This is a genomic window from Streptomyces sp. NPDC031265 (genome assembly GCF_055570295.1).
The window spans coordinates 286,793-396,815 of sequence record NZ_JBVIHM010000002.1 but is presented as its reverse complement, the minus strand read 5'-3'; the positions used below and the strand labels follow the sequence as shown (position 1 = coordinate 396,815).

Genomic DNA, 110,023 nt, shown 5'->3' with positions numbered 1-110,023 from the left:
CGTACCCCCCCCCCCCCCCCCCCCCCCACCCCCCCCCCCCCCCCCCCCCCCCCCCCCCCCGACCAGCCCAAGCGGCCCTCAGACGGACGGGGCCGGGGCGGAGCCCCGAAGCGGGGTCCGGGGGCCGCAGGCCCCGGGAGACCAGCTCAGCCCCCACCCGCCCCCGGAGGGTTCAGGGAACGGGCAGGGTGGGGGCTACGCCCGCGGCGCGCAGCCCAGGACGTGGGACTTGACCAGCGTGCCGATCCGCGGATCGTGCCGCCGGAACGCCGCCACCAGCTCCTCGTGCTCCTCCGCGTACGACTTCTGGACCGTGCCGAGCCACCGGATGGAGAGCGCCGTGAAGACCTCGATGCCGAGGCCCTCCCAGGTGTGGAGGAGGACGCTGTTCCCCGCCGCCCGCACCAGCTCACGATGGAACCCCACCGTGTGCCGCACCTGCGCCGTCCCGTCGGCCGCCGCGTCCGCCTCGTACAGCGCCGCCACATGCGGCTCCAGCGCCGAGCAGTCCGCGGCGAGGCGGTCCGCGGCCAGCTCGGCCGCGATCTGCTCCAGGCCGGCCCGGACGGGGTAGCTCTCCTCCAGGTCGGCCGCCGTCAGGTTCCGTACGCGTACGCCCTTGTTGGGGGCCGACTCGATCAGGCGGAGGGACTCCAGCTCCCGCAGGGCCTCCCGGACGGGCGTCTGGCTCACCTGGAGCTCGACGGCGATCCGGCGCTCCACGATCCGCTCACCGGGCTTCCAGCGGCCACTGACGATCCCCTCCACGATGTGCTCGCGGATCTGCTCGCGCAGCGAGTGGACGACGGGCGGGGTCATGAAGAGCTCCTTCACGCGAGCGGTGACCTCTAGACAATACGGCGGCGCCCCCACCAGGAATCACTCCGGGCAGGGGCGCCTTCGTCACAGACCGTACGGCTGCGGGTCCTACAGGCCGAGCTCGACCTCGAACTCGCCGGCCTCAAGGATCGCCTTGACGGCCGACAGGTAGCGGGCCGCGTCGGCGCCGTCCACCAGACGGTGGTCGTACGAGAGCGACAGGTACGTCATGTCGCGGATGCCGATGACCGTGCCCTCGGCGGTCTCGATGACCGCCGGGCGCTTGACCGTCGCGCCGATGCCCAGGATGGCGACCTGGTTCGGCGGCACGATGACCGTGTCGAACAGCGCACCGCGCGAGCCGGTGTTGCTGATCGTGAAGGTCGCGCCGGACAGCTCGTCCGGGGTGATCTTGTTGGCGCGGACCTTGCCGGCCAGCTCGGCCGTGGCCTTGGAGATACCGGCGAGGTTCAGACCGCCCGCACCCTTGATGACCGGCGTCATCAGACCCTTCTCGGAGTCCACGGCGATGCCGATGTTCTCCGAGTCGAAGTACGTGATGGTGCCCTCGTCCTCGTTGATCCGGGCGTTGATGACCGGGTGGGCCTTCAGCGCCTGGGCCGCCGCCTTCACGAAGAACGGCATCGGGGACAGCTTGACGCCCTCACGGGCGGCGAAGGAGTCCTTCGCGGCCGCGCGCAGCTTCATCAGCTTGGTGATGTCGACCTCGACGACCGAGGTCAGCTGGGCCTGCGAGTGCAGCGCCTTCATCATGTTGTCGCCGATGACCTTGCGCATCCGGGTCATCTTGACCGTCTGGCCGCGCAGCGGGGACGCCTCCAGGGAGGGGGCGGCCTTCGCGGCGGGGGCAGCGGCGGCCGGCGCCGGAGCGGCGGCCTTGGCGGCCTCGGCCGCGGCGATGACGTCCTGCTTGCGGATGCGGCCGCCGACGCCGGTGCCCTTGACCGCGCCCAGGTCCACACCGGACTCGGAGGCGAGCTTGCGGACCAGCGGCGTGACGTACGCGCCGTCGTCGCCGGAGGTGGCGACCGGGGCCGGAGCCGGGGTCACCGGAGCCGGAGCGGCGACCGGCGCGGCGACCGGCGCGGCGGGCGCGGCCACGGGCGCGGCGGGCGCGGCCACGGGCGCGGCCGGCGCGGCCACGGGGGCGGCCGGAGCCGGAGCCGGAGCGGGGGCGGCGGCCGGAGCCGGGGCGGCGGGGGCCGGGGCGGCGGCGGGCGCGGCACCGGCGGCGCCGATGACGGCCAGCTTGGCGCCGACCTCGGCGGTCTCGTCCTCGCCGACCACGATCTCCAGGAGCACACCGGCGACCGGGGCGGGGATCTCGGTGTCGACCTTGTCGGTGGAGACCTCAAGCAGCGGCTCGTCCTCTGCCACCTCCTCGCCGACCTGCTTCAGCCAGCGGGTGACGGTGCCCTCGGTGACGGACTCGCCCAGGGCGGGGAGGGTCACGTCGGTGCCGGAGGCGCCACCGGCGGGGGCGGCGGCCGGGGCCGGGGCCTCGGCGGCGGGCGCCGGGGCGGCCGGAGCCTCGGCCACGGGGGCCGGGGCGGGAGCGGCGGCGGGCTCGGCGGCCGGAGCGGCGGCCGGGGCCGGAGCGCCCGAGCCGTCGTCGATGATCGCCAGCTCGGCGCCGACCTCGACGGTCTCGTCCTCGGCCACCTTGATGGAGGCCAGGATGCCGGAGGCGGGGGCCGGGATCTCGGTGTCGACCTTGTCGGTCGAGACCTCGAGCAACGGCTCGTCGGCCTCGACGCGCTCGCCCTCGGCCTTCAGCCAGCGGGTGACGGTGCCCTCGGTGACGCTCTCGCCGAGCGCCGGAAGGGTTACGGAAACCGACATGGTTTCAGTTTCTCCTTACAGATTGCGGAAGTGGTCGTCGCGCCCGAGGGGCTCAGTCGTGCGAGTGCAGCGGCTTGCCGGCCAGCGCCAGGTGCGCCTCGCCGAGAGCCTCGTTCTGCGTCGGGTGCGCGTGGATGAGCTGCGCGACCTCGGCCGGCAGAGCCTCCCAGTTGTAGATCAGCTGGGCCTCGCCGACCTGCTCGCCCATACGGTCACCGACCATGTGGACGCCGACCACGGCACCGTCCTTGACCTGGACGAGCTTGATCTCGCCCGCGGTCTTGAGGATCTTGCTCTTGCCGTTGCCCGCGAGGTTGTACTTCAGAGCGACGACCTTGTCCGCACCGTAGATCTCCTTGGCCTTGGCCTCGGAGATGCCGACCGAGGCGACCTCGGGGTGGCAGTACGTCACGCGCGGCACACCGTCGTAGTCGATCGGGACGGTCTTGAGACCGGCCAGACGCTCCGCCACCAGGATGCCCTCGGCGAAGCCGACGTGCGCGAGCTGGAGGGTCGGGACGAGGTCGCCGACCGCGGAGATGGTGGGCACGTTGGTGCGCATGTACTCGTCGACGAGCACGTAGCCGCGGTCCATCGCGACGCCCTGCTCCTCGTAACCGAGGCCCTGCGAGACCGGGCCGCGGCCGATGGCGACGAGGAGGACCTCGGCCTCGAACTCCTTGCCGTCGGCCAGCGTGACCTTGACACCGTTCTGGGTGTACTCGGCCTTCTGGAAGAAGGTGCCCAGGTTGAACTTGATGCCGCGCTTGCGGAACGCGCGCTCGAGAAGCTTCGAGGAGTTCTCGTCCTCGGCCGGGACGAGGTGCTTGAGGCCCTCGATGACGGTGACGTCGGTGCCGAAGGACTTCCACGCCGAGGCGAACTCGACGCCGATGACGCCGCCGCCCAGGATGATCGCGGACTGCGGGACCCGGTCCAGGGTCAGCGCGTGGTCCGAGGAGATGACGCGGTTGCCGTCGATCTCCAGGCCCGGCAGCGACTTCGGCACGGAGCCGGTCGCCAGGAGGACGTGGCGGCCCTGGACGCGCTGCCCGTTGACGTCGACCGAGGTGGGCGACGACAGACGGCCCTCACCCTCGATGTACGTCACCTTGCGGGAGGCGACCAGGCCCTGGAGGCCCTTGTAGAGGCCCGAGATCACGTCGTCCTTGTACTTGTGGACGGCTGCGATGTCGATGCCCTCGAAGGTGGCCTTGACACCGAACTGCTCGGCCTCGCGCGCCTGGTCGGCGATCTCGCCGGCGTGCAGCAGGGCCTTGGTGGGGATGCAGCCGTTGTGCAGGCAGGTGCCGCCGAGCTTGTTCTTCTCGATCAGTGCGACGTCCAGGCCCAGCTGCGCTCCGCGCAGGGCCGCGGCGTAGCCGCCACTGCCACCGCCGAGGATCACTAGGTCGAAAACGGTGCTGGCGTCGTTCGCCACGTCACGTCCTCCATGCATGTGCGCCGGGCACCGGTCACCGATGACCGGGCGGCGGCTGGTGTTCGGCCGCTTGTCTTCGTCGGCCCTGTGGTGGGGGCCCTGTCCTGCCGAGAACCCATCTTCGCACTTGTTGCCGGAAGGCGGGACGCGGGGCCGGGCTCTGAGACGGGCGACCGCCCCCTCGGGAGGGCGATCACCGTCTGCGTACCTGTGGATTTCGTCCAGAGCGGAATCCGGACGCATACGCGGGGTGAACACGAACGGCCTCGGGCGTATGCCCGAGGCCATCGGTGTCACACGGCGTCAGCCGAGCTCGCCGTCGGCGGTGCGCTCGGCGAGGCGGACCAGGGTGCGGACCGCGGAACCGGTGCCGCCCTTGGGGGTGTAGCCGAAGGGGCCGCCCTCGTTGTAGGCCGGGCCCGCGATGTCCAGGTGGGCCCAGGTGATGCCCTCGCCCACGAACTCCTTCAGGAACAGACCGGCCACCAGGCCGCCGCCCATCCGCTCGCCCATGTTGGCGATGTCGGCGGTCGGGGAGTCCATGCCCTTGCGCAGCTCGATGGGGAGCGGCATCGGCCAGGACTGCTCGCCGGCCTCCTCGGCCGTCTCGTGGACGGCGGTGCGGAAGGCGTCGTCGTTGGCCATGACGCCGAACGTGCGGTTGCCGAGCGCCATCACCATGGCGCCGGTCAGGGTCGCCACGTCGACGATCGCGTCCGGGTTCTCCTCGGAGGCCTTGGCCAGCGCGTCGGCCAGCACGAGCCGGCCCTCGGCGTCGGTGTTGAGGACCTCGACGGTCTTGCCGCTGTACATGCGCAGCACGTCACCGGGGCGGGTGGCGGTGCCGGACGGCATGTTCTCGGCGAGCGCCAGCCAGCCGGTGACGTTCACCTTCAGGCCGAGGCGGGCGGCCGTGACGACGGCGGCGAAGACGGCGGCGGCGCCGGCCATGTCGCACTTCATCGTCTCGTTGTGGCCGGCCGGCTTCAGCGAGATGCCGCCCGAGTCGTAGGTGATGCCCTTGCCGACGTAGGCGAGGGACTTGGCCGCGCCCGGGTGGGTGTAGGCGATGCGCACCAGGCGGGGCGCGTTGGCGGAGCCGGTGCCGACGCCGAGGATGCCGCCGAAGCCGCCCTTGGTGAGCGCCTTCTCGTCGAGCACCTGGACCTTGACGCCGTGCTCCTTGCCGGCCGCGGTGGCGACTGCGGCGAAGGATTCGGGGTAGAGGTCGTTCGGCGGGGTGTTCACCAGGTCGCGGGCGCGGTTGATCTCCTCGGCCAGCGTGATGGCGCGCTCGGCGGCCGCCTTGTGAGCCTTGTCACGCGGCTTGGCGCCGATCAAAGCGATTTCGGCCAGTGGCGCCTTCGCGCTCTTGCCGCCGTCCTGGTACGCGGTGAAGGCGTACGCACCGAGCAGCGCGCCCTCCGCGATGGCCGCCACGTCCTCGGCCGCCTCCACGGGCAGGACGAACGCGGCCTTCTTGGTGCCGGTGAGCGCGCGGGCCGCGGCGCCGGCGGCGGACCGCAGCACCTCGGCGGCGAACGCCTCGCCCTTCTCGGGGGCCGTGCCGAGCCCGACCGCCAGCACGACCGGCGCCTTCAGGCCGGACGGCGACGGCAGCTTGGTCACCTCGCCCTCGGCACCGGAGGCGCCCAGGGTCTCCAGAACGACGGCGAGCTTGCCGCCGAACGCCTTGTCCACGGCCTCGGCGCCCGGCGCGACGACCGGACCCGCCTTGGGCCCGGTGCCCTTGGCGAAACCGACGACCACGGCGTCGGCGCGCAGCGTCGCGGCACCGGCAGTGCTGAGAGTCAGAGCAGTCACGGTGGTGAAGTCTCTCTTCCGTTGAGTTTTCGAGCCGAGGGATGGGTCGGCTGTGCCCCGGCGCATCGTAAATCGGCCGAGTTGGGCGCGGATACGAGCGTACGCGCGCAGATGCGCTTCGATCACGGCGGCGGCAATTCACTCATCCGTGGTGTCTCTTCAATGTTTCCCCGCCAGACTGTGAGCGCTCGGTCACACTCGGCCCGTTCGGGCAAGGGCGCACGGGGCTCCTTTGCATCATCTCCACAGGTCCTCCCATGTGCGTGCATACGGAAGGGCCCCCATGAGGGGGGAAACATTGAAGAAGGCGAACCGCTTGAACGCGGGCAGAACCACCGTCGCACTGCTCACCGCCGGCGTCCTGGCGGCGGGCATACCCGCAGCCGTGGCCGACACGACGGCGACTCCTCCGCGCATCGACCTGAAGGTGCTCGTCCTGGACGACGGGGGCAGCGCGGTGGACGCGCTGACGGCCCAGCTCACGAGCATCGGGCTGCCGTACCAGACGGTGAAACTGAACGACGCCGGGCGCCAGACGATCGACGCGGCGTTCCTGAGCGACACGGTCAACGGGCGGCCCCGCGCCAAGTTCCAGGGCGTCGTGGCGCCCAACGAGATCCCGTTCGGCGCGGCCGACGCCCCCGAGCAGACCGCGCTCGCGGCGTACGAGAAGACCTTCGGCATCCGCCAGATCGACGCCTACACCTGGGCCCACCCCGAGGTCGGGCTCGACTACACCGACCAGAACGGCGGTTGGGCGGGCGTCCTGGACGGCGCCAGGACCGCGGTCACCACGGACGGCAAGGCCGGGCCGTTCGGCTACCTCGACGGGCCGGTCCTCTTCGAGGACAACTCGGCCATGGTGTCGGAGAGCTACGGGTACGCGGGCCATCCCCGGGAGGGCTACACCAGCTATCTCACCGCGCCCACCGGCGGTTCCCTGGTCGGGTCCTACATCCACGACGGGCGCAGCGAACTCGTCGTCACCTTCGCCTACAACCAGTACCAGGAGCAGTTCGAGGTACTTGCCCGCGGCATGGTGGAATGGCTGACTCAAGGCGTACACCTCGGGCAGAGCCGCAACTATTTTGCCGTGCATGTCGACGACGTCCTCGCGCCGGACGCCCGTTGGGACACCACGCTCAACTGCACGCCCGGTGACTTCGACTGCGCCGGCGGGAGCGGTCGGACGAGCGACATCCGGATGACGGCGGCCGACGCGCAGTACGCCGCCCAGTGGGAGCAGACCAGCGGTTTCACCCTCGACCTGCTGTACAACGCGGGTTCCGGAGAGGAGTGGAAGACCGAGAACGGCGGCACCGACGCGCTCACCGCCCAGCTCCTCGCCGACAAGGCCAAGTTCCGCTGGGAGAACCACACCTACACGCACGAGTTCCTCGGCTGCGTCCAGGACACCACCACCGTCCCCTGGACCTGCGCGAAGAACGCCGACGGCAGCACCAAGTGGGTGAGCCGGAGCGACATTTCCGGCCAGATCAACAACAACTACCAGTGGGGCGTGCAGAAGGGCCTTCCGGTCGACCGCACCGAGCTGGTCACCGGTGAGCACTCAGGCCTGAAGACCCTGCCGCAGCAGCCCCAGGACAACCCCAACCTGGCCGCCGGGCTCCTCGACGCCGGGGTCAAGTGGGCCGGGAGCGACAACTCGCGCGAGCCGCAGCAGCGCCCGGTCGGCAAGGCCCTCACGGTGCCGCGCTACCCGATGAACGTGTACTACAACGTCGGCAAGGCGGCCGAGATGACCGACGAGTACAACTGGATCTACACCTCGAAGGCGGACGGCGGCAGCGGGATCTGCGAGGGCAACCCGACGTCCACCTGCCTGCCCGCGCCGCTGGACACCGCCACCGGCTACCAGTCCCACATCGTTCCCCAGGAGGCCGGCACCGCGCTGCGCCACGTGCTCGGCAACGACCCGCGGCCGCACTACGTCCACCAGTCCAACCTCGCCGAGGAGCGGATCCTCTACCCGGTGCTCGACAAGGTCCTCGGCGACTACCGTGGGCTGTTCGCGGACAGCGCGCCCGTGGTCAACCTGCGCCAGCGGGACATCGGCACCGAACTCGGCCGCCAGTCCACGTGGGCCAAGGCGGTCGCGGACGGCAAGGTCACCGCGTACCGCATCGGCACCACCGTGACCGTCCAGGGGCCGTCGGGCGTGGTGGTACCCGTCACCGCTCCCGAGGGCACCCGTCAGCAACAGCTCCTCGGTACCACCGTGTTCGGCACGCCGTACGCGGGTCAGCGCTCCGCCTGGTCCTCACCCGGACTGCTGCAGGCGGCGATCACGCTGAAGCTTCCGGCCTGACCAGCCGACTGACATTCGCTGTCCAGGGGGGACACCAATGCCGAGCAGTGGCCGTCATGTCAGCATGCTCACGGAAGGCACCTATCCGCACATTCACGGGGGCGTGAGCACCTGGTGCGACCAGCTCGTCCGCGGTATGCCGGAGGTGGACTTCAACGTCCTGGCCCTCACCGGCAGCGGCCGCGAGCCGGTCACCTGGGAGCTGCCGCCGAACGTGTACCGGCACACGGCGTTCCCCCTGTGGGGGCCGGCGCCGGGGCGGCGGCCACTTCTCGGCAAGGAGCGGCGCCGTTTCATAGACGTCTACGAGCGGTTCCTGCTCTCGATGCTCGACCCGGAGTCCGGCTGCGACTTCACCCAGGGGCTGTACGCCCTGGCGCGGCTGGCCCGGGCCGGGCGGCTCTCGGCGGCGCTGCGCTCGGAGGCCGCGCTGCGGTCGCTGATGTGGATCTGGACCATGCCGCACCTCCAGACAGCCGCGGCCCGGCCCACCGTGCACGACGCCCTGACCGCCACCGACCTCCTCGAACACGCGCTGCGCCCGCTGTCCGCCCGGCTCCCGGAGGACTGCGTGGCGCACGCGGTCAGCAGCGGACTCGCCACCCTTCCCGCGCTCGCCGCCCAGCACTTCGACGGTGTGCCCTTTCTCCTCACCGAACACGGCATCTATCTGCGCGAGCGCTACCTCGGCTACCGCACGGGCGAGCAGACCTGGCCGGTGAAGTCGGTGATCCTCAGCTTCTACCGCGAACTCAACTCGATGGGGTACCGCCAGGCCGACCTCATCACCCCGTGCAACCAGTACAACCGCCGCTGGGAGGAGCGCGGCGGGGCGCCGGTGGACCGCATCAGGACGGTCTACAACGGCGTCGACCCCAACCTCTTCCCGCACGCGGGACCCGACCCGGAGGTGCCCACCCTCAGCTGGTGCGGCCGCGTCGACCCCATCAAGGACCTGGAGACCCTGATCCGGGCGTACGCCATGGTCAGGGCCGAGCTGCCCGAGGTGCGGCTGCGGCTGTTCGGCCCCGTCCCGGCGGGCAACGAGGACTACCGCACCCGCCTTGAGAAGCTCGCCGCCGAGCTCGGCGTGGCCGACGGCATCAGCTACGAGGGCCGCGTCAGCGATGTGGCCGGCGCGTACGCGGCGGGGAGCGTGGTGATGCTCTCCAGCATCAGTGAAGGCTTCCCTTTCTCGCTGATAGAGGCGATGTCCTGCGGCCGCGCCACGGTGTCCACGGACGTGGGCGGGGTGCGCGAGGCCGTCGGGGACGCCGGTCTCGTGGTGCCGCCGCGCGAGCCCGCCCTGATGGCCGAGGCCACGCTCGCGCTGCTGCGTGACGAGGCGTACCGCACCGGACTGGGCGCGCGGGCCCGCAGCCGGGTCGTCGACCAGTTCACACTGCACCGGTCCGTCGACGGGTTCCGCCAGATCTATCTGGAGCTCGCCGGCGACCCGGAGCCCGTACCGCGGTACGCGGCGGCCGCCGAGCAGCGCATCGAGGTGCCGCGGGAGTCGGACGACTGGACGCTCGAACTCGCCGACCCCTGGTACCGGGAGCTGGCGTCGGACGGATCCGTCTGGTGAGCGGCTCGCTCTGGCTGGGCAAGGAGGGGCAGGACACCCTGCCCTTCATCCCGCGGCAGCGCCCGCACGGCGCCGCCGTCGACCCCATCGACGAACTGGCCGACCGCCTGGAGGAGTTGATAGCCGCCGCCGTCCACCCGGACGAGGTGGCGGCCATCCTCGAATCCGACGGCATGACCGACGCACACATACGCACCACCTACGGCCGCCACGACTCCTTCGAGCTCGCCGAGGACCTCTACGCGCGCGTGGAGCGCCGCTACCCGCCCGCCGCGGGCCCGGCCGCCGACCCCTGGCACGCCGTTCTGCCCGCCTGTCTGCTGCGCGGCCTCGTCTTCGCCCTGCCCGGCCTCGCGTACGTCCTGGGGGCGCCGCTGCTCGCCGGGCACCCGGACGGCTTCGGCCTGCCCGCCGGTACGGTCCCGCTGCTCGCCGGGGCCATCACCGGCTGGGTGTGGAACCAGGGCCTCTCACACCGCGCGTACTCATGGCTGGGCCTCGGCGACCGGTCCGCCGCGGCCGCCGCCCTGCGCACCGGGGCGCCGCTGGGGGCCGTGCTGAGCGCCCTGGTGGCGCTGGCGGCGAGCGGGCCCGGCGAACTGCCGGCGGCCGGCTTCGCCGCCGGGCAGGCCGTCTATCTGGCGGCGGCGACCGTGCTGCTCGCCATGGGGCGCGAGCGGGACCTGCTGTGCGCGCTGCTGCCGATGGCGGCGGGCGCCGCGCTCACCGTCCCGTACGACCTGCCCGAGGCCCTGCGCACCGGGCTGCTGCTGCTCTCGCTCGCCGCCGCGGCCGGCTTCGCCCGGCGGGCCCTGGCGGGCGCGGCCCGCGGCGACGGGGCAGCGGCCGACGGCCGGCCGGGCCCCGGGCTCGCCGCTTCCGTCCCGTACGCCCTGTTCGGCCTGGGCACCGGCGTCCTGGTGCTCTACGCGGCCGTCGGGGACGTGTTCGCCGACGGGGCCGGGTCCGCCGTGGCCGCGCCCTCGGCCGTGGCGCTCACCCTGAGCATGGGACCCGCCGAGTGGCTGCTGTACCGCTTCCGCAGCGAGAGCCTGGCCGGGCTGCGGGCGAGCACCACCGCGTACGGCTTCCGCAAGGCGACCGTGCTCACCATCGTGGTCTGTCTGAGCGGCTATCTCGCCATCCTTTTCGCCCTCACCGTCGTCGGCACGCTCCTGTGGCCGGGCGCCCCCCAACTGGGCGCACTGCGCCTCACCGGGCTGCTGTTCACCGGCATGGTCCTGTGGACCGCGCTGCTGCTCCAGTCCTTCGGGGCGGTCCGCAGCGCCGCCGCCGTGTGCTGCACGGCGGGCGGGGTGCAGGTCCTCGCCCTGGCGACCGGGGCGGGCCACCCCCGCACGGTCGAGCCGGTGGTGGCGGGCGCGGCGGCCGTGGTGCTCGCCGGGCTTGTGGGGGCGCTGCTGGGAAGGGCGACGGCCCACCGGGCATGACCGCATCGGGGACGACCGCATCGGGGACGACCGCATCGGGTATGACCGCATACGGAGCGGGGCCCGCAGCGGCCGCGCGCATCAGGACGGAAACCACGCACACCATGCACGCCGAGCACGCCGCACCTCCCACCTCCGCCCCGGGGCGGAACCTCCTCGTCCCGTTCTACGACCACCCGGCCGACCGGCCCGACGCCTGGGAGACGCTGATCGCGGCGGCCCCCCTGCTGTACGGGGTGGTGCTCAACCCGGCCAGCGGCGCGGGGGAGGCCCCCGACCCGGCGTTCGCCGAGGCCGCGGCCCGGCTGCGGACGGCCGGCGTCGCCGTCCTCGGCTACGCGGACACCGACTACGGCCGCCGCCCGCACGCCGACGTCGTACGCGACCTGCTGCGCCACCGCGACTGGTACGGGGCCGACGGCGCCTTCCTCGACCAGGCGGCCACCGACCCGGCGCTGCTGCCGCACTACCGGCGGCTCTCGGTCGCCGCCCGCGCCGCCGGGGCCCGCACCCTGGTCCTCAACCACGGCGCCCACCCCGACCCCGGGTACGCCGAAATCGCGGACCTGCTCGTCACGTTCGAGGGCACCTGGGCGGCCTATCCCGAGGTGCGCGCCCCGGCGTGGACCCTGGGCCACCCGCCCGAACGCTTCTGCCACCTCGTGTACGCGGCCCCGCCCGGCGCCCGGCTCACCACGTCCGTGCACTGCGCGGTGCCGGGCGACGCGCCGCACCCGTGGGGCACCCTGCCGCACCTCCTGGAGCCCGCCCGATGAGACGCCTGCCGCTCGCGCTGGTCCTGCTGCTGCTCCTGGTGGCGGGGTGCTCCTCGTCCTCGCCGGACGACGACGACAGGCCGGGGCCGGACGAGTCCAGCGCCGCGCCGACCCCGTCCGCGCCGGGCCCGACCGCGTCCCGCCCCAGCCCCTCCGCCCCCTCGCCGACAGCCGGCGGCGCCCGCTGGCAGCCGCGGCCCGGGCTGGCCTGGCAGTGGCAGCTCACCGGGAAGCTCGACCCGACGGTGGACGTGCCGGTGTACGACGTCGACGGCTTCAACATCTCCAAGGCACAGGTCGACGATCTGCACCGGCGCGGGCGCAAGGTCATCTGTTACGTCTCGACCGGCGCCTGGGAGGACTTCCGCCCGGACGCCGACCGGTTCCCCAAGTCGGTGCTCGGCAAGAGCAACGGCTGGAAGGGCGAGCGCTGGCTCGACGTCCGCCGCACGGACGTGCTGGAGCCGCTGATGGCCAAGCGGTTCGACATGTGCCGGGAGAAGGGGTTCGACGCGGTCGAGCCGGACAACATGGACGGCTACGACAACGAGACCGGGTTCCCTCTCACGGCCACGCAGCAGCTCGGGTACAACCGGCTCGTCGCACGGCTCGCCCATGACCGGGGGCTGGCGGTCGGGCTGAAGAACGACCTCGACCAGATTCCGGAGCTGGTGGGGGACTTCGACTTCGCGGTGAACGAGCAGTGCGCGGAGTTCGGGGAGTGTGACGCGCTCGGCGCGTTCACTCGCGCCGGGAAGGCGGTGTTCCATGTCGAGTACGAGAAGGCGCCCGCGGAGTTCTGCACCGTGGCGCGGAAGCTGCGGTTGAGCTCCATGCAGAAGGAGCTGGAGCTGGGTACGTGGCGCAAGGCGTGTTAGCGAACTCGGCTGCGGGCCGTGGGGGCTGGTCGCGCCCACGCGGCGGAGCCGCATATCGACACAGCCCCGCGCCCCTCAGGCGGTCCGCCGCAGCCGGAGGACCCAGCTCAGCCACAGTCCTTCAGGGGCGCGGGGAACTGCGTGCTCAGCCCAAGACGGCCCGCACGTCCTAGAGCGCCCCCAGCGCCGACACGATCAGCGCTGCCGTCGTCGCCGTCTCCGCCACCGCGCCGAACACGTCTCCCGTGACCCCGCCGAAGCGGCGTACGCAGTGGGCCAGGAGCAGTTGGGCCGCGCCCAGGGCCGCCGCCATCGCCACCGCCTGGTGCAGGGCCGCACCGGGGCCCAGCAGCAGCCCCGCCCCCGCCGCGCACCCCGCCGCGACCAGCACCGCCGCCCCCGCCGCCGCCCGCCAGGGCACCGCCCCCGCCACCGTCGCTCCCAGGCCGTCCGGGCGGGCCGGTGGGACGGTGGGGCGGCAGGTGAGCGTGAGGGCCAGGCGGGCCGTGACGGCCGCGATCGTGGCCGCCGCCGCGCCCCGGGTCCAGCTCTCCGCGTACAGCTCGGTGAGGACGGCCACTTGGCCCAGGAGCACGAAGACCAGGGTGAGCACGCCGAACGGGCCGATGTCCGACTGCTTCATGATCCGCAGCGCGTCCTCGGCGGGCTTCGCGCTGCCCAGGCCGTCGGCCACGTCCGCCAGGCCGTCCAGGTGCAGGCCCCGGGTGAGCGCGGCCGGGACCGCGGCCGTGGCGACGGCGGCGAGCAGCGGGCCCGAGTCGAGGAGCAGGAGGATCCCGCCGACGGCCGCCGCGCAGGCGCCGATCACCAGACCCGCCAGCGGCGCCCAGAGCATCCCCGCCCGGGCCGCCTCGCGGTCCCAGCGGGTGACCCGTACCGGGAGCGCGGTGAGCGTGCCGAAGGCGAAGCGTATGCCGTCCATGGGATTCATCGGCCGCAGGGTATCCCGGGCGCCGTCCCCGGCCCCACCGGGGTAAATTGCGCGTATTGCATCAATACGGAACGGATGGGGATGAGCTGGTTCAACCGGAACTTCGTCGAGCCGGGCAAGCTTCCGATGCTGCTCGCCCTGGCGTCGTTCGTGCTGACCTTCCTCGTCACCCGTACGATCACCCGGCTCATCCGGGCCGGGCGCGGCCCGTTCCGCAACATCAAGCCGGGCGGGATGCACATCCACCACGTGGTGCCCGGGGTGATCCTCACCGTGCTGGGCGGGTTCGGGGCGGTCGGCAGCGGGCGGCACGGGACCGGCGCCTGTGTCTTCGCGGTCGTCTTCGGGGTCGGCGCGGGCCTGGTCCTCGACGAGTTCGCGCTGATCCTGCACCTGGACGACGTCTACTGGACCGAGCAGGGCCGCAAGAGCGTCGAGGTGGTGGTGCTGACCGCCGCCCTGGTGCTGCTCGCCCTCGGCGGGTTCTCGCCGCTCGGCGTCAACGACATGACAGCGCAGGAACAGCACGACCGGGCGTCGTTCATCCTCACCCTCTCGATCAACTTCTGCTTCGTGCTGATCGCGCTCTTCAAGGGCAAGTTCCGGCTCGCCATCATGGGCACGCTGATCCCGTTCGTGGCGCTCGTCGGCGCGATCCGGCTCGCCCGGCCCGGCTCGCCGTGGGCCCGCCGGGCCTACCGCAAGCGGCCCCGGGCCCGCGCCCGGTCGGCCATGCGGGTCTACCGGCACGACCGGCGCTGGACGCGGCTGCGGCGCCGGGCTCAGGACTTTATCGGCGGTGCCCCGGACAGGCTGCCGGTGCGCCGCCCCTGACCGGCGCGTTCGCGGCGGCGCTTCTGGCGCACCGTGGTGATCCAGCACAGCACGCCCACCGCGACTATCGCCGCGATGTGCTCCTTGCCCGCGAGGTTGTCCTTGATCAGCACCTCGCCGACCATCGACGCGACCACCACCCCGGCCGTCCAGTACGCCCGGTAGCGCCAGCACACGTACACCGCGAGCCCCACCACCGCGGCCGACGGGCCGGTGTCGACCATCTTGGCGTCCGAGGCGGGCAGCCCCAGGGCGCTGTCGGGGCCGAGTGCGATGCCCACGCGCGCGTACATCGTCCCGGCCAGGGTCGCGGCGTACGCGATGAGCAGGGTGTGGTGGCGGCCGATGCAGATCTCCGCGATTCCGAAGACCAGCAGCAGCTGGCCGAGCGCGCCCCAGACCGGCAGGTCAAGGGCCGGGACGAAGAGGGAGAGCGGGGTGCGCAGGAGGGAGATCCACAGCGCGTCCTCGGCCTTGACCGAGCCGATCAGCTGGACCGGGCGGAAGCCCCAGGGCTGGTTCTGGACGAGCTGGAACAACGATGTCAGCGCGACCGCGCCGAGCGTCATGGGGACCGCCCGCCAGCGCTGGGTGGTGAGCGCGTAGCGGACGGCCAGGTGGAGCGGCCCCCACTCCCGCCGGGCGAACCGACGTACTGGTCCGTTGCCCGTCAGGGAGAGGGGGACCTTCACCTCTGGGACTCCAGGTGCCTGCGGTGCAGCCACTTGGGCAGCCCGGGGGCCTCCAGGAAGCCTTCCGCGCGCGCGGCCGCGATACCGATGCGCGGCAGGTCGGCGGACTTCTCGAAGAGCATGAAGCGGGGCTCCCAGATCGGGCGGTACTTGGCGTTGGCCCGGTACAGCGACTCGATCTGCCACCAGCGGGAGAAGAAGCTGAGCAGCGAGCGCCACAGCCTCAGCACGGGACCGGCGCCGAGCTTCGAGCCGCGTTCGAAGACGGAGCGGAACATCGCGAAGTTCAGCGAGACCTGGGTGGTCTGGATCTCCTTGGCGCGCTGGAGGAGCTCGATGACCATGAACTCCATCAGGCCGTTCTCGGAGTCCCGGTCGCGGCGCATCAGGTCGAGGGAGAGGCCGTTCGGCCCCCACGGCACGAAGCTCAGGACGGCCCGCAGGTCGCCGTTGCCGTCCGTGCACTCCAGCATCACGCACTGGCCGTCCGCCGGGTCCCCCAGACGGCCCAGGGCCATCGAGAAACCGCGCTCGGTGGCGCCGTCGCGCCAGTCGTCGGCCTTGCGCAGCAGTTCACTCATCTCTTCGGCAGGAATGTCCGCGTGACGGCGGATCCTCACCTCGTACCCGGCACGCTTCACCCGGTTGTACGCCTGGCGTACGGTCCGCATGGCGCGGCCGTCCAGGGTGAAGTCGGCGGTCTCCACGAGCGCCTCGTCACCGAGCTCCAGGGCGTCCAGGCCGTGCCGGGCGTAGATGGTGCCGGCCTCCTCGCTGGCGCCCATCACCGCCGGGGTCCAGCCGTGCTCGCGCGCCTCTGCCAGCCACGGCTCGATCGCGCCGGGCCACGCCTCGGGGTCGCCGATCGGGTCGCCGGAGGCCAGGGAGACGCCGCCGACCACCCGGTAGGCCACGGCGGCCTTGCCGGTGGGGGACCAGATGACGCTCTTCTCGCGGCGCAGCGCGAAGTAGCCGAGCGAGTCGCGCTCGCCCTGCTTGTCCAGGAGCGCGCGCAGCTTCTCCTCGTCCTCGACGGTGAGCGGGTCGACGGCCTTGCGGTTGCGGAAGGCCGCGTAGATCACGGCGATGAGCAGCAGCGTGGACAGGACGTTGATGGTGACGTCGACCCAGCCCGGGGTGTCGATCCCGGTGATGTCGTGGTCGTCCGGCACCAGCGAGACGAGCCGCATCACGCCGTAACGCCAGCGGCCCAGGAACGTGGAGTGCTGGCTGCCCTCGTACGTGTTGGAGACGGTGACCAGGAGCGTGGCCACCAGCGAGGTGACCAGCAGCCCGACGCCCGCGACGGCGGCCGCGAGCCTGGGGTTGGAGCGGTCGCCCTTCGCGTAGAACTCGCGTCGGCTGAACAGCAGCGCGAGCACGAAGGCGGCGGTCAGGACCAGGGACACCCAATTCTGTGCGTACTGCCGGAAATCGGGGAAGACCATGACGAACGCGTACAGCAGCAGGACCAGGCCGCTGAGCACCATGTTCAGGATCCAGGCGGCCCGCTTGCGGCGGCGCATGGTGACCGCGAGGAAGAGCGTGACCACGCCCGAGGCGAAACCGGCGTCGAGCAGGTACGGCGTGAAGTACTCGTCCGTGTTGTGACGTCGAAGGTCCTGGCCCAGCGAAACCCATACGGCGCTCAGGAAGTTGATGAACGTCACGGCGCGCAGGTACCAGACGGCGAATGCCGCACTGCGTCGCGACCGGACGGTGCTCCGGTTCAATCCTTCGGTGGTCAAGCGGACTTCTCCCATGAAACGCGAGCATATGGGGCATCGGACATCGCGCCTCATGGCGGTCACGGCCGCGGCCGGGGCGGTGCCCGGCCGCGCCGCGGCTCAGTCTTCGGCGCGATCCCCCTCGGCCTCCGCGCGCTCGGGCAGCTCCGCGGCCAGGGCGGCGGCGGCCTGCACGAGAGGGAGAGCGAGCAGGGCCCCGGTTCCTTCACCGACAGTGACGCCGTGATCGAGCAGAGGGTTGAGTGCCATCCGGTCCAGTGCCTTGGACTGGGCCGGTTCACCGCTCAGCTGACCGGCCAGCCACCAGTCCGGAGCCCGGAAGGCGGCCCGCTGGGCAACGAGCGCGCAGGCCGAAGAGACCACCCCGTCGAGGATGACCGGCATTCGGCGCACCGCGCACTGAAGCAGAAAACCGGTGGTCGCGGCAAGGTCGGCGCCGCCGACGGCCGCCAGCAGCTCCAGCTGGTCGCCCAGAACCGGCCGCGCGCGGCGCAGCGCGTCCCGGATCGCCGCGCACTTGCGCATCCACGCCAGGTCGTCGATCGCGGCCCCGCCACGCCCCGTGACCACGGAGGCGTCGGTGCCGCAGAGCGCCGCGATCAGGGTGGCCGCGGCGGTGGTGCCGCCGACGCTGAGGTCGCCGAGCACGGCCAAGTCGGTGCCGGAGTCGGCCTCTTCGTCGGCGATGCGCATCCCGAGGCGTACGGCCGCCTCGGCCTCCTCGACGGTCAGCGCGTCCTCGATGTCGATCCGCCCGCTGCCGCGCCGCACCCGGTGCCGTACGACGTCCTCGGGCAGCAGCTCCGGGTCGCAGTCCAGTCCCGCGTCGACGATCCGTACGGGGGCACCGAGGCGGCGGGCCAGTACGGAGACGGGGCCCGCGCCGTCGAGCACCGACCGCACCAGGGTGTGCGCGGAGCCCGCCGGGCGGGCCGAGACGCCCAGCTCGGCGACGCCGTGGTCGCCGGCGAAGAGGATCACGCGCGGGTGCTCGATGGGTTTGACCGGAACCGTGCCCTGCGCGGCGGACAGCCACTCGCCCAGCTCGTCGAGCCGGCCGAGGGAGCCGGACGGCACGGTCAGCCGCTCCCGGCGTTCCTCGGCGTCACGCCGCACACCGCTGTCGGGGCGTTCGATCAGATCGGAGAAGTCGTCGAGATTCAGCCTGCTCATTCGCTGAACAGTACCGGCACTTGAAGGGTGCCCCACGGGTGGTGCGGCAAGATCGGGCCCGGGTTCAGCAGCGCAGCACCAGAGGCTGCCCGGCGACCACCAGGAGCACGTGTTCGCACTCGCCCGCGACCGCCGCGTTGAGCCTGCCGAGCTCGTCCCGGAACATTCGTCCGGCGCGCGTCGCGGGCACCACTCCGGAGCCCACCTCGTTGCTGACGAACACCACGGTCCTGGGGGTCGCCCGGACCGCCGCGACCAGCTCGGCCACCCGCTCCCGCACCGCCTCCGGCGGCTTCTCCTCCTCCCACCACGCCCCGGTCCGGTCCATCGCGTCGGTCAGCCACAGCGACAGACAGTCCACGAGCAGCGCGGGCCCGGCCGAGGCGAGGAGCGGCACCAGGTCGCAGGTCTCCTCGGTGCGCCAGGCGCCGGGCCGCCGGTCGCGGTGCAGCCCGACCCGCGCCGCCCACTCCGCGTCGCCGTCCCGGGTGCCGCCCGTCGCCACGTACACGACCTCAGGGAAGGCCTCCAGACGGCGCTCGGCCTCCACCGACTTTCCCGAGCGGGCGCCGCCGAGCACCAGCGTGCGGCGCGGCAGGTCCGGCACCGCGTGGTACTCCCCGACGATCAGCGTCGTCCCGTCCGGCACCGCCCGCGCCCCGGCCGCCGCCAGCCGCCGGGCCAGCTCCCGGCCGGGCGGCACGTCGTGGTCGATGTGCGCGGCCACCACATCGGTGGCGGGCCTCACGGCGCCCGCCGCCCGCAGCCGCGCCAGCGCGTCCGGCCGCCCCAGGACGTCGCAGACCACCATGTCGTACGTGGGCGACGCCCCGGCCAGCCCCGACGGCGCGCCCCCCGGCGGCAGATAGAGCAGCCGCTCGCCCTCCGGCGAGGTCACCTCGTACCCCGTGCCCGGCGAGTCCAGCGGCACGGCCCGCACCCGGTGCCCGCTGATCAGCGTCAGGACCCGGCCGTCCGGCACCCGCCCGGCCGAGGGGAGCCCGGGGGGCAGCTCCACCGCGGGCCCGTCGTGCGGATGGGTGAGCAGGACCTGCCGTACGCCCGTGAGCGAGTGCCCGGTCCGGGCGGCGGCCAGCGCCGCCCCGGGGGTCAGATCGAGCAGCAGGGCGCCGTCGACGAGCAGGGCGGTCGCGGCGCGCGCCTGGTCGCCGCGGGCCGAGGCGCACGCGGCGCAGGGGCAGTCGGGGCGCGGCAGCCCTTCGGGGGCTCCGGTGCCGAGGAGAGTCAGTTCCACGAAGACGATCCTCCCGCGTCACCGCACCCGGTGCGCGCCCGGCTACGCTGCGGGCAGCAACGTGACCCGGGAGGCGCACATGGCGTGGACGTGGCGATTCGAGAAGTCCGACGGGACGGAGGTCGAGCCGGCGGTGGCACCGGAGGAGTTCACGACCCAGGGCGACGCGGAGTCCTGGATCGGTGAGGTCTGGAAGGACCTGCTGGAGGGCGGGGCCGACCAGGTGCACCTCTTCGACGACGGCAAGAAGATCTACGGCCCGATGAGCCTGCAGGCCGACGCGTCCTGACGCGCGGACGCACGGTGGCACAAGGCGGCGCCCGCGGACCGAAGGGGTCCGCGGGCGCCGCCGTGCGCCGGGGAGCGCTCCGCCCGGCGTCGTGGACTCAGATCTCGCCGAGGGTGACCTGGGCGGTCTTCACCGAGCCGCCGCGCGTATAGGTAACCTGGACGGTCTGGCCGGGCCTGTCGGCGGCCAGCGCCTCCGACAGCGAGGTGATCGTGCTGATGTCGGTGTCCCCGAGCCGGGTGAGGATGTCCCCGGCCCGCAGCCCCGCCTTGTCGGCCGCCCCGCCCCCCTTCACCTCGACGACCGCGACGCCCACGGGCTGGTAGTGGGAGTCGACGACGGTACGTCCGGTCACGCCCAGGGCCGCCCGGCCGGAGTCGGTGACCTTGCCGCTCCTGATGATCTGGTCCGTGACCGTCTTCACCATCGAGGCCGGGATGGCGAAGCCGATGCCCGCGGCCGCGCTGCCGCCCATGTCCGGGTCGGTCGCCGCCAGCGTCGGGATGCCGATGATCTCGCTGTCCAGGTTGACCAGTGCGCCGCCGCTGTTGCCGGGGTTGATCGCCGCCGACGTCTGCACCATGTTGCCGATGGTGGCGCCGGTGCCGCCGCCCGCGCGGCTCTCGGTGACCGTCCGGCCGGTCGCGGAGACGATGCCCTGGGTGACGCTGCTGGACAGGCCGAGCGGCGACCCCATGGCCAGCACGATCTGGCCCATCGCGACCTTCGTGGAGTCGCCGAACTTGGCCGGCTTCAGCCCGTTCGGCACCGAGTCCAGCTTGATCACCGCGAGGTCCTGCTCGGGATAGGCCGCCACGAGCCGGGCGCCGATCGCGCCGCCGCCGGTGGCGGTGGAGACCTTGAAGGTCTTCTCGCCGCCCACCACATGGGCGTTGGTGACGATGTGCCCCTGCGCGTCGTAGACGATGCCGGAGCCCAGGCTGTTGGCCGCGTCGATCTGGACGACCGACGGCAGTACGTCCTTGATCACCCGCTCGTAGTCGGCCTGCAGTCCGTGGCCGTCCGCCCTGCGGGGCGCCTCGACCTTCTTCGGCGCGGCCGCGTTGGCCTGCGCCGGGGAGGAGTGCGACGCGCCGGAGCCGGAGCAGCCGGCCAGCAGGGCGGCGGTGGCGAAGGCCGCCGTCACGGGGAGCAGCAGCCGGTGAACCCGGCCGCGGGTCACGGATCCATCCATGGTCCGCAGTATCGCCCCGGCCCCGGCGCACGGCCTCCCACGACGGTCCGATCAGGCCGGGCCGGTCAGGTGGGACGGCCAGGTGGGACGGCCAGGTGGGCGGTCAGGCCGGGCGACCCGGTCGGTACGGCCAGGTCGGCCCGCAGGCCCGCCGGGTCACGCCGTCGCCAGGAACTGTGTCGCCGCCAGCTCCCCGTAGAGCGGGTCCCCGGCCACCAGCTCGGCATGGGTGCCCACCGCCCGTACCTTGCCCGCCTCCATCACCACGATCCGGTCCGCCAGCGTCACCGTCGACAGCCGGTGCGCCACCACCAGGACCGTCGTGTCGCGGGCGGCCTCGGCCACCACGTCCCGCAGCGCCAGCTCGTTGACCGCGTCCAGCTGCGAGGTCGCCTCGTCCAGGAGCAGCAGCCGGGGCTTGCGCAGCAGCGCCCGCGCGATCGCCACCCGCTGCCGCTCGCCGCCCGACAGCTTCGAACCCCGGTGCCCGACCACGGTGTCCAGACCGTCCGGCAGCCGCTCCACCAGCGCGTCCAGCTTCGCCCGTACGAGAACGTCGGCGATCTCCGCGTCCGTGGCGTCAGGGGCGCCGAAGACCAGGTTCTCGCGGACGGTCCCGGCCAGCACGGGGGAGTCCTGCTCGACATAGCCGATGGTGGCGCGCAGCTCGGCCAGCGGCCAGTCGCGCACGTCCCGGCCGTCGATCAGGATCCGGCCGCCGGTCGCCTCGTAGAACCGCTCGACCAGGCCGAACACCGTCGTCTTGCCCGCGCCCGAGGGCCCCACGAACGCGGTCATCCCGGCGCCGGGCACCGTGAAGGAGACCCCGTGGTGGACGTACGGAAGGTCGTCGCGGTAGCGGAAGGTCACCTCGTCGAACACCACCGAGGCGGGTCCGGTGCGCGGCGGGGACACGGCGGCGGGCGCCTGCTCCTCGGTCTCCAGGCGCTCGGCCTCCTCGATCCGGGCGATCGCGGCCGAGCCCACCTGGTACTGCGTGGCCGCCTGCACCAGCCTGGAGACCGGGTCGATCAGATAGAACAGGAACAGCAGGAACGCGACGAGCGTCGACACGGAGATCGCGCCCGAGGCGACCCGCGCGCCGCCGATGCCGAGCACCGCGAGGAACGACACCTGCACCGCGAGGCCGACCGAAGTCCCGGCCACCGACTGCCACTTGGCCGAGCGCACCCCGTGCCGCCAGGCCTCCTCGGCCGCCGCGTCCACCACCGCCGTCTCGCGCTCCTCGGCGCCGGAGGCCTTGAGGGTGCGGAAGGCGCCGAACGCCCGCTCCAGGACGGTGGATATCTCGGCCACCGACGCCTGCGCCCGCGCGGTGGCCCGGGAGATCTGCGGCATCACCATCGCCACCGCCGAGCCGATCAGGACGATCACGCCGAGCGTGACGCCGAGGAGGACCGCGTCCATGTACGCCATCATCGCGATCGTCGCGAGGAAGGTGAGCCCGCCGGTGGCGGCCGAGACCACGGACTGGGTGGTGACCGCCCGCAGCAGGGTGGTGTCGGAGGTCACCCGGGACATCAGATCGCCCGGGGGCAGCCGCTCGACCTCGGGCAGCCGCAGCCGCAGCAGCCGCCCGATCAGGGTGCGCCGGGCGGAGAGGACCACGGACTCGGCGGTGCGCTCCAGGACGTACGCCCCGAACGACTCGACCACCGTGCCCACCACCACGAGCGCGGTGAGCAGGACGAGCACCCCCGCGATCGGCTCGTCCCCGCCGAGCCGGTCCACCAGGGCCTTGGCGGCCAGCGGCTGGGCGAGCCCGGTGGCCGCGCCCGCCAGGGTCAGCAGCGCCCCGAGGGCGACGGTGGCGCGGTGCGGCCGGAAGTGGCGATAGAGCGCCCGCCAGGTCTCCCGGGCGGGCAGCTTGGAGCTCGTGTCGTCAGTGGTCACACCGGTAGGACGCGAAAAGCGCCGTTCGTACCTGACTCACCCGGACGGAGGGTCAGCCCCGCACTCCGCACAGGTGCAGCAGCGCCGCGACCTGACGGTAGGGATCGGTGCGGCCCGCCTTGTCCTCGGCGGCGAGCAGCCGGTCGAGCTCCTCGGCGGACGGGAGCTGGACGTCGTTGGGCACGTTGTCCGTGAAGACGCGCACGCCGTACCAGACGTGCAGCGGGGCCGCGATGCCGTCCAGGGTGCGGGTCAGGTTCTCCAGCCGGTCGGCGCGGACGGAGAGCCCCAGCCGGTTGGTGTACGCGTCGGTGTCGAAGGCCGAGAGCGCCGCGGACCAGTCCCCGGCGAGCCCCGGGCGCATCGCGAGCGCGTCCGCGTTGCGTACGAGCAGCGAGAGCAGGCCGCCGGGGGCCAGCATCCGGGCCAGGCCCGCCAGCATGGCATCCGGCTCCTGGACGTACATCAGCACGCCGTGGCAGAGCACCACGTCGAACGAGCCGGGCAGGAAATGCACCCCGGTCTCGTTGCCGTCGCCCTCGATCAGCCGGACCCGCTCGCGGATGCCCTCCGGCTCGGTGGACAGCGACTCGCGCGCCACCCTGAGCATCTCGGGGTCGGACTCCAGGCCGGTCACCGTGTGCCCGGCCCGGGCCAGGCGCAGGGCCTGGGTGCCCTGGCCCGTACCGACGTCGAGGACGCGCAGCCGCTGGCCGACCGGGAAGCGGGCGGCTATCTGCTCGTCGAGCTGACGGGCCACGAGCTCCTGGCGCACGGTGTTGCGCAGTCCGCCCAGGCCCTTCAGCCAGTGGCCGGAGGCGCCGCTGAAGGCGGCGACTCCCGTGCTCAGGGCCGTTCCCCGCGCTTGACCTGCGGCTTCGGCAGACGCAGTCGGCGCATCTGGAGCGTACGCATCAGGCCGTACGCCACCGCGCCCTTGGTGGGCTCATCCTGGAAGCGCTGCTTGAGCTGCCTCTTGAGACGGAACGCCAGACCGATGGAGTCGATCACGATCAGCACGATCACGGCGAGCCACAGCAGCAGCGAGATGTTCTGCAGGCTGCCGATCCGGACCATCGAGAGGACCAGGATGATCACGGCGAGCGGCAGGAAGAACTCGGCGACGCAGAACCGGGAGTCGACGTAGTCGCGCACGAACTTGCGCACGGGACCCTTGTCGCGGGCCGGCAGATAGCGCTGGTCGCCATTGGCGAGCGCCTCGCGCTGCTTGGCCAGCTCGATGCGGCGGACCTCGCGCGAACGCTTGGCGGCCTCCTTGCGGTCGCTCGGCACGGTCGACGCCCGACGACGCTGGGTCTGGGCCTCACTCCTCTTGGGGGTGGGCCGGCCCTTGGGGGCCTCGGGGTCGCGGGGCTGCTTGGAGAGGTCCGCCGTCACCTTGTCGGTGGGGGCCTTCTCTTCCTTGGAACGGCTACGGAACACAAAACCCAAGGGTACGGGGTCGCGCGCATGGACCACAGGCCGGTGGGGAACGATCCGGCAACGCCTTGCGTCATCAGGGGTGTGCGCGGGCTGGATTGCGGGAAGTAGCGGCGCGGTCCCTGACCGTCACCTACTCCCTGCGCCGGAGCGGGCGGGGACGTAGTCGTCCTTGCGGATGACCGCATCGGCGCCCGAACAGTGCGGTAATGGATGCAGGGCCCGTACTGTGGGTTCTGTTGCAGCAGCTGGAGCTGGAGTCCTTCAGAAGGGGGCGCGCGAAGCCCATGAGCGGTGTCATGAAGCGTATGGGGATGATCTTCCGCGCGAAGGCGAACAAGGCCCTTGACCGGGCCGAGGACCCGCGCGAGACCCTTGATTACTCGTACCAGAAGCAGCTGGAGCTGCTCCAGAAGGTGCGCCGCGGTGTCGCCGACGTGGCGACTTCCCGCAAGCGGCTCGAACTGCAGCTGAACCAGCTCCAGAGCCAGTCCACCAAGCTGGAGGACCAGGGCCGCAAGGCGCTGGCGCTCGGCCGCGAGGACCTGGCGCGCGAGGCGCTGACCCGCCGCGCGTCCCTCACCCAGCAGGTCACCGACCTGGAGACGCAGCACCAGACCCTGCAGGGCGAGGAGGAGAAGCTCACCCTTGCGGCCCAGCGGCTCCAGGCCAAGGTCGACGCCTTCCGCACCAAGAAGGAAACGATCAAGGCGACCTACACGGCGGCCCAGGCGCAGACCCGGATCGCCGAGTCCTTCTCGGGCATCTCCGAGGAGATGAGCGACGTCGGCATGGCCATCCAGCGGGCCGAGGACAAGACCGCGCAGCTCCAGGCGCGGGCCGGTGCGATCGACGAGCTGCTGGCCTCCGGCGCCCTCGACGACCAGTCCGGCCTCCAGAAGGACGACCTCCAGGCCGAGCTCGACCGCATCTCCGGTGGTACGGATGTAGAGCTGGAACTGCAGCGGATGAAGGCCGAGCTCACCGGCGGCACGTCGGGCAAGCAAGCCATCGAGGGCGGCGCCGCCGGCCCGCAGGACCGTCCGCAGCAGCAGACCCCCCGCTTCGACAAGCAGTAGGGCCAAGGAGGAGTCGCCATGATCGTACGGATCATGGGGGAGGGCCAGGTGAAGCTGGCGGACAGCCACTTCGCCGAACTCAACAAGCTGGACGACGAGCTGCTGGAGGAGCTGGAGGCGGGCGACGAAGAGGGCTTCCGCCGCACGCTGGGCGCCCTTCTCGACGCGGTCCGCCATCTGGGCGAGCCCCTCCCGGACGACGCCCTGGAGCCGTCGGAGCTCATCCTCCCGGCCGAGGACGCGACCCTGGACGAGGTCAAGGAGATGCTCAGCGACGACGGGCTGATCCCGGGCTGAGCGCTCCGCCGGGAGTGCGGTGGTCCGGCCGCAGGTCGTCGTGGGCTGGTCGCTCCCCCGAGTTCCCGGCTCCGCTCGAACAGGGGGACCCCCCATCGCGGCGGAGCCGCACATGTCACAGCACGGCGCTCCTTACGGGGCGCCGTGCGGCAGCGGGCTTCGACAAGGCTGCTCAGCGCGGGACCGCGAGAGCGGCTCCGTACGCCCGGCGCGCCCCGTACCGTAAGGAGGCGTGACGTTCGCCCGTATTCACGGATGGCTCCGCGCCCACCCCCTCGCCGGGGACGCCGCCCTCGCCGGGGTCGTCCTCATCTGCATGATCGTCGGCTCCTTCGCCGACCCCCACGGCTCCAACGGCCCCGTCTTCGGGACCAGGACGCCCAGCGTGACCGCCCTCGTCCTCGCCGTGCTCGGCGCCGTCTCCCTGGTGCTGCGCCGCCGCAACCCGCTCGCGGTCCTCGGCCTGACCGGCGCGGTCACCGTCGCCGACCTGCTCGCGGGCAACTCGCCCGCCCCGATCGCGATCAGCCCGGTCGTCGCGCTGTACACGGTCGCCGCGCACACCGACCGCGCCACCACCTACCGCGTCGGCATCACCACCATGGCCGTCCTCACCGCGACCGCGATGTGCTTCGGGGACGCGCCCTGGTACGCGCAGGAGAACGTCGCCGTGCTCGCCTGGACCGGCCTCGCCGCGACCGCCGGCGACGCCGTCCGCAGCCGGCGGGCCATCGTGGAGTCCATCCGCGAGCGCGCCGAGCGGGCCGAGCGCACCCGTGAGGAAGAGGCCCGCCGCCGGGTCGCCGAGGAGCGTCTGCGCATCGCCCGCGATCTGCACGACGTCGTCGCCCACCACATCGCGCTGGTCAACGTCCAGGCCGGGGTCGCCGCGCACGTCATGGACAAGCGCCCCGACCAGGCCAAGGAGGCCCTCGCGCACGTACGCGAGGCCAGCCGCTCGGCGCTGAACGAACTCCGGGCCACCGTCGGCCTGTTGCGCCAGTCCGGCGACCCGGAGGCCCCCACCGAGCCGGCCCCGGGCCTCGCGCTTCTGGACGACCTGCTGGCCGGCTTCCGCCGTGCCGGGCTCCCGGTCGAGCTCGCCCCCCTCGACGCAGCCGTCCGCGCCGGGCTCCCGGCGGCCGTGGACCTCGCCGCGTACCGGGTGATCCAGGAGGCGCTCACCAACGTACGCAAACACGCGGGCCCGGACGCGAAGGCCGAGGTCAGCGTGGTGCGGGTGGGTCCGAACACGGAGATCACGGTCATCGACAACGGCACCGGGAACGGCGACGGCGCCGCCGGGGGCGACGGCGGGGGCCACGGTCTGCTCGGGATGCGCGAGCGCGTGAGCGCGCTCGGCGGCACCTGCACGGCGGGACCCCGCTACGGCGGAGGCTTCCGGGTGCAGGCGATACTGCCGGTCAAGACGGCCGACACGGCCCGTACGGCACGGACCCGCAAGGAGGCCGAGGCCGTCCGGGCGGCCGAGGGACCGGGGGAAGGCTGCGCATGACGATCAGGGTGGTACTCGCGGACGACCAGGCGCTGCTGCGCTCCGCGTTCCGCGTCCTCGTCGACTCCGAGCCGGGCATGCACGTGGTGGGCGAGGCGTCGGACGGGGCCGAGGCGGTCGCCGTGGCCCGCGCGACGAGGGCCGACGTCGTCCTGATGGACATCCGGATGCCCGGCACGGACGGGCTCGCCGCGACCCGCATGATCAGCGAGGACCCCGAACTCACGGACGTCCACGTGGTGATGCTCACCACCTTCGAGGTCGACGAGTACGTGGTGCAGTCCCTGCGCGCGGGCGCCTCCGGCTTCCTGGGCAAGGGTGCCGAGCCGGACGAGCTCCTGAACGCCATCCGGATCGCGGCGGCCGGCGAGGCCCTGCTCTCGCCCGTCGCGACCAAGGGCCTCATCGCCAGTTTCCTCGCCCAGGGCGGCAGCTGGGACGGCTCCGGCGACCCGCCCGGCGCCCACGCCGAACGCCTGGCGGCCCTGACCGGCCGCGAACGCGAAGTCCTCGTCCAGGTCGCCGGCGGCCTCTCCAACGACGAGATCGCCGAACGCCTGGTGGTCAGCCCCCTCACGGTGAAGACCCACGTCAACCGGGCGATGGCCAAACTGGGCGCCCGGGACCGGGCCCAACTGGTCGTGATCGCGTACGAGTCGGGGCTGGTGCGGCCGAGGGTGGAGTAGCGCCGTATGCGGAAGGGCCGCTCCTTTCCGGGAGCGGCCCTTCCGCATACGCGCGTACGTGCTGCCTACGGCAGCGCCAGCATCCGCTCCAGCGCCAGCTTCGCGAAGCTCTCCGTCTCCGCGTCCACCTGGATCTGGTTGACGAGCTTGCCGTCCGCGAGGGACTCAAGGGTCCACACCAGGTGCGGCAGGTCGATCCGGTTCATCGTCGAGCAGAAGCAGACCGTCTTGTCGAGGAAGACGATCTCCTTGTCCTCCGCGGCGAATCGATTCGCCAGTCGGCGGACCAGGTTCAGCTCCGTGCCGATGGCCCACTTCGACCCGCGCGGCGCCGCCTCCAGCGCCTTGATGATGTACTCCGTAGAGCCCACGTAGTCCGCCGCGGCCACGACCTCGTGCCGGCACTCGGGGTGCACCAGCACGTTCACGCCCGGGATCCGCTCCCGTACGTCGTTGACCGAGTCCAGCGAGAACCGGCCGTGCACCGAGCAGTGGCCCCGCCACAGGATCATCTTGGCGTTGCGCAGCTCCTCGGCGGTGAGTCCGCCGTTCGGCTTGTGCGGGTTGTAGAGCACGCAGTCCTCCAGCGACATCCCCATGTCGCGGACGGCGGTGTTGCGGCCCAGGTGCTGGTCCGGCAGGAAGAGCACCTTCTCGCCCTGCTCGAACGCCCACTCCAGCGCCTTCTTGGCGTTGGACGAGGTGCAGATCGTGCCGCCGTGCTTGCCCGTGAAGGCCTTGATGTCGGCGGAGGAGTTCATGTACGAGACGGGCACGACCTGCTCGGCGATCCCCGCCTCGGTCAGCACGTCCCAGCACTCGGCGACCTGCTCGGCGGTGGCCATGTCGGCCATCGAGCAGCCGGCGGCCAGGTCGGGCAGCACGACCTTCTGGTCGTCCGAGGTCAGGATGTCCGCGGACTCGGCCATGAAGTGCACACCGCAGAAGACGATGTACTCGGCCTCCGGCTTCGCGGCGGCGTCCCGGGCCAGCTTGAAGGAGTCACCGGTGACGTCCGCGAACTGGATGACCTCGTCGCGCTGGTAGTGGTGGCCGAGCACGAAGACCTTGTCCCCGAGCTTCTCCTTGGCCGCGCGGGCCCGCGCCACCAGGTCCGGGTCGGACGGGGACGGCAGGTCGCCGGGGCACTCCACGCCGCGCTCGCTCTTCGGGTCGGCCTCGCGGCCGAGCAGCAGCAGGGCGAGCGGCGTCGGCTGGACGTCCAGGGGCTGGGCGGTGGTCACGTCACGCACCCTTTCTCTTTCGCAGACGAGTTTTCGTCTAAATGACGCTATCTATCATAACTGCTTCACGTCAGTTTGACGATGGCCATTGCGTCGATGTGACACATCCCCTTCGCTCGCGCCTGACCCGCGAGGCCCGCGGTTGCCCACAGGTCTTTTCCGGCCCGCGCCGGGGTGTGCGAGCATGAAGGTGAGCCAAGGCACGGCCTAGGCCCACGCACGACCCGGAATGAATCCGGGGCGCCGCCGGTTTTCACCGTCGGCAAGCAGTCTCCGTACAACCCGGGAGAGAAGCAGATGTCCGTATCGGACGAGACCACCACTGTGAGCGACGGCATCCTCCTGTCCGACGCCGCCGCGGCCAAGGTCAAGGCCCTCCTTGACCAGGAAGGCCGGGAAGACCTGGCGCTGCGCGTCGCCGTCCAGCCCGGCGGCTGCTCCGGCCTGCGCTACCAGCTCTTCTTCGACGAGCGCTCGCTCGACGGCGACGTCGTCAAGGACTTCGACGGCGTGAAGGTCGTCACCGACCGCATGAGCGCTCCGTACCTGGGCGGCGCCTCGATCGACTTCGTGGACACCATCGAGAAGCAGGGCTTCACGATCGACAACCCGAACGCGACGGGCTCCTGCGCCTGCGGCGACTCGTTCAGCTGAATCGCGCGTCGGCCGATACGGGCCGGCTCGCGCCACGACGAAGGCGGGCACCCTCTCCGGGGTGCCCGCCTTCGTCGTGCGCAAGTGCCGTACGGCCCGCGGCTCAGGCCTTGGGAAGCGCCTTCCCGGTGTTGCCGTCCACCACCTGGCGCTCGCCCAGCGTCTGGTGCAGCGTCACCGAGACCGTCTCCTTCTTGGCGATCATGGCGCAGATCTTCTTGGGGTCGTGGTGCGCGACGCCCACCGTGACCCGGATCTCCGTGCCGCTCTCGTCCGCCGTCGCCGCGTAGCTGTCGCAGATCCCGCCCCAGAAGGTCACGGTCAGCGTCCGGCCGTCCTGGCCGATCGCGTACGAGACCAGTGCCTGGTGGCCGACCGGTGACGACCCGGACGGCGTCGGCAGGGGAGTGCCGGGACCGGACGGCGCCACGGGCGGCTTCGCCAGGTACTGCGGGGCCAGCGCCGGGGCGGTGATGGTGACCGGCTGCGCGGCGCCGGTCGGCTTCGCCTCGAAGAGCCACGACGGTACGAGCACCTGCTGCCCGTCCACGTACTGTGCGGAGAGCCCGAACACCGCCTTGTCCACGGTCACCGTCGAGGGCGTGCCCTGCTTGCACGGCTGCTGGATGTTGCCCTGCGGGTCACTGGGCAGCTTGCGCTGCGGGTCGCTCGGCAGCCTGCCCTTGGTGGGCTCGCTCTGCGGCTGGTCCTCCAGCGGCACCGGGCCCGTGCAGTCCTTGCCCGCCGGGCGCCCGCCGCCCGATCCGTTCAGCTGCTTCAGCGTCTCCTCGGCGTTCAGCACCGGGTACGTGGCGCCCTTCTCCGGCGCCTTCACCTGGCCGCTGCCGCCGACCACTTGGCCGTCGGGGCCGACCTGGACGCCGGTCGTCCAGCCGTATGTGGGCAGACCGCCGATCGCCGGGTCCGCGTTCACCACCCGTACCGCGCCCATCAGTTGGGATGCGTTCAGCTTGGCGTCGTCCTGGCCCAGCGCCTTCAGTACGGGGGCGGCCGCGGTCTTCGCGGCCTGCTCGCTCACCGGCGAGCCGCCTCCCGTGGGGTCGTGCTCGCCGGGCGCGATGCCCGGAACCGGGCTCGTGGAGGTGTCCGCTCCGGTGGTGTGCATCGGACACTTGCTGCCCTTGGGGCAGTTGTCCGTGCCGCCGGTGCCGTACTTGGCGAACGTCCAGCTGCCCGGGGCCTTCTGATTGACCGTCAGTACAGGCCCGCCGCCGTCCTTGGTGATCCCGGCCTTCCAGACCGTCCCCTCCAGGCGCGGGGGACCGTCGATCCCCAGGGCCTTCGCCAGCTTCGCCACCTCGGCCTCGCCGACCGTGCCGCCCGGGCGGTACACCGACGCCTTCGCCGGGCCGTCGGGAAGCTTCCCCCCGGCGCGGTAGACCACACCGTTCGGGTCCGGTTCGCCGGGGGCGATGCCCTCCCTGCCGCTGTCCAGGCCGAGCGGCGGCGGAGTGGAGTCCGCGCCCGCCCCTGCCTTCGCGTCGGCGGTGCCTCCGGCGGCGGGCGAGCCGCCCGAGGCGGTGGACGCCCAGTAGGCCCCGCCGCCACCCGCGACCAGCACCGCGGCCGCGACCGAGGCGAGGACGAAGGGAGATCGTCGCGTCCGCCGCTGTTGCGACTCGTCCTGCGTGTGCTCGCTGCTCACCGCATCGCTCCTGTCCAGTCGTATCCCGCATCCCCTTTACGGGGGACACGCCTTGGACGGAGCGGGGGAGCGCACGGTTCCCTCCGCGCGCTGCCCCGTCGCTCGGGTCCGCTCAGTCGCCGTACTCGGACATGGTGGCGATCAGCCGGACCGAGTCGGGTGGCACGGACACCCCGTGGATGCGGGACGGTGGGACGGGCGCCGGCCCGGCCTCCGCCGGCACCACCCAGTGGGGTGCCATCCGCGCGCAGTCGCCGCGCAGCTCCGCAAGGCCCGGTTCGGACGCCATGACGTTCCCGGTCTGCTCCATGGTTTCCATATTCCGCACCGTACGCATCAGGAACCATGCGAATAAAGGACTACTATCGGGTAATTTCAGCCCTTCAGGTGAACCCCCGCGACCCGGTAGCGTTAACTGTCAACAGTCCTCCACGCAGGAGTGTCCTAGCCGTGCGTATCGCAGTCACCGGCTCTATCGCCACCGACCACCTCATGACCTTCCCCGGCCGATTCGCCGACCAGCTGGTCGCCGATCAGCTGCACACGGTCTCCCTCTCCTTCCTCGTCGACAACCTCGACGTGCGCCGGGGCGGTGTCGGCGCGAACATCTGCTTCGGAATGGGGCAGCTCGGCACCCGGCCGGTCCTCGTCGGGGCCGCCGGCTCCGACTTCGACGAGTACCGGGCCTGGCTGGACCGGCACGGGGTGGACACGGACTCGGTCCGCATCTCCGAGGTCCTGCACACCGCCCGCTTCGTGTGCACCACGGACGCCGACCACAACCAGATCGGCTCCTTCTACACGGGCGCGATGAGCGAGGCCCGCCAGATCGAGCTCCACTCGGTGGCCGAGCGTGTGGGCGGCCTCGACCTGGTCCTGATCGGCGCCGACGACCCCGAGGCGATGCTCCGGCACACCGAGGAGTGCAAGACGCGCGGGATCCCGTTCGCGGCGGACTTCTCGCAGCAGATCGCCCGGATGTCCGGCGACGACATCCGTACGTTGCTGGAGGGCGCGAAGTACCTCTTCTCCAACGAGTACGAGAAGGGGCTCATCGAGTCCAAGACCGGCTGGAGCGACGCGGAGATCCTGGGGAAGGTCGACTACCGGGTCACCACCCTCGGCTCGCGCGGCGTGCGCATCGAGCGGGTCGGCGAGGACCCGATCGAGGTCGGCTGCGCCGAGGAGGAGGCCAAGGTCGACCCGACCGGCGTCGGCGACGCGTTCCGCGCGGGCTTCCTGTCGGGCCTGTCGTGGGGCGTCGGCCACGAGCGCGCCGCGCAGGTCGGCTGCATGCTGGCGACGCTGGTGATCGAGACGCTCGGCACCCAGGAGTACCAGCTGCGCCGCGCCCACTTCATGGACCGCTTCACGAAGGCGTACGGGGACGAGGCGGCGGCCGAGGTCCGGGAGCACCTGGCCTAGGGCGTGTGTCGAAAGTCCCGTCTGCCCGGCGGCGTCTGGCACGCACGCTCGCCGCGTTGTCGGGATCACCCCGATACAACCAGTATCGGGGCGACCCTCCGCCTTGCGATCGCACGCACCAGACGCCGCCGGGCCCGCCCTTCGGGCGGACGACGCTACTTTCGAAACACGCCCTAGCCACACCCGCCCTTACCGGTGTGGGGGTACTCCGTACCTCCACACCGGCCTCACCCCACCCGTCGCACCACGTACGCGGACCCCCGCTCCCGCCGCGTTTCCCCCACGTACTCCTGCCCCCGCATCTCGCACCACGCCGGGATGTCGAGCCGGGCCGCCTCGTCGTCGGCGAGGACCGTGACCGTGGCGCCGACCGGGACGTCGGTGATCACCTTCGCCAGTTCGATCACCGGGATGGGGCAGCGCTTGCCGAGGGCGTCGATGGTCAGGTCGCCGGAGGGGGTGGAGGGGGCGGGGGACGACACCGGGGCGCCCAGCTTCTCGCGGACCGACGACACCACCCCGGGCAGCACCGCGAGGAAGCGGTCGACGTCGGAGGAGGCCGTGCCCGGGGGCAGCGAGACCCGTACGTTGCCCTCGCTCAGGACACCCATCGCCCGCAGTACATGGCTCGGGGTGAGCGTGCTGCTCGTACAGGATGAACCGGACGAAACAGAAAAACCCTCGCGGTCCAGCTCGTGCAACAGGGTCTCCCCGTCGACATAGAGACACGAGAAGGTGACCAGGTGCGGCAGCCGCCGCACCGGGTCCCCGACCACCTCCACGTCCGGCACCAGCTCCGCCACCCGGGTGCGCACCCGGTCGACCAGGGCCCGCAGCCGCTCCGCCTCGGCCGCCGCCTCCGCCCGTACCGCCCGCAGCGACGCGGCCGCCGCCACGATCGCCGGGATGTTCTCGAAGCCGGGCGCCCGGCCCGACTCCCGCTCGTCGGCGGGGCCTTGCGGGGCGAACCGGACACCCTTGCGGACCGCGAGCAGCCCCACCCCCGCGGGGCCGCCCCACTTGTGCGCGCTCGCGGCGAGCAGCGACCAGCCGTCCTCGACCGGGCCCCACGCCAGCGACTGGGCCGCGTCCACAAGCAGCGGCACCCCGGCCGCCCGGCACGCCTCGGCCACCTCGGCGACCGGCTGGACCGTGCCCACCTCGTGGTTGGCGGACTGGAGGCAGGCCAGCGCCGTGTCGGGGCGCAGCGCGGCGGCGTACGCGGCGGGGGAGACCGCCCCGGTCCGGTCGACCGGGACCTCCGTCACCGCGCCGCCGTCCGCCTCCAGGGCCGCGCCCGCGTGCAGCACCGAGGAGTGCTCCACCGCCGACACCACCAGATGGCGGCCGACACGCCGACGCCCGGAGAGGGAACCGTAAATTCCGGAGTGCACCGCACGCGTCCCCGAAGAGGTGAACACGAGCTCGTCCGGCCGACAGCCGGCCGCCTCGGCCGCGGCCTCCCGGGCCGCGTCCAGCAGCAGCCGGGCCCGCCTGCCCTCGCGGTAGAGCCGGGCCGGGTCGGCCCAGCCCTCGTCGAGCGAGGCCTGGAGGGCCTGGCGGGCCACGGGGTGCAGGGGGGCGGAGGAGGCGGCGTCGAAGTAGGGCACGCGGTCACGCTAGCGCTGCTTGGGGGGTCTGCCGAAGGTGCGGTCCGTCCGCTGCGGGTCGTCGGGGGCTGGTCGCTCCCCCAAGTCCTCGGCGTTCTCGGCTTCGCTCGAACAGGGGGACCCGCATCGCGGCGGAGCCGCATGGGTCACGGCCCCGCGCCCCTTCAGAGGTCCCCCCGGTACCGCGCCACTCTCCGTACACCCGTACGGGAAGACCCGTCAGATGCCGCCCGGAGGCCCGGATTCCACCCCTTCGGGGGCCCCGGCGGCGCGTTGGGCACCCTCCCCGCGCGACCCCAGATAGCGTCCAGTAGGGTTTGGTCCGCATAAACATCCAAACCCCTGCCCGCGGCCAGGGCGGCGACCGACCAGCGAGACGGACGGCCGTAGCCGGCCGGCGCGGGCGAGACTCTCGGGAAGGCGCTACGTGAGTCCCAACGGCTCCGACCGCTCGTCGCGGCGCCCGATGCGGCGGAAGCTGCTGCAGGTGCTGACCGCGGGCCTGGTCCTGGCTACCGCCTCCGGTTGCTCGTACAACTGGAAAGACTTCCCTCGCCTCGGTATGCCCACCCCGGTGACGGAAGAGGCTCCGCGGATCCTCTCCCTCTGGCAGGGTTCGTGGGCGGCAGCGCTCGCCACGGGCGTGCTGGTCTGGGGCCTGATCCTGTGGAGTGTCATCTTCCACAGGCGCAGCCGCACCAAGGTCGAGGTACCTCCGCAGACCCGGTACAACATGCCCATCGAGGCGCTGTACACGGTCGTCCCCCTCATCATCGTCTCGGTGCTCTTCTACTTCACCGCGCGTGATGAGTCGAAGCTCCTCGAGCTCTCCCCGAAGCCGGCTCACACCGTCAACGTGGTCGGCTACCAGTGGAGCTGGGGCTTCAACTACGTCGAGGACGTGGACGGCAACCCGGCCACGGGCGACGCCGCGAAGTCCAAGGAGCTGTCCGCCATTCCGGACCGCTTCACCAAGGACTTCCCGGCCGGCGCCGACGGCGTCTACGACGTCGGCATCCCCGGCATGCGGAACCCGCAGACCGGAAACCCCGGGCCCACGCTGTGGCTGCCCAAGGGCGAGAAGGTCCGCTTCGTGCTGACGTCCCGTGACGTCATCCACTCCTTCTGGGTGGTCCCCTTCCTGATGAAGCAGGACGTCATCCCGGGGCACACCAACTCCTTCGAGGTGACCCCGACCCAGGAGGGCACCTTCCTCGGCAAGTGCGCCGAGCTGTGCGGTGTCGACCACTCCCGGATGCTCTTCAACGTGAAGGTCGTCTCCCCGGAGCGCTACCAGCAGCACCTCAAGGAGCTGGCGGCGAAGGGCCAGACCGGCTACGTGCCGGCAGGCATCGCTCAGACCGACCCCGCCAAGAACGCGGAGACGAACAAACTGTGAGCATCCTCAACGAATCTCAGGGTGCCGCGGCAGCAGACGACTCGTACGAGAACGAGCTGCCGGTCCGGCGCAAGCAGCCGGGAAACATCGTCGTGAAGTGGTTGACCACCACTGACCACAAGACGATCGGCACGATGTATCTGGTCACGTCGTTCGTGTTCTTCTGCATCGGCGGGGTGATGGCGCTGCTCATGCGCGCCGAGCTCGCCCGTCCCGGCACGCAGATCATGTCGAACGAGCAGTTCAACCAGGCGTTCACGATGCACGGCACGATCATGCTGCTGATGTTCGCGACGCCGCTGTTCGCCGGATTCGCGAACTGGATCATGCCGCTGCAGATCGGCGCGCCCGACGTGGCGTTCCCGCGGCTGAACATGTTCGCCTACTGGCTCTACCTGTTCGGCTCGCTCATCGCGGTCGGTGGATTCCTCACCCCGCAGGGCGCGGCCGACTTCGGCTGGTTCGCCTACTCCCCGCTGTCGGACGCGGTCCGCTCGCCGGGCGTCGGCGCCGACATGTGGATCATGGGTCTGGCCTTCTCCGGCTTCGGCACGATCCTCGGCTCGGTCAACTTCATCACCACGATCATCTGCATGCGCGCTCCGGGCATGACGATGTTCCGTATGCCGATCTTCGTGTGGAACGTCCTGCTGACCGGTGTGCTGGTCCTGCTGGCCTTCCCGGTCCTGGCCGCCGCGCTGTTCGCCCTGGAGGCGGACCGCAAGTTCGGTGCCCATGTCTTCGACGCGTCCAACGGCGGCGCGCTGCTATGGCAACACCTCTTCTGGTTCTTCGGCCATCCAGAGGTGTACATCATCGCTTTGCCATTCTTCGGAATCATTTCCGAAGTCATCCCAGTGTTCTCCAGAAAGCCGATGTTCGGCTACATGGGCCTGGTCGGCGCGACGATCGCCATCGCCGGTCTGTCCGTGACCGTGTGGGCGCACCACATGTACGTCACCGGCGGCGTGCTCCTGCCGTTCTTCTCGTTCATGACGTTCCTCATCGCGGTACCGACCGGTGTGAAGTTCTTCAACTGGATCGGCACGATGTGGAAGGGCTCGCTGTCCTTCGAGACACCGATGCTCTGGGCCGTCGGCTTCCTGATCACCTTCACCTTCGGTGGTCTGACCGGCGTCATCCTGGCCTCGCCGCCGATGGACTTCCACGTCTCCGACTCGTACTTCGTCGTCGCGCACTTCCACTACGTCATCTTCGGCACCGTGGTCTTCGCGATGTTCTCCGGATTCCACTTCTGGTGGCCGAAGTTCACGGGCAAGATGCTGGACGAGCGCCTGGGCAAGATCACGTTCTGGACGCTGTTCGTGGGCTTCCACGGCACGTTCCTGGTGCAGCACTGGCTCGGTGCCGAGGGCATGCCGCGTCGTTACGCGGACTACCTCGCGGCCGACGGCTTCACCGCGCTGAACACGATCTCGACCATCAGCTCCTTCCTGCTCGGTCTGTCGATCCTGCCGTTCATGTACAACGTCTGGAAGACCGCCAAGTACGGCAAGAAGGTCGAGGTCGACGACCCGTGGGGCTACGGCCGTTCGCTCGAATGGGCGACGTCGTGCCCGCCGCCGCGGCACAACTTCCTCACCCTGCCGCGTATTCGCTCCGAATCGCCGGCGTTCGATCTGCACCACCCTGAGATCGCGGCTCTCGACCAGCTCGAGAACCACGGTCACGGTGGCAAGGCCCTCGCCGGCGGCAAGGAGGCGGGCAAGTGAAGATCCAGGGCAAGATGTTCCTCTGGCTCTCCGTCTTCATCCTGATCATGGCCGTCGTGTACGGCGTGTGGTCGAAGGAGCCGGCCGGTGCGACCGCTCTCGTGATGGCCTTCGGCCTGAGCGTGATGATCGGCTTCTACCTGGCCTTCACGGCCCGGCGGGTCGACGCGGGCGCGCAGGACGACAAGGAGGCCGATGTCGCGGACGACGCCGGTGAGCTGGGATTCTTCTCCCCGCACAGCTGGCAGCCGCTCTCGCTGGCGATCGGTGGCGCGCTCGCGTTCCTGGCCATCGCGATGGGCTGGTGGCTGCTGTACTTCTCGGCGCCGCTGATCCTGATCGGCATCTACGGCTGGGTGTTCGAGTACTACCGCGGCGAGAACCAGAACCAGTAGGTCCTCGCAGGCACGTGTGAAAGGGCCCCGCAGCTCATCCGAGCCGCGGGGCCCTTTCGCGTACGCGGAACCCGCGTAGGGCGCTTTGGGCCGTCCGAGGGCGTGTCGCTCGTTTGCAGTCATATCGCGCGCTGAATATGACTGTTTTTCATAACATGTGCTCATGAGTCACGCACCGCGTACCCGTACCGTCCTGAGCTGCACCCTGCTGGTCATTGCCCTCGGGGTGGGCGCCGGCGCGTGCGGACACTCCGACAGCAACCCGCTCTCGGCCAAGCCGTACGACGCGGCCGGCCAGATCGCGTACAACGGCCCGGCGGGCAGTGCGAAGGCGGATCCGGAGAAGCCCCTGGAGATCACCGCCAGGGGCGGCCGCGGGCGCATCACGGACGTGATGGCCACGGACGCCGCGGGGCGGTATCTGGCGGGCGAGCTCGACGGCGACGGGAACCGCTGGCACTCCACGGCCCCGCTGGTCGCGGGCACCCACTACACGGTGGTGGTCTCCACGGAGGACTCCGACGGCGCTCCGGGGCGCCGTACGCTGACGTTCGACACCTCCGTACCCAAAGAGGTCGTGAAGGTCGAATTCGGCCCGGACGCGGGCAAGTACGGCGTCGGACAGCCCATCACGGCGGAGCTCGGCAAGCCGGTCAAGGACAAGGCGGCCCGGGCGATCGTGGAGCGGGCGCTGAAGGTGGAGTCCACGCCGTCGGTGGAGGGTGCCTGGTACTGGGTCGACGACAAGACGCTGCACTACCGGCCCAAGGAGTACTGGCCCACCCACGCGACCATCAGGGCCACTTCGCGGCTGGAGGGCGTGAAGATCGCCGACAAGCTGTACGGCGGCCCCGCGCAGCCCCTGAAGATCACCACCGGTGACCGCATCGAGGCCATCACGGACGCGTCCTCGCACTACATGACGGTCAAACGCAACGGAGAAGTGATCAATACCATTCCGGTGACCACCGGAAAGCCGGGCTTTTCCACCCGAAACGGCGTCAAGGTGGTGCTGGGCAAGCAGTACTTCGTACGGATGCGCGGGGAGACGGTCGGCATCTCGTCCGGCAGCGCCGACGCGTACGACCTGCCGGTCTACTACGCGACCCGGGTCACCTGGAGCGGCGAGTACGTGCACGCCGCGCCCTGGTCGGTGGGCTCGCAGGGCTCCGAGAACGTCAGCCACGGCTGTACGGGCATGTCCACCGGGAACGCCGCGTGGTTCTACGAGACCGTCACCGAGGGCGACATCGTCAAGGTCGTCAACAGCATCGGCGAGGACATGACGCCGTTCGACAACGGGTTCGGCGACTGGAACGTGGGCTGGGACAAGTGGCACAAGGGCAGCGTGCTGCAGGCCGACCTGAAGGCCGGGCAGAGCAAGCTGAGCTCCGCCCGGCTACGGCCGCAGGTCTAGGGCCTGCCCGGTGGGGGTTGGGGCGGGGGGATCAGGCCCGGGTGGCCACGGCGCCGTCCGGGCGCCGCGAACGGATCAGGGCGGCCAGTGCGGCCGCGAACTCGACCGGCTCGACCGGGAGGGTCACCGTGGCGTCCGCACGGCTCCAGGTGGCCAGCCAGGCGTCCTGAGGGCGCCCGATGAGCAGCAGCACCGGCGGGCACTGGAAGATCTCGTCCTTGATCTGCCGGCAGATGCCCATGCCGCCGGCCGGGACGGCCTCCCCGTCCAGGACGCACACGTCGATGCCGCCTCGGTCCAGCTCCTTGAGGACGGCGTGCGGGGTCGCGCACTCCAGGAAGGTCACCGGGGGAACGTCGGAGGCGGGCCTGCGTCCGGCGGCGAGCCGCACCTGCTCACGGGTGTTCGCGTCGTCGCTGTAGACAAGTACGGTGGCGCTCGACTGCATTGTTCCTCCGATTCGACGGCGGTACGGGCTCGGGAGCCGATGCGCGGATGCTACTCCGTCCGACACCGCGTCAACACCGGTTCGGCGGGCGCCGGGATGGGCTGTTCGGGCAGGACACAGGGTCCGGACACACCGAACGGCACCCCCCGGAGTGAGCGCGAGATAAGCGACCGACATAATGTCGGTCGTGGCGACAGCAACGACAGTAGAAACCGGGCACGCGCACCCGTCGGTCAATCGGCCGAACCTCACCAGCGTCGGAACCATCATCTGGCTGAGTTCCGAGCTGATGTTCTTCGCGGCCCTCTTCGCGATGTACTTCACCCTGCGATCGGTGACGGGCGCCGAGCACTGGAAGGAAATGGCGTCCTCGCTGAACCTTCCGTTCTCGGCGACGAACACCACGATCCTGGTGCTCTCCTCCCTCACCTGCCAGCTCGGCGTCTTCGCCGCCGAGCGGGGCGACGTGAAGAAGCTGCGCACCTGGTTCACGATCACGTTCGTGATGGGTGCGATCTTCATCGGAGGCCAGGTCTTCGAGTACACCGAGCTGGTGAAGAAGGACGGCCTCTCGCTGTCCTCCGATCCGTACGGCTCGGTGTTCTACCTGACGACCGGCTTCCACGGCATGCATGTGACGGGCGGTCTGATCGCCTTCCTGCTGGTTCTCGGCAGGACCTACGCGGCCAAGAGGTTCACCCACGAGCAGGCAACCGCCGCCATCGTCGTGTCCTACTACTGGCACTTCGTCGATGTCGTCTGGATCGGCCTCTTCGCCACGATCTACTTGATCAAGTAATCGGGTCCGCAGACCCGACACCATCCCGCATCGACGCAGAAGATCCTGACACCGGGGTAATCCGTGAAAAAGCTCTCCGCACGACGACGCCATCCGCTGGCGGCGCTCGTCGTCCTACTCCTCGCGCTGGCGGCCACCGGGGGGCTCTACGCCGCGTTCGCGCCCGCGGACAAGGCGAAGGCCGACGAAACCGCCCAGTCCCTCGCCATCGACGAGGGCAAGAAGCTCTACTCCGTCGGCTGCGCCAGCTGCCACGGAACCGGCGGTCAGGGCACCACTGACGGCCCGTCCCTGGTGGGCGTGGGCTCCGCGGCCGTGGACTTCCAGGTCGGCACCGGCCGGATGCCGGCGCAGCAGCCCGGCGCCCAGGTGCCGAAGAAGAAGGTCATCTACTCGCAGGCCGAGATCGACCAGCTCGCCGCGTACATCGCCTCCCTCGGCGCCGGCCCCATCAAGCCGACCGAGAAGCAGTACAGCCCGGAAGGCGCGGACATCGCCAAGGGTGGCGAGCTGTTCCGCACCAACTGCGCCCAGTGCCACAACTTCTCCGGCAAGGGCGGTGCGCTGACGCACGGCAAGTACGCCCCCAGCCTTGAGGGCGTGGAACCGAAGCACCTCTACGAGGCCATGCAGACCGGCCCGCAGAACATGCCGTCGTTCCCCGACACGACGATGCCGCAGAAGCAGAAGCAGGACATCATCGCGTACCTGGACGCCGTGGACAGTGAGAAGACGGCGAGCCCCGGTGGTCTCTCGCTCGGTGGCCTCGGCCCCGTCAGCGAGGGTCTGTTCGCGTGGATCTTCGGACTCGGTGCCCTCATCGCAGTCGCCATCTGGATCGCGGCCCACTCCGCTAAGGCCAAGAAGTCATGAGTAGCCAAGACAATTCCGAGAACCTGCCCAGCGAGCAGGACCCCGAGCACGGCTCGGTAGAGCGCGCCCGCGACCTGTTCGCGGACCCGGGGCTGCCGCCCCACATGCCGCGCGTCCAGGACATCGACGAGGCGGCAGCCAGGCGCTCCGAGCGCGTGGTCGCCGGTCTCTTCATGCTCTCGATGGTCGCGACGGTCGCCTTCATCGCGTCCTTCGTGATCTTCCCGATCGACAAGATCGTCTACATCTTCCCGTTCGGGCACGTCAGCGCGCTGAACTTCTCCCTGGGTCTGACCCTGGGTGTCGCGCTGTTCTGCATCGGCGCCGGCGCGGTCCACTGGGCCCGCACGCTGATGTCCGACGAGGAGATGTCCGACGAGCGCCACGAGATCTCGGCGCCGCCGGAGGTCCGCGAGAAGGTCATGCAGGACTGGGCGGACGGCGTCCGCGAGTCCGGCTTCGGCCGTCGCAAGCTGATCCGCAACACCATGTACGGCGCGCTGGCCATGGTGCCGCTCGCCGGTGTGGTGCTGCTGCGCGACCTGGGCACCCTGCCCGAGGACAAGCTGCGCAAGACGATGTGGGCCAAGGGCAAGGCCCTCATCAACATGAACACCAACGAGCCGCTTCGTCCCGAGGACGTGGCCGTCGGTTCGCTCACCTTCGCCAAGCCCGAGGGCCTGGAGGAGGACCAGCACGACTTCCAGACCCAGATCGCCAAGGCGGCCCTGATGATCGTCCGGCTGCAGCCGGAGAACATCAAGGACAAGCGCGAGCTGGAGTGGTCGCACCAGGGCATCGTGGCGTTCTCGAAGATCTGCACCCACGTCGGTTGCCCGATCAGCCTGTACGAGCAGCAGACCCACCACGTGCTCTGCCCGTGCCACCAGTCCACCTTCGACCTCTCCGACGGGGCCCGCGTCATCTTCGGCCCGGCCGGTCACGCTCTGCCGCAGCTGCGGATCGGCGTGAACAGCGAGGGTTACCTCGAAGCGCTCGGCGACTTCGAAGAGCCCGTCGGTCCTGCCTTCTGGGAGCGCGGATGAGCACCACCACGACTGACGAACGGCGCGAGCCCGGAAACGGCGAGAAGTTCGCCGACTGGGCCGACGGCCGGCTGGGGATCTACACCCTGGCGAAGACCAACATGCGCAAGATCTTCCCGGACCACTGGTCCTTCATGCTCGGCGAGATCTGCATGTACACGTTCCTCATCATCATCATCACGGGCGTGTATCTGACGCTGTTCTTCCACCCGAGCATGAACGAGGTCGTCTACGACGGCTCCTACGTTCCGCTCCAGGGTGTGCAGATGTCCGAGGCGTTCAACTCGACCATGCACATCAGCTTCGACGTGCGCGGTGGTCTGCTGATCCGGCAGATCCACCACTGGGCGGCGCTGATCTTCCTCGCGGGCATGTTCGTGCACATGATGCGCGTCTTCTTCACGGGCGCGTTCCGCAAGCCGCGCGAGGTCAACTGGCTCTTCGGCTTCCTGCTGTTCTTCTGCGGCATGTTCACCGGCTTCACCGGCTACTCGCTCCCGGACGACCTGCTCTCGGGCACCGGCGTCCGGTTCATGGAGGGCGCCATCCTGGGCGTGCCGGTCGTCGGCACGTACCTGTCGTTCTTCATCTACGGCGGCGAGTTCCCCGGCGGCGACTTCGTGGCCCGGTTCTACTCGGTCCACATCCTGCTGCTGCCCGGCATCATGCTCGGCCTGATGGTCACTCACCTGATCCTGGTCTTCTACCACAAGCACACCCAGTTCGCGGGCCCCGGCCGCACCAACAAGAACGTCGTGGGCGCGCCTCTGCTGCCCGTATACACGGCCAAGGCCGGCGGCTTCTTCTTCCTGGTGTTCGGTGTCATCGCGGTCATCGCGGCGATCGCCTCGGTCAACCCGATCTGGGAGATCGGCCCGTACCGCCCGGACCAGGTGTCGACCGGCGCCCAGCCCGACTGGTACATGGGCTTCGCCGAAGGCCTCATCCGAGTGATGCCGGGCTGGGAGATCAACCTGTGGGGCCACACGCTGGTCCTCGGTGTGTTCATCCCGCTGGTGATCTTCCCGCTGGTGCTCTTCGCGATCGCGGCCTACCCGTTCATCGAGGCCTGGATCACCAAGGACACCCGCGAGCACCACATCGCCGACCGTCCGCGCAACGCTCCCGTCCGCACCGGCATCGGCGTGGCCTGGATCACCGCGTACATGGTGATGCTGGTCGGTGGTGGCAACGACCTGTGGGCGACCAACTTCCACCTGTCGCTCAACGCCATCACCTGGTTCGTCCGGATCGCGTTCTTCGTCGGCCCGGTCATCGCGTTCATCATCACCAAGCGGATCTGCCTGGGCCTGCAGCGCCGGGACGCCGAGAAGGTGCTGCACGGTCGTGAGACCGGCATCATCAAGCGGCTGCCGCACGGTGAGTTCGTCGAGGTCCACGAGCCGCTCGACGCGGGCCAGCTGTACAAGCTCACCGCGCACGAGCAGACCCGTCCGCACGAGCTGCCCGCGGCGGTCGACGAGAACGGTGTCAAGCGCAAGGTCTCCCGCATGGAGAAGCTGCGCGTCAAGATCCACAAGGGTTACTACGGCGAGCAGAGCCAGATCGCCAAGCCGACCGTTGAGGAGTACGAGGAGATCACCAGCGGCCACGGCCACCACTGATCCCCTCTCAGCGACACTGCTGTACGCCACACAGCACAGGGGCCCCGTCCACGCGATGGACGGGGCCCTTCGCTGTCCCCCGGGCTGGATAGGGTGTTCCCATCCCTATCCGTCGGTGGACCCAGGAGCGGACCATGAACGTTGTGACCCCGGTCGGCGGCGACAGCGTGGCGGCCTACTCCTGGCCGGGCGTACTGGACGCACTGCTCAGCGGCACCGACCAGAGCGCCGAGGCGACCGCCTGGGCGATGGACTCGATCATGCGCGGCGAGGCGACCGACGCCCAGATCGCCGGGTTCGCGGTGGCCCTGCGGGCCAAGGGCGAGACCGTCACCGAGATCAGCGGCATGGTCCGCGCGATGTACGAGCACGCCAATGTGATCGAGGTGCCCGGCCGGACCGTGGACATCGTCGGCACCGGCGGCGACGGCGCCAAGACCGTCAACATCTCCACCATGTCCTCGATCGTGGTGGCGGGCACCGGCGCCAAGGTCGTCAAGCACGGCAACCGGGCCGCCTCCTCGGCCAGCGGCGCCTCCGACGTCCTGGAGAAGCTCGGCGTCAACCTGGACCTCACGCCCCGGCAGGTCGTCCAGGTCGCCGAGGAGGCGGGCGTCACCTTCTGCTTCGCCGTGAAGTTCCACCCCGCCCTGAGATACGTCGCCGCCGCGCGCCGGGAGCTCGGCATCCGCACCACCTTCAACTTCCTCGGTCCGCTCACCAACCCGGCCCGGGTCAAGGCCCAGGCCACCGGGGTCGCGGACGCGCGCATGGCGCCGATCGTGGCCGGGGTGCTCGCCGAGCGCGGCTCCTCCGCGCTGGTGTTCCGCGGCGACGACGGCATGGACGAGCTGACGACCACCGCGACCTCCCGGGTCTGGGTGGTACGGGACGGGGCCGTGCGCGAGGAGTCGTTCGACCCCAGGGACGCGGGCATCGACCTGGTGCCGGTCGAGGCGCTGCGCGGCGCGGACGCCTCGTACAACGCGGACGTCGCCCGGCGGCTGCTCGCCGGCGAGACCGGGCCGGTGCGGGACGCGGTGCTGCTCAACTCGGCGGCGGCGCTCGTCGCCCTCGATCCGGGCGAGGGGAGCCTGGTCGAGCAGATCCGGGCCGGGATCGCCCAGGCGGCCGAGTCGGTGGACTCGGGGGCGGCGCGGCGGGCCCTGGAGCGCTGGGTGGCCGCCAGCAACGCCTGAGGGCGGCTGGGGCCTGTCGTCACATTCCCGCCTGCCCCGGCCGCCCTTCGGGCGACGACGGGAAATGTGACGACAGGCCCTGGGGCCCGCGAGGTGTGACTCAAGGCGCAGTCCGGCATCCGGACTGCGCCTTGCGCGTACGCGGACGTATGGCAGGATGCTTTCCAAGGTCATGAGTGACAGCGACTACGGCCCCGGCCCGCTGTCCGGCAACCCTCCGTCCGTGGCGGGGTGCCCCGGGTGAAGACCAGGTCGCAGGCAGCGAGGTCTGCGGCAAGCGCGGACCCCTGCGCACTCCCTTCGGAGTGGCGCGCCCCTGGGGTCCTGGTCCTCAAGGGAGCAGTCTCGTGAGCAAGCGAATGCGATAGGGCCTCCGGCCCCTCTTTCTGTACACCTCCGCGGGCCCCTCTTGCCCGTGTTCGAGGTCAACCCCCGTGCACCCGGCGCCAGTTGGACTGCCGCCGCCGTGCCGTGGGGCTCCACAGTCATTTCGTCGCGCCTCGTCCTGCCGGGAGAAACCGCCATGTCCGCATACGCCGCCACGCCCGCCGCCACTTCCTCCGCCGCCTCCGACTCCGCCGCCGAACCCTGCTGTGCGGCGCCGCTGCCGGTGCTCGGCCGGGACGTCACCGTGCCGCTGGTCACCGGCGGCGAGGTGACGTACGCGGCCCTCGACTACGCGGCGAGTGCCCCGGCCCTCCAGCGGGTGTGGGACGACGTGGCCGCGTACGCCCCCTACTACGGCAGCGTGCACCGCGGCGCGGGCTACCTCTCACAGCTGTCCACGGACCTGTTCGAGAACAGCAGGGCGGCGGTGGCGGAGTTCCTGGACTGCCGCGCGGGCGACCAGATCGTGTTCACCCGCTCGACGACGGACTCCCTGAACCTCCTCGCCCAGGTGATCCCGGCCGACTGCCAGGTCTTCGTCTTCGAGACCGAGCACCACGCGTCGCTGCTGCCGTGGCGGGACGCGCGGGTGACGTACCTCAACGCGCCGCGTACGCCGCGCCAGGCGGTGGAAACGCTGGAGCGGGCCCTGTCCGACCGCGATCCTTCCCCGAGCTCTCAACTTCGTTCGAGCAGGGGATACCCCAACGGCCCGGCCCTGGTCTGCGTGACCGGCGCCTCCAACGTCACGGGCGAGCTGTGGCCGGTGAAGGAGCTGGCGGCGGCGGCGCACGCGCACGGGGCGCGGATCGTGCTCGACGCGGCGCAGCTGGCGCCCCACCACCCCGTCTCCGTACAGGAGTTGGACGTCGACTGGATCGCCTTCTCGGGCCACAAGCTGTACGCGCCGTTCGGCTCCGGAGTGCTGGCGGGCCGCGCGGACTGGCTGCAGGAGGCCGAACCGTACCTCGCGGGTGGCGGCGCCTCCCGCAAGGTCGCCCGGCGCGTGGACGGCGGGGTTGACGTCGAGTGGCACACCACGGCCGCCCGCCACGAGGCCGGCTCCCCGAACGTGATCGGCGTGTACGCCATCGCCTCCGCCTGCAAGGCGCTGACCGAGGCGGGCTTCGCGGAGCTGGTGGAGCGGGAGAATCACCTGATCGCGAAGGTGCGGGAGGGACTGGCGGAGGTTCCCGAGGTCCGCGTCCTCTCCTTGTTCGGCGATGACGCGCCCCGGGTCGGCGTGATCTCGTTCGTGGTGGACGGCTGGAACAGCTCGCACTTCGCGGCGGCGCTGTCGGCGGAGTACGGGATCGGCGTCCGCGACGGCTTGTTCTGCGCGCACCCCCTGGTACGCACGCTCCTCGGCAGCGAGCCGCAGGAGCCGGGCGAGTGCGGCGCGCCCGAGGCGGAGCCGGGCGAGCTCCCCCAGACTTCGTCCGGGGGGACCCCCACCCTGAACGCGATCCGCGTCAGCTTCGGGGCGGGGACGCCGGACGAGCATGTGGAGCGGTTCGTGGGGGCGGTGCGGGAGTTGGTGCGGGACGGTGCGAAGTGGACGTACCGCACGGAGGAGGGCCGCTGCGTCCCGGCGGTGTGACCGCCTCCCACTTCCCGGGCTGCGCCCGGCCGCCTGTTCGGCTGCGGGTGGGTGGGGGCCGGTCGCGGGGTTCCCCGCGCCCCTGAAGATTCAGCCCCTCCGGCGTTCGAGGAGCGGGGGCCGGGCGGAGCCCCGAAGGCGGGGTGCAGGGGCCGCAGGCCCCGCAACGGGGACCGGGGGCCGCAGCCCCCGGGAAACCCGCCTCAGCCCCCACCCGCCCGCAGAAGAGCGGGAACCCCTGTCCCGTCCCGCCGCCCGCCCGAGGGCTACGCGTCCAGGCCGATGGCGAACGCCGCCTCCAGGTCGTGCTGCGAGTACGTCCGGAACGCCACGTGCGTGTCCGTCGCCTCCACCCCGGGGATCTTGCTGATCCGCCCGGGGATGATGTCCGCGAGGTCGTCGTGGCGGGCCACCCGGACCAGCGCGATCAAGTCATAGGTGCCGGTCACCGAGTACACCTCGCTGACGTTCTCCAGCGACGCGATCGACTCCGCGATTTCGGGAATCCGGTCCACGCTGGTCTTGATGAGCACGATCGCGGTGATCACGGCTGGTTCTCTCCCTCGGTGGCGGCCGACGCGGGTGGCTTCGGTCGTTCAGGTCGTTTCACTCTAGCCGCCCCGCGGAACCGGCCCCAGGCGTAGAGAAACCCCAGGCCGAAGCCGACGAGATGGGCCAAGTACGCCACCCCGGGCCCCGTCGGGGCCGCCCGTACCGCCAGCCACTGCAGCACGAACCAGAAAACCAGCACCATCGAGGCGGGGAAGCGCAGGGGCAGGAAGAAGAGGAAGGGGAAGAGGCTGGTCACCTTCGCCCGGGGGAAGAGATAGAGGAAGGCGCCCAGGACGGCCGAGATCGCCCCCGACGCGCCCACCAGCGTCTGGTCGGACGACGCGTGCGCGACCGCGTACGCGAGCAGGGCGAGGTAGCCCGCGCCGAGGTAGAACAGTGCGAACCCGATCCTGCCCATGCGCTCCTCGGCCATCACGCCGAAGACGTAGAGGAAGAGCATGTTCCCCAGCAGGTGCAGCCAGTTGCCGTGCACGAAGAGCGCCGTGAGGGGGGTGACGAGCGCGCCGGGGTCACCGGCCGTGAGTTCGTTCGGGATGACACCCCACCGGGCGAAATACGAGCTCTGCGCCGCCAGCAGCGCGTCCCCCGTCCCGTACGAGGGATTCAGGCCGGACACCGGGCTGACGAGGAAGACCAGGCAGCAGAGCGCCAGCACGGTGTAGGTGACCGCAGGGCCCCGTACCACCGCGCCCCGTACGGCGCTCGGCTTGATCACGAACAGAGCATGGCGTAACCGGACCGAACGGTACAGACCGCCTCGCCGTGCCGGGGGGCAACTGGTAGGCCGTAGGGTTACGGGCAGTACATCCGCAGTTCGACGGCGCACCGCGAGATCCTGGACCATGAACCGACCGCGCAACGAGGCATCGGGCACCGAGCTTCGACGCGGAACCGTGGAAAGAGGTCAGCACCACATGACCAGCGTTCCCCTGCCCACCGCCACCACCCGGTGGCGCTGCACCCTTTGCGGCAATCTGACCCGTTTCGACGTCACCCGCTCGTCGAAGGTCGTCGAGTACGTCCATCTGGACCTCGCCGGAGAGCCGAAGGTCGAGGAACGCGAGGTGGTCAGTGAGACCATCGAGTCGGTGCGCTGCCGCTGGTGCAACGCGGTGGACCAGATCGAGCTGGTGGACAGGCCGGGTACCGGCTCCGAGTGAGCCGCCCCGGTGGGTGACGGACGACAGTTGAGGTGACGGATCGTGGAGCATGCAAGCGGTGCCGAACCGGCCGGTGCGGCCGGTGACGGCCCCGCCGAGGTGCTCGACCGCCCGCTGCCCGAAGGGGTGCGGCGCAGGGTCGTCGCCCTGGTCTCGGACGCCTTCGGTGGGCTGACCGTCGCCGAACTGCCGTCACAGTTGCGGCAGTACGCCCGTTTCACCCCGACTCGTCGTGCCAAGTTCGCGGGCAACGCCATGGCCGCGGCCCTGGAGTCCGACCCGGTCTTCCGCCAGCGGATCGGGGAGCGCCTGAAGGAGGCGCAGCCGGAGCTGGCGGGCGCCCTGGAGTCCGGCGCGCCGCCCGCGGCCGCCGATCCCGTCGACGTGGCGGCCGCCGCGTATGTGCTGCGGCCCACCGGCTGGGTCAAGTTGGTCGCCGCCGCCGGCGAGGAGGCCCTGCGCGCCGACGCCGAGCGCGCCGACGAGGAGGGCCGGCGCGAACTGGAGCGGCTGCGCCAGGAGCTGGCGGAGGCGCACGAGCGGCTGCGCACCGAGCAGGAGGACCTGCGCGCCGACCTGGCCGCGGCCCGCAAGGAAGCGGAAGCGCTCCAGCGCAAGCTGCGCAGCGCGCTCAGCGACGTCAAGCGCGGTGAGGCCGCCCTGCGCAAGGTCGCCGGTGAGATCGACGGGATCAGAGCGGAGGCGGCGGCCCAGGTGGCCGCCGCCGAGAGCGAGTCGCGGCGGATCAGGACCCGGCTCACCGAGGCCGAGGCGTCCGTCGAGGCGAGCCGGCGCGCGGTGCGCGAGGGCCGCTCGATCGAGGACATGCGGCTGCGGCTGCTGCTCGACACGGTCCTGGACGCGGCGTCCGGGCTGCGGCGCGAACTCGCCCTGCCCCCGGTCTCGGTGCGGCCCGCCGACACCGTGGAAGCAGTCGAACCGGGACAGATGACCCCGAAGGACATCGCGGCCAGGGCGCTCTCGGAGACCGATCCGGCGCTTCTGGACCAGCTGCTCGCGCTGCCGCAGGTGCATCTGGTGGTGGACGGCTACAACGTCACCAAGACCGGCTATCCGACGATGCCGTTGGAGAAGCAGCGGCTGCGGCTGCTCGGCGGTCTCTCCGTTCTCGCCGCGCAGACGGGCGCCGAGGTGACCTGCGTCTTCGACGGGGCCGAGCTGGCCGCGCCGGTGCTGCTCGCGCCGCCCCGTGGCGTACGGGTGCTCTTCTCGAAGCCGGGCGTGACCGCCGACGAGCTGATCCGCCAGCTGGTGCGGGCGGAGCCGTCCGGGCGGCCGGTGGTGGTCGTCTCGACCGACCGTGAGGTGGCGGACGGGGTGGCCAAGGCCGGGGCCCGGCCCGTTGCGTCCGTCATGCTCCTGAAGCGGCTTTCGCGCGTCTAGTAACTCCTATGTTCAATGCCCGAATTCGGGTGATCAGTTCCCACCACTCTGTCAAGTGCCCATTACTACGCGTGGGATGACTGTAAAGAATCATCCCGGCGACAGGTTTTTTTCCCATCAGGATTTGAACTGATCACAAGAACGTCACTAGGGTCGGGGCTCGAACCTTCACGCGGTTGATCACTCATCCGGGTGGCCGTGAGGGTCCCGCCGAGTCTGAGCTGTTCGGCGGCTGAGGAAGAAGGAGCTCGCCTTCGTGGCGTCCCACCGTCGACCCAAGCCTGCGAGCCGCACCCGCGTGACCGTGCTCACCGCGACCGCTGCCGCAGCAGTCGCTCTCACGTCCCAGGCCGCGCAAGCGGACCCGAAGCCGTCGAAGAGCGAAGTGAAGTCCAAGGTCGACAAGCTGTACGACGAGGCCGAGCAGGCGACCGAGAGGTACAACGGCGCCAAGGAGAAGCAGGACCAGCTGGAGAAGCAGGTCGGCGCGATCCAGGACAAGGTGGCCCGCGGCCAGGACGAGCTCAACAAGCTCCGCGACGGCCTCGGTTCGATGGCCTCGGCGCAGTACCGCTCGGGCGGCATCGACCCCTCGGTCCAGCTCTTCCTCTCCGCCAACCCGGACGACTTCCTGGACAAGGCGTCCTCGCTGGACCAGCTGAGCGCCAAGCAGACCGAGGCGCTCCAGAAGATCCAGTCGAAGCAGCGCAGCCTGGCGCAGGAGCGCAAGGAAGCCCAGGACAAGCTCAAGGACCTCGCGGACACCCGCAAGGAGCTCGGCGCCAAGAAGGCCGAGACCCAGTCCAAGCTCGCCGCCGCGCAGAAGCTCCTCAACTCGCTGACAGCCGCCGAGAAGGCCTCCCTGGCCGCCGACGACGCCCGCGCCAACCGCACCAACGAGCGCGCCGACCTCGGCAACGAGGCCCCCGCCTCCGGCCGCGGCGCCGCGGCCCTCGCCGCCGCCCAGTCCCAGATAGGCAAGCCGTACGTGTACGGCGCCACCGGCACCGCCTCGTTCGACTGCTCCGGGCTCACGTCCTGGGCCTACCGCCAGGCGGGCGTCTCCATACCGCGCACCTCGCAGGCCCAGGCCGGCGCCGGCACCCAGATCGGCCGCAGCCAGCTCAAGCCGGGCGACCTGGTGCTGTTCTACGGCGACCTGCACCACGTCGGCCTGTACGCGGGCAACGGCCAGGTGCTGCACGCCCCCAAGCCGGGCGCCAACGTCCGCTACGAGGCCATGGGCAACATGCCGTTCCAGTTCGGCGTCCGCATCAGCTGACCGCCGGGCCCGCCGCCCTCCACCGCGTAACGAGTCGATTGCTGTCGCCCTCCGAACGGGCGAATTCCGGCAACGCCCGCTGACGCCACGCCCCGCCGGTGACCTGTGTTCTCCGGCGGGGCGTCACTTTGCGTAGGCGCCGGGGTCGTTGGCACCCCGTGGCCGCCCGGCTACTGTCCGTCATGCGGTGCCCCCGTGACTCTTCCAACTCGTCCGCCCACCCGGGCGGCAGGGGCCGCACCAGCGGAAGGAGTGCGGCTTCCTTGGCGTCCCATCGCCGTCCCACGCAGTCCGGCCTCTCCCAGAGCGCCCGGGTCACCGTTCTGTCCGCCGCGGCGGCCACCGCGGCCGCGGCCTTCGCGGCGCCCGCGAGCGCCGACCCGGGCGACACCGGCAAGGACCGGGTCGACCGGCTCTTCGCGCAGGCGGAGGAGGCCACCGAGCAGTACAACAAGGCGGACGAGCACGCCGACCAGCTGCGCGAGCAGGTCAAGCAGGCCCAGGACAGCGTCGCCCGCGGCCAGGAGCGCATCAACCGCATGCGGGGCGCGCTGGGCGCGATCGCGGGCGCCCAGTACCGCTCGGGCGGCCTGGATCCCTCGCTCGCGCTGCTGCTCTCCGAGGACCCCGACACGTATCTCGACAAGGCCGCCGCCCTCGACCGGATCGGCGAGCGCCAGAGCGCCGCGCTGCGCGAACTCCAGCAGGAGCAGCGGCGGATCCGCCAGCAGCGCACCGAGGCCACTCGCAAGCTCACCGAGCTGGAGCGAAGCCGCGCCGAGGTCGCCCGGCACAAGCGGACCATCGAGTCCAAGCTCGCCCAGGCCCGCCGGGTGCTGCTGGCGCTGCCGACGTCCGAGCGCGCCGCCTTCGACCGGTCCTCGCGCGGCGGGCGCGGCGAACTGCCCGACCTGAGCGGTGCGGTGCCCGCCTCCGGGCGTGCGGCGGCCGCGGTGGCGGCGGCCCGCCAGGCGGTGGGCAGGCCCTACATCTGGGGCGCCAACGGGCCGGCCGGCTTCGACTGCTCGGGCCTGATGCAGTGGTCCTACGCCCACGCGGGCGTGGGGCTGCCGCGCACCTCGCAGGCCCAGCGGTACGCCGGGCACCGGGTCTCGCTCTCCGAGGCGCAGCCCGGGGACCTGGTCGCCTACGGCTCCGACGCCAGCCACATCGCGATGTACGTGGGCAACGGCCAAGTGATCCACGCCCCCCACCCGGGCGCGCCGGTGCGCTACGACCCGGTGGGCATGATGCCCATCTCCTCGATCACCCGCGTGTGAACGTACGATCGGGAGGATGGCGTACGGCTGGCTGAGCGGCAGGTGGCGACGGCGCACGGCGGGATTCGGTCTCGCCGCGCTGCTGTTCGCATCCGCCTGCTCCGCCCCGGACACGGCCCCCGACCCCGTCACCGGCCAGGTGCAGCGCACCCTGGACGGGCGCGCGGCCGCTGTCCTCGGGCACGACGAGCGCGGTTATCTGGCCGCGCTGGACCCGGGCGCCGGGACGCTGCGGGATGCCCAGCGCGCCGAGTTCGCCAATCTGCGCCAGGTGCCGCTGGGCGCCTGGGCGTACCGGGTGACCGGGGTCAGCCGCAAGGGCGACCGGGCCACCGCCCAGGTCGAGCTGCGCTACCGGCTCGACGGGTACGACAGCGCGCCGGTGGCCTCGGCCAGGGTCGTCGAGCTCGACGAGCGGGCCGGGCGCTGGTACGTGACGGGTGACCGGCCGGGCGAGGGGGCCGCCGAGCCGCTGTGGCAGCAGGGCCCGGTGTCCGTGGTGCGCGGTGCGCACAGCCTGGTCCTCGGCGTCGGCCAGGACCGTCAGGCCCTCCAGCGGATCGCGCACACCGCCGACCGCGCGGTGCCCGCCGTCTCGGCCGCCTGGCCCGGCCGCTGGGCGGGCCGGGTGGTGGTCCTGGTGCCCGCCTCGCTCGACGCGATGGCGGCGCTGCTCGGCGCGCCCCCGGCCTCGTACCGGGGGATCGCGGCGGTGACCACCGGCGAGGTGGGCGGAGCCGGGACGGCGTCCGCGGACCGGGTGATCGTCAACCCCGAGGCGTACGGCGTCCTCGGCGACCTCGGCCGGCGCGTCGTCCTCACCCACGAGACCACCCACGTCGCCACCCGCACCCGGACCTCCTCCACGACCCCGATGTGGCTCTCGGAGGGGTACGCGGACTGGGTCGGCTACCGGGGCACCGGGCGCACCCCCGCCGAGGCCGCGCCGGAGCTCCAGCAGGCGGTGCGGCGCGGCGAGGTGCCCGACGACCTGCCCGCCGACGCGGAGTTCGGCTTCGAGGGCGGCGCGGACCGGCTGGCGCGCGCGTACGAGGGCGGCTGGCTGGCGTGCCGCATGATCGCCCAGCGCTGGGGCGAGGGGAAGCTCGCCGCCCTCTATACGAAGGTGGGCGGGCAGAAGCACCGCGAGGGCGCGCTGGAGAAGGCGATGAACGAGGAACTGGCCACCACGCCGAAGGAGTTCACGGCCCTGTGGCGCGCCTATGTACGCGACCAGCTGGGCTGACCGGCTGCGCGGGGCTCAGCCCTCCAGCTCCTCGATCGCCTCGGCCAGCCACTTCTTCTCGGCCGTGCCGGTCGCGCGGGCGATCCTGAGCATCCCCCGCCGGAAGAGGTCGGGGCTCTCCTCGGCCCGCACGGGCTCGCCGTCGCGGTAGAAGAAGCTCGCCGGGGTGTTGAGGAACTCCTGGCGGCGGCGGAGCACGGCGGCCTGCCCGGCCCGGTCGGGCAGCCGCCCGAGGAAGGCGAGCACGGTGAAGAACCGCTGCCCGTCGGTGATGTCGGTGTCCTTGGGGTGGCGCAGCCGCTCGTACAGCTCGGCGCGGCCCGCCCCGGTCAGGATGAGGATCCGGCGGGGCGCGGCGCCGGTGCCCGGCTCGGTGCGCTGCTCCAGCTTTCCCGCCTTCACCAGCCGGGTGATCGCCGGGTAGAGGGCGCCGTCGCTCACCGGCCGGACGTGGCCGCTCAGCCCTCTGATGCGCTCCTTGAGTTCATAGCCGTGCAGCGGTTCCTCGTCGAGGAATCCCAGGATCGTCAGCTCCAGCACCTACTTCTCCTTTCGGCCCGGCCATGGTATCTCTTTTCGCTGTACCTCGAATCGAGGTACAGCGAAAAGAGGGGGATGAATCTCGTGTCACACCGCCGTCGGCTGATCTCGCTCGCGTACCCGGTCTACTTCGAGCTCCTGGCGGGGGTCGCGGCCGGGGTGATCAACATGGTCTGGGTGGCCCGGCTCGGCGGGAGTTCGGTCGCCGCCGTCGCCGTCGCCACGAACGTGGAGAACCTGCTGCTCGGCCTGATCCTCATGGCGGGCACCGGGACCACCGTCCTGGTCGCCCGGGCCGGGGGCGCCGACGACCCGGGCGGGATACGGGCCGCGGTGCGCGGCGGCTGGGCGCTGTGGGCGCTGATCACGCCGGTGGTCGCGGTCGGTGGCTACCTCTGCCGCGAGCCGCTCGCCCGGCTGGTGCTCGGTGGCGCGGACGACGCCGTACTCACCCTGGCGTCCGGCTACTTCGCGATCGCGCTGCCCGGCACGGCGGTCTTCTTCGCCACCAACGTCGTCGACGGCATCCTCAAGGGCGCGGGCGACACCCGCACCCCGATGCGGCTCGCGTTCCTCGCCAACGGGCTGATCCTCGTCCTCGACCCGCTGCTGATCCTGGGGTGCGGGCTCGGTGTCCGGGGGGCGGCCCTCGCCACGGTGCTCGGCCGCGCGGTCGCGCTGGCCTGCGGGCTCGTGGCACTGCGGCGCAACGCCGTACTGCGTGCCGCCGGGACCACCCGGCGCGGCGTCGGCGTGCCGCGGGTGGCCCGGCTCGGTGCGGATCTGCGCAGGACGGCGGCGACCGGGCTGCCGATGTCGGCCGAATTCGTGGTGCGCATGACCGGTTCCCTCGCGCTCGTCGCGATCGTCGCCAGGATCGGCGTCGGCGAGGTCGCGGCGTACGGGATCGCGACCAAGGCGATGTACGCGGCCACCATGGCCTTCTACGCCGTCCGCCAGGCCGCGTCCATCCACACCGCCCATCTGCTCGGCGCCGAGAGTGGGGGAGAGCGGGTCGCGGTGGGGCGGCAGGCCGCGCTCGTCTCGGGGGCGCTGGGGCTGACGGCCGCGCTGGTGCTGCTCGTGTCCGCGCCGTGGGTCATGGCGGCGTTCGGCGCCAGCGGCGAGGTGGCGGCGGCCGGCACGCTCTATCTGCGCTGCCTCGGCCCGTACCTCGTGCTGCTCTCCGCCTTCATCGCCCTCGGCGGGGTCTTCGACGGCAGTGGCGGCAGTCCGGCGCTCGCCGGGGTCACCGCGTGCGGCGTCGCCCTCCAGCTGCCGCTCGCCCTCGGCCTGTCCGGGCTCGGGCTGCCGGGGATCTGTCTGGCGATGGCGCTGTCCATGGGGCTCCAGTGCGCCGCCGTCGCGCGCATGCACCGGCGGCTGCGTACGGCCGGTCAGCGGACCAGGACCGAGAAGACCCTGGTGCGGACCTGCTGAACGGGCAGCGTACGGCCGGGGACCGTGCTCCGCCACAGCCGCCGGCACGCGCTCACCGACGCCACGGCGAGGAGCCCGTTGCGTACGAACAGGAGCAGCACCCCGAGCCAGTCGCTCGCCACCACGTGCGAGAACCAGATCGGGAACTCCAGCAGCGTCACGCCCGCGGCGGCCAGCACCAGGTACGCGGGCCGGGCCATCGGGGCGCCGTGGAAGACCAGGCACACCGCCGCGAGCCCGACCAGCCAGACCAGATACTGCGGGCTGATCACACGGCTGGTGGTGGTGAAGAGCAGCACGGCCGTGAAGGCGGCGTCCGCGAGCGTGCTCGGCCCGGTGCGGCGCGCCCGCAGTCGCCACAGGAGCAGCCAGCCGAACGCCACCGCCGTCAGCCCCATCGCCAGGGTGGAGACCAGCGGCACGTACGGGCCGAGGAACTCCACCGACCCGTAGTTCAGCTGCACCCGGCCCCGCCAGCCGAAGTGGCGGGCCACATGGAAGACCAGGGCGCCGAGCGACTCGACCTCGGTGCCGCGGTCGCGCTGGAAGGTGAGGAAGGCGAAGGCGCCGGGCGCGACCGCGTGGCAGCCGAGCAGGAACGCGCCCGCGGTGACGGCCGACGCCGCCCACGCCCGGCGGGGCGCCCGGGCGAGCAGCAGGACGGGCCAGACCTTGAGCAGGGCGCCGAGCGCGGCGAGCGAGCCGAGGACCCGGGGGTGGCGGACCCCGGCCAGCAGCGCGGCCACCGCGACCGCCGTCACCATCAGGTCGTAACGCGCGTACGCGGTGGGCCCGAGCAGCGGTACGCCCCAGACCCAGATCCGGGCGCCCGCACGGGACTTGCCGGGGCGCCCGGACGTGTGGAGCAGCAGCCCGAGGACCAGCGCGTCGGCGAGCAGCGCGAGGACGAAGAAGCCCGAGGCGTAGTCGAGGAAGGGGACGGCGGCGGGGGAGAGGATCGCGAGCGCGGCGGCCGGCGGGTACTGCCAGGTGACGTCGTCCAGCGGATAGGTGCCGGTCTTCAGGACCTCGTACCAGCCCTGGTAGATGACCGAGACGTCGCTGGTGACGTCCGGGCCCGGGACGAGAAGGACCCGGAAGACGCAGAGCAGCAGCAGGCACCGGGTGACGACGAACACCGCCGCCATGGCCCCGGTGCTCTTCGCGGTCCCTGTGCCGTTTCCAGCCGACATGCCCACCTCGTCCGTAAGACCGGCTTTCTGGAAGTCCGAGCAGTCATGATGCCCGGCGGGGCCGTGCGTGAGCGACGAGGCGGGGCCGTTCGGTACTGTCGGCGGCGATGCACAAGACCTTGATCGTGACCAATGACTTCCCGCCGCGCCCCGGCGGGATCCAGGCGTTCCTGCACAACATGGCGCTGCGCCTGGACCCGGAGCAGCTGGTCGTCTACGCCTCCACCTGGAAGCGGAGCCGGGAGGGCGTCGAGGCGACCGCCGCCTTCGACGCCGAACAGCCCTTCACCGTGGTGCGCGACCGCACCACCATGCTGCTGCCCACGCCCCGGGTGACCCGGCGTGCGGTCGGGCTGCTCAAGGAGCACGACTGCTCCTCGGTGTGGTTCGGGGCCGCTGCGCCGCTCGGCCTGATGGCGCCCGCGCTGCGCCGGGCGGGCGCCGAACGCCTCGTCGCCACCACGCACGGCCACGAGGCGGGCTGGGCCCAGCTGCCCGGCTCGCGGCAACTGCTGCGGCGTATCGGCGAGGGCACGGACACGATCACCTATCTGGGCGAGTACACCCGCTCCCGGATCGCGACCGCGCTGACCGAGCGGGCGGCCGACCGGATGGTCCAACTGCCGCCGGGCGTCGACGAGAAGACCTTCCACCCGGGCTCGGGCGGCCCCGCGGTGCGCGAGCGCCTCGGCCTGACCGACCGGCCGGTGGTCGTCTGCGTCTCGCGGCTGGTGCCGCGCAAGGGCCAGGACACGCTGATCCTCGCGATGCCCGCGATCCTCGCGCGCGTGCCGGACGCGGTGCTGCTGATCGTGGGCGGCGGCCCGTACGAGACGGAGCTCCACAAGCTCGCCCAGGACACCGGGGTCGCGGACTCGGTCCGCTTCACCGGCCCGGTGCCATGGGCCGAACTGCCCGCGCACTTCGGCGCCGGCGACGTCTTCGCCATGCCCTGCCGTACGCGCCGGGGCGGGCTCGACGTCGAGGGCCTGGGCATCGTCTACCTGGAGGCGTCGGCGACCGGCCTCCCCGTGGTCGCGGGCGATTCGGGCGGCGCGCCCGACGCGGTCCTGGACGGCGAGACGGGCTGGGTGGTCCGTGGCGGCTCCGCCGAGGAGTCGGCGGACCGCATCGTCACCCTCCTCCAGGACCCGGACCTGCGCCGCAGGATGGGGGAGCGTGGCCGGGCGTGGGTCGAGGAGAGGTGGCGCTGGGACCTCCTGGCGGAGAAGCTGCGGGAGCTGCTGTGAGGTAGGGGCTGGGACGCGGGGCGGTGACCGTATGCGGCTCCGCCGCGTGGGGCACGACCGGGGCACGTGGTGCCGCCCTCCCAGCCCCCCAGGGGCGCGGGGCGGTGGCATGGTGCGGCTGCGCCGCGTGGGCGCGACCAGCCGAGCACGGTCCGCAGACGAACGTGACCCGGGTCGGCCGCGTGGTGGCGCGTCCCGGAATCCCCAGGGGCGCGGGGCGGTGGCATGGTGCGGCTGCGCCGCGTGGGCGGGACCAGCCCCCACCGGTCCGCAGACGAACCCCGGGCCAAAGAGGGGCGCGGGGCGGTGACATGGTGCGGCTGCGCCGCGTGGGCGCGGCCAGCCCCCACTCACCCGCAGACGAACCCCGGGCCCACCACACTCCCACCCCTGACGGTCACTCAGATTTGAGACAACGTGCCCCCTGGGCGGAAGGCCAAATTCCGCCCATGCTGCGCGCATGACACCAAATCTGACGCGCCGTCACCTCCTGGGACTCGGCGCCCTCCAGACGGCCGCACTCCTGGGCCTCACCCGCATCACACTCAACCCCGCCCGCGCCGCCGAGGCCGCTCCGGCCACGTACACCCCCGCCCTGGTCATCGGCTCCGGCTACGGCGCCGCCGTGGCCGCGCTCCGGCTCGGGCAGGCCGGCGTCCAGACCCTCGTCCTGGAGATGGGCAGACTCTGGGACACCCCCGCCTCCGACGGCAAGGTCTTCTGTTCGACCTCCGCGCCGGACCAGCGCTCCATGTGGTTCCGCACCCGGACCGAGGCGCCTCTCGCCACGTTCCTCTGGCTCGATGTCGTCAACAAGAACATCGGCCCCTACCCCGGCGTCCTCGACCGGGTGAACTACGGCGACATGTCCGTGTACGTGGGGCGCGGCGTCGGCGGCGGCTCGCTGGTCAACGGCGGCATGGCCGTCACCCCGCGCCGCGACTACTTCGCGGAGGTCCTGCCGCAGGTCGACGCCGCCGGGATGTACGCCACGTACTTCCCGCGCGCCAACGCCATGCTCGGTGTGAACTCCATCGACCCGGCCTGGTTCGAGTCCACCGAGTGGTACAAGTTTGCCCGCACCTCGCGCAAGGCGGCCCAGAACGCCGGTCTGAAGACCGTCTTCGTGCCCAACGTCTACGACTTCGGGTACATGCGGCGCGAGGCGGCCGGAACCGCCACCAAGTCCGCGCTCGCGGGCGAGGTCATCTACGGCAACAACTACGGCAAGAAGTCCGTCGACAAGACCTACCTCGCCGCTGCCCTCGGCACCGGCAGGGTCACCATCGAGACCCTGCACCACGTCCGCGCGATCCGCGGACAGCCCGCCGGCGGGTACGTGGTCACCGCCGACCGGACCGACCCGGCCGGCAAGGTCGTCGAGACCCGGGAGATCGGCTGCGGGAAGCTCTTCCTCGGCGCCGGCAGCCTCGGCACCACCGAACTGCTGCTGCGCGCCCGCGAGACCGGCACCCTGCCCGCCCTCGACCCGGCCGTCGGCACCGGCTGGGGCACCAACGGCAACATCATGACCGCTCGCGCCAACCACATGTGGGACACCGTCGGCGCCGACGAGGCCACCATGCCCGCCCTGGGCATCGACGACTGGGACAACGCCGCCAACCCGGTCTTCGCCGAGATCGCCCCGCTGCCGATGGGCTTCGAGCACTGGGTGAGCCTGTACCTGGCGATCACCAAGAACCCGCAGCGCGGCACCTTCACCTACGACCCGGCGACCGACTCGGCCAGGCTGAACTGGACGAAGGCGCAGAACCAGCCCTCGGTTGACGCGACCCGCAAGCTCTTCGACCGGATCAACTTCAAGAACGCGACGATCTACCGGTACGACCTGTTCGGCAACAACACGCCGTTCGCGGACGACTTCTGCTACCACCCGCTCGGCGGCTGCCCGTTGGGGCGGGCGACCGACGGCTACGGGAGGGTGAAGGGGTATCCGGGCCTGTACGTCACCGATGGAGCCCTCGTGCCCGGCTCCATCGGCGTCAACCCGTTCGTCACGATCACGGCGCTCGCCGAGCGCAACCTCGAACGCGTCCTCGCGGAGGACTTCGCCGCGTAGGCCCGCGTAGGCCCGCGTACGCCTCAGTGGGCGTAGATCGCCTCGATCTCGTCCGCGAAGTCCTTCGCCACGACGTTGCGCTTCAGCTTCAGCGACGGGGTGATGTGCCCCGCCTCCTCCGTGAACTGGGAGGTGAGAATGCGGAATTTCCGCACCGATTCCGCCTTGGAGACCGCGGCGTTGCCGTCGTCCACCGCCCGCTGCACCTCCGCGAGCAGCTCCGCGTCCTGGCGCAGCGAGGCCGCCGTCGAACCGGCCGGCTTGCCGTGGTCCGCGGCCCAGTGGGCCAGGAACTCCTCGTCGAGCGTGACCAGCGCGCCCACGAACGGCCGCCCGTCCCCGACCACCATGCACTCCGCGACCAGCGCGTGCGCGCGGATGCGGTCCTCGATCACGGCCGGGGCGACGTTCTTGCCGCCCGCCGTGACGATGATCTCCTTCTTGCGGCCGGTGATCGCGAGGTAGCCGTCCTCGTCGAGGGTGCCGATGTCACCGGTGTGGAACCAGCCGTCGGCCAGCGCCTCGGCGCTCGCCGCCTCGTTGTTCCAGTACCCCGTGAACAGGTGCTCGCCGTGCAGCAGCACCTCGCCGTCGTCCGCGATGCGCACCACCGAACCCGGCAGCGGCTGGCCGACCGTGCCGATCTTCTGCCGGTCCCACGGGTTGAACGCGGTCGCCGCACAGGACTCGGTGAGGCCGTACCCCTCCAGGACCGTGAAGCCGATGCCCCGGTAGAAGTGGCCGAGCCGCTCGCCCAGCGGCGCGCCGCCGGAGATCGCGTACTCGCCGCGGCCGCCGAGCACCGCGCGCAGCTTGCTGAAGACGAGCCTGTCGAAGACCCGGTGCTTGATCTTGAGGCCGAGGGACGGGCCCTGCGGCGTGCCGAGCGCGCGGCTGTAGGCGATCGCGGTGTGCGCGGCCTTGTCGAAGATCGCGCCCTTGCCGTCCGCCTGCGCCTTGGCGCGCGCCGCGTTGTAGACCTTCTCGAAGACCCGCGGCACACCGAGGATCAGCGTCGGCCGGAACGAGGCCAGCTCGTCGGTGAGGTTCTTGATGTCCGGTACGCAGCCGAGCTTGATCGGCGCCATCACGGACGCCACCTCGACCAGCCGCCCGAAGACATGGGCGGCGGGCAGGAAGAGCAGGACCGAGCACTCGCCGGTGCGGAAGAGCGGCTTGAGGCGCTCCACCACGTTGCCGCACTCCGCGAAGAACGCGCGGTGGGTGAGTACACAGCCCTTGGGGCGGCCGGTGGTGCCGGAGGTGTAGACGATGGTCGCCGGGTCGTCCGCGTGCGCCGAGGACATCCGCTGGTCGAGCAGCTCGTCGGAGACGTCCGCGCCGGTCGCGGTGAGCTGGGCCACCGCGTCCGCGTCCAGCTGCCAGACGCCCTTGAGGGCGGGCAGCCCGGACTGCACGGAGGTGACGGAGGCCTGGTGCGCCTCGGACTCGACGACGCACAGGGTCGCGCCGGAGTCGCCGAGGATCCACTGGATCTGCTCGGGCGAGCTCGTCTCGTACACGGGGACGGTGACCGCGCCCGCGCTCCAGATGGCGAAGTCGAGCAGCACCCACTCGTAGCGGGTGCGGGAGAGCAGGGCCACCCGGTCGCCCGGCTCGACGCCGGCGGCGATGAGGCCCTTGGCCACACCGCGGACCTCGGCGAGGAACTGGGTGGCGGAAACGTCGGTCCAGCGTCCCGCGACCTTGCGGCCCATGACCGCGACATCGGGATGCTGAGCGGCATTGCGGCGGATCAGATCCGTCAGGTTGCCGTCCGTGGGGACCTCGTACAGGGCCGGAAGGCTGAACTCGCGCAAGACTGCTGCTCCTCATCGGGCGCCGGTGCCACGGCTCTGTGTGACGCACCGGCTTGGTCCAAGATCGGGCAGGTGCCCGGAGAACCCGTGGGGGCGGTGCTCCGAGCACGACTGGACTGCCCGGACGTTACCCACCGGTAGTGGGTTCCCGATAGGGGGTCCTGGTCAGATGTTCGCTGCGTCACACGGATTTCGCGCCGCTTCACGCACAGTAGTCCACTCCTTTCGCGACTCGGAAGTAACCGCAGGTCCGGCGCCCTAGGGTGGCTGCATGCGAGTACATGTGATCAGCGATGTGCACGGGAACGCCGAGGGTCTGGCGAAGGCGGGCGACGGCGCGGACGCTCTCATCTGCCTGGGTGACCTCGTCCTTTTCCTCGACTACGCCGATCACTCGCGAGGGATCTTCCCCGACCTCTTCGGTGTCCGGAACGCGGACCGGATCGTCGCCCTGCGCACCGCCCGCCGCTTCGAGGAGGCCCGTGAGCTGGGCCGCTCGCTCTGGGCCGGACTCGACCGGGAGGCCGCCATCGAGTCGGCGGTCCGCCGCCAGTACGCCGAGATGTTCGCCGCCTTCCCCACCCCGACGTACGCCACCTACGGCAATGTCGACATACCGACCCTCTGGCCGCAGTACGCCGGACCGGGCACCACCGTCCTGGACGGCGAGCGGGTCGAGATCGGCGGGCGCGTCTTCGGCTTCGTGGGCGGCGGGCTGCGCACCCCGATGCGGACGCCCTATGAGGTCTCCGACGAGGAGTACGCGGCCAAGGTCGAGGCGCTCGGCGAGGTCGACGTGCTCTGCTCGCACATCCCGCCGGACGTTCCCGAGCTCTGCTACGACACGGTGCCCCGCCGCTTCGAACGCGGCTCGCGCGCCCTGCTCGAAGCCATCCGCAGGACGAAACCCCGGTACGCCCTGTTCGGCCACGTCCACCAGCCGCTCGCCCGCCGGGTGCGGGTCGGCCGCACCGAGTGCGTGAACGTCGGCCACTTCGCCGCCACCTCCCGGCCCTTCGCCCTGGAGTGGTGACCCGGGCTCCGGGCAGAGGCCCCGGCCGCACGCGATAGCCTGCACGTCTACCGACCCCCACACACCGGCCCGCGCACTGGAGGAGCCACGACGATGGCGGAACACACCAGCTCGTCTATCACCATCGAGGCGGCACCGGCCGAGGTGATGGGGGTGATCGCCGACTTCGCCCGGTACTCGGAGTGGACCGGCGAGGTGAAGCAGGCCGAGGTGCTGTCCAAGGACGCCGAGGGCCGGGCCGAGCAGGTCCGTCTGGTGCTCGACGCGGGCGCCATCAAGGACGACCACATCCTCAAGTACACCTGGGACGGCCCCCACAAGGTGAGCTGGAGCCTGGTCAAGTCCCAGATGCTGCGCGCCCTCGACGGCTCCTACAGCCTCGTCGGCGCCCCCGGCGGCCACACCGAGGTCACCTACCAGCTGACTGTCGATGTCAAGATCCCCATGCTCGGAATGATCAAGCGCAAGGCCGAGAAGGTCATCATCGACCGCGCGCTCGCGGGCCTGAAGAAGCGCGTCGAGTCCGGCGCGGCCGGTTCCGCCGACGGGGCCGAGAAGGCCTGACGTGCGTACGGTCCTCGTCACCGGTCCCGGCGGCGCGGGCCGCACCACCGTCGCCGCCGCGACCGCGCTGGCGGCGGCCCGGCGCGGTGAGCGCGCCCTGCTCCTCAGCGGCGACCGCGACGACCCGCTCGCCCGGCTGCTCGGTGGCGAGGAGGTGGCGCGCCTCGGCGTCGTACGCATCGACTCCGGCGCCCACTTCCGTACCGAACTGCTCGCCCTCCAGGACCGGGCCGGGACCGCACTGGAACTCCTGGGCGCCGGCCGCCTCGACGGCGAGGAGCTGACCGAGCTTCCCGGCGCCGAGCAGCTGGCCCTGCTCAAGGCCCTGCGCGAGGCGGCGGCGGGCGACCACGACCTGGTCGTCGTCGACATGCCGCCGGTCCACCAGAGCGTCGCCGCCCTCGCCCTGCCCGGGCAGCTGCGCCGCTATCTGCGCCGCCTCCTGCCGCCCGAGCGCCGGGCCGCCCGCTCGCTGCGCCCGGTCCTCGCCCAGCTGGCCGGGGTCCCGATGCCCGCGCAGTGGCTGTACGAGACGGCCGCCCGCTGGGACGCGGAGCTGGCCGCCGTCGAGGCCGTGGTGGAGGATCCGGCGACGACCGTACGGCTGGTCGCCGAGCCCTCGCCGACCGCCGCGGCCACCCTGCGCACCGCCCGCCTCGGCCTCGCCCTGCACGGGGCGGCGCTCGACGCGGTGGTCGCCAACCGCGTGCTGCCCACCGGCTCGGCGGACCCCTTCCTCGCCGCCCTCTCCGGGCAGCAGCAGTGCGTGCTCAAGGAGCTGGCGGAGGAGTTCGCCGCCGTACCGCTGCACGAGGTCCCGCACCTGGGCCGCGACCCCCGGGGCATCGACGAGCTGGATGAACTGATCGACGCGCCGACCGGCGAGATCGGCCTCTTCTCCGAGGACGGCGACGCCTCCGTACGCCCCGGGCCCTGGCACATCGAGGACCGGCTGGCCGACGACGGCGTCCTGGTGTGGCACCTGCCGCTGCCCGGCGCCGCCCGCGACGGGCTCGGCCTGGTGCGGCGCGGCGACGAACTCCTGCTCACCGTCGGCCCGTTCCGCAAGATCACCACCCTGCCCTCCGCGCTGCGCCGCTGCACGGTCTCCGGCGCCGGGCTCACCGGCGGCGTCCTGCGGATCCGGTTCACCCCGGATCCGGATCTGTGGCCCCGCACGCGCTGAACGCCGTACCCCCGTTCGGGTAACGTCGAGAGAACAGACCCTTCTCTTCAGCAGCTGGAGTCCGCCATGAGCGAAGCCACCGAGCCTCCCGCCCCGGACGCGGATGCCTGGGCCGACGCGTGCGCCGAGGACCTTGCCGAGGAGAAGGCGCGCCGCCGCGCCACCTACGGCCCTCCGCCCGGCTCGGCCGCCGAGGAACTGCGCAAGCTGGTCGACGCCGTCGCCGACAAGGTCGCGTCCCTCCAGTCCTCGCTGCCCGGCATGGCCGCGCAGAGCGCCGTACAGCAGCTGATCGGCCAGGCGAAGGCCGTGGTCGAGCCGGTCATCGAGCGCAACCCGCAGGTCTTCGACCACCTCGCCGCGGCCGGCGGCGAGCTGCTCGCCGCCTACCGCTCGGCGGTCGAGGGCCATGAGCGCCGCTGGGCCTCGGACGGGTCCTCCGGCACGGGGCCGGGCCGGTCTTCGGACGGGTCCTCGGGCGGGCCGAAGAAGGACGACGGCGGGGCGGGCGCGGGGCCGACCGAGCACATCGACCTGGACTGACTGACGGGTGCCCGCCCTCGGGTACGGTTGGCCTTAGCGGGGCTCGACCGAAAACTGAGGGACTTAATGGGACTCACCATCGGCGTCGACATCGGCGGCACCAAGATCGCGGCGGGAGTGGTCGACGAGGAGGGCCGCATCCTGGAGACGCACACCGTGCCCACGCCGCCGACCGCTGACGCCATCGTGGACGCGATCTGCGCCGCGGTCGAAGGGGCCGGCAAGGGGCACGAGATCGAGGCCGTCGGCATCGGCGCCGCCGGATACGTCGACGACAAGCGCGCCACCGTGCTGTTCGCACCCAACATCCACTGGCGCCACGAGCCGCTGAAGGACAAGGTCGAGCAGCGGGTCGGGCTGCCCGTGGTCGTCGAGAACGACGCCAACGCGGCGGCCTGGGGCGAGTACCGCTTCGGCGCGGGCCAGGGCCACGAGGACGTCATCTGCATCACGCTCGGCACGGGCCTGGGCGGCGGCATCATCATCGGCAACAAGCTGCGCCGCGGCCGCTTCGGCGTGGCCGCCGAGTTCGGCCACATCCGCGTGGTGCCCGACGGGCTGCTGTGCGGCTGCGGCAGCCAGGGCTGCTGGGAGCAGTACGCCTCGGGGCGCGCGCTCGTCCGGTACGCCCGCCAGCGCGCCAACGCGACCCCCGAGAACGCCGAGATCCTGCTCGCCCTCGGGGACGGCACGGTCGAGGGCATCGAGGGCAAGCACATCAGCGCGGCCGCCCGCCAGGGCGACCCGGTCGCGGTGGACTCCTTCCGCGAGCTGGCCCGCTGGGCGGGCGCGGGCCTGGCCGACCTGGCCTCGCTCTTCGACCCCTCCGCGTTCATCGTCGGCGGCGGCGTCTCGGACGAGGGCGAGCTGGTACTGGACCCGATCCGCAAGTCCTTCCGGCGCTGGCTGATCGGCGGCGAGTGGCGGCCGCACGCGCAGGTGCTGGCCGCGCAGCTCGGCAACAAGGCGGGTCTGGTGGGCGCGGCGGACCTGGCCCGTCAGGGCTGAGCGCCGTCTTCCACACGGTGTTTTCAGGCTAGTTGAGCGCCCGCCGCGTCCGTCACGGACGCGGCGGGCGCTGCTCTATGTTGTGGCCCATGCCCCCGATGCCACCCATGCCGCTCACGGATCTCCCCGCGTCCCGTACGGAGAACGGCTCGGCCGTGATCCGTGTCCTCAGCTACAACATCCGCTCGATGCGCGACGACAACGCGGCGCTGGCCCGGGTGATCCGCGCCTGCGACCCGGACCTTGTGCTGATCCAGGAGGCGCCGCGCTTCTTCCGCTGGCGCAAGGCCGCGGCGCGGCTCGCGGCGGCGTGCGACCTCGTGGTCCTGAGCGGCGGCGCCACGGCCGCGGGGCCGTTGCTGCTGTGCTCGCTGCGGGCCACCGTGGAGCGCACCGAGGACGTCCTGCTCCCGCTCACGCCCGGTCTGCACCGGCGCGGCTTCGCGTCGGCGGTCGTACGGGTCGGGGGCGCCCGGCTCGGCGTCCTGAGCTGCCATCTCAGCCTCCAGGCGGACGAGCGCGACGCCCAGGCGGGGATGCTGCTCGACCATCTGGCGGCGCTGGACGTGCCCCACGCGGTCGCGGGCGGCGACCTCAACGACCGTCCCGACGGCCGCGCCTTCCGCCGCCTGGCGAACGCCCTCCAGGACTGCTGGGCGGTACGCCCCTGGGGCACGGAGCACACGTCGATTCCGGCCGACCCCCATCAGCGCATCGACGCGATCTTCGTTACGGAGGGGGTGGAGGTGCTGGGGTGCGGGGTCCCTACGGGGTTGGCGGGGGTGACGGCGGGGGACCTCCGGGGGGCGACGGATCATTTGCCGGTACTGGCGGCGCTGCGGATCCGGGTGTAGCCCCCCACCCCGCCCCTTCCCTCAACCCTCCGGGGGCGGGGGTGAGTCGAGGTGGGTTTCCCAGGGGCTGCGCGCCTGGACTCTGGGCGGGGCTGCGCCCCCGGACCCCGTTCGTCTGCAGGCTGTCTGTGGCTGGTCGCGCAGTTCCCCGCGCCCCCAAGGGCAGAAGGGGGCCCGGCCAGATGCAGTCCCGGCGGCGCGAAATTCAGCCCCTCCGGCGTTTGAGGAGCGGGGGGGGCAGGGAGCGGTGCTCCCGCCCCTCCAGGGGCGCGGGGAACTGCGCGATCAGCCCCCGCCGAACCCGCAGACGAACGGGGCCCGGGGCGGAGCCCAGGGACAGGGCCCCGGGGTCGAAACCCCGGGTCAGACCACCGCACCCCGCCCGGGGTCCTCCCCGTCCTCGTCGTCCTGCTGCATCCGAGCCACCAACGTCCCGAACCCCCCGATGAACCCCCCCACCCCCAGCGTCGTGAGCCACCACGTGAACTCCCACTGGAGCACCGCCGCCAGCAGCAACAGCACGGGCCCGCCGATCACCCCGAGCCAGGCGAACTTCGCCGTGACGTCGGTCTCCGGCAGCGGCGGCGGCTCCGGCGGGACGAAGTGGCCCTCGTCCGTGTCGTCGAGGTCGTCGTCGGACGGTTCCGCCACCTTGAAGTCGCGCGGGCCGCCCACGCCGGGGGCGAAGACCACCGAGCTGCCCAGCGGCTTCGGCTCGGGCGGCGGCTCAGGGCTTGCCGGGGGCGGCTCGGGCGTGCCGTTGCGGTCGCCCTCCAGGAGCGCCAGGTCCTCTATCGACTTGAACGGCTTCGTCCCGGGCGGGTCGGTCGGCTCATCGCCGTACCCCGCCACGATCGCCGCCCACGCAGCCTCCTCGTCGATCGGCTGCGGCTCGCGGTCCGCGTCGTGCTCAGCCACCGGTCGTGCTCCCCTTCTTCCCGACACTCGGAGCGAGGCGGCCGATGAACGCGTAACTCTCCTCGAAGATCCGCTCCGCATCGTGGTCCAACGTCGCCACGTGGTAGCTCTGTTCCAGGAGGATCTCGGTGACGTCCGTGGACGAGACCCGGCTGAGGATCCGCGCCGAGTCGGCCGGCGGCACCACGTGGTCCTGCGGGCTGTGCAGCAGCAGCATCGGCTGGGTGACCTGCGGCAGCTCGTGGTCGACCTGCTGGAAGAACCGGCGCAGCGAGTGCGCCGAGTGCAGCGGCACCCTGTCGTACCCCACCTCCGCCGAGCCCTCCTTGGCGATGTCGCTGGCGATCCCCTTGGTGGAGCGCACGAAGTGCCGTACGACCGGCAGCGCGTGCGCCGCCAGGCCGTGCACCTTGTTGCCCGGGTTGACGACCACGACGCCGCTGACCGCGTCCCCGTGCCTGGCCGCGAGCCGAAGCGCCAGCGCGCCGCCCATGGAGAGCCCGAAGACGAAGACCTGGCCGCACCGCTCCCGCAGCTCGCCCAGCGCCCGGTCCACTTCCGCATACCAGTCCTGCCAGCCGGTGAGCTGCATGTCCTGCCAGCGCGTGCCGTGTCCGGGCAGCAGCGGCAGCTCGACCGTCAGGCCGCGCTCGGCCAGGAAGTCGGCCCAGGGGCGCAGCGACTGCGGGGAACCGGTGAAGCCGTGACAGAGGAGGACGCCGACCTCTCCGCCCTCGTGGCGGAACGGCTCGGCTCCAGGGAGGACGGGCACCGGGATCTCCTGTTCATGAGCAGGGGCGGGGGAGTCGTACTTCACGGTACGCGACCGGACTGACACCGACCAGAGCCGTCACCGGCCCGCGCGCGGGAGGGCGGGTCCCATACGGGTTAAGGTCTGTTCGACAGACATAGGGAAGGCATCCGAGTTGATCTACGGCGCTATGAAGTTCTCCATCGGCGGGTCGCTGAAGCTTGCCTTCAGGCCCTGGGTGGAGGGCCTCGAAAACATTCCCGCCGAGGGGCCGGCGATCCTCGCCAGCAACCACCTCTCCTTCTCGGACTCGTTCTTCCTGCCGGCGGTCCTCGACCGCAAGGTGACGTTCATCGCCAAGGCGGAGTACTTCACCTCGCCCGGTGTGAAGGGCAGGCTCACCGCCGCCTTCTTCAAGGGCGTCGGCCAGCTCCCGGTGGACCGCTCGGGCGCGCGCGGCGCGGGTGAGGCGGCCATCAAGAGCGGCATCGAGGTCCTGGAGCGCGGCGAGCTGTTCGGGATCTACCCGGAGGGCACCCGCTCGCCCGACGGCCGCCTCTACCGGGGCAAGCCCGGCGGCCTCGCGCGCGTGGCGCTCGCCACCGGCGCGCCGGTGATCCCGGTCGCGATGATCGACACCGAGAAGATCCAGCCGCCGGGGAAGGTCATGCCCAAGCTGATGCGCCCGGGCATCCGCATCGGCAAGCCGCTCGACTTCAGCCGCTACCACGGCATGGAGGGCGACCGGTTCATCCTGCGCTCGGTGACCGACGAGGTCATGTACGAGATCATGAAGCTCTCCGGCCAGGAGTACGTGGACGTCTACGCGACCGCGGCCAAGCGCCAGATCGCGGACGAGGCCAAGCGCAAGGGCGACGAGGAGAAGGCGGTCGAGAGGGCCGAGAAGGCCCGCGAGGCCGAGCAGGCCAAGCGGGCGGAACGGCCCGGCGACTAGCAGCGTCCGGCCGGGGGTGGGGAACATGGCGAAGCGCGAGCGCGTCATCAGAATGTCGGTCGAGCTGCCGCTGTGGCGCGCGCTCACCGCGTACCGCGTACTCACGATGGTGTACGCGGTGCTGGTCTTCGTGTCGGAGTACCGCGAGTTCGAGCGTCCCTGGGTGGGCGTCGCCTTTCTGTCGGTGCTCGCGGTGTGGACGCTGGCGACGCTGCCCCGGGTGGCGAACGCGGCGAGCTGTACCAAGCGGTTCCTCGGCGTCGACCTGACGGTCGCGCTCACCGGCATCCTGCTCACCCCGCTGGCGGACGCCGACGCGCAGTCGGTGAACAGCCCTACCCTGCCGACCATATGGGCGGCGGGCTCGGTGCTCGCGTTCGCGATCAAGGGCGGCTGGCGCTGGGCCGCCTTCGCCTCCTCGCTGGTCGCCGCCGCCAACCTGGTCGAGCGCGGCACCCCCACCCGGGACACCCTCCACAACGTGCTGCTCGTCTGGGTCGCTTCCATCGCCATCGGTTACGTGGTGGAGGTCGCCCGCGCGAGCGAGGCGACCCTCGCCCGCGCCCTGGAGATCGAGGCGGCGACCCGCGAGCGGGAGCGGCTGGCCCGGGACATCCACGACAGCGTCCTCCAGGTCCTCGCGATGGTGCAGCGGCGCGGCACCGCGCTCGGCGGCGAGGCGGCCGAGCTCGGCCGGATGGCCGGCGAGCAGGAGGTCGCCCTGCGGACCCTGGTCTCCAGCGGTCTGGTGCCGACCACGCGCGCGTCCGAGGACCCGGCGCTGGGCGCGCTGGTCCGTACGGTCGACTACGAGGACGACGCCGGCGGCGGGGCCGACGGGGCCGAGGTGGATCTGCGCACCCTGCTCGCCCCGCACGCCGGATCACGGGTCTCGCTGGCGGAACCGGGAGCTCCGGTGCTGCTCGCGCCCCCCGCGGCACGCGAGCTCGCGGCCGCTGTCAGTGCCGCGTTGGACAATGTCCGCAGACACGCGGGGGAGACCGCCCAGGCCTGGATCCTGGTCGAGGACTGGGGGGACGAAGTGATCGTGACGGTACGGGACGACGGTCCCGGCATCCCGGAGGGCAGGCTCGCGCAGGCCGAGGGGGAGGGGCGCCTGGGCGTCGCCCTCTCGATCCGCGGCCGGCTGCGGGACCTGGGCGGCACCGCCGAGCTGATCTCGGTGCCGGGCCAGGGGACGGAAGTAGAGCTGAAGGTTCCACGGGGGAAGGTGCAGGCATGAGTGAGCAGCAGACGGTGAAGGTCATGGTGGTCGACGACCACCCGATGTGGCGCGACGCGGTGGCGCGCGACCTGGCGGCCGCCGGGTTCGACGTGGTGGCCACCGCCGGGGACGGCCCGCAGGCGGTCCGCCGCGCCCAGGCGGTCACGCCCGACGTGCTGGTCCTGGACCTCAATCTGCCCGGCATGCCGGGCGTCCAGGTCTGCAAGGAGCTGGTCGGCGCCAACCCGGCGCTCAGGGTCCTGGTCCTGTCCGCGTCCGGCGAGCACGCGGACGTCCTGGAGGCGGTGAAGTCCGGCGCGACCGGCTATCTGCTGAAGTCGGCGAGCACCGAGGAGCTGACCGACGCGGTGCGCCGCACGGCGGCCGGCGACCCGGTGTTCACCCCGGGCCTGGCGGGCCTCGTCCTCGGTGAGTACCGCCGGCTGGCCTCGGACCCGGCGCCCGCCGCCGCCGACGAGCCGAAGGCCCCGCAGCTGACCGACCGCGAGACGGAGGTGCTGCGCCTGGTGGCGAAGGGTCTGTCGTACAAGCAGATCGCCGAACGCCTGGTCATCTCCCACCGCACGGTCCAGAACCACGTCCAGAACACCCTGGGCAAGCTCCAGCTCCACAACCGCGTGGAGCTGGTGAGATACGCGATAGAGCAGGGCCTCGACGACGTGTGAGTCCGCCCGCCCAGGGACGTGCTCCGCTCGTACGAGTGAATGACCACCCGTCAACATCCGCTTGAATTCAAGGAATTGACGTTTCGCCCCATCCCGGGGTGACGTGCGTCACCCTTAGCGTGACCCGTGGAGGCCTTCGAGGGCTTCCATGTGTCCGTCACGGCGAAGGGACAATTCCATGCGGGTCGGAGTACTGACCGGAGGCGGTGACTGCCCCGGGCTCAACGCCGTCATCCGGGCCGTCGTCCGCAAGGGCGTCCAGGAGTACGGCCTTGACTTCACGGGGTTCAAGGACGGCTGGCGCGGCCCGCTGGAGGGCGACACCGTCAAGCTGGACATCCCCGCCGTCCGCGGCATCCTGCCCCGCGGCGGCACCATCCTCGGCTCCTCGCGCACCAACCCGCTCAAGGCCGAGGACGGGGTGCGCCGCATCAAGGAGAACCTCGCCAAGTGCGAGGTCGACGCGATGATCGCGATCGGCGGCGAGGACACCCTGGGCGTGGCGGCCCGGCTCAGCGACGAGTACGGCGTGCAGTGCGTCGGCGTACCCAAGACCATCGACAACGACCTCTCCGCGACCGACTACACCTTCGGCTTCGACACCGCGGTCGGCATCGCCACCGAGGCGATCGACCGGCTGCACACCACGGCCGAGTCGCACATGCGGGTCCTGGTCGTCGAGGTGATGGGCCGCCACGCGGGCTGGATCGCGCTCCACTCGGGCCTGGCGGGCGGCGCCAACGTCATCCTCATCCCCGAGCAGCGCTTCGACGTCGACCAGGTCTGCGGCTGGATCACCTCCCGCTTCAAGGCGTCGTACGCGCCGATCGTGGTGGTCGCCGAGGGCGCGATGCCGAAGGACGGCGAGATGGTCCTCAAGGACCAGACGCTCGACTCCTTCGGGCATGTGCGGCTCTCGGGCGTCGGGGAGTGGCTGGCCAAGGAGATCGAGAAGCGCACGGGCAAGGAGGCCAGGACGACGGTCCTGGGCCACGTCCAGCGCGGCGGCACCCCCAGCGCCTTCGACCGCTGGCTGGCGACGCGGTTCGGGCTGCACGCGATCGAGGCGGTACGGGACGGCGACTTCGGCAAGATGGTGGCGCTGCGTGGCACGGACATCGTCCGGGTGCCGATCGCGGAGGCGACGGCGCGGCTGAAGACGGTGGATCCGGAGTTGTACGCGGAGGTGGGGGTGTTCTTCGGCTGAGGGGGTACACGGGGCGGGTCGCACATAGGGGCCGTATATTCACCCGTATTCACCCCCTATCCACCCCATTAGGTGAGCCCTATGGACATCCTGGCGTTCGGCGTGCAGGCCGATGAGAGACCTCTGATCGAGAAGGCCTTCGAGGGCAAGCACGACGTCCGGTGCCTGGACGTGTTCCTCAACGAGGACACCGCGCCCATCGCGGCGGGGTACGAGGCGATCTCGACCAGCGTGAACGCCGACCTGAACCGCTCGGTGCTCCAGACGCTGGCGGTGGGCGGGACCCAGCTGATCGCACAGCGCTCGACGGGCTTCAACAACATCGACCTGGACGTGGCGGAGCGGCTCGGCCTCACGGTGGCGAGGGTGTCGTACTACTCGCCGTACTCGGTGGCCGAGTTCGCCTGGACCCTGGCGATGGCGGTCAACCGCAAGATCGTCCGCGCCTCCAACCGCACCCGGGACTTCGACTTCCGCCTCGACGGGCTGATGGGGCGGGATCTGCGCGGGCGTACGGTCGGGGTGCTCGGCACCGGCAAGATCGGCGAGGCGTTCACCCGGATCGCCCATGGCTTCGGCATGAACCTCCTCGGCTGGGACGTCGTGGAGAACCCCGCGTGCGTGGAGCTCGGGATGAAGTACGTCGAGAAGGGCGAACTGCTCGCGAACGCGGACGTGGTGAGCCTGCACGTGCCGCTGCTGCCGTCCACGCACCACGTGATCGACCGCGAGGCGCTGGAGCGAATGAAGGACGACGCGATCCTGGTGAACTCCAGCCGTGGGGGGCTGGTGGACACGGAGGCGCTCGTGAGCGAGTTGCGGGCGGGGCGGCTGACGGGGGTGGGCCTCGACGTCTATGAGGCGGAGGCCGGCCTCTTCTTCCTGGACAAGTCCCTGGAGGTGGTTTCGGACGACACCCTGGCGCGGCTGGTGACGTTCCCCAACGTGGTGGTGACGTCGCATCAGGCGTACTACACGGAGGATGCGGTGGGGCAGATCATCGCGGCGACGGTGGAGAACGTGGCGGCGTATGCGGCGGGGCGGCGGACGGGGAATGTGCTGGTGCCAAGGTCAACCGGGTGAGCTGCGCTCCCGGGGGCTTCGCCCCGGACCCCCTGTTTGTCTGCGGGTTCGGTGGGTACTGGTCGCGCCGTTCCCCGCGCCCCTCAAGGCATAACGGGGCCCGGCCATATTTCAGCCCCTCGGGCGTGCGAGGAAGGGGCCCCGCGCCTTCATGCCCTTCGGCGTACGAGGAACGGGCCCCGCACATCCAGCCCCTCCGGCGTCTGAGGAGCCGTCCCGGCCCTTCGGCATTTGAGGAGCCGGGGGGCAGGGAGCGGAGCTCCCGCCTTTCAGGGGCGCGGGGAACTGCGCGACCAGCCACAGACGGCCTGCAGACGAACGGGGCCCGGGGCGGAGCCCCGAATCGGGGGCGGGGCGCAGCCCCAGCGGGGGTACCGGGGGGGGCGAAGCCCCCGTGAGCGGGGTGCAGGGGCCGCAGGCCCCGCCAGGGGTGCAGGGGGGAGCCCCCGCCAACGGGGTCCGGGGGCGAAGCCCCCGGGAGACCGCCTCACCCCCCACCCACCCCCGGAGGGTTCAGGGAACGGGCGGGGTGGGGGTCATCGCGCCCAGGCCCGCCAGCAGGCTGCCCACCACCTCCGGCCCCCGCAGCGTCAGCACCGACTCCGGATGGAACTGGACCCCGGCGAACCCGGTACCCCGCACCGCGTGCACCTCCCCCGTGGCCGGGTCGCGGCTGACCTCGACGCCCCGCGCCGCCAGCGCATCCGCGGCCCCCTCCCCGCACCGCGCCGTGAAGCTGTTGTAGAACCCGACCCGCTCCTCCCGCCCGAAGAGGTCGATCCGCAGCTGCGCCCCCTGGTGCGGCACCCGCTTGCGTACGATCGGCAGGCCCAGTTCCGCCGCGATCAGCTCGTGCCCCAGGCACACACCGAGCAGCCCGTGCCGGTGGGAGCGCAGGAGCTCCGCCGCCAAGGGGCGCAGCACACGCATCTTCACGTCGGACGCGTCCGAGGGGTCACCGGGGCCGGGGCCCAGGATCACCGGGCCGTGGTGGCCCAGCAAACGCTCCCGCAGCCCCGCCGCGTCATATCGCACCACCGACACCCCCAGCCCCGACGACCGCAGCAGATGCGCCAGCATCGCCGTGAAGGTGTCCTCGGCGTCCACCACCAGCGCCTCGCCCGACGGCGCCACCGGCGCCACCGCCCGCTCCTGCATCCGCAGCCAGAACGGCGCCAGGTCGGCCCGCCGCGCGTCCAGGGCCGCCCGCACCCGGGGATCGTCACCCAGAACGACGGCGGGGCGCGAGGCGGCCGGGCGGCCCGGTCGCGCCCCCAGCGCCGCCAGCACCCCCGCCGCCTTGGCGAGCGTCTCCGCCACCTCGCCCGCCGGGTCGGAGTGGCGTACCAGCGTCGCCCCGACCGGCACCCGCACCCGCCCGTCCGGCGCGATGTCGGCCGTACGGATCAGGATCGGCGAGTCGAGCGTCTGGACGCCGTTGGCGTCGCGGCCCAGCAGGGCGAGCGCGCCCGCGTAGTAGCCGCGCCCGCCCACCTCGTACCGCTCGATCACCCGGCACGCGTTCTGCACCGGCGACCCCGTCACCGTCGCCGCGAACATCGTCTCCCGCAGCACCTCGCGCGCGTCCAGCGAGCTCCGGCCGCGCAACTCGTACTCGGTGTGCGCCAGATGGGCCATCTCCTTCAGCCGGGGGCCGACCACCACCCCGCCCCGGTCGCCCACCGTGCACATCATCTTCAGCTCCTCGTCGACGACCATGGAGAGCTCGTCGATCTCCTTCTCGTCGGAGAGGAACGAGAGCAGGTCGTCCGCCGTCGGGCCGGTCGCCGGGTAGCGGTACGTCCCGCTGATCGGGTTCATCACCACCGTCCCGCCCGACATCCGCACATGCACCTCGGGGCTCGCCCCCACCAGCGTCCGCTCACCGGTGTGGACGACGAACGTCCAGTACGCCCCCCGCTCGCCCGCCAGCAGCCGACGGAACAGCGCCAGCGCGTCCGCCCGGCCGAAGCCCGGGATCTCACCGGTGTAGGTGCGCCGGATCACGAAGTTGGCGCCCTCGCCCTGCCCGATCTCGTCCTCGATCACCCGCCGTACGATCCCGGCGTACTGCTCGTCCCCCACGTCGAAGCCCCCGCCCTCGACCCGCACTTCGTGCCGGGGCAGCGCCTCCAGGACCTCCTCCAGGGGGAGTTCGTACGTCTCGTCGGCCTCCAGGACGGCCAGCGGAGTGCCGTCGTCCCGTACGTCGAAGCCGCGCTCCCGGATCTGCCGGAACGGGACCAGGGCGAGTGAGGGCCGGTCCCCGCACGGGATGTCGGCGAGCCGCTCCACCTCCCGTACACCGCCGATCAGCAGCTCGACCACGTCGTGGTCGCGGCCGGGGGTGCGGCGGCGGATCAGGGCGAACGGCGGGCAGTCGTCCTGGAGGAGTCTGGCGAGGTGGGTGCTGAGGGACATGCGGGGTTCCTTCCGGGAGTACGGGGAGAGGAACGGCCGCGGGAAACAGAAAAGGCCGCCCTCGGGCGGCCTTCGCGTGGTCTGGAGTACGCGCGATCAGTGGGCCGCCGGATGAGCGGTCCACCACCAGTTCTGGTTCGAGTGCGCGAACATGCCCCGCACCCTAGCCGAAGAAGCGCCGGACAGGCGAAGGGCCCGCTCCATCCGATGGATGGAGCGGGCCCTCGCCGTATCGATTCTGCTCAGCCCGGCAGGCTTCACCCCGGCAGGCTTCACCCCGGCAGGCTTCACCCCGGCAGGCTTCAGACCGGCAGGTTTCAGCCCGGCAGGCTTCAGACCAGCAGGTTGAACATCTGCCAGCCCCCGCCCACCTGGACGCGCGCGGCGAACGGCGCGCCGGTGGTGCTGCCCGTGCCCTTGTAGTACCAGAGCACGCCCGACCCGTCCCGGGCCACCAGGTCCGGGATCCCGTCGCCGTTCAGGTCGCTCGGGCCGAGCAGGCTGTTGTAGCCCTGCCAGCCGCCGCCGATCTGGACCCGGGGGGCGTACGGGGCGGCCGGTGTGCCGGTGCCCTTGTAGAACCACAGCACGCCGGAGCCGTCCCGGGCGACCAGGTCGGCCTTGCCGTCGCGGTTGAGGTCGCCGGTGGAGACCATGGCGTTGTAGCCCTGCCAGCCGCCGCCTATCTTCACCCGCGCGGCGAACGGCGCCGCCGGGGTGCCGGTGCCCTGGTAGTACCAGAGCACGCCGGTGCCGTCGCGGCCGATCAGATCGGCCTTGCCGTCACCGTTCAGGTCGCGGGCGCCGGTCATGAAGTTGTACGTCTGCCAGCCGCCGCCGACCTTGAGGCGGCCCTTGAACGGCGCGTCCGGGTTGCCGCTGCCCTGGTAGTACCAGAGCGTGCCGGTGCCGTCGCGGGCCACCATGTCGCCGGTGCCGTCCGCGCGCAGCGCGGTCATCGCGGAGACGGCGTTGTAGCCCTGCCACCCGCCGCCGATCTTGTACCGCCCGTAGAACGGCGCCGAGGCGCTGCCGGTGCCCTGGTACTGCCACAGCACGCCGGAGGAGTCCCGGCCGAGCATGTTGTAGCGGGTGGTGCCGGAGTCGGGCACGGCGCTCGTGGCCTGCTCGACGTCGGTCGCCTTCACCCACGCGAGGCGGTGGTTGTACCGGATCGGGTAGAAGGAGTCGGTCTTGCCCTGGACCAGGGTGCGGTCACCGGTGCCGGTGCCCGCGAACGTACCGGCGAACCAGTAGTCGCCCAGCTGCGCCGGGCCCGCCTGGGTGTAGGCCTGACCGGCCGGGATCGAGTACTTGGTCAGCGACGCCGAGTTGTTGGCCTGCACCGGGACGTTGGTCCCCGTGTACGCCGAGTCCTCCGGGTAGGCACGCCCGTACACAGGGATGGACGCGGCGCCCGCCTTCGGCTTCAGGACCGGCTGGCCGGTCTTGCCGACGGGCGCGGTGAAGGTGCCGCCGGGGTTGAAGAACCAGGCCTTCTGGCCGCCGTACCAGATGGCGGTCCAGTCGGTCTGCGCCTCGGCGACGACGTACTCGCCGCCGGTGACGACCTTGTTGCCCCAGTTCGGGCCCTCGGTCGCGGTCTGGGTGCCGAGGTACGGGTCGCTGAGCGGCGTACCGCTGGTGGACGGCGAGGTGTACAGGTAGCCGAAGTTCGCCGGCCGCGAGTACGTGTTGCCGCCGTACGTGACGGTGGGCTGGTTGGCCGTGGTGAACGGCGGGACCACGCGGACCAGCTGGCCGGCCTTGAGCGGGCCGCCCGCGCCCTGGTCGCCGCTGGGCGCGCCGACCAGGGTCATGTAGTGGTTCCAGTCCCAGTACGGGCCCGGGTCCCAGTGCTGGGTCTTCACATTGCCGTCCAGCACACCGGGCACCTCGTCGTGGCCGACGATGTGCTCACGGTCGAGCGGGATGGAGAACCGGTTCGCCAGGTACTTCACCAGCGCGGCCGAGGACTCGTACTGAGGCTCGGTGTACCACGTGGCGTTGTCCTTGATGGCATAGCCCTCGTGCTCGATGCCGATCGAGTGCATGTTCATCGTCTTGTTGGCCGCGTGCCAGGCCTCGTCCTTGGTCGCCACGAGCTGGGTGACCAGGCCGTCGGAGGCGCGGACCATGTAGTGCGCGCTGGCGTAGGACGTGGGGTCCTGGAAGGTCTTCAGCGACCCGTCGTAGCCGCCCTCGGTGTCGTGGATGACGAGGTAGCGGATGTCCTCGCCGTTCGAGGGGCGGTTCGACTCGTTGTAGTTGCCGAAGTCGTCCGGCGTCGTGCTGTTCTGCTTGTACGCCGCCGCCCGGAAGTCGCAGTTCAGCCCCGCCGGGCACTCCGGCGTCTGCGCCGCGGCGTTGAACGCCGCCAGGGACATCGTCTCCGGTTTGACCGGCTTCACCGACGGGTCGGCCGGCAGGGCGAGCTGCTGGCCGTCGGCCGTGAGGCGGCTCTCACCGGTTCGGATCGACTCGTACACCCGCTTCGCGAACAGCGACGCGCCCTTGGTGTCCGGCGCCTGGCTGTAGCGGGCGACGGCCGCGTACCACGTGCCCGCGTCCTCGGGCAGCGAGCCCGTCGCGTCCTTCTGGTACTTCGCGAGCAGCGCGGCACCCGCGCGGACGGACTGGTTCTCGTCCTCGCGGACGGCGTCCACCGGCTTGTCGATCAGCTTGGCGGCCTCGTCCAGCGTGTGCAGCCGGGGATCGCTCGTGTCGACGGCCTTCGGCGCCCGCTTCAGGGCGCGCTTGGCGTCGAAGTGCTTCATGACCGTGGGGTCGCCGCTCATGTTGAGGTGCGACAGGCGCTCCGCGTCCGTCGGCTGCTCGACGTCGTCCGCCGTCACCCGGGTCAGGCCCATGACGTTGTACGCGCCGGTCGTGGACGGCTGCCCGTCGTGGCTCTCCCACAGCGTCTGCCGGTACGAGACCGCCATCAGCACGCTCTGCGGGACGTGGAACTCGCGCGCGGCGTCGGCGAACCGGGCCTGGAGCGCGGTGCCCGGACCGGCCGGCTTGGTGTTCGCCGTGGCGGGGCCGGGTGCGGCCACCGCCAGGCCGGTGATCGCCGCACCGGCGACGACCGCCGTGCCCACCCCGTAAGCGATCAGCTTCTTCTTGCGGTCTCTGCGGTGTATCCGCTTCAACGCCCACCCCTGCATCGCTCTGTTGATTTCTGAAGCACTTCTGAAACGCGCAGAGGTTAGCAGGCGACCGATCGGGTCCGGTCATCGGGCGGGCCGCCCGCGTGTCTCATCAGGTGGGCGGGCGTATGGACGGCTTGGCCGACCCCGTAAGGTGGTGGGGGTGACCGTGAACGTAAACACCTGGCGTGACCTTCCCGCGGCGCAGCAGCCCGAGTACCCCGATGCCGAGGCTCTGCGCGATGTGATCGCGGACCTCGAGTCGTATCCGCCGCTCGTCTTCGCGGGCGAGTGCGACCAGCTGCGCGCCCGGATGGGGGCCGTCGCCAAGGGCGAGGCGTTCCTGCTCCAGGGCGGTGACTGCGCCGAGGCGTTCGACGGAGTGTCCGCCGATCACATCAGGGCCAAGCTCAAGACCCTCCTCCAGATGAGCGCCGTGCTGACGTACGCCGCCTCCGTGCCCGTCGTCAAGGTCGGCCGGATCGCCGGGCAGTACTCCAAGCCGCGCTCCAAGGGCACCGAGACCCGCGACGGCGTGACCCTGCCGACCTACCGCGGCGACTCGGTCAACGGGTTCGACTTCACCGAGGCCGCCCGCATCCCGGACCCCGAGCGCCTGAAGCGGATGTACAACGCGTCCGCCTCGACGCTCAACCTGGTCCGCGCCTTCACCACCGGCGGCTACGCCGATCTGCGCCAGGTGCACGCCTGGAACCAGGACTTCGTCAAGCAGTCCCCGTCCGGCCAGCGCTACGAGCAGCTGGCCCGCGAGATCGACAACGCGCTGAACTTCATGAAGGCGTGCGGCACCGACCCGGCCGAGTTCAAGGCCGTCGAGTTCTACGCCTCGCACGAGGCGCTGCTGCTCGACTACGAGTCGGCGCTGACCCGGACCGACTCGCGCACCGGCAAGCTCTACGACACCTCCGGCCACATGGTCTGGGTCGGCGAGCGCACCCGGCAGCTCGACCACGCGCACATCGAGTTCGCCTCCCGCATCAGCAACCCGATCGGGATCAAGCTCGGCCCCACGACCACGGTCGACGAAGCGCTCACCTACGTGGACCGGCTCGACCCGGACCGCGAGCCGGGCCGGCTGACCTTCATCGTCCGTATGGGCGCCGACAAGGTCCGCGACAAGCTGCCCGAGCTGGTCGAGAAGGTCACCGCGTCCGGCGCGGTCGTCGCCTGGGTCACCGACCCGATGCACGGCAACACCTTCGAGGCGGCCTCCGGCCACAAGACCCGCCGCTTCGACGACGTGCTCGACGAGGTCAAGGGCTTCTTCGAGGTCCACAAGGGCCTGGGCACCCACCCGGGCGGCATCCACGTCGAGCTCACCGGTGACGACGTCACCGAGTGCGTGGGCGGCGGCGACGAGATCTTCGTCGACGATCTGCACCAGCGCTACGAGACGGCCTGCGACCCGCGCCTCAACCGCAGCCAGTCCCTGGACCTGGCCTTCCTGGTCGCCGAGATGTACCGGGACCAGTGAGTAGCTTCCTACGAAACGTGGGGCGTGGATCTGTGATCCGCGCCCCACGGGCGTATCCGGGGCTTTTCGTCCACCCCGACATTGGGTACGGTTAGGTAAGCCTCACCGAATCGGGGATGGCTGGCCAGACCGTTCCTGTCAGGGAGGTGTACCGCGTGTACGTCTGCTCTTGCTTCGGCATCACCGACAAGCAGGTCGAGCAGCACGCGGCCGCCGGCGCCTGCACCCCGCGTCAGATCGCCTCCGCCACCAAGGCGGGCACGGACTGCGGCTCCTGTGTGCGCACCATCCAGGGCCTGCTCGGGCGCGGTGCCTGCCCTCGTCGGGAACTGCTCGAAAAGGGCGAGGTCAGCGCGGTGCTCGCCACCGAGCAGGAGCTGGCGGAAGCCGCGTAGGCGCTCCGCTGGGCGTGGAGTCATCGGCTGCGGGCCGTTCGTGGCTGGTCGCGCAGTTCCCCGCGCCCCTGAAGGGGCGCGGTACCGCACCGGGCTTCCACAAGACCCCTTGGGCCGACAAGGGCCCTAGCTCTCCGGCTGCTCGATGAGCTGCGCGATGTACAGCGCCTCGCCGAGCTTCTCGACCAGTTCCAGCTGGGTGTCGAGGTAGTCGATGTGGTGCTCCTCGTCGGCAAGGATCGACTCGAAGATGTTCGCCGAGGTGATGTCGCCCTTGGCCCGCATGACCTCGATGCCGCGCTTGAGGCGGTCGATCGCCTCGACCTCCACCTGCCGGTCCGCCTGGAACATCTCGGTGACCGTCTGTCCCACCCGGACGTGGAAGAGCCGCTGGTAGTTCGGCAGCCCGTCCAGGAACAGGATCCGGTCGGTCAGCACCTCCGCGTGCTTCATCTCGTCGAACGACTCGTGACGCGTGTACTTGGCGAGCTTCGTCCAGCCGAAGTTCTCCTGCATCTTCGCGTGCAGGAAGTACTGGTTGATCGCGGTCAGCTCGGCGGTCAGCTGCTCGTTCAGGAACTCGATGACCTCGGGGTCGCCCTGCATCGCAGAGGCTCCTTCCACACGGGTGAGGGGCAGATTCGCGCGCATCCTCGCACCGCGTGCGGGGAGCGTCCAGTAAGTACACGCTTAGTAGGAGTTGCCCGATTCAGGGTGCTGCTGGTCATGACCACCCCTCGCCGTCTGTCACCATGGAGTCATGGGTCAGCCGGAACGCCCGGAGCAACGGGAAGCAGTGCAGTCGGAGCTTCCCCCGGGGCAGCGGCTCCAGCGCGGCTGGCCGGTCACCCACTACGGCCCGGTCCCCAGGTTCAAGCCCGAGCGGTGGGAGTTCCGCGTGTTCGGGGCGACCGCCGACGGCGACAAGCGCTGCTGGAACCACGAGGAGTTCACGGCCCTGCCCTTCGCCACCGTCGTCGCGGATCTTCACTGTGTCACGAAGTTCTCGATGCTGGGGGCCGAATGGGGCGGAGTCCTCGCGCGTACGGTCGCCGAGCTCGCGCCGCCCGCCCCGGAGGTCACGCATGTGATGGTCTGGGCCGAATACGGCTTCAGTTCCAACCTGCGCCTGGACGACTTCCTCTCCGACCGTACGGTCTTCGCCACCCACAAGGGCGGTGATCTCCTCACCGCCGAACACGGCTTCCCGGTACGGCTCGTCGTCCCGCATCTGTACGCCTGGAAGGGCCCGAAGTGGGTCCGCGGCATCGAGTACATGACGGCGGACCGCCGGGGCTTCTGGGAGGAGCGGGGCTACCACAACATCGGTGACCCCTGGCGTGAGCAGCGCTACTCGTACCAGGAAGAGCCCGGGGAAGGCCCCGAGCTCTGAGTCCTGGCGCCTTTCCGAGGCGTCAGTGGTGGTACTGGTGCACCACCGCGTGGCCCTTGCCGCGGCCGATCATCCACTTGTTGACCGGTGTGGTGATCACGAAGGCGAGCGTGAGCGAGACCGCGAGCGAGCCCCAGAACAGCGCCTGCGCGAGCGTCGCGTCCATGGCGGCCGGCCAGAGCGCGATCACCCCGTTGTCGATCACCTCCATGACGGCGATGGAGAGGGTGTCCGCGGCGAGCGCGACCTTGAAGGCGGTACGGAGGTCGACCCCGGCCCGCAGGATGCCGCGCAGGGTGAGCGAGTAGCCGAAGAAGAAGGCCAGGACGATGGCCAGCACCATCGTCGGCATGTTGCCCCAGCCGAACGCGGTGCCCACGACCATCCCGAGGATCTCGCCGATGGCGCACCCGGTGAGGCAGTGCAGGGTGGCCCGGGCGGCCATGGACCAGCTGACCTTGCCGCCGCCGTGACCGTGGTGGGCGTGCGCGTCGCCGTGTCCCTGGTGCTGCTGGTGTCCCTCGTGTCCCTCGTGTCCCTCGTGCTCGTGGTGCTCGTGCTCGGTGTGCGTGTGCGCCTCGTGCCGCATGGCTGTGCCCCCAACGCCGGATGACCGTTCCTGTCGATGACAAGAACGGTATACCCCCAGGGGGTATTCCCTCAAGGGGAGGATCAGGGCCGCAGGGACTTCAGCAGCGCGATGTCCGCCGCCTGCCCCTCCTTCCCGCCGGGCGTCTCGATGATCAGCGGTACGCCGTCGGTCGCCGGGTGCGCGAGCAGCTCGCGGAACGGCTCCGCGCCTATGTGGCCGGCGCCGATGTTCATGTGCCGGTCCAGGTGCGAGCCCACTCCCTCCTTGGAGTCGTTGGCGTGGATCAGCTTCAGCCGCCCTGCGCCGACGGTCTCCACCAGCAGGTCAAGGGTCTGCGCCGCCCCGCCGGGCCCGGCCAGGTCGTGCCCGGCCGCGTGTATGTGGCAGGTGTCCAGACAGACGCCGAGCTTGGGGTGGGCGTCCAGCGCCTCGAAGTACGGGCCGAAGTCCCAGGTCCGCGAGCACAGCGAGAACCCCTGCCCGGCCGTCGACTCCAGGAGCAGGAACGGGTCGTCGTCGTGCGTCAGCTCGTCCAGCAGTGGCAGCAGCCGCTCCCGTACCTGCGCCAGTGCTTCCGCGCGCGGCCTGCCGCCGGTCGCGGAGCCGGTGTGCACGACCACGCCGAGCGCGCCGATATCCCGGCCCCGGCGCAGCGAGTGCCGCAGCGACTCCACCGACTTCTCGGCGGTCGCCTCGGTGTGCGAGCCGAAGTTGATCAGATACGGGGCGTGGACGTACGCGGAGATGCCCTCGGCCGCGCACTCGGCGCGGAACTTCTCGTCCTGGGCCGGGTTGCCGGTGGGGGTCGCCCAGCCGCGCGGGTTGGCGACGAAGACCTGGACGGTCTCGGCGCCGAGCTCGCGCGCGTAGGAGAGGCCGGTCGTGGCGAGGCCGCCGGCCACGGGGATGTGGCCGCCGATGGGGTTGCGCATGGGGTGGATCAGAGTCCCTTGGTCTTGATGGTGATGGTGGAGCCTTCCGGCGCCTGGTCGCCGGCCTTGACGGACTGGCTGGCGATCTCGTCGCTGAGGAACGGGAAGCCGCGGTCGACGTCGACCTTGAAGCCCGCCTTCTCCAGCTCCTTCTTGGCGTCGTCGGCCTTCTCGCCGGTCACCTTGGGCACGGTGATCATCCGCGGGCCCTTGGAGACGGTGAGCGTGACCGTGTCGCCCTTGGCGAGGCGGGAGCCCTCGGCCGCGGACTGGGCGGCGATGCTGCCCGCCTCCTGCGGCGAGTTGACCTGCTCGGGCGCGATCCGCACCTCAAGGCCCGCGTCCTTCAGTGCCGAGGTGGCGTCCTCCACCGAGTCCCCGACGACCCCGGGGGTCTCGACCGGGGCGCCCTTGCTGACGACGAGGGCGACCGCGGTGTCCGCGCGGCGCGGGGCGCCCGCGGCCGGGTCGGTGCTGACGACCGAGCCCTGGTCGGTGTCCTCGTTGAACTCCTCGGTGACCGCGCCCGGCGTCAGCCCGGCGTCGGCCAGCGCCTTCTTGGCGTCGTCCAGCGGCTTGCCGCTGACGTCCGGGACCTTGACCATCTCCGGGCCGCGGGAGACCACGACGGTCACCGAGGCGTTGCCGCGCACGCGCGCGCCCGTCTCCGGGTCCGTCTCGATCACCGTGCCGCGCTTGACGGTGTCGCTGTAGCGGCGGTCGACCTTCTTCACCGCGAGGCCCGCGTCCGTGAGCCGCTTCTTGGCGGCGCTCTCGCTCTGCCCGATGACGGCGGGGACGTGCGTGAACTGGCCGGAGTTGATGTACCAGACCCCGGCGCCGATCCCCAGGACCAGCAGGACGGCGGCGACGACCGCGATCAGGCCGCGCCGCCCGTTCAGGACGAAGCGGGGCCGCCCGCCACGCGCGCGTGCCGGGGCGGGCCCGGACGGCGGCATGGTCAGCCGGCTGGTGCGGTTGACCGCGTCCTGCTCGGCCGGGAGCGGGGCGGCGCCCGCCGTGGGCGCGCTGCCCCGGGCCGGGGTCGCCACCGCGCGCGGTATGACGCTCGTACGGTCCTCGGAGCCGGAGGTCCCCGCCGCGGGCGCGGCCTGCGGGGGCACCGCGTCCAGCTGCTCGTCGCCGAGCGCCGCGCGGGCCTCGCGGGTCTGCGCGAGCAGGCCCACCGCGTCGTACGGCCGCGCGTCCGGGTTGCGGGCGGTGGCCGACGCCACCAGGTCGTCCAGCTCGACGGCGAGGCCGGGCACGGCGGCGGACGGCGCCGGCACGCCCTCGTGGAGGTGGGCGTAGAGGATCTGGGCCGCGTTCTCCCCGGAGTGCGGCTTGGCGCCGGTCAGCATCTCGTAGAGCACGACACCGCACGCGTACACGTCCGCGCGGGTGTCGGCGGTGCCCTGCTCGATCTGCTCGGGGGCGAGGTAGGAGACGGTGCCGAGGACGCTGCCTGTGGTGCTGGTGACCGCGTCCACCGCCCGGACCAGGCCGAAGTCGGCGACCTTGACCCGGCCGTCGTCCCCTATCAGCACGTTCTCCGGCTTCATGTCCCGGTGGACGAAACCGGCGCGGTGCGCGGCGCCGAGGGCGGCGAGTACCGGCTCCAGGATGTCCAGGGCGGCCCGGGGCTGCAGGGCGCCGCGCTCGCGCAGCACGTCGCGCAGGGTGCAGCCCGCCACGTACTCCATCGCCAGGTAGACGTATCCGCCGTCGGTGCCCTGGTCGAACATGCCGACCACATTGGGGTGGGCGAGCCGGGCGACGGACTTGGCCTCGCGGATGAACCGCTCCACGAACGAGGCGTCGGCGGCGAGCGCCGGATGCATCACCTTGAGGGCGAGCACCCGGTCGAGCCGGGTGTCGACGGCCCGGTAGACCGTGGCCATACCGCCGACGGCGATGCGCGCCTCGACGCGGTAGCGGCCGTCGAGCACCTGCCCGACGAGGGGGTCCTGAAGGGTCGTATCCACGCAGCAGAGTCTACGAGCGGTCACGGACACCCTTCCCGCCCCGGGTGATCCCGGGGCGGGACTGAAGCGGAGCTGTAACGCGCAGGTGATGTCGGGTACGTCGGCTGCGGACCGTGCGGGGCTGGTCGCGCAGTTCCCCGCGCCCCTGGGAGGTGCCGGTCCGGCCTGCTCAGAATGCTGGGCGTTCCGGGTCGAGGTGGGGCATTCCTCCCGTCGGCGACGACGCCTGTGCGAAGTGGCGGCGGGGGATGCGGCCCGCCCGGTACGCCAGGCGGCCCGCCTCCACCGCGTACCGCATCGCCTCCGCCATCAAGGCCGGCTCCTGCGCGCGCGTGACGGCCGAGGCGAGCATCACCGCCGAGCACCCCAGCTCCATCGCGAGCGCCGCGTCGGAGGCCGTGCCCGCGCCCGCGTCGAGGATGACCGGGACGGTGGCACGGTCCACGATCAGCTCGAAGTTGTGCGGGTTGCGGATGCCGAGCCCGGAGCCGATGGGGGAGCCGAGCGGCATGATCGCCGCGCACCCCACGTCCTCCAGTTTCCGGGCGAGCACCGGGTCGTCGTTGGTGTACGGCAGCACCGTGAAACCGTCGTCGACCAGCACTTCCGCCGCGTCCAGGAGCTCGACCGGATCGGGCAGCAGGGTGCGCTCGTCGGCGACCACCTCCAGCTTGACCCAGTCCGTGCCGAGCGCCTCGCGCGCGAGGCGGGCGGTCAGTACGGCCTCCCCGGCGGTGAAGCAGCCCGCCGTGTTCGGCAGCACGCTGATGTTCAGCTTCTCCAGGACGGACAGGACCGAGCCCTGCACCGTCGGGTCGAGGCGGCGCATCGCGACGGTCGTCAGCTCGGTGCCGGAGGCGGCGAGCGAGCGCTCCAGGACGTCGAGGCTCGGCGCCCCGCCAGTGCCCATGATCAGCCGCGAGGTGAAGGTCGTACCGCCGAGGGTGAACAGGTCGTCGGCCATGGCTCAGCCTCCCTGGACGGCGGTCAGGACCTCGACGCGGTCGCCGTCGCCGAGCGTGGTCGCGGCCCAGTGGCCGCGCGGCACCACCGTCTCGTTGACGGCGGCGGCGACCCCGGCGGGCGCGGGCGTCAGGGCGGCGACGAGGGCGTCGAGGGTGGTGCCGGCGGCGAGGTCGCGTGCCTCGCCGTTGACGGAGACGGTCGTCAGGGAGACGGTCATGCGGTCAGCTCCTGCGGTACGGACTCCACCGGGGCGGTGGTGAAGCGGCGGGGGGTGAAGGGGCGCGCCTCGTCGGGCAGTTCGCCGGTGGTCAGCGCGTGCGCCAGCGCGTCGCCGGTGACGGGGGTGAGCAGTACACCGTTGCGGTAGTGGCCGGTGGCCAGGTGCAGACCGGGCAGGGCGGTCGGGCCGAGCAGCGGCGCGTTGTCGGGGGAGCCGGGGCGCAGCCCGGCGCGGGTCTCGGTCAGCGGCAGTTCGGTGATGCCGGGCACCAGCTCGTGCGCGTCGCGCAGCAGCTCGTAGACGCCGCCCGCGGTGACCGTGGTGTCCCAGCCCAGCTCCTCGCTGGTGGCGCCGACGACGAGCTCGCCGTCGGCGCGCGGCACCAGGTAGACGTGGCTGCCGCGGACCATCGCGCGGACCGTGCGGGACAGGAACGGCGCGTACGCGGGCGGCACGGTCAGCCGCAGCACCTGGCCCTTGACCGGGCGCACCGGCGGCCGCAGCTCCTCCGGGACCCCGGCGAGCCGGCCGCTGAGGCTGCCGCCCGCGAGGACGACCTGGTCGGCGGCGAGCTCGGTGCCGTCGGCCAGGACGGCCCCCGCGGCCCGCTCGCGTACCACCGAGAGCCTCTCGGCCCAGCCGTGGTGGAACACCACCCCGGCCCGCTCGCACGCCGTGAGCAGGGCCCTGGTGAGGCGGCGCGGGTCGATCTGGTGGTCGCCGTCGACCCGCAGTCCGCCGCGCACCCCGGGCGCCAGCATCGGTTCGAGGCGGCGGCACTCGCGCCCGGTGAGCCACTGGGAGTCGAGCCCCGAGCGCTGCTGGAGCGCGTGCAGATCGCGCAGATGGGCGCGGTCGTCGGCGTCCAGGGCCACCGCGAGGGTGCCGCAGGCGCGGTAGCCGGTGCCGAGGCCGCTCGCCTGCTCCAGTTCGGCCACGAAGTCCGGGTAGCGCCGGGCGGAGGCCAGGTTGAGGCCGAGCAGGGTCTCCTCGCCGTAGTGGAGCTCGGTGACGGCGGCGAGCATGCCCGCCGCGACCTGGGCGGCGCCGCCGCCGGGCGCGGGGTCGGCGAGCGCGGTGCGCATACCGCGCTGCGCGGCCCGCCAGGCGGTGACGAGGCCGATGATGCCGCCCCCCACCACCAGTACGTCCGACCCGTGGGGAATTGCCCCGTTTCGGGATGAATGCATGGGCGTCCAGCCCCTCCCTTCGCCGGCATGACCCGGATCAGGTTCGTACGGTCGGAGGCCGCTGCAGCCTCCCTCTCAGCCCGGTGCGTCCGGGCTCCCGCGAGTGCTTGTACGTGCGTCAGGCTAACGCCTGACCGGTTTCCTGACGAACTGTCAGATGCTTATGGTGATCGGGTGAGCGAAAAGCAGACGCATTCGGAACAGCGCCACGTGGTGGTCGTCGGCGCGGGCATGGCCGGGGTCCAGACCGCCGTGGCCCTGCGCGAACAGGGCTTTCCCGGCCGGATCACCCTCATCGGCGCCGAGCCCCACCAGCCGTACGACCGCCCCCCGCTCTCCAAGGCGGTGCTGCTCGGCAAGGCCGAGGGTTCAGCCTTCGAGGTGGACTTCGAGGGCCTCGGGGTGGACCTGCGCCTGGGCGAGACGGTCACGGACGTACGCGCGCGTGATCACGAGATCGACACCGCGTCCGGGCCCGTCCCGTACGACGCGCTGGTGATCGCCTCCGGCGCGGAGCCGATCACGCTGCCCGGCATGGATCGGAGGGGCCTGCACGAAGCGCAGTCAGGCAAGGGCGATGGCGGGCGACGGGAGGGCCTGCCCGACGTCCATCTGCTGCGCACCCTCGACGACGCCGGGCGGCTGCGCGCGGTCCTGAGCGCCCAGCGGCGCGTCGTGGTCGTCGGGGCGGGCTGGATCGGGGCCGAGTTCGCCACGGCCGCGCGCGAGGCGGGCTGCGCGGTCACCGTCGTGGAGGCCGCCGACCGTCCGCTGGCGGGCGCGCTGCCCGCCGAGGTCACCGAGCCGATGGCCGGCTGGTACGCGGAGAGCGGCGCCGAACTGCTCACCCACGCGCGCGTGGCGGCCGTCGAGCCGGGAGCCGTCGTCCTGGCGGACGGCCGCCGGCTCCCGGCCGACGCGGTGGTCGTCGGCATCGGCGCCCGGCCCACCACCGACTGGCTGGCGGGCACCGGCATCGAGCGGGGCGCGGAGGGCGCGGTCACGGCCGACGACCGGTTGCGCACCTCGCTGCCCGACGTCTACGCGGTCGGGGACTGCGCCTCCTTCCCTTCGGGAAGGTACGGAGAGCGGCTGCTCATCCACCACTGGGACAACGCGCTGCAGGGGCCGCGCACGGTGGCGGCGGACATCGTCGGCGAGACGGTCCGGCCGTACGACCCGGTGCCGTACTTCTGGTCCGAGCAGTTCGGCAGGTTCGTGCAGTACGTCGGCCACCACGGCGGCGCCGACCGGCTGCTGTGGCGGGGCGGCCCGGAAGGCGCCGCGTGGTCGGTCTGCTGGCTGCGCGAGGGGAGGCTCGTCGCCCTCCTGGCCGTCGGCCGACCGCGCGATCTGGCGCAGGGCCGCAAGCTCATCGAGGCAGGTGCGACGCTGGATCCGGTCCGCGCGGCCGACCCGTCCGTCCCTCTCAAGGCCGCAGTCGGCTGACCTCCGGCTACCCAGTGTCAGTCCGGGATGGCACGCTTGTCCCGTGACCGAGATTGACGCAAGAACCGATGCACTCGTTCCCGCCTGGCTCCACCTTCCCGACATCGCGGAGATGCTCGATGTCGAGGTGACGCGTGTGCGGCAGCTGGTCAAGGAGGGCCAGCTCATCGCCGTACGCCGCGGTGAGAACCGGACGCTGCAGGTGCCCGCCGCCTTCATCGACGGCGACAAGGTCGTGAAGGGCCTCGCCGGCACCCTCACGCTCCTGCGGGACGACGGCTACTCCGACGAAGAGATGATCGAGTGGCTCTTCACCCCCGACCCGAGCCTGCCCGGCACCCCCGCGCAGGCCCTGAGCGAGAATCGCGGCACGGAGGTGAAGCGTCGCGCCCAGGCGCTCGCCGTCTGACCTGATCGCACAGGTGGGGCGTGGACCGGGGGACCGGTCCGCGCCCGCACCGCACACAACGGGGGACTTCATGCCCACGGCCCGTGAGCAGCTCGCCGACGCCCGGCTCTACCTCTGCACGGACGCGCGCAGGCGCCAGGGCGACCTGCCCGCGTTCCTGGACGCCGTGCTGTCCTCGGGCGTGGACATCGTCCAGCTGCGGGACAAGGGCATGGAGGCCGCCGAGGAGCTGGAGCACCTGGCCGTCTTCGCCGACGCCTGCCGTCGGCACGGCAAGCTGCTCGCGGTCAACGACCGGGCCGACGTGGCCCACGCCGCGGGCGCCGACGTGCTGCACCTGGGCCAGGGCGACCTGCCGGTCCCGGCGGCCCGCGCGATCCTCGGCGACGAGGTCCTGACCGGCCGCTCCACGCACGCCGACGCGGAGGCCTTCGCCGCCGCCTTCGAGCCGGGCGTGGACTACTTCTGCACGGGCCCCTGCTGGCCCACCCCGACCAAACCGGGCCGCCACGCCCCGGGCCTCGACCTGGTGCGATACACGGCCTCGCTCGCCACCGAGCGCCCCTGGTTCGCCATCGGCGGCATCGACGCGGCCAACCTCGACGAGGTCCTGGACGCGGGCGCCGAGCGGATCGTGGTGGTCCGTGCGATCACCGAGGCGGACGACCCCGCGGAGGCGACGGCGAACCTGGCGAAGCGGGTGCGTGAACGCACGGTGGCCCGCTAGAGGCTTTCTGTCCGAGGGATGGACAAGAGTCCGGCAATGTGGACAATTTACCCCTCCCTTGTTGGGGGACCGCCACGGCCTGGCTAACCTGCGAGTATGGCCCTTGGCACTGCTTCCACCAGGACACATCGCGCGCGTACCGTGCGCGAGATGCTGGCGTCCGGTGAGACGACCTACTCGTTCGAGTTCTGGGCGCCCAAGACCGAGAAGGGCGAGCGGAACCTCTGGAACGCGCTGCGCCGGGTGGAGGCGGTGGCTCCGAGCTTCGTCTCCGTCACCTACGGCGCGGGCGGCTCCACCCGCTCGGGCACGGTCAAGGCCACCGAGCAGATCGCGGCCGACTCCACCCTGACCCCGGTGGCCCACCTCACGGCGGTCGGCCACTCGGTGGCGGAGCTGCGCAACATGGTGGGGCAGTACGCGGACGCCGACATCCGCAACATCCTCGCGGTGCGCGGCGACCCGCCGGGCGACCCGATGGGCGACTGGGTCAGGCACCCCGAGGGCGTCACCTACGCGGCCGACCTGGTCCGGCTCATCAAGGAGTCCGGCGACTTCTGCGTCGGCGTCGCCGCCTTCCCGGAGATGCACCCGCGCTCCACCGAATGGGACGCCGACGTACGGCACTTCGTCGACAAGTGCCGGGCCGGCGCGGATTACGCGATCACCCAGATGTTCTTCCGGCCGGAGAGCTATCTGCGGCTGCGCGACAAGGTCGCCGAGGCCGGTTGCGAGACCCCGATCATCCCCGAGGTCATGCCGGTGACCAGCGTGAAGCAGCTGGAACGGCTGCCCCAGCTCAGCAACGCCGAGTTCCCGCCCGAGCTGAAAGAGCGGATCCTCGCCGTCAAGGACGATCCGGCCGCTGTACGCTCCATTGGCATCGAGTTCGCCACGGAGTTCTGCGCGCGGCTGCTCGCCGATGGCGTACCGGGGTTGCACTTCATTACCCTCAACAACTCCACGGCGACACTCGAGATCTACGAGAATCTGGGGCTGCACCAGCAGCCCTGATCAGTCGCATCTGGCGTACCGGCCGGCCGTCCCGCCAAGGGGACGGCGGCCGTTGGGAGAGGGGCGTACATGGGCTGGGCGGTCCTCTACATCGCGTTCGGCGTCGTCGCGCTCTGGCTGCTCGGCGAGGTGCTCCTGCAGTACAAGGCGCGGCTGCGCTGGCGGCTGCTGGCCTTCACGGGCTTCATGGGCGTGGTCCTGGGCGTCCTCCTGCCGTCGGTGTTCGTGATCATCCTGGGCGCGCTGGCCTTCGCGGTCGGCCAGACCTACGTCACGCTCTCCTTCCGCCGGGGCTTCTCGACGGGCTGGGCGGTCGGCGGCAGGCCGGGCGCCAGCCGCCGTCGCCGCTCGGGCGGCGCGGCTCCGCTCCAGGACCCGGTGCTCCAGGTCTCCGGCTTCCAGTACGAGGCCGACGGCGAGGCCGACGCCCCGCAGGGCGCCCCGGCGGACGAAGCCGCCGACGCCGCGAGTGCCGGGCGGGAGTCCGTCTACGAGCCGCAGCCGCTGCCCGACGACACCGGCCAGTACGGCGTCTACAGCGAGACCGCCTACGCCGGAGCCCAGCAGCAGTACGGCGGATACGACGCCGGACAGCAGCAGTACTCCGACCCGTACGCGGGCCAGTACGGCTACGGCACGGACGCCGGGCAGCAGCAGTACGCCGCGTACTCCGACCCGTACATCGGCAGCGGCACCACCCAGGGCTACGGCACCCACGACAGTTATGCCGCCCCCCAGCAGGCCTACGCCGACCCCTACGCCCAGCAGTACGGCATGGACACCCCGCCCGGCGGGGTCTGGGTGCCGCAGCAGCGCGACAGCGAGTCCCAGCCGTACGGCGAGGAGCAGCCCGCGCCGTACCCGCAGAGCGGCGAGTACGGCAACGGGACGGGCGGCGGCAACGGAACCGGCTACCTCAACGAGCAGCAGCCGTACCGCTATTGAGTGGTCGTCGGCCCGCCCGGCCGGCGGCCGCCGACCACCGGCTCACTGCGAGCCGCGGAAGTCGTCGCCCTCCACGATCAGACCGCTGACCAGGGCCCCGGACATCCCGGCGTGCGCGAGCCCGCCGCCGGGGTGGGCCCAGCCGCCCGCCAGATACAGGCCCGGCAGGCGCGTCCGGTTGCCCGGGTGCAGCCGACGGGCACCGGCCCCGGCCAGCGAGGGTGCCGGGACCGAGCCGCCCTCCGCGCCGGTCTCGGCCTCCGTCTCCGCGGGCGTGCGCACCACACGCCACAGGATCCGCTCCCGCAGCCCCGGCACCGCCGCCTCGGCCACCTCCACCAGCGTGTCCGCGTACCGCCCGCGCGTCTGCTCGTCGGTCCAGTCGAACGGGCCGTGCGGGGGCGCCGTCGCGGTCAGCGTGACGGCCTCGTGAGCGTCGTCCGGCCGGGTCGCCGGGTCGTCGGGGCGCAGCACCGTGACCGTCGGCCGTATCGCCGGGTGGCGGGTGGTGAAGACCGCCTCCGCCTCCGCCGCCGGGTCGGGGGAGTGGACCACCGTGCGGTGCACCGCGTCGGCCGGGCGCTCGCCGCGCAGGGCGAGCAGCACCGTGAACCGCCCGGGGGCCTGGACCGCGCCCGGCCGCACATCGCCGTCCTGCCACGGCTCGCGCCCGCGCAGCGGGCCCGACCCGGGGCGGGGCTGGGCGGCGAGGACCACATGGTCGGCCTCCGCCACCTCGCCTCCGGCGAGCTCCACGCCCGCCGCGCGGCCGTCCTTCTCCACGATCCCGGTGACCTCGGCGTCGAAGACGAAGGCCACCCGGCGCGCCAGACACCGCTCGTACACCGCGCGCGCCAGCTCCCGCATGCCCCCGCGCACGTACCAACTCCCGAAGCTCTGTTCCAGGTACGGCAGCAGGCTGGCGCTCGCGGGGGCCATGCGCGGGTCGAGGCCCTCCGCCAGTGCGTAGCTCGTCAGGAGCGCGGCGAGCCGGGGGTCGCCCAGCTCCCAGGCGCCGACCTCCGCAAGCGTGGACGCCTGCCGGGCGGAGCGCAGCAGACGGCGCTGCCTGGGCGCCGGATACGGGTCGCGGGCAAGCACCTGCCAGTCGGGCCAGAGCGGCTCCTCCAGGAGCGGACGCCGCGAGCGGTCCCAGGCGTCCCGCGCGCGGCCGAGGAAGTCGCCCCACTTCTCGCCCGCGCCCGCGCCGAGCGCCCCGTCGAGCGCCGAGACGACGCCCGCGCGCGAGGCGTTGGGCAGCGAGACGTCCGTGCCGTCGGCGAAGAGGTGGCGGGCGGCGGGGTCGGTCGGCGTGAGCTCGACCCGGTCCTCCAGGGGCTCCTTGCCGGTCTTGAGGAACAGGTCCCGGTAGACCGCGGGCAGGCGCAGCAGAGCGGGGCCGGTGTCGAACGCGAACCCGTCCCGCTCGAACCGCCCCAGCGCCCCGCCGTACGTCGACGCGCTCTCGTACACCGTCACCCGGTGGCCTGCCACGGCCAGCCGGGCGGCAGCCGCCATGGCGCCCATCCCGGCGCCGATCACCGCAATCCGTGCCATGCCGGCGACTTTATCGGCCGCCACTGACAACCGGCCGTCCGGGCCGCGGCGGCTCACTCCGGCGGGCCCGGCTCCCGGGCCGCGACCAGCCGCTTCTCCTCGCGGCGCTGGGCGCGGCGGCGCCGGAAGCGGCGGATCCGGCTCCAGAGGAAGACCAGTATCACCACGCCGAGCACCAGCAGTGTGCCCGCGATCACGGCCGCGGCGACCGGGTGGAAGATCGCGAAACTTATGATCGCGGCGACGCCCAGGTCCTCGGCCGTGCTGAGCGCGATGTTGCTGAACGGCTCGGGCGAGGTGTTCACCGCCATCCGCGTCCCGGCCTTCACCAGATGGCTCGTCAGCGCCGTCGAGCCGCCGATCGCGGCCGCCGCCAGATCCGGCAGTGACCCGCTCTGCCCGGCCAGCAGCGCGCCCACCACGGCGCCCGCGACCGGCCGGATCACCGTGTGCACGGTGTCCCAGACCGAGTCGACGTACGGGATCTTGTCGGCCACGGCCTCGCAGAGGAAGAGCACCCCCGCGACGATCAGGACGTCGGGGCGCTGGAGCGCGTCGGGCACCTCGTCGGTGACCCCGGTCGCGCCGAAGACGCCGAGCAGCAGGACCACGGCGTACGCGTTGACCCCACTGGCCCAGCCGCTGGTGAATACCAGGGGGAGTACGGACACGGACGTGATCGTAACCAGTTCCGACTTCCTGGAAATGGGGTTGAGCACGGACGCCTGAGTATCCGTACTTAGAACATGAGATGAGTAATTGCGCGGATGGGGTCCCACCTGCGTGGACGGAAGAGTGGAGGGCACGGAGGGGGCAGGCGCGTCCGTACCGCCGACACGGGGCGGCGGAACGGCGCGGCTCCCCTGACGAACGGGGTACGGGGGTACTGGAGTGTCCAGGGGGACGTGTTCCGAGGAAATACGCAGGTGCGGCGGGGCCCATGGGGGATCGGGCCTCGCCGCACCGGTGTGTCCACGCGCGCGTGGACGGCGTCAGCGTCCGCTGACCCGCCCGTGCAGCAGCCGTGAGAGGGCCGCGTGCACCTCGTCGAGGGAGCGCTCGCTCTGGAACGCCTGCCAGTCCAGCGCGGCCACCAGGACCATCCCGACCAGCGCGGCCGCCGTGAGCGGGATGTCGATCTCCTCGCTCAGCTCGCCCTCCGCGACGGCCTCGCGCAGCACCGTCTCGACGACGGCGACCGCCTCCTGGCGCACCACCATCAGGGTGGACTGCCAGGCCCGGTTGGTCCGCCACAGCTCCGCCACGTACAGCTGGGTGAAGGCCGGATAGCGGTGGATGAACTCCAGGCCCGCCCGGATCATCGCGTCCAGCGCCTCGACCCTGCTGCCACCGCGCGCGTGGGTGACGTCGGCGGCCTCCTGGAGCGAGGCGGTGAGCAGCCCCACACCGTGCCGCAGCAGCTCCTCGAACAGCTCGGTCTTGCTCTTGAAGTTGTAGTAGACGGTGCCCTTGGCGACGCCGGCCCGCTCCGCGATCTCGTCGACGGTGGTCGCCGAGAAACCTTGCTCGGCGATGAGGGTCACCGCCGCCTCATAGAGCTTCTGCCGGGTCGCCTGCCGTCTGGTGCTGCTGTCCATGCGGTCGATTCTCACAGGTCCGGCGCTCCTAGAGGCTCAGCTCGGGGTGGAGCCGGTCCAGCGTCCAGACCTGCTTCTGCCTGGCCGACAGGGCGGTCAGCGCCAGCGCGCCCACCGTGAAGGCCACCAGCACCGCGCACCCCTGCCACACCGGCCCGAGCCCGCCGCCCGTGATCAGCCGCCGCAGCCCGTCGACCACGTAACTCATCGGCAGGTACGGATGGATCGCGTTGAAGAACGCCGGGCTCGTCTGCACCGGGTAGGTGCCGCCCGCCGAGGTCAGCTGGAGCATCAGGAACGCGAGCACCAGGATCCGCCCGGCCGCCCCGAAGCGGGCGTTGAGCCACTGCACGATCGCCGCGAAGCAGCACGTGACGAGCGCGAGGAAGCCGATGGTCCCGGCGGAGCGCTCCATCTCCAGGCCGAGCGCGAAGTGCAGCACCGCCATCAGGGCGCCCACCTGGAGCACCCCGACCGCCGCCACCGGCAGCCAGCCCGCAAGCGCGATCCGCCAGGCCGAGGCGCCCGCCGCGAGCGCCCGCCGGTTGAGCGGCTGGATCAGCATGTACGCGACCATCGCACCCACCCAGAGGGAGAGCGGGATGAAGTACGGGGCGAAGCCGGTGCCGTAGTTGGGCGCCTTGTGCAGCGCCTGCGAGGCGAGCTTGACCGGGTCGGCCATCACGTCGGTGCGCTTGTCGCGCTCCTGCTTGTCGTAGTCGGGGATCTTGCCGACGCCGTCGTGCAGACCGCCCGCCAGCTCGGCGGAGCCGCCGGAGAGCTTGAGCAGACCGCCGTCGAGCGTGCCCGCGCCCTTCTTGAGCTTGCCGACGCCCGTGTCGAGGTCGCCCGCGCCCGTCTTGGCCGAGGTCAGACCGGTGTGCAGGGTGCCCGCGCCCTTGGCGACCTCCTTGGCGCCCTTGTTCAAGGCGTTGACGTCACCGACGGCCTTGTCGAGGTCCTTGGCGAGCGTCGGCGCGTTCTTGGCGAGCCGGCGCGCCTGCTTCTGGAGCTCGGCAAGGTTCTTGTCGAGCGTCTTGAAGTCGCTGTTCTGGTCCTGGACCACCGTGTTGAGGTCCTCGGCGAGGGTGGCCGCGGTGGCCGCCGCCTTCTTGGCGCGCTTCAGCTCCGGGCAGGCCGGGCCGGGCGTCGCGGAGGACTGGCACAGCGAGGCGTAGACCGTGTCCAGGTCGTTGGACGCCTTGCGGGCGCCGGTCGCGGCGGCGGGCGCCGCCTTGATCACGTCGGCCAGGTGGTCGCGCACCGGCCCCACCGAGTCGTCGACCAGTTTGGCCGTGTCCCCGATGGCCTTGGCGTTCTCCTTGAGGAACGGACGTGCCTCGTCCGCCGCCGTGTTGACCTTGTTGGCCAGGGTCTGGGTGCCCGCGGCGACCTGGCGGGCGCCGTCCTCCAGGTCGGCGGAGCCGGTGTTGAGCTTCTTGATGCCGCCCGCCAGCTTCCCGCTGCCCGTCTTGGCGTCGCTCAGCCCGTCGGCGAGGTCCTTGGAGCCCTTCTTCGCCTTGCCGAGCCCGCCCTTGAGGTCGGCGGCGCCCTTGGCCGCCTTCTCGGTGGCGTCGTGGAGGTCGGAGAACGAGATGAAGATCTTGTCCAGGAAGGAGCGGGAGGCCTTGGCGGAGGCCGCCGAGCGCACCTCGGAGAAGACCGTGCGGGATATGGACCCCACGATGTAGTTGTTGGCGTCGTTGGTGCGCACCTGGAGGGCGCCCGTCTCGGGGGAGTCCCCGGAGCTCGACGCGATCCTCTTACTGAAGTCCGCGGGCATCGTCAGGGACAGGTAGTACGTGCCGTCCTCGACGCCCTTGCGTGCCTCTTCGTCGCTCACCTCGCGCCAGTCGAACGTCTTGCTCTGGCGCAGCCGCTCGGCGATGCCGTCACCGGCGGCGATCTTCTGGCCCCCGGCGGTGGCGCCCTTGTCCTCGTTGACCAGCGCGACCGGCACCCGGTCGAGCCGCCCGTACGGGTCCCAGAACGACCACAGGTAGAGCGCGCCGTACAGCAGCGGCAGCAGCAGGAGCGCGACCAGCGCGGCGCGCGGCAGCTTCCCCCTGCCGAACCGCTTCAGCTCAAGCGCGGCCAGTCGTGGCGAACGCATCCCCCGCCCCCTCCTCGTGCTCAGCGTGCTTGCTTTCCGTACTCCGTACGGTGATGTCGGCGTCCCCGGGCGCCTGGCTGCAGACCGCGACCACCGTGGTCCCGGCGTCCGCGATCGACCGCAGCAGCGCCCAGGCCTCGGCGCGTTCGGCGTCGGAGAGCTTCAGGTCGGTGTCGTCGACGCCGAGCAGCCGGGGCCGGCCCATCAGGCCCAGCGCCACGGAAAGGCGCAGCGCCTCAAGCCGCTCCAGATCGCGTACGGAGGTGCGCTCGCCCTTCGGCAGCGTGTCGAGGTCGAGGCCCGCTGCCTTCAGCGCGTGGTCGATCGCCGCCCTCGCGGTGGTGCGGCGCTCGGCGGGCGTGCGCAGCAGGGCGCGTACGGACCCGTCGAAGCGGTGCTGGAGCAGCGCCCGTTCGCGCAGGTGCTCGGCGACGGTCAGGGCGGGGTCGAGGTCGCTGACCCCCGGGACCGGGCCGAGCGCGCTGAACCGGCGGACGGCGGCCATCCGGCGCGGCAGCGGCTCGCCGCCGACCTCGGCACGGCCCTCGGTGGGCTTCATCCGACCGGTGAGCGCGAGCAGCAGACAGGTGCGTCCGGAGCCGGAGGGGCCCTCGACGGCGACGAGCGAGCCGGGTGCGGCGTCGAGCCGCACGCCCCGGAAGACCCAGCCCCGTGGCCCCTTGAGCCCGAAGTCCTCGGCGGTGACGCCTGCCCCGTGCGGGCTGTCCACGTTCCCCCCATTCTTTGAACTGACTGGTCAGTACAAAAGATAGCCCGAACCGGCGTACGGGACAAAGGGGCAGGTCAAGGGCAGCGGAGGGGCGGACGACGGCCGATTGTCAGTGGTGGCCCTCACGATGGACACATACGGCCACAGCGCCGTCACACGACGACAGGAGGTTCGTCATGGCCAGCCATCGCGCGGCAGCCGCCCACCGGCGCCGCCCCACCGGCCCTGCCCCCTCACTGAACGGTGCCGCGAGCGACATCCACCCGGTGCTGCGCCGGGACGGTGCGCCACCCGCCGCCCTCGACCTGCTCGCCCAGGCCCGCAGCGGTCTGGACGAGGCCGCCGTGCTCGACACCCCCAACGAGCGGTACGCGACGGCGCACCTCGCCGCCCTGCGCACCGCGGCCGCCGTGCTTGCCGCCCGGGGCCGCCCCGAGACCGCCCCGCGCCGCCGGCAGCGGATCCGGAGCGCGTGGGAGGTGCTCCCCGAGATAGCACCCGAACTGACCGAGTGGAGCGCGCTGTTCGCCTCCGGCGCCACCCGCCGGGCCCGCGCCGAGGCGGGCATCCAGGGCGCGGCCACCGGCCGGGACGCCGACGACCTGATCCGCGATGCCGCGATGTTCCTGCGCCTGGTCGAGCGCCTCCTCGTCCTCCAGCCCGTACTGCCCCAGCCCAGGACCCGGGAGCCGGACACGGGGTGAGGCGCGGGGCCCGGCCCGGGGACAGGGGGTGCGGTGAGGTGCGGGGATGAGCCGGGCCGGGCCCGCGAGGCAATAGGGTGGACGGGCCTTCACCGTTCTTTGCCCCGCCGTCCCGCGGCGGCGCCGCGCCGAGGAGTCAACTGCCGTGCCGGACCCCATGCGCCCCCGCGCCTCTCTCCGTACCGCCGTGGTCTGGGAGGTCCTCAAGGACGCCCTCGACCGCCGGGTCAAGGCGACCGGGCGCGAGGCGCTGGACGTCCTGGACACCGGCGGCGGCTCGGGCAACTTCGCGGTACCCCTCGCCCGCCTCGGCCACCGGGTCACCGTGGTCGACCCCAGCCCGAACGCGCTGTTCGCCCTGGAGCGCCGGGCAGCCGAGGCCGAGGTGGCCGACCGGGTCCACGGCGTCCAGGGCGACGTGCTCGGCCTGTTCGACGTGGTCGAGCGCGGCGGCTACGACGCGGTCCTCTGCCACGGCGTCCTGGAGTACGTCGAGGACCCGGCCGAGGGTGTGCGCAACGCGGTCGACGCGCTGCGCTCCGAGGGCGCGCTGAGCCTGCTCGCCGCCGGGCTCGGCGGCGCTGTGCTCGCCCGCGCGCTCGCCGGGCACTTCACCGAGGCCCGCCGGGCCCTGGGCGACCCGGCCGGGCGCTGGGGCGACGGTGACCCGGTGCCCCGGCGGTTCACGGCCGAGCAGCTCACCGCGCTGGTCGCCGCGACCGGCGTGGAGGTGGGCGCGGTGCACGGCGTACGGGTCTTCGCGGACCTGGTCCCCGGGGTCCTCGTGGACACCGAGCCGGGCGCCCTGGACGCCCTGCTCAAGCTGGAGGCGGCGGCGGCCGAACTCCCCGCGTTCCACTCCGTGGCGACGCAGCTGCACGTCCTGGGCGAGAAGCGCGCCTGACCCCCGTCCGGCCGTGCGGGCGTCCCCGGTGCGGCCGGTGGGCCCGCCCCCGGTCACACGCCAGGCCGTCCCCGCGCTGATCAGCGACGCTGTCCCGGACGGCGTAGCGGCATGGAGTACGCCACAGGCCCCCCGATCGGCGGCTTCGCCCCGTATGATCGGGGTACAAGGTCCGGCATGGCGGGTCGCTCGGTGGGGAATCCACTCCCCACCGGGCGGGCCGCCGTGGCGGCTCGGATTGGCGAATTGGCGTAGAGGGCGGGTTTCACGGGGGCGATTCCCTGCCTATCCTGAAGGGGCCGCATCCGGTCGCCCCCCGCGACCGACGAGTAGGAGGACTCCGTGCCGCTCTCGGAGCACGAGCAGCGCATGCTCGAGCAGATGGAGCGAGCGCTGTACGCCGAAGATCCCAAGTTCGCGACAGCGCTTGAGGGAAGCGGGCTGCGTACGTATACCCGACGACGGGTCTACCAGGCGGTCGCTGGCTTCCTGGTGGGTATCGCGCTCCTCATGATTGGTATCGGGCAGGGGATCTGGATCAGCGTGGTCGGGTTCCTCATCATGCTCGGCTGTGCCGTGCTTGCGGTCACCGGCTGGCGCAAGGCGCCACGGCGCGGTGAGCAGCCGGCGGGCGCTGGTGCGGCTGCGCGGCCTGCCGCGCGCGCACCGAAGCGGTCGATGATGAACCGCATCGAGCAGCGCTGGCAGCGGCGCCGCGACGAAGGCGGTCGCTAGGCCCGGCGGGCCTGCACGTTTGGACGTGGCTGAGGGGCGACCACCGACGGTGGTCGCCCCTCAGTCGTATCGCTCGGCCTGCGGCCTTGCTCGTCCTCATGCGCCGGACAGGCTGATTGATGGGCCCCGGCCCCGATCGAGGCCGCTTTGCCGTGCGGCCCGTCGCCTTGGCCTGCGGCCTTCACTCGTCCTCAAGCGCCGGACAGGCTGATTCATCGCCCGCTTGGCCACCGATTGCGGTTGTCCCGCCGTGCGGCCCATCGCCTCGGCCTGCGGCCGTCACTCGTCCTCGAACGCCGGACGGGCTGAATTGATCGGCCCCGGCCCGGCCCCGATTGGGGCCGTCTTGCCGTGCGGGCCGTCGCCTCGGCCTGCGGCCGTCGCTCGTCCTCAAGCGCCGGACGGGCTGGATATGTGCCCGCCCGGCGTTTGAAGGGAAACCGGCCCGACGCCTGGTCAGACCGGCGGAGCCGGATTTCGCTGGGCCCCCGGCGCGTCAAACCCAGGCCCGCCGGGGCCCACCCTTCAGACCCCGGCCCGTCAGGTCCTCACGCAGAACCCCGCGTCGGCCTCCGTACCAGCGTCTTCACGCGGTTCGCCGCGCGGGACGACAGGGCCTCCCACTTCGCCGTCGCCGTCCACACCACCCTGACGGCCGAGCGGGGGGCCAGATCGGCGCGGAGGCGGGGCCACGGGGGGAGTGCCGTGCGCAGGCCCGTGCGGATCTCGTGGGCGGCTTCCGTGAGGCCCGTGGGCCGCTGGGGGCTAGGGGCGTACAGCACCTGCTCCACCGCGCTCGCCGCCCGGTGCACCGACTCCGCCGCCGTGCCGTCCAGCTGGCCGAGCCGCACCATGCGGGCCGCCGCCTTGCGCGGGGTCAGCGAGTCGTCGGGGACGATGCCGTGGTCCCAGGCCGTGTCGATGACCTCCCGCCACACGGCCAGCGTGGCGGTGACCGGATCGGCGTCCGGGTGTCCGGCCCGGGCGAGCCGCCGCGACCGTACCCGGACCCGCCACAGCCACGGCAGCAGCGGCAGCGCCAGCGCCGCGAGCACGCCCAGGGACACCGCGGCCACCGTGGCCAGCGGGGTCCCGCCGTCGTCGCCGCCCGTGGGGGCCGCCGGGGCCACCGCGCCGCACTCGTTCTGCTTGCGCAGCTGCGCCGGGCAGGAGGACGACGGGGCCGGCGCCGGGGAGGGCCGCGTCGAGGGGCCCTCGGACGGCTTCACCGGGCTGGTGGGAGAGCCCGACGGGGTGTCCGGCCGGGTGTAGTCCGGGGCGGAACCGCGCGAGGGGGTCGGCTCGAACCGGGTCCAGCCCACACCCTCGAAGTACAGCTCGGGCCACGCGTGCGCGTCCCGCAGCCCCACCGACATCGTCCCGTCCGGGCGCGGCTCGCCGGGCGTGAAGCCCACCGCCACCCGGGCCGGTATGCCCAGGGTCCGGGCCATCGCGGCCATCGTGAAGGAGAAGTGGACGCAGAAGCCCTGCTTGTCCTTGAGGAAGCGGGCGATCGCCTCCGTACCGCTGCCGGACTCCACCTGGGTGTCGTACGTGAACCCGCCCCGCACCGCGAACCAGTCCTGGAGCATGACGGCCCGCTGGTAGTCGGTGGTCGCGCCCTTGGTGACGCGGCGGGCCGTCGTGTTCACGATGCGCGGCAGGGTGGACGGGACCTTCGTGTATTCCTGCACGAGCGCCGGGGGAGCGGGCTGGGCGGCGGCCAACTGGTCCGCCGTCGGCCGCACCTGGAGGCTGCTGACCTGGTACTGCGCGCCCTGCGTGGTCTGTCCCCGGTCGCCGACGAGGGTCCGGCCGACCGGCTCGAAGCGCCAGTGCCCGCCGATGTCGACCTTGGTCGCCGGGTAGGGCATCGGCAGCCAGTTCTGGGTGTACCAGCCGGCGGCCGAGACGCTGGTCCTGATCTCGGCGGTGCCGATCGAGGGGCTCAGCCCGTCGGGCTGCGGCAGCACGCCAGGAACGTCCTTGATCTTGCGCTCGGACGACTTCCAGGACGCCCCGTCGAACTGGTCCAGGGCCACGATCCGCAGATACAGGTCCTGGGTGTCCTGTGCGTTGGTGCGGTAGCGCAGGACCTCGCGGTCCTCGGGCTGGTTGAGGCTGTTCTGGAGCGAGACCAGCGGGTTGACCGCCGAGATCGTGCCGCCTCCACCGCCCTCCCCGCTGCCGCCGCCGGAGCCGCCGAGCAACCCGGTGCCCATGGCGGGCAGCGCGGCCGGGATCACCAGGGCGATGCCGAGGGCGAGCGCCCCGATCCGGCGGCCGGTGCGGACCGGCGCGAGCGGCCCGTCCGACTCGAACGGGGTCTGCGGCCGGTCGGACCGGGCCGCACCGCCGAACATCCGCCCCCACTGGGAGAGCCGGTCGCGGCCCTCGGCGAGCAGGAGCAGCAGATAGCCGGCGGCCGCCAGGAGGAACCACAGCCAGCTCGCCCCGCCGTTCGAGAGCCCCGCGGCCACCGAGTACAGCGCGAGCAGCGGCAGCCCGGCCGGGGCGGCGCTGCGGAAGGTCACGGCCAGCGCGTCCACCGCGAGCCCGATCACCAGCGTGCCGCCGACGACCATCAGCCGGATGCCGTCGGTGGCGGGCGCCGGGATCGTGTACCGCCCGACGTCGTCGGCGCCCTGCGTGAGCAGCCGGGAGAGCTGTTCGAAGGCCTCAGGGCCCGGCAGCAGACCGGCAACGGCCTGTTCCCGGGCGAACACCAGGGTCAGCAGGACCAGCGTCACCACGGCCTGCACCAGCACCGTCAGCGGCCGCGCCAGCGGCACCCGGCGGGCGAGCGCGCCCACCCCGGCCTGGAGGGCGAGCAGGAACGCGGCCTGCACGATCCAGGTCGCCCGGTCGACGAGCGGCAGCAGGGAGCACGACGCCATCACCGTGGCGGCGAAGGCGCACAGCGCCAGCCGTCCGCGCCCGCTCATGACCACGCCCCTGACATTCCCGGTATCCCCGATGTTCCCGTCGTCCACGAGGCGCCGCCCGAAGCGGCCCCCGTGCCCGTCCGTTCCTGCCCCGCCTGCCGCCACAGGTCCGCGAGAGGTGCCCCCGGCGGCACGGCGAGCGCCGTCCATCCGGCCTCGCGCAGCAGCCGCAGCGACCGCTCGGCAGGGCCGTGGCCCCCGGGCGGTGGCGAGCCGTGCGTCCACAGGTCGCTGTCCAGGACGAAGGCGACCGCCGCGCCGCTGCGCCGCCGCATCTTCGCCGCGACCGCGGCCTGCTCCTCGTCGAGGTCCCCGAAGAACCCGACGAGCAGCCCTTCGTTCCCGCCGCGCAGCACGTCGTACGCGCGCGAGAGCCCGCCGCCGTCGGAGTGGTCCACCACCGCGAGGGTGTCCATCATGAGTCCCGCAGAGTCCGAGGAGTCCTGGGTGGATCCGGCGAACCCGCCCGCCCCCTCGCCCGGCACCGAGCTGCCGGTGTCGGTCAGCAGCCGTACCGAATAGCCGCGCTCCAGCATGTGCACCAGCGCCGAGGCCGCGCCCGAGACGGCCCACTCGAAGGCCGAGTCGGGGCCCGCGCCCGCGTACGCGATGCCCCGGGTGTCGAGCAGTACCGTGCACCGGGCCCGCTGCGGCTGCTCCTCGCGGCGCACCATCAGCTCGCCGTAGCGCGCGGTGGAGCGCCAGTGCACCCGGCGCAGGTCGTCGCCGTGCCGGTAGAGGCGCGGGATCACGTCGTCCTCACCGGCGAGCGCCAGCGAGCGCTGGCGGCCGTCGCCGTATCCGGCGGCCTCGCCGGAGAGCCGTACGGGAGGCAGTGGCTCGGTGCGCGGTATGACCGTGAGGGTGTCGTAGGCGCTGAACGCGCGCGTGAGCTCGCACATCCCGAACGGGTCGGTGAGGCGCAGCTGGAGCGGGCCGAGCGGATAGCGCCCGCGCAGATCGGACCGGACCCGGTAGGACACCTCGCGCTTGCCGCCCGCCTCCACCCGGTCCAGTACGAAACGGGGCCGGGGGCCCAGCACGTACGGCACCCGGTCCTGGAGCATGAGCAGCCCGGTGGGCAGCCGGGAGACGTTGTCGACGCGCAGGTGCACCCGGGCCTCGGAGCCCGCGGGCACGCGCGCGGGGGAGAGGCGCCGGCTGCCCGCGACCCGGTAGCGCGTGCGGTACAGGACGGTCGTGCAGACCAGGGGCAGCACGGCGAGCAGCAGCCCGACCCGCAGCAGATCCTCCTGGCCCAGCACATACGCGCAGATCGCGGCGGCGATTCCGGCGGCCAGGAACGACCGGCCGCGTGTGGTCAGCCCGGACAGGGCGGCCCGGGGACCACCCTTCTCGGCGCTCTCCGGCCCGGCCTCGGCCGGGGGTCCCCCGGCCGCCATCACAGCCGCCGGGTGCCGGGCTGCTGCTGGCCGTAGAGCGGGCCGCCCGCCTGCGGCACGGGGGTGCGCTGGAGGATCTCCAGGACGACCTGCTCGGCGGTGCGGCGGTTCAACTGGGCCTGGGCGTTGGGCAGCAGCCGGTGCGCGAGCACCGCGACGGCGAGCGCCTGGACGTCGTCCGGCAGTGCGTACTCCCGGCCGCTCAGGGCCGCGGACGCCTTGGCCGCGCGCAGCAGGTGCAGCGTGGCGCGGGGTGAGGCGCCGAGTCTGAGGTCGGGGTGGTTGCGGGTGGCCCCGACCAGCTGCACCGCGTACCGCCGGACCGCGTCGGCGACGTGGACCTTGCGGACCGCGTCGACGAGCTTGACGATGTCGTGCGCGTGCGCCACCGGCTGGAGGTCGTCCAGCGGCGAGACCGCGCCGTGCACGTCGAGCATCTGGAGCTCGGCCTCGGCCGACGGGTAGCCGATCGAGACGCGGGCCATGAAGCGGTCGCGCTGGGCCTCGGGGAGCGGGTAGGTGCCCTCCATCTCCACCGGGTTCTGGGTGGCCACCACCATGAAGGGGCTGGGCAGTTCGTAGGTCTGTCCGTCGATGGTGACCTGGCGCTCCTCCATCGACTCCAGGAGCGCGGACTGCGTCTTGGGCGAGGCGCGGTTGATCTCGTCGCCGATCACGATCTGCGCGAAGATCGCGCCCGGCTTGAACTCGAAGTCCCGCCGCTGCTGGTCGTAGATCGACACACCGGTGATGTCCGACGGCAGCAGGTCCGGCGTGAACTGGATGCGCCGGACCGTGCAGTCGATGGACTTGGCCAGCGCCTTGGCCAGCATGGTCTTGCCCACGCCCGGGACGTCCTCGATCAGGAGGTGCCCCTCGGCGAGCAGTACGGTCAGCGAGAGCCGTACGACCTCGGGCTTGCCCTCGATCACACCCTCCACCGACCTGCGGACGCGCTCCGCAGTGGCGGTCAGATCTGTGAGGCTCGCTCGCTCGTCATAGGTCGTCACCCGGCCCTCCTCGGCCCATCCCGCCGCTCATGGAGCGGCGGGTTACCCCAGTTGCCTGCGGGCCGGCGCACTGGAAACGGCACGGCCCACCTCGAAATACGGACACCGCGCCCGAGACGTTCGGACGGATGCCACCCCCGCATTCTTGTTGCCGTCGCCGCGTCGTGTCACTCGCCTGTGGATAACTGGAGGGGATATGTCGGGGGTTGCCGTGTTTTTGTCCCTGAAGAGACCCTGAAGAGATTCCGAAGCGACGCAGAATCGAGTCCGAACACGCTCCGGAGCAACGGAAGGAAGGGGAGGAACGGAACGGAAGGAACGCGGAAACCCGGACGGAGACCCCGCCGGAACTCGGCCGGGCCTCCGATCGGACCGCGGGTGGCTCAGGCCGCCGGGTCTATTTCGCGCAGCAGGCCGGTGGTGACGTCGAAGACGAATCCGCGCACGTCGTCGAGGTGCGGCAGGAACGGCGAGGTGCGGACGCGCTGCATGGACTGGCGTACGTCCTGGTCGACGTCGCGGAAGGACTCCACCGCCCAGGCGGGGCGCTGACCGACCTCGTCCTCCAGCTCGTGGCGGAAGTCCTCGGTGAGGGCTTCGAGGCCGCAGCCGGTGTGGTGGACGAGCATGACGCTGCGGGTGCCGAGCGCCCGCTGGCTTATCGTCAGCGACCGTATGACGTCGTCGGTGACCACGCCGCCGGCATTGCGGATGGTGTGGCAGTCACCCAGTTCCAGGCCGAGGGCCGCGTGCAGGTCGAGGCGGGCGTCCATACAGGCCACGACGGCGACACGCAGGACCGGCCGGGCGTCCATGCCCGGGTCGGTGAACGCGTCCGCGTACCGGCGGTTCGCCTCGACGAGCCGGTCCGTGACGGTTCCCCCGTCACGGACCGCGAGGTGGGGGCGGACGGGGGGCTCTGCGGGGAGGTGCGCAGGAGTCGACATGTCTATGACGGTAGTCGCCGTAGATCGTTCAGTCTCGTCGTGGCGACGGAAAAATCCCGTCAACTCGGTCGGTTGTGAGGTAACCCACAAGCGTGGTAATCGGTCGCCCGTGCGGGTGAAAAGCGCACCGCGCGACGCGCTGGGCCGTTGATTGACCGAAAGGACCGGTGGACTAAAGTGACGCGAAGTGGGAGGGGTGACACGCTCCGGCCCGCTTGCGGGGACAGATTCCGTATCCGCAGTACCCAGCAGTTGCACAGTTTCCCCCCGCGTGCGCGGCGCGCGTACGGCTCGGCCTCCCCCCGCTCGCCGGTCGGCTGACGCCACTTCCCCGGCGCCGGCAGACCTTCCGAGCGGGTGGGGACCCGGCGGTATGCGCCCGGTGCCCGCCGGACCTGAGAGGGCCAAAGTGACAGGGCGCGAAGCGCTTCCCAGCGAAGGCGGCGACGGGCGACGGGAGGGACAGAGCCGGCACGTCCCGGTGATGCTCCAGCGGTGCCTGGACCTGCTGGCCCCGGCCCTGACGCAGCCCGGGGCGGTCGTCGTGGACTGCACCCTGGGCCTCGGCGGCCACAGTGAAGCACTGCTCACCCAGTTCCCCGAGGCGCGCCTGATCGCCCTCGACCGGGACAAGGAGGCCCTGCGGCTCTCCGGCGAGCGCCTGGCGTCCTACGGGGAGCGCGCGACCCTGGTCCACGCCGTCTACGACGAGCTCCCCGAGGTCCTGGACCGACTCGGTGTCCCGCGCGTCCAGGGCATCCTCTTCGACCTCGGCGTCTCCTCGATGCAGCTCGACGAGGCCGACCGCGGCTTCGCCTACGCGCAGGACGCCCCGCTCGACATGCGCATGGACCAGACCACCGGCGTCAGTGCGGCCGAGGTGCTCAACACCTACGCGCCGGGCGAGCTGGTGCGGATCCTGCGGCAGTACGGCGAGGAGAAGCAGGCCAAGCGGATCGTCTCGGCGGTCGTCCGCGAGCGCGAGAAGGAACCGTTCAGCAACAGCGCACGGCTCGTCGAGCTGATCCGCGACTCGCTGCCGCAGGCCGCCAAGCGCACCGGCGGCAACCCCGCCAAGCGCACCTTCCAGGCCCTGCGCATCGAGGTCAACGGCGAGCTCTCGGTCCTGGAGCGGGCGATCCCGGCGGCCGTGGCGGCCCTGGACGTCGGCGGCCGGATCGCGGTCCTGTCGTACCACTCGCTGGAGGACCGCCTGGTCAAGCAGGTCCTCGCGGCAGGCGCGGCCAACACC

General features: G+C 71.8%; 98 protein-coding genes and 2 riboswitches (1 of these 100 only partly in view). Of the genes, 54 read left to right on the top strand and 44 right to left on the bottom strand.

What is annotated here, in order from left to right; genetic code table 11:
• Positions 1–195: 195 nt before the first annotated feature.
• From ACZ499_RS05950 to ACZ499_RS05935, 4 genes are all read right to left on the bottom strand, one after another.
• The gene (locus tag ACZ499_RS05950; protein ID WP_385550345.1) at positions 196–819 is read right to left on the bottom strand and encodes a GntR family transcriptional regulator; all 624 of its coding nucleotides are present in this window, start codon (positions 817–819) and stop codon (positions 196–198) included.
• A 108-nt stretch (positions 820–927) separates the two neighbouring features.
• Positions 928–2,682 carry a 2-oxoglutarate dehydrogenase, E2 component, dihydrolipoamide succinyltransferase gene (gene sucB / locus ACZ499_RS05945; RefSeq protein WP_468672664.1) on the bottom strand — a complete coding sequence of 585 codons (1,755 nt, stop codon included), beginning with the start codon at positions 2,680–2,682 and terminating at the stop codon, positions 928–930.
• A 52-nt stretch (positions 2,683–2,734) separates the two neighbouring features.
• Entirely contained in the window at positions 2,735–4,123 is a 1,389-nt protein-coding gene (gene lpdA, locus ACZ499_RS05940; protein ID WP_468672661.1) for a dihydrolipoyl dehydrogenase, read from the bottom strand.
• Between the two features lie 303 nt (positions 4,124–4,426).
• The gene (locus tag ACZ499_RS05935; RefSeq protein WP_468672659.1) at positions 4,427–5,947 is read right to left on the bottom strand and encodes a leucyl aminopeptidase; all 1,521 of its coding nucleotides are present in this window, start codon (positions 5,945–5,947) and stop codon (positions 4,427–4,429) included.
• Positions 5,948–6,230: 283 nt separating this feature from the next.
• Here ACZ499_RS05935 and ACZ499_RS05930 point away from each other — a divergent pair, with 283 nt between their 5' ends.
• From ACZ499_RS05930 to ACZ499_RS05910, 5 genes are all read left to right on the top strand, one after another.
• Entirely contained in the window at positions 6,231–8,276 is a 2,046-nt protein-coding gene (locus ACZ499_RS05930) for a hypothetical protein (protein WP_468672657.1), read from the top strand.
• 37 nt (positions 8,277–8,313) lie between these two features.
• Positions 8,314–9,864, top strand: coding sequence for a GT4 family glycosyltransferase PelF (gene pelF, locus ACZ499_RS05925; protein ID WP_468672655.1), 1,551 nt, complete (start codon positions 8,314–8,316; stop codon positions 9,862–9,864).
• Complete coding sequence (locus ACZ499_RS05920; protein ID WP_468672653.1) at positions 9,861–11,315, top strand: hypothetical protein; 1,455 nt, start codon at positions 9,861–9,863, stop codon at positions 11,313–11,315. The genes pelF and ACZ499_RS05920 overlap by 4 nt, the downstream gene beginning before the upstream one ends.
• 104 nt (positions 11,316–11,419) lie before the next feature.
• Positions 11,420–12,091 carry a spherulation-specific family 4 protein gene (locus tag ACZ499_RS05915; RefSeq protein WP_468672864.1) on the top strand — a complete coding sequence of 224 codons (672 nt, stop codon included), beginning with the start codon at positions 11,420–11,422 and terminating at the stop codon, positions 12,089–12,091.
• Positions 12,088–12,969, top strand: coding sequence for an endo alpha-1,4 polygalactosaminidase (locus ACZ499_RS05910; RefSeq protein ID WP_468672651.1), 882 nt, complete (start codon positions 12,088–12,090; stop codon positions 12,967–12,969). The genes ACZ499_RS05915 and ACZ499_RS05910 overlap by 4 nt, the downstream gene beginning before the upstream one ends.
• A gap of 169 nt (positions 12,970–13,138) precedes the next feature.
• Here the strand turns inward: ACZ499_RS05910 and cobS are convergent, their stop codons facing one another.
• Positions 13,139–13,921: an adenosylcobinamide-GDP ribazoletransferase gene (gene cobS / locus ACZ499_RS05905; RefSeq protein WP_468672649.1), complete on the bottom strand. Its 783-nt coding sequence runs from the start codon at positions 13,919–13,921 to the stop codon at positions 13,139–13,141.
• Between the two features lie 81 nt (positions 13,922–14,002).
• Between cobS and ACZ499_RS05900 the strand changes: the two genes are divergently transcribed.
• Complete coding sequence (locus ACZ499_RS05900; RefSeq protein WP_468405479.1) at positions 14,003–14,755, top strand: hypothetical protein; 753 nt, start codon at positions 14,003–14,005, stop codon at positions 14,753–14,755.
• On the opposite strand, the gene ACZ499_RS05895 is transcribed toward ACZ499_RS05900, so the two are convergent.
• The 4 genes from ACZ499_RS05895 to ACZ499_RS05880 all read right to left on the bottom strand — a co-directional run bounded on the left by ACZ499_RS05895 (position 14,704) and on the right by ACZ499_RS05880 (position 19,623).
• Positions 14,704–15,447, bottom strand: coding sequence for a hypothetical protein (locus tag ACZ499_RS05895; protein WP_468672646.1), 744 nt, complete (start codon positions 15,445–15,447; stop codon positions 14,704–14,706). The genes ACZ499_RS05900 and ACZ499_RS05895 overlap by 52 nt on opposite strands.
• Positions 15,444–17,210 (bottom strand): phosphatidylglycerol lysyltransferase domain-containing protein, encoded by a 1,767-nt coding sequence (locus ACZ499_RS05890; RefSeq protein WP_468405476.1) that lies wholly within the window; start codon positions 17,208–17,210, stop codon positions 15,444–15,446. Before ACZ499_RS05890 ends, ACZ499_RS05895 begins: the two co-directional genes overlap by 4 nt.
• Before the next feature lie 84 nt (positions 17,211–17,294).
• Positions 17,295–18,368: a nicotinate-nucleotide--dimethylbenzimidazole phosphoribosyltransferase gene (cobT, locus tag ACZ499_RS05885; protein ID WP_468672642.1), complete on the bottom strand. Its 1,074-nt coding sequence runs from the start codon at positions 18,366–18,368 to the stop codon at positions 17,295–17,297.
• 64 nt (positions 18,369–18,432) lie between these two features.
• Entirely contained in the window at positions 18,433–19,623 is a 1,191-nt protein-coding gene (locus ACZ499_RS05880; protein ID WP_468672640.1) for a bifunctional adenosylcobinamide kinase/adenosylcobinamide-phosphate guanylyltransferase, read from the bottom strand.
• A gap of 79 nt (positions 19,624–19,702) precedes the next feature.
• Between ACZ499_RS05880 and ACZ499_RS05875 the strand changes: the two genes are divergently transcribed.
• Positions 19,703–19,912: a hypothetical protein gene (locus ACZ499_RS05875; protein WP_283146018.1), complete on the top strand. Its 210-nt coding sequence runs from the start codon at positions 19,703–19,705 to the stop codon at positions 19,910–19,912.
• Between the two features lie 97 nt (positions 19,913–20,009).
• On the opposite strand, the gene ACZ499_RS05870 is transcribed toward ACZ499_RS05875, so the two are convergent.
• The 4 genes from ACZ499_RS05870 to ACZ499_RS05855 all read right to left on the bottom strand — a co-directional run bounded on the left by ACZ499_RS05870 (position 20,010) and on the right by ACZ499_RS05855 (position 24,464).
• Positions 20,010–21,107, bottom strand: coding sequence for a S1C family serine protease (locus ACZ499_RS05870; RefSeq protein WP_468672638.1), 1,098 nt, complete (start codon positions 21,105–21,107; stop codon positions 20,010–20,012).
• A 156-nt stretch (positions 21,108–21,263) separates the two neighbouring features.
• Positions 21,264–23,021, bottom strand: a complete 1,758-nt coding sequence (locus ACZ499_RS05865; protein ID WP_468672636.1) for an ABC transporter ATP-binding protein — start codon at positions 23,019–23,021, stop codon at positions 21,264–21,266.
• 52 nt (positions 23,022–23,073) lie between these two features.
• Positions 23,074–23,781: a class I SAM-dependent methyltransferase gene (locus ACZ499_RS05860; protein WP_468405466.1), complete on the bottom strand. Its 708-nt coding sequence runs from the start codon at positions 23,779–23,781 to the stop codon at positions 23,074–23,076.
• A gap of 86 nt (positions 23,782–23,867) precedes the next feature.
• Positions 23,868–24,464 (bottom strand): DUF3043 domain-containing protein, encoded by a 597-nt coding sequence (locus ACZ499_RS05855; RefSeq protein ID WP_468672633.1) that lies wholly within the window; start codon positions 24,462–24,464, stop codon positions 23,868–23,870.
• Between the two features lie 206 nt (positions 24,465–24,670).
• Here ACZ499_RS05855 and ACZ499_RS05850 point away from each other — a divergent pair, with 206 nt between their 5' ends.
• The 4 genes from ACZ499_RS05850 (at position 24,671) to ACZ499_RS05835 (ending at position 28,039) form a co-directional block, all read left to right on the top strand.
• Positions 24,671–25,540: a PspA/IM30 family protein gene (locus ACZ499_RS05850; RefSeq protein WP_468672631.1), complete on the top strand. Its 870-nt coding sequence runs from the start codon at positions 24,671–24,673 to the stop codon at positions 25,538–25,540.
• An 18-nt stretch (positions 25,541–25,558) separates the two neighbouring features.
• Positions 25,559–25,837, top strand: a complete 279-nt coding sequence (gene pspAA, locus ACZ499_RS05845) for a PspA-associated protein PspAA (protein WP_468672629.1) — start codon at positions 25,559–25,561, stop codon at positions 25,835–25,837.
• A gap of 232 nt (positions 25,838–26,069) precedes the next feature.
• Positions 26,070–27,353, top strand: a complete 1,284-nt coding sequence (locus ACZ499_RS05840; protein WP_468672627.1) for a sensor histidine kinase — start codon at positions 26,070–26,072, stop codon at positions 27,351–27,353.
• Positions 27,350–28,039 (top strand): response regulator, encoded by a 690-nt coding sequence (locus tag ACZ499_RS05835; protein ID WP_371652307.1) that lies wholly within the window; start codon positions 27,350–27,352, stop codon positions 28,037–28,039. Before ACZ499_RS05840 ends, ACZ499_RS05835 begins: the two co-directional genes overlap by 4 nt.
• A 65-nt stretch (positions 28,040–28,104) precedes the next feature.
• Here ACZ499_RS05835 and nadA read toward each other — a convergent pair whose 3' ends face one another.
• Entirely contained in the window at positions 28,105–29,292 is a 1,188-nt protein-coding gene (nadA, locus tag ACZ499_RS05830) for a quinolinate synthase NadA (protein WP_468405454.1), read from the bottom strand.
• A 288-nt stretch (positions 29,293–29,580) separates the two neighbouring features.
• Here nadA and ACZ499_RS05825 point away from each other — a divergent pair, with 288 nt between their 5' ends.
• The gene (locus ACZ499_RS05825; protein WP_159692765.1) at positions 29,581–29,937 is read left to right on the top strand and encodes a HesB/IscA family protein; all 357 of its coding nucleotides are present in this window, start codon (positions 29,581–29,583) and stop codon (positions 29,935–29,937) included.
• 103 nt (positions 29,938–30,040) lie between these two features.
• On the opposite strand, the gene ACZ499_RS05820 is transcribed toward ACZ499_RS05825, so the two are convergent.
• Both ACZ499_RS05820 and ACZ499_RS05815 read right to left on the bottom strand, forming a co-directional pair.
• Entirely contained in the window at positions 30,041–31,603 is a 1,563-nt protein-coding gene (locus ACZ499_RS05820) for a hypothetical protein (RefSeq protein WP_468672622.1), read from the bottom strand.
• A gap of 112 nt (positions 31,604–31,715) precedes the next feature.
• Positions 31,716–31,913, bottom strand: coding sequence for a hypothetical protein (locus ACZ499_RS05815; protein ID WP_468672862.1), 198 nt, complete (start codon positions 31,911–31,913; stop codon positions 31,716–31,718).
• Between the two features lie 140 nt (positions 31,914–32,053).
• Here ACZ499_RS05815 and ACZ499_RS05810 point away from each other — a divergent pair, with 140 nt between their 5' ends.
• A complete protein-coding gene (locus ACZ499_RS05810) occupies positions 32,054–33,028 on the top strand; it encodes a carbohydrate kinase family protein (RefSeq protein ID WP_468405449.1) in 975 nt (324 codons plus the stop codon).
• A 227-nt stretch (positions 33,029–33,255) separates the two neighbouring features.
• Here ACZ499_RS05810 and ACZ499_RS05805 read toward each other — a convergent pair whose 3' ends face one another.
• Positions 33,256–34,638: an aminotransferase class V-fold PLP-dependent enzyme gene (locus ACZ499_RS05805; RefSeq protein WP_468672619.1), complete on the bottom strand. Its 1,383-nt coding sequence runs from the start codon at positions 34,636–34,638 to the stop codon at positions 33,256–33,258.
• A 427-nt stretch (positions 34,639–35,065) separates the two neighbouring features.
• On the opposite strand from ACZ499_RS05805, the gene ctaC reads away from it, so the two are divergent.
• The 4 genes from ctaC to ACZ499_RS05785 all read left to right on the top strand — a co-directional run bounded on the left by ctaC (position 35,066) and on the right by ACZ499_RS05785 (position 39,582).
• A complete protein-coding gene (gene ctaC / locus ACZ499_RS05800) occupies positions 35,066–36,037 on the top strand; it encodes an aa3-type cytochrome oxidase subunit II (protein ID WP_468405445.1) in 972 nt (323 codons plus the stop codon).
• Positions 36,034–37,770 (top strand): aa3-type cytochrome oxidase subunit I, encoded by a 1,737-nt coding sequence (gene ctaD / locus ACZ499_RS05795; protein ID WP_468405443.1) that lies wholly within the window; start codon positions 36,034–36,036, stop codon positions 37,768–37,770. The genes ctaC and ctaD overlap by 4 nt, the downstream gene beginning before the upstream one ends.
• Positions 37,767–38,165 carry a cytochrome c oxidase subunit 4 gene (locus tag ACZ499_RS05790; RefSeq protein WP_358833664.1) on the top strand — a complete coding sequence of 133 codons (399 nt, stop codon included), beginning with the start codon at positions 37,767–37,769 and terminating at the stop codon, positions 38,163–38,165. The genes ctaD and ACZ499_RS05790 overlap by 4 nt, the downstream gene beginning before the upstream one ends.
• Before the next feature lie 163 nt (positions 38,166–38,328).
• A complete protein-coding gene (locus tag ACZ499_RS05785) occupies positions 38,329–39,582 on the top strand; it encodes a L,D-transpeptidase (protein WP_468672617.1) in 1,254 nt (417 codons plus the stop codon).
• 31 nt (positions 39,583–39,613) lie between these two features.
• Here ACZ499_RS05785 and ACZ499_RS05780 read toward each other — a convergent pair whose 3' ends face one another.
• Positions 39,614–40,030, bottom strand: a complete 417-nt coding sequence (locus tag ACZ499_RS05780) for a hypothetical protein (protein WP_468672614.1) — start codon at positions 40,028–40,030, stop codon at positions 39,614–39,616.
• A gap of 178 nt (positions 40,031–40,208) precedes the next feature.
• Here ACZ499_RS05780 and ctaE point away from each other — a divergent pair, with 178 nt between their 5' ends.
• The 6 genes from ctaE to ACZ499_RS05750 all read left to right on the top strand — a co-directional run bounded on the left by ctaE (position 40,209) and on the right by ACZ499_RS05750 (position 47,559).
• Complete coding sequence (ctaE, locus tag ACZ499_RS05775; RefSeq protein WP_188274058.1) at positions 40,209–40,829, top strand: aa3-type cytochrome oxidase subunit III; 621 nt, start codon at positions 40,209–40,211, stop codon at positions 40,827–40,829.
• A gap of 63 nt (positions 40,830–40,892) precedes the next feature.
• Complete coding sequence (gene qcrC / locus ACZ499_RS05770; RefSeq protein WP_468672612.1) at positions 40,893–41,702, top strand: cytochrome bc1 complex diheme cytochrome c subunit; 810 nt, start codon at positions 40,893–40,895, stop codon at positions 41,700–41,702.
• Positions 41,699–42,748 carry a cytochrome bc1 complex Rieske iron-sulfur subunit gene (gene qcrA, locus ACZ499_RS05765; RefSeq protein WP_468672610.1) on the top strand — a complete coding sequence of 350 codons (1,050 nt, stop codon included), beginning with the start codon at positions 41,699–41,701 and terminating at the stop codon, positions 42,746–42,748. Before qcrC ends, qcrA begins: the two co-directional genes overlap by 4 nt.
• A complete protein-coding gene (gene qcrB / locus ACZ499_RS05760; RefSeq protein WP_468672606.1) occupies positions 42,745–44,373 on the top strand; it encodes a cytochrome bc1 complex cytochrome b subunit in 1,629 nt (542 codons plus the stop codon). The genes qcrA and qcrB overlap by 4 nt, the downstream gene beginning before the upstream one ends.
• A gap of 134 nt (positions 44,374–44,507) precedes the next feature.
• Positions 44,508–45,572: an anthranilate phosphoribosyltransferase gene (gene trpD / locus ACZ499_RS05755; RefSeq protein ID WP_468672603.1), complete on the top strand. Its 1,065-nt coding sequence runs from the start codon at positions 44,508–44,510 to the stop codon at positions 45,570–45,572.
• A gap of 168 nt (positions 45,573–45,740) precedes the next feature.
• Positions 45,741–45,858: riboswitch (SAM riboswitch) on the top strand.
• 237 nt (positions 45,859–46,095) lie between these two features.
• Positions 46,096–47,559, top strand: a complete 1,464-nt coding sequence (locus tag ACZ499_RS05750) for an aminotransferase class V-fold PLP-dependent enzyme (RefSeq protein WP_468672601.1) — start codon at positions 46,096–46,098, stop codon at positions 47,557–47,559.
• 266 nt (positions 47,560–47,825) lie between these two features.
• Here the strand turns inward: ACZ499_RS05750 and ACZ499_RS05745 are convergent, their stop codons facing one another.
• Together ACZ499_RS05745 and ACZ499_RS05740 are read right to left on the bottom strand one after the other, a co-directional pair.
• The gene (locus ACZ499_RS05745) at positions 47,826–48,107 is read right to left on the bottom strand and encodes an Lrp/AsnC family transcriptional regulator (protein WP_361377251.1); all 282 of its coding nucleotides are present in this window, start codon (positions 48,105–48,107) and stop codon (positions 47,826–47,828) included.
• Positions 48,104–48,847 (bottom strand): rhomboid family intramembrane serine protease, encoded by a 744-nt coding sequence (locus ACZ499_RS05740; RefSeq protein WP_385548125.1) that lies wholly within the window; start codon positions 48,845–48,847, stop codon positions 48,104–48,106. Before ACZ499_RS05740 ends, ACZ499_RS05745 begins: the two co-directional genes overlap by 4 nt.
• 199 nt (positions 48,848–49,046) lie before the next feature.
• Between ACZ499_RS05740 and ACZ499_RS05735 the strand changes: the two genes are divergently transcribed.
• From ACZ499_RS05735 to ACZ499_RS05715, 5 genes are all read left to right on the top strand, one after another.
• A complete protein-coding gene (locus ACZ499_RS05735; RefSeq protein WP_361377245.1) occupies positions 49,047–49,292 on the top strand; it encodes a hypothetical protein in 246 nt (81 codons plus the stop codon).
• A 42-nt stretch (positions 49,293–49,334) separates the two neighbouring features.
• The gene (locus tag ACZ499_RS05730) at positions 49,335–50,696 is read left to right on the top strand and encodes an NYN domain-containing protein (RefSeq protein WP_468672596.1); all 1,362 of its coding nucleotides are present in this window, start codon (positions 49,335–49,337) and stop codon (positions 50,694–50,696) included.
• A 256-nt stretch (positions 50,697–50,952) separates the two neighbouring features.
• Positions 50,953–51,978 carry a C40 family peptidase gene (locus ACZ499_RS05725; RefSeq protein WP_468672594.1) on the top strand — a complete coding sequence of 342 codons (1,026 nt, stop codon included), beginning with the start codon at positions 50,953–50,955 and terminating at the stop codon, positions 51,976–51,978.
• A 263-nt stretch (positions 51,979–52,241) separates the two neighbouring features.
• Positions 52,242–53,258, top strand: coding sequence for a C40 family peptidase (locus tag ACZ499_RS05720; RefSeq protein ID WP_468672592.1), 1,017 nt, complete (start codon positions 52,242–52,244; stop codon positions 53,256–53,258).
• A 16-nt stretch (positions 53,259–53,274) separates the two neighbouring features.
• Positions 53,275–54,504, top strand: coding sequence for a hypothetical protein (locus ACZ499_RS05715; protein ID WP_468672590.1), 1,230 nt, complete (start codon positions 53,275–53,277; stop codon positions 54,502–54,504).
• 15 nt (positions 54,505–54,519) lie between these two features.
• Here the strand turns inward: ACZ499_RS05715 and ACZ499_RS05710 are convergent, their stop codons facing one another.
• Entirely contained in the window at positions 54,520–55,044 is a 525-nt protein-coding gene (locus tag ACZ499_RS05710) for a PadR family transcriptional regulator (RefSeq protein WP_468405418.1), read from the bottom strand.
• 75 nt (positions 55,045–55,119) lie between these two features.
• Here ACZ499_RS05710 and ACZ499_RS05705 point away from each other — a divergent pair, with 75 nt between their 5' ends.
• A complete protein-coding gene (locus tag ACZ499_RS05705; protein WP_468672587.1) occupies positions 55,120–56,484 on the top strand; it encodes an MATE family efflux transporter in 1,365 nt (454 codons plus the stop codon).
• Here the strand turns inward: ACZ499_RS05705 and ACZ499_RS05700 are convergent.
• Positions 56,442–57,632 (bottom strand): glycosyltransferase 87 family protein, encoded by a 1,191-nt coding sequence (locus ACZ499_RS05700; RefSeq protein WP_468672859.1) that lies wholly within the window; start codon positions 57,630–57,632, stop codon positions 56,442–56,444. The genes ACZ499_RS05705 and ACZ499_RS05700 overlap by 43 nt on opposite strands.
• Positions 57,633–57,784: 152 nt before the next feature.
• Between ACZ499_RS05700 and ACZ499_RS05695 the strand changes: the two genes are divergently transcribed.
• Both ACZ499_RS05695 and ACZ499_RS05690 read left to right on the top strand, forming a co-directional pair.
• Positions 57,785–58,927 (top strand): glycosyltransferase family 4 protein, encoded by a 1,143-nt coding sequence (locus tag ACZ499_RS05695; protein ID WP_468672584.1) that lies wholly within the window; start codon positions 57,785–57,787, stop codon positions 58,925–58,927.
• A 460-nt stretch (positions 58,928–59,387) separates the two neighbouring features.
• Entirely contained in the window at positions 59,388–61,007 is a 1,620-nt protein-coding gene (locus ACZ499_RS05690; protein WP_468672583.1) for a GMC oxidoreductase, read from the top strand.
• 23 nt (positions 61,008–61,030) lie between these two features.
• On the opposite strand, the gene ACZ499_RS05685 is transcribed toward ACZ499_RS05690, so the two are convergent.
• Positions 61,031–62,827 (bottom strand): AMP-dependent synthetase/ligase, encoded by a 1,797-nt coding sequence (locus ACZ499_RS05685; RefSeq protein ID WP_385827331.1) that lies wholly within the window; start codon positions 62,825–62,827, stop codon positions 61,031–61,033.
• 271 nt (positions 62,828–63,098) lie between these two features.
• Between ACZ499_RS05685 and ACZ499_RS05680 the strand changes: the two genes are divergently transcribed.
• The 6 genes from ACZ499_RS05680 (at position 63,099) to ACZ499_RS05655 (ending at position 68,015) form a co-directional block, all read left to right on the top strand.
• Positions 63,099–63,860 carry a metallophosphoesterase family protein gene (locus ACZ499_RS05680; protein ID WP_468672580.1) on the top strand — a complete coding sequence of 254 codons (762 nt, stop codon included), beginning with the start codon at positions 63,099–63,101 and terminating at the stop codon, positions 63,858–63,860.
• Between the two features lie 93 nt (positions 63,861–63,953).
• The gene (locus ACZ499_RS05675; protein ID WP_385548094.1) at positions 63,954–64,424 is read left to right on the top strand and encodes an SRPBCC family protein; all 471 of its coding nucleotides are present in this window, start codon (positions 63,954–63,956) and stop codon (positions 64,422–64,424) included.
• Between the two features lies 1 nt (position 64,425).
• Positions 64,426–65,610: an ArsA family ATPase gene (locus ACZ499_RS05670; RefSeq protein ID WP_468672578.1), complete on the top strand. Its 1,185-nt coding sequence runs from the start codon at positions 64,426–64,428 to the stop codon at positions 65,608–65,610.
• Positions 65,611–65,676: 66 nt separating this feature from the next.
• Positions 65,677–66,153: a DUF5304 domain-containing protein gene (locus tag ACZ499_RS05665; protein ID WP_468672576.1), complete on the top strand. Its 477-nt coding sequence runs from the start codon at positions 65,677–65,679 to the stop codon at positions 66,151–66,153.
• A gap of 66 nt (positions 66,154–66,219) precedes the next feature.
• A complete protein-coding gene (locus ACZ499_RS05660) occupies positions 66,220–67,161 on the top strand; it encodes an ROK family glucokinase (RefSeq protein WP_385548085.1) in 942 nt (313 codons plus the stop codon).
• A gap of 107 nt (positions 67,162–67,268) precedes the next feature.
• Positions 67,269–68,015 carry an endonuclease/exonuclease/phosphatase family protein gene (locus ACZ499_RS05655; RefSeq protein WP_468672857.1) on the top strand — a complete coding sequence of 249 codons (747 nt, stop codon included), beginning with the start codon at positions 67,269–67,271 and terminating at the stop codon, positions 68,013–68,015.
• 363 nt (positions 68,016–68,378) lie between these two features.
• Here ACZ499_RS05655 and ACZ499_RS05650 read toward each other — a convergent pair whose 3' ends face one another.
• Together ACZ499_RS05650 and ACZ499_RS05645 are read right to left on the bottom strand one after the other, a co-directional pair.
• Positions 68,379–68,933, bottom strand: coding sequence for a hypothetical protein (locus ACZ499_RS05650; RefSeq protein ID WP_468672572.1), 555 nt, complete (start codon positions 68,931–68,933; stop codon positions 68,379–68,381).
• The gene (locus ACZ499_RS05645; protein WP_468672569.1) at positions 68,926–69,705 is read right to left on the bottom strand and encodes an alpha/beta hydrolase; all 780 of its coding nucleotides are present in this window, start codon (positions 69,703–69,705) and stop codon (positions 68,926–68,928) included. The genes ACZ499_RS05650 and ACZ499_RS05645 overlap by 8 nt, the downstream gene beginning before the upstream one ends.
• Positions 69,706–69,859: 154 nt before the next feature.
• Here ACZ499_RS05645 and ACZ499_RS05640 point away from each other — a divergent pair, with 154 nt between their 5' ends.
• From ACZ499_RS05640 to ACZ499_RS05620, 5 genes are all read left to right on the top strand, one after another.
• A complete protein-coding gene (locus ACZ499_RS05640; RefSeq protein ID WP_468672564.1) occupies positions 69,860–70,639 on the top strand; it encodes a lysophospholipid acyltransferase family protein in 780 nt (259 codons plus the stop codon).
• 25 nt (positions 70,640–70,664) lie between these two features.
• The gene (gene macS, locus ACZ499_RS05635; RefSeq protein ID WP_468672563.1) at positions 70,665–71,882 is read left to right on the top strand and encodes a MacS family sensor histidine kinase; all 1,218 of its coding nucleotides are present in this window, start codon (positions 70,665–70,667) and stop codon (positions 71,880–71,882) included.
• Positions 71,879–72,550, top strand: coding sequence for a response regulator (locus tag ACZ499_RS05630; RefSeq protein ID WP_266978776.1), 672 nt, complete (start codon positions 71,879–71,881; stop codon positions 72,548–72,550). The genes macS and ACZ499_RS05630 overlap by 4 nt, the downstream gene beginning before the upstream one ends.
• 178 nt (positions 72,551–72,728) lie before the next feature.
• Entirely contained in the window at positions 72,729–73,757 is a 1,029-nt protein-coding gene (locus tag ACZ499_RS05625; RefSeq protein ID WP_468672560.1) for a 6-phosphofructokinase, read from the top strand.
• An 81-nt stretch (positions 73,758–73,838) separates the two neighbouring features.
• The gene (locus ACZ499_RS05620) at positions 73,839–74,840 is read left to right on the top strand and encodes a 2-hydroxyacid dehydrogenase (protein ID WP_468672557.1); all 1,002 of its coding nucleotides are present in this window, start codon (positions 73,839–73,841) and stop codon (positions 74,838–74,840) included.
• A 513-nt stretch (positions 74,841–75,353) separates the two neighbouring features.
• Here the strand turns inward: ACZ499_RS05620 and ACZ499_RS05615 are convergent.
• The 3 genes from ACZ499_RS05615 to ACZ499_RS05605 all read right to left on the bottom strand — a co-directional run bounded on the left by ACZ499_RS05615 (position 75,354) and on the right by ACZ499_RS05605 (position 80,416).
• Positions 75,354–77,261, bottom strand: a complete 1,908-nt coding sequence (locus ACZ499_RS05615; protein ID WP_468672555.1) for an anthranilate synthase family protein — start codon at positions 77,259–77,261, stop codon at positions 75,354–75,356.
• Positions 77,262–77,357: 96 nt separating this feature from the next.
• Positions 77,358–77,414 carry a trp operon leader peptide gene (locus tag ACZ499_RS05610; protein WP_101392327.1) on the bottom strand — a complete coding sequence of 19 codons (57 nt, stop codon included), beginning with the start codon at positions 77,412–77,414 and terminating at the stop codon, positions 77,358–77,360.
• 179 nt (positions 77,415–77,593) lie between these two features.
• Positions 77,594–80,416, bottom strand: coding sequence for an N-acetylmuramoyl-L-alanine amidase (locus tag ACZ499_RS05605; RefSeq protein ID WP_468672553.1), 2,823 nt, complete (start codon positions 80,414–80,416; stop codon positions 77,594–77,596).
• A gap of 151 nt (positions 80,417–80,567) precedes the next feature.
• On the opposite strand from ACZ499_RS05605, the gene ACZ499_RS05600 reads away from it, so the two are divergent.
• Positions 80,568–81,908: a class II 3-deoxy-7-phosphoheptulonate synthase gene (locus ACZ499_RS05600; protein ID WP_468672551.1), complete on the top strand. Its 1,341-nt coding sequence runs from the start codon at positions 80,568–80,570 to the stop codon at positions 81,906–81,908.
• 146 nt (positions 81,909–82,054) lie between these two features.
• Positions 82,055–82,303: a (2Fe-2S)-binding protein gene (locus ACZ499_RS05595; protein ID WP_468405753.1), complete on the top strand. Its 249-nt coding sequence runs from the start codon at positions 82,055–82,057 to the stop codon at positions 82,301–82,303.
• A gap of 126 nt (positions 82,304–82,429) precedes the next feature.
• On the opposite strand, the gene bfr is transcribed toward ACZ499_RS05595, so the two are convergent.
• Positions 82,430–82,909 carry a bacterioferritin gene (gene bfr, locus ACZ499_RS05590; protein ID WP_188274092.1) on the bottom strand — a complete coding sequence of 160 codons (480 nt, stop codon included), beginning with the start codon at positions 82,907–82,909 and terminating at the stop codon, positions 82,430–82,432.
• A gap of 154 nt (positions 82,910–83,063) precedes the next feature.
• On the opposite strand from bfr, the gene ACZ499_RS05585 reads away from it, so the two are divergent.
• Positions 83,064–83,696 (top strand): sulfite oxidase-like oxidoreductase, encoded by a 633-nt coding sequence (locus ACZ499_RS05585; RefSeq protein ID WP_385539746.1) that lies wholly within the window; start codon positions 83,064–83,066, stop codon positions 83,694–83,696.
• Between the two features lie 22 nt (positions 83,697–83,718).
• Here ACZ499_RS05585 and ACZ499_RS05580 read toward each other — a convergent pair whose 3' ends face one another.
• The 6 genes from ACZ499_RS05580 to thiO form a co-directional block, all read right to left on the bottom strand.
• The gene (locus ACZ499_RS05580; RefSeq protein ID WP_468672550.1) at positions 83,719–84,285 is read right to left on the bottom strand and encodes a DUF4396 domain-containing protein; all 567 of its coding nucleotides are present in this window, start codon (positions 84,283–84,285) and stop codon (positions 83,719–83,721) included.
• A gap of 83 nt (positions 84,286–84,368) precedes the next feature.
• Positions 84,369–85,220, bottom strand: a complete 852-nt coding sequence (locus ACZ499_RS05575) for a deoxyribonuclease IV (protein ID WP_468672549.1) — start codon at positions 85,218–85,220, stop codon at positions 84,369–84,371.
• An 8-nt stretch (positions 85,221–85,228) separates the two neighbouring features.
• Positions 85,229–87,205, bottom strand: coding sequence for a Stk1 family PASTA domain-containing Ser/Thr kinase (gene pknB / locus ACZ499_RS05570; RefSeq protein WP_468672547.1), 1,977 nt, complete (start codon positions 87,203–87,205; stop codon positions 85,229–85,231).
• Positions 87,206–87,374: 169 nt separating this feature from the next.
• Positions 87,375–88,169, bottom strand: a complete 795-nt coding sequence (locus ACZ499_RS05565; protein WP_468672545.1) for a thiazole synthase — start codon at positions 88,167–88,169, stop codon at positions 87,375–87,377.
• A gap of 3 nt (positions 88,170–88,172) precedes the next feature.
• Positions 88,173–88,388, bottom strand: a complete 216-nt coding sequence (gene thiS, locus ACZ499_RS05560; protein WP_468405378.1) for a sulfur carrier protein ThiS — start codon at positions 88,386–88,388, stop codon at positions 88,173–88,175.
• Positions 88,385–89,581, bottom strand: a complete 1,197-nt coding sequence (gene thiO, locus ACZ499_RS05555; protein ID WP_468672543.1) for a glycine oxidase ThiO — start codon at positions 89,579–89,581, stop codon at positions 88,385–88,387. Before thiO ends, thiS begins: the two co-directional genes overlap by 4 nt.
• A riboswitch (TPP riboswitch) is annotated at positions 89,579–89,692 on the bottom strand. It overlaps the preceding gene by 3 nt.
• A 120-nt stretch (positions 89,693–89,812) precedes the next feature.
• Between thiO and ACZ499_RS05550 the strand changes: the two genes are divergently transcribed.
• The 5 genes from ACZ499_RS05550 to ACZ499_RS05530 all read left to right on the top strand — a co-directional run bounded on the left by ACZ499_RS05550 (position 89,813) and on the right by ACZ499_RS05530 (position 94,125).
• The gene (locus ACZ499_RS05550) at positions 89,813–91,030 is read left to right on the top strand and encodes an NAD(P)/FAD-dependent oxidoreductase (RefSeq protein ID WP_468672854.1); all 1,218 of its coding nucleotides are present in this window, start codon (positions 89,813–89,815) and stop codon (positions 91,028–91,030) included.
• 43 nt (positions 91,031–91,073) lie between these two features.
• A complete protein-coding gene (locus ACZ499_RS05545; protein ID WP_468672539.1) occupies positions 91,074–91,439 on the top strand; it encodes an Rv2175c family DNA-binding protein in 366 nt (121 codons plus the stop codon).
• Positions 91,440–91,509: 70 nt separating this feature from the next.
• Complete coding sequence (gene thiE / locus ACZ499_RS05540; RefSeq protein WP_385539760.1) at positions 91,510–92,166, top strand: thiamine phosphate synthase; 657 nt, start codon at positions 91,510–91,512, stop codon at positions 92,164–92,166.
• Between the two features lie 96 nt (positions 92,167–92,262).
• Positions 92,263–93,180 (top strand): methylenetetrahydrofolate reductase [NAD(P)H], encoded by a 918-nt coding sequence (gene metF / locus ACZ499_RS05535; RefSeq protein ID WP_468405370.1) that lies wholly within the window; start codon positions 92,263–92,265, stop codon positions 93,178–93,180.
• Positions 93,181–93,249: 69 nt separating this feature from the next.
• Entirely contained in the window at positions 93,250–94,125 is an 876-nt protein-coding gene (locus ACZ499_RS05530; RefSeq protein WP_468672536.1) for a hypothetical protein, read from the top strand.
• A gap of 42 nt (positions 94,126–94,167) precedes the next feature.
• Here the strand turns inward: ACZ499_RS05530 and ACZ499_RS05525 are convergent, their stop codons facing one another.
• The 5 genes from ACZ499_RS05525 to ACZ499_RS05505 form a co-directional block, all read right to left on the bottom strand.
• On the bottom strand, positions 94,168–95,682 hold the full coding sequence (locus ACZ499_RS05525; RefSeq protein WP_468672534.1) for a phytoene desaturase family protein: 1,515 nt from the start codon (positions 95,680–95,682) through the stop codon (positions 94,168–94,170).
• Between the two features lie 53 nt (positions 95,683–95,735).
• Positions 95,736–96,353: a DUF4126 domain-containing protein gene (locus ACZ499_RS05520; RefSeq protein WP_468672532.1), complete on the bottom strand. Its 618-nt coding sequence runs from the start codon at positions 96,351–96,353 to the stop codon at positions 95,736–95,738.
• A 321-nt stretch (positions 96,354–96,674) separates the two neighbouring features.
• Positions 96,675–97,280 carry a TetR/AcrR family transcriptional regulator gene (locus ACZ499_RS05515; protein ID WP_067158182.1) on the bottom strand — a complete coding sequence of 202 codons (606 nt, stop codon included), beginning with the start codon at positions 97,278–97,280 and terminating at the stop codon, positions 96,675–96,677.
• A 28-nt stretch (positions 97,281–97,308) separates the two neighbouring features.
• Positions 97,309–99,393 carry a YhgE/Pip family protein gene (locus tag ACZ499_RS05510; RefSeq protein WP_468672529.1) on the bottom strand — a complete coding sequence of 695 codons (2,085 nt, stop codon included), beginning with the start codon at positions 99,391–99,393 and terminating at the stop codon, positions 97,309–97,311.
• Positions 99,365–100,123, bottom strand: coding sequence for an ATP-binding cassette domain-containing protein (locus ACZ499_RS05505; protein WP_385539773.1), 759 nt, complete (start codon positions 100,121–100,123; stop codon positions 99,365–99,367). Before ACZ499_RS05505 ends, ACZ499_RS05510 begins: the two co-directional genes overlap by 29 nt.
• 176 nt (positions 100,124–100,299) lie before the next feature.
• On the opposite strand from ACZ499_RS05505, the gene ACZ499_RS05500 reads away from it, so the two are divergent.
• The 3 genes from ACZ499_RS05500 to ACZ499_RS05490 all read left to right on the top strand — a co-directional run bounded on the left by ACZ499_RS05500 (position 100,300) and on the right by ACZ499_RS05490 (position 102,466).
• Complete coding sequence (locus ACZ499_RS05500) at positions 100,300–100,827, top strand: SAV_6107 family HEPN domain-containing protein (protein ID WP_385539775.1); 528 nt, start codon at positions 100,300–100,302, stop codon at positions 100,825–100,827.
• A gap of 145 nt (positions 100,828–100,972) precedes the next feature.
• On the top strand, positions 100,973–101,731 hold the full coding sequence (locus ACZ499_RS05495; protein ID WP_468405356.1) for a class I SAM-dependent methyltransferase: 759 nt from the start codon (positions 100,973–100,975) through the stop codon (positions 101,729–101,731).
• A gap of 342 nt (positions 101,732–102,073) precedes the next feature.
• Positions 102,074–102,466 (top strand): DUF3040 domain-containing protein, encoded by a 393-nt coding sequence (locus tag ACZ499_RS05490; RefSeq protein ID WP_385539778.1) that lies wholly within the window; start codon positions 102,074–102,076, stop codon positions 102,464–102,466.
• 548 nt (positions 102,467–103,014) lie between these two features.
• Here the strand turns inward: ACZ499_RS05490 and ACZ499_RS05485 are convergent.
• The 4 genes from ACZ499_RS05485 to ACZ499_RS05470 all read right to left on the bottom strand — a co-directional run bounded on the left by ACZ499_RS05485 (position 103,015) and on the right by ACZ499_RS05470 (position 108,771).
• The gene (locus ACZ499_RS05485) at positions 103,015–105,411 is read right to left on the bottom strand and encodes a transglutaminase TgpA family protein (protein ID WP_468672524.1); all 2,397 of its coding nucleotides are present in this window, start codon (positions 105,409–105,411) and stop codon (positions 103,015–103,017) included.
• A complete protein-coding gene (locus ACZ499_RS05480) occupies positions 105,408–106,814 on the bottom strand; it encodes a DUF58 domain-containing protein (RefSeq protein ID WP_468672522.1) in 1,407 nt (468 codons plus the stop codon). The genes ACZ499_RS05485 and ACZ499_RS05480 overlap by 4 nt, the downstream gene beginning before the upstream one ends.
• On the bottom strand, positions 106,814–107,824 hold the full coding sequence (locus ACZ499_RS05475) for an AAA family ATPase (protein WP_371652243.1): 1,011 nt from the start codon (positions 107,822–107,824) through the stop codon (positions 106,814–106,816). The genes ACZ499_RS05480 and ACZ499_RS05475 overlap by 1 nt, the downstream gene beginning before the upstream one ends.
• Before the next feature lie 383 nt (positions 107,825–108,207).
• On the bottom strand, positions 108,208–108,771 hold the full coding sequence (locus ACZ499_RS05470; RefSeq protein ID WP_385824453.1) for a beta-class carbonic anhydrase: 564 nt from the start codon (positions 108,769–108,771) through the stop codon (positions 108,208–108,210).
• Between the two features lie 409 nt (positions 108,772–109,180).
• On the opposite strand from ACZ499_RS05470, the gene rsmH reads away from it, so the two are divergent.
• On the top strand, positions 109,181–110,023 hold the 5' portion of the coding sequence (gene rsmH, locus ACZ499_RS05465; protein ID WP_468672520.1) for a 16S rRNA (cytosine(1402)-N(4))-methyltransferase RsmH. It continues 162 nt past the right edge of the window; only the first 843 of its 1,005 coding nucleotides appear in the window; its start codon is at positions 109,181–109,183; the stop codon falls past the right edge of the window.

Excerpts from the sequence above, each read along its gene's own strand:
- ACZ499_RS05950 (WP_385550345.1), bottom strand. The coding sequence starts at position 819 with ATGACCCCGCCCGTCGTCCACTCGCTGCGCGAGCAGATCCGCGAGCAC.
- sucB (WP_468672664.1), bottom strand. The coding sequence starts at position 2,682 with ATGTCGGTTTCCGTAACCCTTCCGGCGCTCGGCGAGAGCGTCACCGAG.
- ACZ499_RS05930 (WP_468672657.1), top strand. The coding sequence starts at position 6,231 with ATGAGGGGGGAAACATTGAAGAAGGCGAACCGCTTGAACGCGGGCAGA.
- pelF (WP_468672655.1), top strand. The coding sequence starts at position 8,314 with ATGCCGAGCAGTGGCCGTCATGTCAGCATGCTCACGGAAGGCACCTAT.
- ACZ499_RS05915 (WP_468672864.1), top strand. The coding sequence starts at position 11,420 with ATGCACGCCGAGCACGCCGCACCTCCCACCTCCGCCCCGGGGCGGAAC.
- ACZ499_RS05910 (WP_468672651.1), top strand. The coding sequence starts at position 12,088 with ATGAGACGCCTGCCGCTCGCGCTGGTCCTGCTGCTGCTCCTGGTGGCG.
- cobS (WP_468672649.1), bottom strand. The coding sequence starts at position 13,921 with ATGAATCCCATGGACGGCATACGCTTCGCCTTCGGCACGCTCACCGCG.
- ACZ499_RS05900 (WP_468405479.1), top strand. The coding sequence starts at position 14,003 with ATGAGCTGGTTCAACCGGAACTTCGTCGAGCCGGGCAAGCTTCCGATG.
- ACZ499_RS05890 (WP_468405476.1), bottom strand. The coding sequence starts at position 17,210 with ATGGGAGAAGTCCGCTTGACCACCGAAGGATTGAACCGGAGCACCGTC.
- cobT (WP_468672642.1), bottom strand. The coding sequence starts at position 18,368 with ATGAGCAGGCTGAATCTCGACGACTTCTCCGATCTGATCGAACGCCCC.
- ACZ499_RS05875 (WP_283146018.1), top strand. The coding sequence starts at position 19,703 with ATGGCGTGGACGTGGCGATTCGAGAAGTCCGACGGGACGGAGGTCGAG.
- ACZ499_RS05870 (WP_468672638.1), bottom strand. The coding sequence starts at position 21,107 with ATGGATGGATCCGTGACCCGCGGCCGGGTTCACCGGCTGCTGCTCCCC.
- ACZ499_RS05850 (WP_468672631.1), top strand. The coding sequence starts at position 24,671 with ATGGATGCAGGGCCCGTACTGTGGGTTCTGTTGCAGCAGCTGGAGCTG.
- pspAA (WP_468672629.1), top strand. The coding sequence starts at position 25,559 with ATGATCGTACGGATCATGGGGGAGGGCCAGGTGAAGCTGGCGGACAGC.
- ACZ499_RS05835 (WP_371652307.1), top strand. The coding sequence starts at position 27,350 with ATGACGATCAGGGTGGTACTCGCGGACGACCAGGCGCTGCTGCGCTCC.
- ACZ499_RS05825 (WP_159692765.1), top strand. The coding sequence starts at position 29,581 with ATGTCCGTATCGGACGAGACCACCACTGTGAGCGACGGCATCCTCCTG.
- ACZ499_RS05815 (WP_468672862.1), bottom strand. The coding sequence starts at position 31,913 with ATGGAGCAGACCGGGAACGTCATGGCGTCCGAACCGGGCCTTGCGGAG.
- ACZ499_RS05785 (WP_468672617.1), top strand. The coding sequence starts at position 38,329 with ATGAGTCACGCACCGCGTACCCGTACCGTCCTGAGCTGCACCCTGCTG.
- ACZ499_RS05780 (WP_468672614.1), bottom strand. The coding sequence starts at position 40,030 with ATGCAGTCGAGCGCCACCGTACTTGTCTACAGCGACGACGCGAACACC.
- ctaE (WP_188274058.1), top strand. The coding sequence starts at position 40,209 with ATGTCGGTCGTGGCGACAGCAACGACAGTAGAAACCGGGCACGCGCAC.
- qcrA (WP_468672610.1), top strand. The coding sequence starts at position 41,699 with ATGAGTAGCCAAGACAATTCCGAGAACCTGCCCAGCGAGCAGGACCCC.
- qcrB (WP_468672606.1), top strand. The coding sequence starts at position 42,745 with ATGAGCACCACCACGACTGACGAACGGCGCGAGCCCGGAAACGGCGAG.
- trpD (WP_468672603.1), top strand. The coding sequence starts at position 44,508 with ATGAACGTTGTGACCCCGGTCGGCGGCGACAGCGTGGCGGCCTACTCC.
- ACZ499_RS05750 (WP_468672601.1), top strand. The coding sequence starts at position 46,096 with ATGTCCGCATACGCCGCCACGCCCGCCGCCACTTCCTCCGCCGCCTCC.
- ACZ499_RS05735 (WP_361377245.1), top strand. The coding sequence starts at position 49,047 with ATGACCAGCGTTCCCCTGCCCACCGCCACCACCCGGTGGCGCTGCACC.
- ACZ499_RS05715 (WP_468672590.1), top strand. The coding sequence starts at position 53,275 with ATGGCGTACGGCTGGCTGAGCGGCAGGTGGCGACGGCGCACGGCGGGA.
- ACZ499_RS05705 (WP_468672587.1), top strand. The coding sequence starts at position 55,120 with ATGAATCTCGTGTCACACCGCCGTCGGCTGATCTCGCTCGCGTACCCG.
- ACZ499_RS05700 (WP_468672859.1), bottom strand. The coding sequence starts at position 57,632 with ATGGCGGCGGTGTTCGTCGTCACCCGGTGCCTGCTGCTGCTCTGCGTC.
- ACZ499_RS05695 (WP_468672584.1), top strand. The coding sequence starts at position 57,785 with ATGCACAAGACCTTGATCGTGACCAATGACTTCCCGCCGCGCCCCGGC.
- ACZ499_RS05690 (WP_468672583.1), top strand. The coding sequence starts at position 59,388 with ATGACACCAAATCTGACGCGCCGTCACCTCCTGGGACTCGGCGCCCTC.
- ACZ499_RS05680 (WP_468672580.1), top strand. The coding sequence starts at position 63,099 with ATGCGAGTACATGTGATCAGCGATGTGCACGGGAACGCCGAGGGTCTG.
- ACZ499_RS05675 (WP_385548094.1), top strand. The coding sequence starts at position 63,954 with ATGGCGGAACACACCAGCTCGTCTATCACCATCGAGGCGGCACCGGCC.
- ACZ499_RS05665 (WP_468672576.1), top strand. The coding sequence starts at position 65,677 with ATGAGCGAAGCCACCGAGCCTCCCGCCCCGGACGCGGATGCCTGGGCC.
- ACZ499_RS05660 (WP_385548085.1), top strand. The coding sequence starts at position 66,220 with ATGGGACTCACCATCGGCGTCGACATCGGCGGCACCAAGATCGCGGCG.
- ACZ499_RS05655 (WP_468672857.1), top strand. The coding sequence starts at position 67,269 with ATGCCGCTCACGGATCTCCCCGCGTCCCGTACGGAGAACGGCTCGGCC.
- macS (WP_468672563.1), top strand. The coding sequence starts at position 70,665 with ATGGCGAAGCGCGAGCGCGTCATCAGAATGTCGGTCGAGCTGCCGCTG.
- ACZ499_RS05630 (WP_266978776.1), top strand. The coding sequence starts at position 71,879 with ATGAGTGAGCAGCAGACGGTGAAGGTCATGGTGGTCGACGACCACCCG.
- ACZ499_RS05625 (WP_468672560.1), top strand. The coding sequence starts at position 72,729 with ATGCGGGTCGGAGTACTGACCGGAGGCGGTGACTGCCCCGGGCTCAAC.
- ACZ499_RS05620 (WP_468672557.1), top strand. The coding sequence starts at position 73,839 with ATGGACATCCTGGCGTTCGGCGTGCAGGCCGATGAGAGACCTCTGATC.
- ACZ499_RS05615 (WP_468672555.1), bottom strand. The coding sequence starts at position 77,261 with ATGTCCCTCAGCACCCACCTCGCCAGACTCCTCCAGGACGACTGCCCG.
- bfr (WP_188274092.1), bottom strand. The coding sequence starts at position 82,909 with ATGCAGGGCGACCCCGAGGTCATCGAGTTCCTGAACGAGCAGCTGACC.
- ACZ499_RS05585 (WP_385539746.1), top strand. The coding sequence starts at position 83,064 with ATGGGTCAGCCGGAACGCCCGGAGCAACGGGAAGCAGTGCAGTCGGAG.
- ACZ499_RS05580 (WP_468672550.1), bottom strand. The coding sequence starts at position 84,285 with ATGCGGCACGAGGCGCACACGCACACCGAGCACGAGCACCACGAGCAC.
- ACZ499_RS05575 (WP_468672549.1), bottom strand. The coding sequence starts at position 85,220 with ATGCGCAACCCCATCGGCGGCCACATCCCCGTGGCCGGCGGCCTCGCC.
- ACZ499_RS05565 (WP_468672545.1), bottom strand. The coding sequence starts at position 88,169 with ATGGCCGACGACCTGTTCACCCTCGGCGGTACGACCTTCACCTCGCGG.
- thiS (WP_468405378.1), bottom strand. The coding sequence starts at position 88,388 with ATGACCGTCTCCCTGACGACCGTCTCCGTCAACGGCGAGGCACGCGAC.
- thiO (WP_468672543.1), bottom strand. The coding sequence starts at position 89,581 with ATGCATTCATCCCGAAACGGGGCAATTCCCCACGGGTCGGACGTACTG.
- ACZ499_RS05550 (WP_468672854.1), top strand. The coding sequence starts at position 89,813 with ATGGCCGGGGTCCAGACCGCCGTGGCCCTGCGCGAACAGGGCTTTCCC.
- thiE (WP_385539760.1), top strand. The coding sequence starts at position 91,510 with ATGCCCACGGCCCGTGAGCAGCTCGCCGACGCCCGGCTCTACCTCTGC.
- metF (WP_468405370.1), top strand. The coding sequence starts at position 92,263 with ATGGCCCTTGGCACTGCTTCCACCAGGACACATCGCGCGCGTACCGTG.
- ACZ499_RS05530 (WP_468672536.1), top strand. The coding sequence starts at position 93,250 with ATGGGCTGGGCGGTCCTCTACATCGCGTTCGGCGTCGTCGCGCTCTGG.
- ACZ499_RS05525 (WP_468672534.1), bottom strand. The coding sequence starts at position 95,682 with ATGGCACGGATTGCGGTGATCGGCGCCGGGATGGGCGCCATGGCGGCT.
- ACZ499_RS05515 (WP_067158182.1), bottom strand. The coding sequence starts at position 97,280 with ATGGACAGCAGCACCAGACGGCAGGCGACCCGGCAGAAGCTCTATGAG.
- ACZ499_RS05510 (WP_468672529.1), bottom strand. The coding sequence starts at position 99,393 with ATGCGTTCGCCACGACTGGCCGCGCTTGAGCTGAAGCGGTTCGGCAGG.
- ACZ499_RS05500 (WP_385539775.1), top strand. The coding sequence starts at position 100,300 with ATGGCCAGCCATCGCGCGGCAGCCGCCCACCGGCGCCGCCCCACCGGC.
- ACZ499_RS05485 (WP_468672524.1), bottom strand. The coding sequence starts at position 105,411 with ATGAGCGGGCGCGGACGGCTGGCGCTGTGCGCCTTCGCCGCCACGGTG.
- ACZ499_RS05480 (WP_468672522.1), bottom strand. The coding sequence starts at position 106,814 with ATGGCGGCCGGGGGACCCCCGGCCGAGGCCGGGCCGGAGAGCGCCGAG.
- ACZ499_RS05470 (WP_385824453.1), bottom strand. The coding sequence starts at position 108,771 with ATGTCGACTCCTGCGCACCTCCCCGCAGAGCCCCCCGTCCGCCCCCAC.